The sequence below is a fragment of the Arsukibacterium perlucidum DSM 18276 genome (genome assembly GCF_000382165.1).
Lineage (GTDB): Bacteria > Pseudomonadota > Gammaproteobacteria > Enterobacterales > Alteromonadaceae > Alishewanella > Alishewanella perlucidum.
This window is the reverse complement of record NZ_KB907710.1, coordinates 1-115,343: the sequence shown is the minus strand read 5'-3', so window position 1 is coordinate 115,343 and position 115,343 is coordinate 1. Positions and strand designations below refer to the sequence as shown.

Sequence of the window (115,343 nt, the reverse complement as noted above, 5' to 3'; positions counted from 1 at the left end):
ACTGGTTTCGGCGGTCAACTGACTGCCCGCACTACTTTGTGCTAACACCAGCCGCTCACGGCGTTTAGGTGCCAGCAGCAACGCATCCAGCAGCCAAATTAAGCCACTAGCCAATGTCAGTAGTACTAAGAATATTGCAAAATAACCGGCCATGCGTTTCCCTTTAACTTGCTACGTTTTACTTGCCAACTTTCAGAATAGCCAGGAAGGCCTCTTGCGGCACTTCAACATTACCGACCTGTTTCATCCGCTTTTTACCGTCTTTTTGCTTTTGCAGCAGCTTCTTCTTACGGCTGATGTCGCCACCATAACATTTCGCCAACACGTTTTTGCGCATTTGCTTAATGGTTGTGCGGGCGATAACGTGGTTACCAATTGCCGCCTGAATGGCAATATCAAACATTTGCCGCGGGATCAGCTCTTTCAGTTTTTCCGCCAGCTGCCGGCCCCGGCTCTGGGCAAAATCGATATGACTGATAATTGCCAGCGCATCAACCCGCTCGCCGTTGATCAGGATATCGACCCGCTGCATATTCGAGGTTTGAAACCGTTTAAAAGAATAATCCAGCGAAGCATAGCCCCGGCTGGTCGACTTTAACCGGTCGAAAAAGTCCATCACCACTTCGGCCATGGGTAACTCGTAAGTTACGGCCACCTGTCGACCGTGGTACAGCATATTGGTTTGGGTTCCACGCTTTTCGATACACAGAGTAATAACGTTACCCAGATATTCCTGGGGGACCAGGATATGAGCTTCTACAATAGGCTCACGGATTTCGTCAATATCATTGACCGCCGGCAAATCGCTGGGGTTATCAACCAGCACTTTTTCGCCATCTTTCTTAATTACCTCGTACACAACAGTGGGTGCGGTGGTGATAAGGTCTAAATCGTACTCACGCTCCAGCCGCTCCTGGATGATTTCCATATGCAGCATACCGAGGAAACCAATCCGGAAACCAAAACCCAAAGCACCGGAGTTTTCCGGCTCATAAAACAAGGAAGAATCGTTCAGGCTGAGCTTAGCCAGCGCATCACGAAAATCTTCATAGTCATCTGAGGATACCGGGAATACCCCGGCATAAACCTGCGGTTTGATCCGTTTAAAGCCTGGCAACGGCTTCTCAGCGCTGTTTTTTGCCAGGGTCAGGGTATCGCCCACCGGCGCGCCCTTAATTTCCTTGATACCCGCAATAACAAAACCGACTTCACCGGTGTTCAGCTCGCCGGTATTAGTGGCTTTCGGGCTAAAAATTCCTACTTTATCAACTTCATAAACCTGACCGGTAGACATGACTTTTATCTTGTCTTTGGTTTTAATGGAACCATGCTTAACCCGCACCAGTGATACCACGCCCTGATAAGCATCAAACCAGGAATCAATAATTAACGCCTGCGTGGGTAAGTCTCGCTCACCCTCCGGCGGCGGGATTTTCTTTACTATGGTTTCCAGCACATCTTTAATGCCAAAACCGGTTTTAGCTGAACATTGCACCGCCCCAAGTGCTTCGATGCCAATAATGTCTTCTATTTCTTCGGCCACCCGCTCTGGCTCAGCCTGCGGCAAATCAATTTTATTAAGTACCGGGATCACTTCCAGGTTCATATCAAGCGCGGTATAACAATTAGCAACGGTTTGTGCCTCAACCCCCTGCCCCGCATCAACTACCAGTAAGGCGCCTTCACAGGCGGCCAGTGAACGGCTGACTTCATACGTGAAGTCGACGTGCCCCGGGGTATCGATAAAGTTCAGCTGATAGGTATTGCCATCATCAGCGATATAATTCAGGGTGACACTTTGCGCTTTGATTGTGATACCACGTTCGCGCTCCAGATCCATTGAATCCAGCACCTGCTGCTGCATTTCCCGATCAGCCAGACCACCACAATACTGAATAAGCCTGTCTGACAGGGTTGATTTACCATGGTCAATATGGGCGATGACGGAGAAATTTCTGATGTTATTAAGTTTTGCCATGTTATCCGCAAATGTCCGAAATATACTGGGGGTACTGACAATAAGCTCAGACGCACCGGTTAATGGTACGGCTATTGTGAGACCGATGCTGTAAAAAAATTAGCGGGAATTGTACTCTATCCGCAGGCAGCTTGCTATGTGTTCTTCGATGCTGGCTTAGCAGAGGTACTGAACTTTTGTTGCACCGAGATATCCGGTAGCACTGCCAGAATGCTAAGTTGCTGCTGTGCAGCGATTTTAACACCATAGTAGCGGGCAACCAGCAAACCACAGCCTGCACCAGCTGCAGCAGCCAGCATAACCCAGCCTTCAGCGGCCTGCCAGCCAAGATGCACCAGCAGCGCGGCCATTATCATTAATAGCAGTGGCAGCAAATAAACCAGCAGCGCAGCAGTTACCAGCTGTTGGCCGGCGGTAGCGACCCTTACCTGTTCGCCAGGTAACAGTGGCAACTCAGTATTAATAAAGAAACGGTTCTGACGGGGGGTCATGGTTTTCGCGACGATGCCGGTACCGCAGTCAGCACTGGCATGACAGGAATTACAGGTCGTAACCGGAGTAGTGCCCAGCCACACGCCATCAGGTTCAACAGCAAGTACCGTGGCTATTTGCTCAATCATTTGCCTGAGATCCGTTAGTAGTAGTCATTCACTGATAATCTTCTTTTGCTAGCGCACAGCTGCAGCAAGGCGCTCGGCCACATTAATACTGACCGGGCCAATCACTGTTATATCATGCTGCGGCGCACTTAACATATAGATGGTTGTCGCGCCATCCCGGTAAGCCTGGGTCGGCATGCGCTGGGTAGGCTGCACAAAAACTGAAACCTGATGCAGGCCATCTGTCAGCAACCAGTAGCCCAACAGGCTTTGCTGTAGCTGAGGCACGATGTGAGGGTCGCTGACTAACTGATATCCATCAGGCAGCCAGGTTAGCTCCAGTTGGTTTACCGGCAATACGGCACCTGTCTGGCGGCTGGCCGGCTCAGGTAATTCGCTATCCAGCAGGCGCTGCAGATTGTCAGGCAGCTCCGGACTAATTTGCATGTGGGTTACCAGCCAGCGCTCCAGCGGTGCCTGTTGTTCTGACATCACATCAATCCGCAGCGGAAAGCCTGATTCTGCTTCAACCCATAACCAATAGCTGTGCCGGCTGGTATCATTAGCACTGAGTCTCAGCAGCTGGGCGGTGTGGCCTGACATGACTGAACTACTGCCTAGAACCGCAGTGTAAAGTTGCTTAATCTGCTGACTGTCCTGAAAAAGAATGGCGGGTAACTCTTTGATACTGTCACTGATGGTAACCAGGGCCGGCCGATCCGTTAAGAAGTAATAGACCACACCATCCCGTCGTAAGATATCAACGCCCTCGGCGTCGAGAGGGACAAGGTGTTCAATTTCCTTATCACCTTTGCGGCCATGTTGCCAGCGAAAGGTCTCTACCTGTCCACCTTTAAATACTACAAAAGAGCTATCAAAATTGTACTTTTTTACGCTTGACTGCACCCTATCAAACAGGGCCCAGCCAGCATCATCAGCCTGCAGCAAGTTGCTGCACAAAAACAACAGGGTGCAACACAGACTTACTACTTTGCTCATATTACTGCTCGTTTTTTTGCTCAGTTTTTGCCTGTTCCTGCTCCATTAGCCGAACCTGCTGCCGATGGGCCTGTAGTAAAGCTTGCAGCCTGCGTTGCTGCTCTTGCATCGCTTGCTGTTCCTGCTCGGCAAAGCGGGTATCAGCGGTAGTGGAACTCAGACTGACCGGAGTGGCAAAGCCGCCTATCGGGTTAGTTTGCAATACCGGACTTGGCAACATTAGTTCCTGCCCCGTTGGCTGTTGATACTGCTGCACGCCTAGTACCGCAAAAAGCGCTACCCCTGCAGCTACAGCACCCTGCGCCGCTGGCTTGAGCCAACTGCCATTCGCAGCATATCTGATACCGGCCCCTACTTTGTGCAGCAGATTACGGCTTTGACTTAGTTGATATGTCGGCTCATCCTGCAATAACGCGGCAATATCGGCGCTGAAATCTTTAGGTAACGGAACTGATTTTTCCTGACGAAATACAGCCGCAGCTAGTTGATAGCGTTCCAGCTTTTGCTGTAACTCAGGCTGCTGCAACAACAGGTCCAGTTCAGTTTTACTGATTTGTCTGTTATCACTGGCGGCTGAGAGCCAATCCTGCTTTTCTGACGACATAATTTTTCCTGTCTGCTTGCTGTTCATTATCCGATTTAGCCTATCAATGGTTTAAGCTGAATGTCTATCGCTTCACGCGCCCGGAAAATCCTGCTGCGTACTGTGCCGATAGGACACGCCATTACTTCTGCTATTTCTTCGTAACTTAACCCTTCAAGCTCTCTGAGTGTTATTGCGGTCCGAAGTTCATCTGGTAACTTATCTATGGTATTAAATACCACCGCCCGAATTTCGTCCGACAGCAATAACCGCTCTGGCGAGTCCTGCTCTTTTAACGCATCGCTACCTTCAAAATATTCGGCGTCTTCAGCGTCTACATCGGTGGCCGGCGGCTTGCGGCCATTGGCTACCAGATAATTTTTAGCACTGTTAACCGCAATCCGGTAAAGCCAGGTGTAAAAAGCACTTTCCCCCCTGAACCCCGGCATAGCACGATACGCTTTAATAAAAGCTTCCTGAGCAACGTCTGCCACATCTCCGTGATTAGAGACATAACGGGAGATTAAGTTCGCGATTCTATGCTGATATTTTTTCACCAACAAATTAAAAGCGGCTTTATCGCCTTGCTGGACCCGCTGGACAATTTGCCAATCTAATTCTTGCTCGCTCATTCTGTGAGCCTGTCCCCTGTAATACTTATTAGGTAGTCGATTTTAAATGGCCCTTGTCTGGCGTCGAAGCTCAGACCACGGCCACAATAAATAGTTCTGTTTATTATGACAAAACCGCTACAATAAGCTGATCCAACAGTCCTGCTGTCGGGTAATTGCAGCGGTAACCTCGAGGTTACCCTAACATTAAGGCTTAACTGGGATAAGTGTATCGCATGACACTACAACATGAATATCATTGTGACGTTTTAATTATTGGCAGCGGCGCTGCCGGTTTAACTTTGGCGTTACAATTAGCAGATCATGCGCAAGTGTTAGTGTTAAGTAAAGGGCCGCTGCGCGAAGGTTCTACCCTCTATGCCCAGGGTGGCATAGCTGCGGTATTTGACGAAAATGATAGTATTGCCTCCCACGTTAGCGATACCTTAATTTCTGGTGCCGGTTTATGTGACGAGGCCGCGGTGCAATACACAGCCGAACATGCCAAAGAAGCGATGCAGTGGCTTATCAGGCAGGGCGTACCCTTTGATCAGTATCATGACAGCGATGGTAGTCTGAAGTACCACCTGACCCGGGAAGGCGGTCATAGCCATCGTCGTATTTTGCATGCTGCCGATGCCACCGGCCAGGCGGTGCAGATAACCCTGGTGGACCAGGTAAAACAGCACCCTAATATCCAGCTACTGGAAAACTATAACGCGATCGATTTAATCAACGGCAGCAAATTGGGCTTAGATGCCAGACGCTGCTATGGTGCTTATGTCTGGAACAAAACCCGCGCCAAAGTTGAAACGATTAAAGCGCATTTTGTCGCACTTGCTACCGGCGGCGCCAGTAAAGTCTATCTGTATACCAGTAACCCGGATGTTGCCAGTGGTGATGGCATTGCCATGGCCTGGCGTGCCGGTTGCCGGGTCGCCAATATGGAGTTTAATCAATTTCACCCAACCAGTTTGTATCACCCGGACGCGCCAAATTTTCTAATTTCAGAAGCAATGCGCGGTGAAGGTGCCTATTTGTGCCGGCCGGATGGCAGCCGCTTTATGCCTGAATTTGATGAACGCGCTGAATTGGCCCCCCGGGATATTGTGGCGCGGGCAATCGATTATGAAATGAAACGCCTTGGCGCCAATTGTCTGTACCTTGATATCAGCCATCAGCCGAAAGATTTTATTATTGAGCACTTTCCCACTATTTACGCCAAGTGTTTAAGTGTCGGTATTGATATCAGCCGCCAGCCTATCCCGGTGGTCCCGGCAGCACATTATACCTGTGGTGGGGTGCTGACTAACCTTAATGGCCAGACCGATTTGCATAATCTTTATGCCATTGGCGAGGTAGCCTACACTGGCTTGCACGGTGCCAACCGGATGGCCAGCAATTCTTTATTAGAATGTGTGGTGTTTGCTCAGGCCGCTGCCAAACATATAATAAGCCAGTTATCAGCCGACGCCAGCTATGCTGAGATAGCGCCATGGGATGAGAGCAGGGTTAGTGATTCCGATGAGGAAATTGTCATTACCCACAACTGGCATGAACTGCGGCTATTTATGTGGGACTATGTTGGGATTGTCCGCACTAACAAACGGCTGGAGCGTGCGCTGCATCGGGTAGAGCTGTTGCAATCAGAAATTCATGACTACTACAGCCATTTCCGGCTAAGCCACAATTTACTAGAGCTGCGCAATCTGGCACAGGTTGCTGAACTGATTATTCGTTGTGCTATGGCCAGAAAAGAAAGCCGTGGTTTACACTATAATCTCGACTACCCAGAGTTGCTAAGCAACAGTAAACCTACGGTGCTGGCACCAAAGCCTTAGCCCCTGCGCAGCGTTATTGCCCTAATTAGCCGGGTATTTACCGGCGCTGGCTTGCCAGTTCACCTGATTAAGCTGCCGGGCCAATGCCCGGTAGTGGGCGACCGACAGCTGGTCAGCAAGCAACCATTGTCCATACTGTTGGTTATTGTCATTTTGCCAGCGAACCAGCAGCCCGAACTCACTGACCAGACAACCCGCAACAAGTTGCCCGCCGGGTTGTTCACTTTGCAACCAGCGCAACTGGCCATTGGCCTGCACACTCAAACCTTTGGCTACTGCTTTTTGCTGATACAAAATTATTCCGTACCAATACAGTCCCCAAAGAAACGGGGCAATCAGCCAGAGGGTAAGCAGTGACAGAGGCTGGATAGCAAATATCAGAAAAACCACTATCGCCAGCACCAGCAGGCCGTATTGGCGCCAGCGCGAGCGGCAGATAGCAACATTACACCCGGACACGGTCAAGAATTAACTTAATCAGGGCCTGCAGCGCAGGATCGGTTGTTTTGGCGTGACCCATAAACCAGGCAAATAAATCCGGGTCGTCACATGCCAGCAATCGCTCAAAATCATGTTTTTGCTGCAGTGACAACGCGTCATAGCCTTCCTCAACAAAAGGCGCCAACAACACATCCAACTCTAGCATGCCACGGCGGCAAGCCCAGCGCAGACGGGGTTTAATCATTAACTCGGTCATTCAAATTCCTTTCTGGCAACTACACTATAAGGATAATGGCAATTCAACAAATCTGCCGCTATGGGGTTGAGCTTTTCACTGCAGCCCCAATGTTACAACTATCTTAGCTTTGGTGATACTTCTGGTGATATAAACAATGCATACATCCTGGTTAACTGCAAAGAGTTACGGCCAATTATCCAATCAGGTTCAGGGCGCTTTTATTGCCCCCCTGCCCGCGTTCGAGATTGTCAGTGTTAGCGGCGCTGATAACCGCAAGTATTTACAAAGCCAGACCACCTGTGACATCGACCAGCTTGGCGACGATACATTTTTACGGGGCGCCCACTGTGATGCCAAGGGTAAAACCTGGTCTGTGTTCCATTTACTGCAACACAACGATGAACTGCTGGTTGTCGCCTTTCGGGATGAACTAAGTGCTTCGGTTGCCCAGTGGCGCAAATTCGGTGTGTTCTCTAAAGTGAGCTTTGCCGCAGCGCAAGACAGTTTTGCGACACTCGGCATCGGCGGTGCAGGTGCTGAAAAGCTGATCGACCAACTTGGCTTTAAATTGCCAGACGGCAATGGTAGGCTAAGCCGCCACAACGGCGGAGTAGTATTACAGCTGGCTGCTGAGCATTTTATGCTGATTCTGCCCAAAGCTGATGCGATAGCCCTGCTGGATAGCGACTACCCGCTGGCTGCGCCTACCCTGTGGTTAAAGCAGCATATTCTGCACGGTCTGTGTTATCTGGAACAACCACTGATTGGCGAATTTGTGCCGCAAATGCTTAACTTACAGGCGGTGGATGCCATTAGCTTCACTAAGGGCTGTTATCTTGGCCAGGAAACAGTGGCGCGGATGAAATACCTGGGCCGCAATAAGCGCGCTGCCTGGATCCTGCAAGCAGAAACGGACGAAGCGCCAGCTGCAGGCTGTGATATCGAACAACAGTTTAACGACAACTGGCGCCGGGTCGGCCAGGTTATTAACGCAGTAAATATCAATAACCAGCTTTGGTTAATTGCGGTGCTGCCTAATGATATAACACCGGCAGACACGTTACGGTTAAAGTCAGACAGTGCACCGGCACTGCAGTTACTGCCGTTACCTTATCCTTTAAGTTAAAGAGGTTTTCATGACCATTTCACAAGACAAAGTCGTCGCCATGCACTATACAGTTACCGATCCGGCAGGTAATAAACTGGATTCATCTGTTGATGGCGAGCCTTTGGTATTTTTGTTTGGCCATGGCGCATTAATTCCCGGCCTGGAACAAGCGTTAGCCGGCAAAACGGTTGGTGACAGCTTTTCCACCACTATTGCGCCAGCAGATGCCTATGGCGAGCGCCATGATCAGCTGGTGCAATCCGTACCTAAAAACATGTTTGAGGGCATGGATGTGGCGCCAGGAATGCGTTTTCGGGCCGCAGGCCCGGATGGTCGTGAGCAGTCAGTTATTATTCTGGATGTTACAGAAGAAGAAGTAGTCGTGGATGGCAACCATCCGCTGTCAGGTATTGAACTTAGTTTCGAAGTGGAAGTACTGAAAGTACGTGATGCCACCGCAGAAGAATTAGCCCATGGCCACGTGCATGGCATTGAGGGTGACGAAAGCCATTAATGCATTGACATTAATGTAATTAGTGCCAGAACCGCGGCTATTTGCTGCGGTTTTGTCATTTAACAAAGCGACGAAAACCTTGACAGCAGCGACAAAGCGCCCTATTTTGACCTCTTGTCTTGTTTTTAACCATTGTAAAAGCTGTTATATCAGATGAAAGATAGAATTATTATCTCGGTATCGAGCATCAATGGTACCCGCCACTTTAGTGTCAGCAAACTGTTTAAACGCAATGCAGTAATTAGCTTATGGCTCATTCTGTTTACTGTTATTATTACCGCGGCTGTAATCGATTATTTGCTGAAAACAGTCGACCATACTAAAAATCAACAACAAGTACTGGCAGCACAAGCTAAACAACTCGCTACAGAAATCACTGAGCTTAGCCAGACCCGGGAGCAATTACAGCAGGAACTGGCGATTAAGCAGGATGAAATGCTGCAGGTCAGCAACCGGCTGGGCGAAATTGAATTAACGCTCGGCCTGGAACAACAATTCCCGCAGGATTTAGAAGCCAGGCTGGATACCGCGACGGTAAACTCCAGTGCTAAAATGGCAATGTTGCAGCTGGTTCCTAATGGCTCACCACTGGAGTTCCGCCGTCGCTCATCCCGTTTTGGTGTCCGCACTCATCCAATTATGGGCAAACAACAACATCATAACGGTATAGATTTATCTGCCAATCGCGGTACGCCAATTTACGCCCCGGCAGATGGCGTGGTTGAAGTAGTCCGCCCCAGCAAGAATGGCTATGGCAATTTGCTGAAAATTCGCCATGCTTTTGGTTTCTCGACGCTCTATGCCCATTTAGACGAGTTTAAAGTTGCCAATGGCCTGTTCGTCCACAAAGGTCAGTTAATCGCTACATCAGGCAATACCGGTAACTCAACGGCACCACATTTGCATTATGAAATACACTTTTTAGACCGGTCGCTCAATCCGCAAAACTTTATGGATTGGGATGCAAACAATTTTGACCTGGTTTTCGAAAAAGAACGGAGCATTAAATGGGATTCTTTAGTAACGATGCTGCAAACCAAAGCAAGCACACAACTACAACTGTCATCGCTGCGGGATGCTCAATTATCGGAAGCCTCCGACTAAGCTGCGATATGCAGGTAGATGGCTATGTCGAAGGGGTTATCACCAGTGAGAAAACGCTGATTATCAGCGCTGAAGGCCGGGTTAAAGCTCAGGTTACCGCAGATAAAGTTATTATTAACGGCCTGTTCGATGGCGAGCTGTTTGCTAACACCGTTGAAATATTACCTCAGGGTAAAGCACATGGCGTTATTCATACTGATGATTTATGTATTGAACGCGGCGGTAGCTTTATCGGCGAAACTCAGGCCACTGCTCAGGATCAGGTATTAAGTCTGGCTAAAAAAGAGCCGCAGAACGAAACAGCAGCTGATAACAGAATAGAAAGTAAAGCCTGACTGCAAAACGTCAACATGCCCCGCTAACATCTGCTATAATGCCGCCCCCTTGCAGGCGGCGTCCTGTTATTTATTGCAGGATATTTTCATGTCTGAACATTGTTTTAGCCAACTGGCACTGCCAGCGCCCTTGCTGGAATGCTTAACCAGCCTCGAATACCACCAGATGACACCGGTCCAGGCACAAAGCCTGCCCGCTATTTTAGACGGCAAGGATGTTATCGCGCAGGCTAAAACCGGTTCCGGAAAAACAGCAGCCTTCGCTTTGGGATTACTGGCAAAGCTGGATGTTAAGCGCTACCGGATCCAAAGTCTGGTACTGTGCCCTACCCGTGAGCTGGCAGAACAAGTGGCCGCTGAAATTCGTAAACTGGCCCGCAATATTCATAACATTAAAGTACTGACCCTGTGCGGCGGTGTGCCGACCCGTGGCCAGATTGTTTCGCTGGAACATGGGGCCCATATTATTGTTGGCACCCCTGGCAGGATCCTCGACCACTTGCAGCAGCAACGGCTGGATCTGACTAATTTAACCACCCTGGTATTGGATGAAGCAGACCGGATGCTGGAAATGGGCTTTGCTGATGCGCTGAATGCCATCCTGGCTGATGTACCAGCAGTACGGCAAACCCTGCTTTTCAGTGCCACTTTTGACAACGCTGTCCGCCAGATCGCCGACAGCATTATGCAGTCCCCTGTTACTGTAACAGTGGCAAGCCCTCATACCCAAAGCAGCATCGAGCAGCAATTCTATCAGCTGGATGGCGTAAAACGTGCCGACGCCGTTAAGTTGCTGTTACACCGGTTTCAACCAGCCAGCACCGTGGTATTTTGCAATACCAAACGGGAAACCCAGGAGCTGGCAGACACCTTACAGCAGGCCGGTGTCAGTGTTATCGCCCTGCATGGTGATTTAGAGCAGCGTGACCGTGAACATGCGTTACTTAAATTCAGTAACAACAGTGTGAGTGTATTGGTAGCAACCGACGTTGCGGCCAGGGGCCTTGATATCGACAAGCTGGATTTAGTTATTAACTATCAGCTGGCCCATGATGTGGCTACCCATACCCACCGGATTGGCCGCACGGGTCGCGCCGGTAACAGCGGGCTGGCCTGTTCCCTGCTAAGTCCGGATGATGGCCAGAAGCTGGCAGCACTGGCTGAACAACTAAGCCTTGAGATCACAGCCCGGTCACTACCTGATAATTCGGTGCTGCAACAACCTTTGCCTGAACCTGCGATGCAAACTCTGCAAATTGATGGCGGAAAAAAACATAAATTACGGCCGGGTGATATCGTTGGTGCCCTGACCAGCGCCGGCCAGATTGTGTTTGCCGATATCGGCAAAATTCAGTTACTGGATACGGTAGCTTTTGTTGCCGTTAACCGCAAAGTGGCAAAACAGGCGTTAGCACTTTTAAACGACGGCAAAATGAAGGGCAAGAAATACCGGGTCTGGCGACTGTAGCAGCAAACCCGGTTTGCTATGTACTTCGCCAGCGTTACTACGCTGGCGAAGTAACGCTGGCGACAAACCACGACATTACAGTGTTAAAGGTTCAGCTTGCAGTAGCGTATTGATCCAGCGCTGTTCAGTAATAAAATTCCAGTGCCAGTTTGCCCATTCTGCACCAAGGCCGGCTTCGACAATTTGCTCGTTAGTTAAGCCTTTGGCCTGCTGTTGTTCTACTATTGCCAGGGTTGTTACCATCATCTGATGAAAGCGTTGTAAGCCGGCTTTGTCGGTCAGCTGGCCATGGCCTGGCACGACTATTGTTTTATCATCTATCTGATCCAGCACATAAGCCACATTGGCAATATAGCCCCGCACCGAACCGCCGTTATTCAAATCAATAAACAGAAAACGTCCCTCAAACATCATATCGCCCATGTGCACGACATTTTTGCCTTCAAACCAGACAATAATATCGCCATCAGTGTGGCTGGGTGGCAGGTACTCCAGGCGGACTTTCTGACCATTGAAGTTCAGGCTTAATTGGGTTTCAAAAGTTTCGCCGGGCAAGCCGCTACGTGGAAAGGATTCATCTGCGCTCAGGCGTTTCAAAACGTTAACATGAGCAATAATCCGCTTTGGTTTTAACGCACTGTTGCCGTTTACATGGTCTGCATGTAAGTGGGTGTTAATCAGGGTGCCCAGTGCTTTACCAGCACTCAGTTCGACAAGTCTGGCATTAATTTTATCGGCCAGCTCAGCAAACTGGGCGTCAATTAATATCACTTCACTATCGGTTACCAGCGCCGCCATATTGCCGCCTGAACCCGTTAGCATATACAGATTATCGGCCAGCGGCGTAGCATTAATTTCAACGTTAGCAAAGCGATTTGCCAGCACAGGCAAACTTAATGTAAGTAACAGGATCAGGGTGTAAGGTAGAAACCTGGTCATCATTATTATCCTTAGTACAGGTTAGCGTTAAAAATTGCAGGCAAACCAGCGCCTGCACCAGTAAACAGCTTAACCTATACGCCCGGAATCACAATTCAGATGATTTTATTATCCTGCCAGAATTTTTCTTTTTCCAGCCGTTTCAGTCTTTTCTCGCAAGGTTTGTCGCAATCACATGCTTTAGCTATGTTTAACTCACCAAGGCCACCACAACTACCGGCCAGGGTTTTGCGTTGGACAATAAAGCCTACTGCCATGGCCAACACCACCACCAGGAATAAACCAAAGGTAAATAGAAAAACGCCCATCGCTTACCTCACTTCGTCAGCTAAAAAGGGTTTAAATGCATCGCTTACTAACTCGATAAAGCCATCATCGGTTTTGACAATCAGCAGCAGTGCCAGCTGATGCTGGTTAGCAAACTGCAGTGCTTCTTCTGCATTCATAATGTGTAACGCTGTGGCATAACCGTCTGCTGTCATACTACTGCGATGAATGACGGTACTGGATACCGTTCGATGTTGCACCGGCTCTGCCGTTCGTGGATCAATCAGGTGCGAATAGCGGATACCATCCTGTTCAAAATAATTTCGGTAATCACCCGAGGTAGCAACCGCCATATCGCCCGGAGTAATAATCTGCTGCACCGCACGATTTCCAGCTACGGGCTTTTCAATTGCCACCCGCCAGGCGCGATCAGGTTTAGTACCTCCGACCCGCATTTCACCACCAATGTCCACCAGATAATCTGTTATGCCAGCCGCTTCCAGAATATCGGCTAAACGATCTACTCCATACCCTTTGGCAATGGTCGATAAATCGATCGCGATTCTCGGGTCAAGCTTGGATAGCTGATTATTGCTCAGGATTATCTTATCGAGGCCAACATAATCAATGATCATAGCCAGTTGTTCCGGCAGAGGACGCTCAGTAATCCGGCCACGGGCGCCAAAGCCCCATAACTCTACCAGCGGACCTACAGTGATATCTAACACTCCGCCGGTTTGCTGACCAATTCTGATCGCTTCGGCAACAACTTTCGCTGTTGGTTCACTTAGGGTAAAAGGTTCAGTGCTTTGTAACTGATTAAATTGCATTAATTCAGATGCCGGCCGGTAGGTCGACATAAGATCATTAATCAGCTCAAGTTCCTGCTCCATTTCTTGTTGCAGTAAATCGCTATCAACCGCTTGCAGACTGAAAAACGTCACACTATAAGTTGTCCCCATAGTGTTGCCGTGCAATGTCTGCTCTTGGGGTAGTTTTGCCGCAGGTGAGCAACCGCTTAGCCATAAGCATATAACAACTAACCAGATAAACGAAAAAGGGTAACAACGTTTCATCATATGTCCTGCTAACATTCCTGATTATATTGCTTACAATATTGCTAATAAGATAAAGGGGCAACGCATAACGTTACCCCTTTAGACTTCACTACCATAAAGTGGAATTAACCGCCAAAATCATCCAACAGTATGTTGTCGTCTTCCACACCTAAATCTTTCAGCATGTTGATAACCGCTTTGTTCATCATTGGCGGTCCGCACATGTAGTACTCGCAGTCTTCCGGTGCTTTGTGGTTTTTCAGGTAGTTTTCATAAATTACGTTATGAATAAACCCGGTATAACCATCCCAGTTATCTTCCGGCTGCGGATCTGACAGCGCTACATGCCATTCAAAGTTGTCGTTCTCAGCTGCAAGCATATCGAAATCTTCCACATAGAACATTTCGCGCTTCGAACGGGCGCCATACCAGAAAGTGATTTTGCGCTTAGATTTTAAGCGGCGCAGCTGATCAAAGATGTGCGAACGCATTGGCGCCATGCCGGCACCACCACCGATAAACACCATCTCTGCTTCAGTTTCTTTGGCAAAGAACTCACCAAATGGCCCTGAAATCGTTACCGAATCACCTTCTTTCAAACCCCAGATAAATGATGACATCTTGCCGCAAGGCAGGCTCAGGTTATTAGGTGGCGGCGTAGCAATCCGCACGTTCAGCAAAATAATGCCTTCTTCGTCCGGATAGTTTGCCATTGAGTAAGCGCGAATAGTCTCTTCATCAACCTTTGATTCCAGGCTGAAAAAATTAAACCGTTCCCAATCACCACGGAACTGCTGCGGGATATCGAAATCTTTGTATTTAACATGATGTGGCGGCGCTTCAATCTGGATATAACCACCAGCGCGGAATGGTACTGACTCGCCATCCGGAATCGCCATTTTCAGCTCTTTAATAAAGGTTGCTTTGTTATCATTAGAGATAACTTTACAGTCCCATTTCTTGATGCCGAATATCTCTTCTTCAACTTCGATTTCCATATCAGATTTAACCGCCACCTGACATGATAAACGGCAACCTTCCCGCGCTTCACCTTTGCTGATATGACCCATTTCAGTTGGCAGAATTTCGCCACCACCTGATTTGATGTGCACCCGGCACTGACCACAAGTACCACCGCCGCCACAGGCTGACGACAGGAAAATGCCGTTATCAGCCAATGCGCCCAACAATTTGCCGCCAGCTTTGGTTTTAATGGCTTTATCAGGGTCATGGTTAATACTAATTGTAATGTCGCCGCTGGCTACCAGTTTTGATTTTGCTGCCAGAATAATAAATACCAGCATCACTACCACTACTGTGAACATGCCAACGCCAAGATATATCTCTTGCATTGTATTTTCCTTCTACTGCTTTACAGTGAAACGCCAGAGAAAGACATAAAGCCTAATCCCATTAAACCCACTACCAAAAAGGTAGACCCTAAGCCGCGTAAACCAGCGGGTATGTCAGCGTACTTCAGCTTCTCGCGAATACCAGCCAGTAAAGTAATCGCCAGCGCCCAACCTACACCACTGCCGATACCAAACACTACGCTTTCGCCAAAGTTATAATCACGCTCTACCATAAAGGCTACCGCACCAAAAATGGCGCAGTTAACGGTAATCAGTGGCAGGAAAATGCCCAGAGCGTTATACAGGGCCGGGAAAAACTTATCCAAAGTCATTTCCAGAATTTGTACTAACGCAGCAATTACCCCGATATAAGTTAAAAAGCCCAGGAAGCTTAAGTCTGCCTCAGGAAAACCAGCCCATGACAAAGCGCCTGGTGCCAGCAACAGGTGAAACACCAGATTATTGACCGGCACTGAAATACCCAAAACCACAATAACCGCAACACCTAAACCAAAAGCTGTTTTGATCTTTTGTGATACTGCCAGGAACGTACACATGCCCAGAAAAAAGGCTAATGCCAGGTTTTCAATAAAGACGGCACGTACAAATAAGCTTAAATAATGTTCCATTTGCTACTCCTTATGCCTTCTCTACCTGTTCCGGGCGATATGCGCGCAGTACCCAGATAAATAAACCAATAATTATAAAGGCACTAGGTGCTATCAGCAGGAAGCCCATAGGCTGGTACCAACCACCCTCGCTAAGTAACGGCATAATTTGTACGCCAAACAGTGAACCAGAGCCGCCTAATTCGCGAATAAAAGCCACCACCAGCAATACCACGCTATAGCCCAGGCCATTACCAATACCATCCAAAAAGCTCATACCAGGTGAGTTTTTCATAGCATAGGCTTCTGCCCGGCCCATTACGATACAGTTGGTAATAATTAAGCCAACAAACACCGATAATTGCTTAGACAAGTCAAAAGCGAAGGCTTTCAGGAACTGATCAACTACGATTACCAGCGAGGCAATAATGGTCATTTGCACGATAATCCGCACACTAGAAGGAATGTGATTGCGGATCATCGAGATAAACAGGTTTGAAAATGCCACCACGAAAGTAAGTGCAAAACACATTACCAACGCAGTATCCATCTTGGTTGTCACTGCCAGCGCTGAACAGATACCCAGTACCTGCAAGGCAATAGGGTTATTGGCAAAGACTGGTCCAAACAGAACCGTTTTAATTTCTTTTGCATTAGCCATTAGTTAAGGCTCCTTGACGCACTTTCTGCAAGAACGGACCAAAACCATTCTCACCAATCCAGAAGGTAAAGGTATTTTGCACCCCATTGGCGGTTAAGGTTGCACCTGATAAACCATCAACCTCATAGGCTGAATCAGGGTTTGCATTGCCTGGTTTCTTAACTTCCAGTGCAATTTCACCCGCTTCGTTTACCAGTTTTTTCCCTTCAAACTGAGCCTTCCAGCGCGGGTTTTCAATCTCTGCACCTAAGCCCGGGGTCTCACCCTGCTCATAGTAGTTTAAACCGATAACGGTATTACCATCGGTTTCTAATGCCAGAAAAGCATGCATGGTCGACCACAAGCCATAACCATGCACCGGCAGTACCACTGCTTTCAGGTTACGATCTGCGTCATAGGTAAGATATACCGGCGCCCTGGCAGCAACCCGGCGAATCGATGCCACATCGGCAGCACCATCCAGTGCAGCGCTTAACTCAGGATCTTTCATCGCCCGACGATAATCATAACTTTCAGCACAACTCGTATCACAATCGGCAACAATCTCCCCGGTCTCCAGGTTAACCAATCGTGATTCAACATGCTTGCTAAAGGTATCTGCGATTACCTGTGGTGATGCTTTGCCTTCAATCAAACCAACGCTGCGCAGAATATTCACCTGAGAATCCAGCAATTTATTCTGAGTCTGCTTTGGACGCAGTTGCACAGCTGCAGTAGAAACCACAACCGCACACACTAAACATAAGGAAACTACTACAATCAGCGTTTTGCTGATGCTGTCATTATTACTAGACATTGCGTGCCAGCCTCCGCTTAATATTGGCTTGTGCCACAAAGAAATCGAACAGTGGTGCAAACAGGTTAGCGAATAAAATCGCCAGCATCATGCCTTCCGGATATGCCGGGTTTGCCACACGAATCATGATCACCATAAAGCCGATCAGTATACCGTATGCCCACTTGCCCTGATTGGTAAAGGATGCGGATACCGGGTCTGTCGCCATAAAGAACATACCGATGGCAAAACCACCCAATACCAGATGCCAATGCCACGGCATGGCAAATAACGGGTTAGTATTAGAGCCAATGGCATTAAACAGGTAGCTGGTTAAAATCATCCCGATCATCACACCCAGCACGATACGCCAGGAGGCAATCCGGAAGTAAATCAGCGCTAAGCCACCTACCAGCAACGCCAGTACAGAGGTTTCGCCTACTGAACCAGGAATAAACCCTAAGAAAGCATCCCACCATAACTGGGTGTTGGCGGCATAATCTAACTCGCCCATTTGTGCTTTACTTAACCAGGTTGCACCTGAATAACCGTCAGCAACAGTCCATACTGCGTCACCGGAGATTTGCGCCGGGTAAGCAAAAAATAAGAATGCACGACCAGCCAGCGCCGGGTTTAAGAAGTTACGGCCAGTACCACCGAACACTTCTTTCGCCACCACGACACCGAAAGTAATACCTAAGGCAACCTGCCACAGTGGAATAGTCGCTGGCAGAATTAATGCAAACAGGATAGAACTGACAAAGAAGCCTTCATTCACTTCATGCTTACGCACTGATGCAAACAACACTTCCCAGAAACCGCCCACTACGAAAGTTACCGCGTAAATAGGCAGAAACCAGACAGCGCCATAAAACATCTTACCGGCCCAGCCTGAAGCTTCAGTCAGATTACCGCCCAGCATCTGGAAAATAGCCACCTGCCAGGTGTCGGGCGTGCCATAACCAGCAACCAGTGCTTCTACCGCCTGATGACCGATATTGTACATACCGAAGAACAATGCCGGAAACAGAGCCAGCCAAACAAAAATCATGATCCGCTTTAAGTCGATACTATCACGAACATGAGTACCATTTTTGGTAACTAAGCCGGGGGTATATAAAACGGTGGCAACGGCTTCATACAGTGCGTACCACTTTTCATATTTTCCGCCTTTCTCAAACTGCGGTTCAATGCGCTCTAAAAAATGCTTTAAACTCATGATTAGCCTTCCTTCTGGATGGTCGTCAAGCAGTTGCGCAGAATAGTGCCGTAGTCGTACTTGCCAGGGCATACGAAAGTACACAATGACAAATCTTCTTCGTCTAACTCCAGGCAACCCAGGGTTTGGGCGCTGTCAGTATCACCGGACACCAGGTCCCGCAACAACAACGTTGGTAATACATCCAGCGGCATTACCCGCTCATAATTACCAATTGGCACCATAGCCCGGGATGAGCCATTAGTGGTAGTTGTCATATTGAACAGGCGTTTAGGGCTCAGATGCGACAGATAAGCACGTGTTACCGAGAATTTAGTGGCGCCGGGGGCAATCCAACCTAAGAACTCTTTGTCATAGCCTTCAGCCAGCACTGAAACCTGATTGTGATAACGGCCTAAATAGCCATGCACACCATGAGCACTGTTACCAGCCAACACTGAGCCTGAAATAATACGGTTTTTACCGTCATTAAGTTCATTATTGGTCAGCTCTGCTAATGAAGTACCCAGCACCGTTTTAATCAGTCGTGGTGATTTCACTACAGGACCGCACAAAGCGACTACCCGGTTGGCATCCAGCTCGCCGCTTAAAAACAGCTTAGCCATGGCAATAACGTCTTGATAGCCGATATGCCATACCACTTTTTTCATGCTTACCGGCTCTAAGAAGTGAATATGAGTACCCACTAAGCCTGCCGGGTGTGGACCATCAAACTCGGCCACTTCCACCGCTGAACTGGCCGGCAGCTGAGCACCTGCCTTCTTGGTCAGGAATACTTTGCCATCGGTCAGCTTAGTTAACAGGGTCAGGCCCTGGTTAAAGGCTTCAGCTTCAGCATTAATGATTACTGCCGGGTCAGCCGCTAACGGGTTGGTGTCCATGGCGTTGACGAAAATGGCACGTGGGCTGCTGTCAATTGCCGGTATCTGGCTGAATGGCCGGGTGCGCAAGGCAGTCCATAAACCTGAATCTACCAGATTCTGAGTGACTTGCTCGCGGCTTAAACCGGCCAGCTGATCACTGCTATAGCTGTTAAACTGCTCAGCGTCATTACCACTAACGGCAATAACCACCGATTGCAACACCCGCTTAGCACCACGGTTAATTTCTTTGACAGTGCCTGCAAGTGGCGCGGTAAACTTAACGCCAGGGTTTTTCTTGTCTTCGAAAAGCACCTGACCTTTTTTAACCGTATCACCTACTTCGACTGCCATCGTCGGACGCATGCCCACATACTCTTCGCCCAAAACGGCGACGGTAGTAATGGCGTTACCCGTACTTATCTCTTGTTTAGGACTGCCTGCGAGGGGAATGTCCAAGCCTTTTTTGAGTTTTATCATACGTACTTGCACTACTATTTTGGGAAGAAACCGGGTCCAGTTTTTCAGCTGCAGCAAGCGCAGCGCACCTGATTATACTAATCAAGCCGCGAAGGCGATTAATTTTTAACCAGATACACGTATTAAAGTCGCGAATTCTAACATTAAAGCCAGCGGCTATCCATGGTACAGCGTAAAATTATCAGCAAAATCATTGTGGCCTGCCCCTGACAAATTGCTGTCAGCAACCAGCTAATCATCGCTCTGCCCCCGCTTAATTAGCAGGCTTGCTGCACCAATGGACCTGCCCGGCTTAAAAAAAGCCGCTCACAGGCGGCTTGTCAATAATACTAATTAGCCAGATTGGCCAACGGCACTGCCGGTGTGACATCGGCGTCGTAATCGACACCAGCAAAACCAAAACCAAATAAGTGTAAAAATTCAGTATGATAGCCGTGATAATCAGTCAGGCTGTCAATGGTATCAGTGGTAACCTGATCCCATAGCGACGCAACTTTGTCCTGCACCTCATCCGCCAACTCCTTACCATCCATCCGCAAACGCCCTGCGTCATCAAGTAGTGGTGTGTTGCTGTACAGGCCCTGGCGGAACAAACCGTTAATTTGTTCAATACAGCCTTCATGGCTGCCCTGCTCTTTCATTACCCGATAAAGCAGGGATATATATAATGGCATAATCGGAATAGCTGAGCTGGCCTGGGTAACCAGCGCTTTCAAAGAGGCGACATAAGCTTTTGCTTTAACATCATTCAGCTTACTGCGAATAGCGCCCGCCGCCCGGTCTAAATCTTCTTTAGCCCGGCCGATAGTTGCTTTACCATAAATAGGCCAGGTAAGTTTCTTACCAATATAAGTGTAGGCGACGGTCTGACAATTTTCTGCCAGTACGCCGGCAGCATGCAACTGATCTAACCAACGCTCCCAGTCTTCACCGCCCATCACTTTGACGGTATTGAAGATCTCATCATCATTAGCCGGCTCTACCGACACTTCTTCGATTTCACGTTTGGTGGTATTCAGATTTTTCGCAGTGTATGCCTGACCAATCGGCTTTAGCACCGAACTGTATACTTCACCCGTTACCGGATCTTTGCGACGTGGTGCAGCAAGGCTGTATACCACTAAATCAATTTTGCCCATTTCACTGCGGATCAGATTAATCGCTTCGGCTTTTAATTCGTCAGTAAAGGCATCACCATTAAGGTGTTTGTTCCACAAGCCCTCTGCCCCGGCTGCTTGTTCAAAGGCTGCAGTGTTATACCAGCCGGCAGAGCCGGTTTTGCTTTCGGTTGGCGCTTTTTCAAAAAATATACCCAGAGTGCTGGCACCTGAGCCAAAAGCTGCTGTAATCCTTGATGCCAGACCATAGCCGGTAGATGCACCTATAACCAGTACATTTTTCGGGCCATTCGCTACGGGCCCCTGCTGTTTTACATAGTTAATTTGCTGTCTTACGTTCTCAGCACAGCCTACCGGATGGGCGTTAGTACAAATAAAACCACGAATTTTCGGTTGAATAACCATAAGAAGTCCTGCTGTTAGCTCGCTAAAAAATTACGCTAGTGTAAAACTTTAACGCAGAAAACAGGTCTGATCAGCCTGTTTATTTCGTTTTAGGCAAAATTCAGCTGATAAACCAGCTGCTTTGGCTGGTGCCGGGCTTATAAAGTTGCCTTATCGGCTTTGCTGCCACCAAAGCATTTGGGCGATGCAGGCGGTTTCTCGGCATAATATTCATACCATTCCGACGGAGTATAGGTGTGCAGCGCCAGGGCGTGAATCTTTTCTGCAAGCTCTTCTGCCAGCACCGCATTAACTGCCCTGTGCCGCGGCAGTAAACGCATACCATCGAACGCCGGTGTTACAATGACAACCTTAAAATGTGACTCGGCACCGGCCGGAACATTATGGTTACTGCTTTCATTAATAACTTCCAGAAAAACCGGATCAAAAGCACTCAGTAATTTTTGTTCTATCGCTGTCTGGATCAACATATTTCTTATTCCCTGAACAGGTATTTAACCTGGATCTTAGTTAAGCAGGCTGACGTTGTCGCCTGCTATTTTTGTTTTTAACAGCTATAGCAAGCTAACGAACTGGCTGCCCTACTAAAAATAATTTTATCTAAGGCGGCGGCATTATATATCGAAAAGTAAGGTTTAAACGGGCCGCTGCTACCCGGCTTTGTTTTGGCAACCGGTGTTGCCAGTGCTGCTGACAGGCTCCGGCCATCAGCAGCAAACTGCCATTTTCCAGTTGTAATTGCAGCTGATGGCCCAGAGTCCGGTGTTGCAAATCAAAACGACGGGTTGCCCCCAGACTCAGAGAAGCAATTACCGGAGCAGCACCAAGTTCAGGCTCATTATCGGCATGCCAACCCATATGGTCCTGGCCATTGGCATATAAATTCAGCAGCACGCAATTAAGCGGCCGGCCAATAGTATTGCTTAGCTGACGGCATAATTGTTCGATGGCAGGATGCCATGGCGAAGGAGCAAAACGCACGCCCGAGTATTGATAACTGCAGTGTGGCTCGCCCATCCATACTTGCTGACGCGGTATTTTAACCGATTTACCATAGATCCGGATTTGCTCCTGGCGCCAGCCTAGATCTGTTGTCAGGCTTGCTTGCAGTTCCGACGCAGTGCCGGCTGGCAACCAGGCCGGCCACAGACTAATGTCGGCATCAGGTAGTAAAAAGTGTTGCGCTTCCGCTTTGTGGTTGTCGCTCTGCGCCTGGCGTGTCAAAATGCTGCTCTCTCTGCTAAGACGTTATCGTTATGAATACCCAATTTCAGTTTGGTCAGATCAACCTTACCCTCCAGCGCTGGCCGCTAAATCAGCCTAATCACAGCTTGCAAGCGTGGGACGCGGCTGATGAGCTGCTGATAGACGCGGCAAACACTGCTATTGCCGACTTTACTGCAGCTAACTGCGCCGCCCCCCAATTGTTGCTAATCAACGACAGTTTTGGTGCGCTGTCCTGTGCACTTGCCCACTGCCGGCAAACCAGCAGCAGCGACTCTTTTCTGGCACAGCAGGCCGTTGCTTACAACCGGGCAGCAAATGGCATCGATAACCAGCAATTTAGCAGCATCAACAGTCTGGCGCCGCTACCAGACAACGCCGACATTGTGTTATTGAAGCTGCCCAATAACCACAGTTATCTGCGTTTTATTTTAAGTCAGCTGGCGGCCGTTGTCCGCCCCGGGACCATTATTCTGGCGGCGGCTAAAGCCAAAGAGATTAACCGTAACGTGCTGGACATGTTTGCAAAGCAGCTTGGCCCGGCCCAGGCATCTCTGACTGTAAAAAAATGCCGGCTAATTCACTGTCAACCTGAGCCCGGCAAAACCCAACCGCATTTTCCTTTGCAATGGCCACTGGAAGATACTGATTTTACTTTAATAAACCATGCCAACGTGTTCGCCCGGGAAAAACTGGATTTAGGCGCACGGTTTTTATTACAGCATCTGCCGCCTGACACCGCCGGCCAACGGATTATCGATTTAGGCTGTGGTAATGGTGTGCTTGGTCTCATGTTATTAGCTAAACAACCGCTAAGCCAGCTGGTATTTACCGATGAATCCTATATGGCGGTCGCCTCAGCCAGGGCCAATATCGAACTGAATCTGCCGCAATGTCTGAACAATACCGAATATGTCGTTGATGATTGCCTGGCCAGCCAGCAAGAGCAAAGTGCTGATCAGATTATTTGTAATCCGCCGTTTCACCAGCAGCATACGGTTACCACCCACATTGCCACCCAAATGTTTGCTGAAGCCAAGCGGGTGTTGAAACAGGGAGGCCGCTTGCGTATTGTGGCTAACCGTCATCTTAATTATCAGCAGCAATTACAGCGACTATTCGGCCACTGTCAGCAGTTAGCTGCTAATCCAAAATTTGTGATACTCGAAGCGATAAAAAGGAGCTAACCAGATGCGTATCCTGTTGCTGTGTTTATTTTTGCTCGCCGGCTGTGCCAGCAAACCACCGCAGTTAATTGTCAGCCCGCAGGTGTTCTGGCCGCAGGCGCCGTCACTGACCCAGAGTTCCTTTAGTTTTTACTTGCTGGATCAGCGATCCAGCCTGAACACCCTGGTTATTCAGCGCGGTGATTCCAGTCATGGCTATGCCACAGCCAATGATCTCAGAGCAGAGCTGGAACAAACTGTCGCCGATGCCCTGAAAGCACGTGGTGCCAGCATAACTAACCAAAGTGAACGCGCACTAACCATTCAGATTAACCAGTTGCAAGCCAGAGTAAATCAGCGACCACTCGATCATGAGGTAGTAAACCGGGTGACGATGACAGTGTTAGTGCAACATAATGGCAATAGCTTTTCCAAAGCCTACAGTGGTGACAGCCGGCAGATAGCGCCGTTTCAGGCTGATATTGCGGTAATTGAACGCGAACTGCGGGTTCTGACTGAACAAGTACTTACCGATTTACTGCGCGATGAAAGCTGGCAAACCCAAATCAGAGGATAAAATAATGCGAGTTTGGTTAGTATTAATAACATTACTTTGTGCCCTGCCCTTACAGGCCGGTAAATTTATGCAGCCCGACAACCTGTATCCCCGGGTGCAGCTTGAGACTTCAGAAGGCAACATCATACTTGAGCTGGATCGCAGTCGCGCGCCCATTACCGTCAATAACTTTTTAAGTTATGTAAAAGCTAATGCCTATAACAACACGGTTTTTCACCGGCTTATAGCTGATTTTGTGGTGCAGGGCGGTGGTTATAATATGCAGTTTAAGGAAATTGAGCAGGGCAAAACCATCTTTAATGAGGCAGGAAATGGCTTAAAAAATCAATATGGCAGCATTGCCATGGCCCGATTAGCTGAGCCGCATAGTGCCAGCAGTCAGTTCTATATTAATCTGGCCGACAATGACAGCCTCGATCCCGGTTCACGCTGGGGTTACGCGGTATTTGGGCGGGTGATCAGCGGATTCGAAGTGCTGGATAAAATCAATGCCCTGGAAACCGAAACCAGCGAAAAGCTGGGTTGGCCTGATGTGCCCCGCCAGCCCCTGCTATTAAAAACAGTACGCTTACTGCCAACCGAATAAAACCGGCTATACTTGTCTTAATTGTTGGCCTGTTGCCACAATTAAGGCGGGCTATGTTAGAGCAATTTATCGAGCTTAAATCTCAGCAACTGGTGTACTACGTATCCCGGTTTTTGCGCGGACGGCTCGCCCATAGTGAATTGCACTTATTTGTCTGGGATACTCTGGAAGAATGGTCACAGCTTCGGTTATCTGCCGGTGCCCCTGGTAGCTTAAGGGAGCGGGTGTTCTGGCACCTGTTGCATGAACTGGAATTCTGGTCTGCCTATAGTCTGCGGCATAATCGACAACTGCGCAGAAATATTCAGGACTGCCTGTGCTTTTTGCGCGGCAAGGGTCACTGCCCGCTGGACTGTATTGGCGTCAGACCTTAATCACTTGACCAGAATTATCAGCAAGGTAAGCTGGAACACTGCTTTTTTAACGGATGTATTCTTTGACCTCTTATTTTTCCTGGCTATCTGGCCTGCGTATTTACTTGCAACGCCGGGTTCTGAGTATCTTCGTTTTAGGTTTCTCAAGTGGCTTGCCTCTTATGCTGGTTTTCGGTGTGTTATCTTTCTGGCTGCGTGAAGCAGACGTATCGCGCGCTGACATCGGTTACTTCAGTTGGGTGGCGCTGGCATATGCTGTGAAATGGCTATGGTCCCCGCTAGCTGATCACCTGAAAATCCCGCTGTTACATAGTCGCCTGGGCAGAAGACGCAGCTGGCTGCTTACCTCACAGATTTTGGTTACGATAGCCATCTGCAGTATTGCTTTGACAGATCCTCAACAAAATTTAGCTCTGATGGCTGCGCTGGCGGTCTTACTGGCATTTGCCTCTGCAACTCAGGATATCAACGTAGATGCCTTTCGGATTGAAAGTGCTGAGGTTGAACTGCAGGCCGCGCTTGCTGCTGCATATCTTTCCGGTTACCGGTTGGCGATGATCCTGGCATCAGCTGGTACCCTATGGTTAGCCGCAATATTTTCTGATGGCCCGGCTTATGATTTAGCTGGCTGGCAGCAGGCCTATCTGGTAATGGGGATTTGCATGCTGCCTGGCATCCTGACGACGTTACTGAGTAAAGAACCGGTAAGTGGCTTGCAGCAACAGCAATATACTGAGGGTACGGCAATTCAGCGTTTTGCTGCCTGGCTCAAGCAGGCGGTGGTAGCCCCTTTTACTGATTTTTTCGAACGCTACAAGTGGCATGCTCTTCTTATTTTGGCGCTGATTGCCTGTTACCGGATTTCAGATGTGGTAATGGGAGTAATGGCCAATGCTTTTTATGTTGATATGGGCTATAGCAAAGAGGAAGTTGCCAGCGTCTCCAAAATATTTGGGGTAATCATGACCTTGGTAGGCGCAGCACTTGGCGGCGTGTTGATTAATCAGTTCGGAATAATTAAGGTCTTATTTGTCGGGGCCCTGTTAAGCGCTGTAACCAATATATTATTTTCTGCGTTAAGTCATATTGGCTACGATTTAATGTGGCTGACACTGGTTATCTCTGCAGATAACCTAAGTGCAGGCATTGCCACCAGCGCCTTTATTGCCTATTTATCCTCTTTAGTTAATTTGGCCTTCACCGCAACCCAATATGCCATGTTTAGTTCTCTTATGTTGCTGTTACCAAAGTTTACCGGCGGGTTCTCCGGGCAGTGGGTTGATCAGTTAGGTTACAGTAATTTCTTTATAATGACCGCAGCCATGGGTATTCCGGCCCTTATTTTAATCGTTGTACTTGCGAGCGTTAAAGAACTATCAGCCAATAAAAAAGCCGCTAATTAGCGGCTTTTTCTGAGGTTTAAAAAGTTAAGCGCTAAGCACTTGCTTTAATCCTTCAGTCGGATCAACTTCTAACGCCTGACAATAGCGGACATACTCAATAACGTCCAACCGGCGCTCCTGATTTTCAACTTTACCAATAAATGAATGTGGCGTTCCCAATATTTCGGACAAACTGCGCATGGTGTGGCCTTTGTCCTGACGTTGGCGTTTCAGCCAGACACAAAGTCGCTTATTTTCGTCTGAAATTACACTTTTAGTACCTTTCATTTTTTTTCTTCTCCCAGCGTGTTACGCTTTTATTATGATCAACCAGCCTTCCTGCGAAATAAAATCCAAACCTTATTGCCAGTGCAATAAGCAATTTAAAGCAATTAATTAAACCATAGGATGCGACGAGCGTATAGCTACATGCGTTAAAAAATGTACAACAACTTTACAATGGCAGAAATGAGTGGCGAAGATAAACACTTAAGCTGTTTGAAATTAATGATAGTTACGGGGATTCTGAGGTAAAAAAATGGTTAAACTATTGTTTCTAATACCGTTATTAATGTGTGTAATTTGGTACCTGTACCTCAGGCAAAATAATTGGACGCTGGCGCAGGGTAAAAAAGGATTTACCTATATTATCAGCTTCAACCTCGTGATAGCGCTGGTTCTGACTATATTAGTGTTTGCTACAGATAAATAGACTAAAACTGTGATTTTAAAGCGACTTTGCTGGATATACTGGCAAAATCGTCTTTAAAAATTTACAAAGTGTCTACTTTTGCTAAACAGAAAATGATGAGCCACAACCACAGGTTGTTGTTGCATTGGGGTTTTGCACGATAAAGCGGCTACCCTGTAAGCCTTCAGTATAATCAACTACGCCGCCCATCAGATACTGCAGACTCATCGGGTCGACCACCATAGACACACCCTGCTTTTCTACGGTTAAATCACCATCGTTCACTTTTTCATCAAAGGTAAACCCGTATTGAAAACCAGAACAGCCACCACCGGTAATATATACCCGCAGTTTCAGGTTCGGATTGTCTTCTTCACTTACCAGCATAGCGACCTTGCGTGCCGCGGCATCAGTAAATTCTAAGGGTATTTGCATATCAGACATGGGTGCTCCAACAGGGGTTACAACGGCGGGGATTATCTAATACCTGAGTAATTTATTCAAGTATTAACCGGATCAACAACAAACTTAAGTTCAGTTTTGTCTGATTTCAGCAATTAATATCTGCGTTCTCATATGCTTATGTTAGACTTAACACATCGTTTAATTCATCCCTCTTACTATGCGACGATGGCGAGACTGGCTGCCCGGGTTGCAGCGCCGATTAGCGTTACCACAAACATCTATCCAGTTATGTTTGCTGGGTATGCTTGGCGGTTTAATAGCTGCAGTGCTTATTATTATCTTCCGCCTGGCAATTATTGCTATCCAGCAGCTTTTCTTAACTGAAACTGATGACTTTTCCAGCGCTGATCCGGAAATTGTCTGGTTGCTGCCAATTGGCGGCGCCCTGATGATTGGGTTGATCGCGATGATCACCGGTTATCGGCACTACCGGATGGGTATCCCTTTTGTTATTCACCGGATAAAAACCCGCTACGGTATTATGCCGTTCCGTAACACCCTCAATCAGTTTTTTGGTGGTATTGTTGCCCTGGCAAGCGGCTTTTCAGTCGGCCGGGAAGGACCATCCGTCCACCTGGGTGCTTATGGGGCCAGTACTGTTGGTCGCTACTTACAGTTGCCTTATAACAGCATCCGCATTCTGGCCGGTTGTGGCATAGCCGCTGGCATTTCCGCTTCGTTCAATACTCCTTTGGCTGCCGTTATTTTTGTAATGGAGGTAGTACTACGCGAGTACCGGATTCATGTTTTTATTCCGATTATGCTGGCGTCGGTGGTTGGTGCACTGGCAACTCAGCTGGTGTTTGGGCATGATCGGGAGCTGGCATCGCTTAACATAGTTGCAATTAGTATCTGGCACTTTCCCTATCTTATTGTCTGCGGCATTGTGTTTGGCGCAGTAGCCTTTTTATTTAACCAGAACCTGATGCGGCTGATCCGGCTGGTTAAAAACTGGCCTCTGTTAATTCGTCTGGCGCTGGCTGGTACGGTAACCGCAGCCGTTGGATATCTGATACCGCATGCGATGGGAGCCGAAACCGGCGCAATCTTTAATGCGGTGAACAATCCGACAGATGTTCAGCTGCTACTGGTGATATTCATTGGCAAAATGATACTGACAATTTTTGCCCTGGGGCTGGGCGTACCAGGTGGGGTTATAGGTCCGGTATTTGGTATCGGTATTGTTTTGGGAACGCTGCTGGCTATAGTGCCAGCCATCTTTATCGGTGACAGCAGCACGGCTGGTACTTATGCGGTACTTGGTATGGCTGGTTTTATGGCCGCTACGTTGCACGCGCCGTTAGCGGCATTGTTGGCAGTAATAGAGCTAGCGTCAAATCAGCAAATTATCTTGCCCGCTATGGTTGTTATTGTTACCGCCTATGTCACGACGGTGCAATTTTTTAATAATAAATCTATTTTTATGATGCAACTCGATTTTATGCAAATGCCTTACAAACTTGCCCCCGCCGATGATATCCTGCAAAAAGTGGGGGTACTGGCGTTGCTCAGTAAAGAATATGTATTACTGCACAACCCGGATGACAATGCAGTGCGCCAGCAGCTGGCTCAGTTGCAGCCACCGGTGCAATTATTGTTAAAACGCAGCGACGGCGATAAAACTGAGTTCGTAGCGGCCAGTTATGATGTCAGTTTATCGTTAAGTGGCGACAGCGCCATCCGCTATCAGGACGTTACCGGGTTATCCCATCAGGCTACCATGGCTGAAGTGTTCGCCCTGCTGGATGATGAGCGTGACGGTCTGGTTTTCGTTTATCAGGACACCCCAACAGAACCAATTGGTATTATCCGCTGGGACCAGGTTCGCAGCTTACTTGTTAAACAGAATAATTTACTATGACACTGATTTTGCTATATAAAGCACTTCACCTTTTTTTTATGGTTGCCTGGTTTGCCGGTATTTTTTATTTACCAAGGCTGTTCGTCTATCATGCCGAAACCCGCAGTCCCGACTGCAATGAAACCTTTAAAGTGATGGAGCGGCGCCTGCTGTTTTTTGTCACCCCCTTTGCCATACTGACTCTGGTCTTCGGCGTACTACTTATTGCTGCCTATGGCAAAGCCTGGTTTATCGCCAGTGGCTGGTTACATATTAAATTACTGCTGGTGATATTGCTTTACGCTTACCATGGCTGGTGCTTTAAATTATTAGCCGATTTCAAACACAACCGTAACCGGCACAGCCCACGCTTTTACCGGATATTTAACGAACTACCGGTACTGTTGTTGCTGGCAATTATTTTACTGGCCACCCTGAAACCACTTCTGCGCTAAACTCGCTTTTAGTCACTGGTTTTGCGTATAATACCGCCCACTCTGCGCCTGCAGTGGCGCCTAATGGCAAAGTTTAGTGAGTACTGACTATGAGCTTTAAAGGCCAGCATATCCTCTCTGTAAAGCAATTTGACCGCGACAGCATTACCCGGATTTTTGATATTGCCCGGCAGATGGCACCTTATGCCAGCCGCAAAAAACGCACCCGGGTACTTGATGGGGCGATATTAGGCAACCTGTTTTTTGAGCCCAGCACCCGCACCCGGGTTAGCTTTGGTTGTGCTTTTAACCTGCTGGGAGGCGAAGTACGCGAAACCACAGGGATGGAGTCTTCAGCGCTATCTAAAGGCGAATCTTTATTCGATACCGCCCGGGTGATCAGCAGTTACAGTGATGTCATTGCTATGCGTCATCCACAGGCAGGCTCAGTCGCTGAATTTGCTGAGGGCAGCCGGGTACCGGTACTTAACGGCGGTGATGGTGCCAATGAACACCCTACTCAGGCGTTACTTGACCTGTTTACCATAGAACGCGAGCTTGCTGCCTCAGGTTTGCAGATTGATGGTATGCACATTGCTATGGTGGGCGATCTGAAATTTGGCCGTACCGTTCACTCACTATCAAAACTACTGTGTTTATATCGCAATATTAAGCTTACTCTGGTGTCACCGGCTGAACTGGCGATGCCTGATGATATTATCAGCAGCCTGACCAATGCCGGCCATCAGTTGGTGATCAGTGACAAACTGGAAGGTCATTTAAATGCCGATATTGTCTATCAGACCCGGATCCAGGAAGAGCGTTTCCCTTCGAAAGCCGATGCCGATCAGTATCGCGGTAAGTTTCGGTTAAATCAGGAAATTTACACCCGGTACTGTAAATCGAACACTGTTATTATGCATCCGCTGCCACGCGATTCGCGTATTGAAGCCAATGAATTAGACAATGATTTAAACCTTAACCCTAACCTTGCTATTTTTCGCCAGGCTGATAACGGCGTACTGGTGCGAATGGCACTGTTTGCCCTGACTCTTGGCGTGGAAAACATCGTCAAAGATTACGAATGTGCGGTGCCCTGGTATAGCAACAAATAGTACTGCTATCAACAGGCTCTGACCCAATAACTGCGAACGGAATTTAATATGTCTTTATCTGAAACCCTGTTTCAACGTGCCCAGCTCACTATCCCCGGTGGGGTTAACTCGCCGGTACGTGCCTTTAAAAGTGTTGGCGGTACCCCGGTATTTATTGAACGTGCTGACGGCGCCTACTTATTTGATGTTGATGGCAAACGTTACATTGACTATATCGGCTCATGGGGCCCGATGCTGCTTGGCCACAACCACCCGGCTATTCGCGATGCGGTAATTCAGGCTGCGGCAAATGGTCTGAGTTTCGGCGCGCCCTGCCCGGCAGAAATTGATATGGCAGAAACCATTGCCCGCCTGGTACCGTCAATGGAGATGGTGCGGATGGTCAGCTCAGGTACCGAAGCGACTATGAGTGCCATTCGTCTGGCCCGTGGTTACACCGGCCGGGATACCATTTTAAAATTCGAAGGTTGTTATCATGGCCATGCTGATTCCTTGCTGGTCAAAGCGGGCTCGGGCGCCCTGACGCTTGGTGTACCAAACTCCCCCGGTGTACCGGCAGACTTTGCTAAATACACCCTGACCTGTGAATTTAATAACCTGGAGCAGGTGGAACAAATTTTTGCGGAAAAAGGCGCTGATATCGCGTGTATCATCGTCGAACCGGTCGCTGGCAATATGAACTGTATCCCGCCAGAACCGGGCTTTTTGCAAGGGCTGCGCCGGATTTGCGACCAATACCAGAGTGTACTGATTTTTGATGAAGTGATGACAGGCTTTCGGGTAGCACTGGGCGGCGCACAAGCTGTCTATCAGGTAACCCCCGATCTGACCACCCTTGGCAAAATTATCGGTGGCGGCATGCCGGTCGGTGCATTCGGAGGTAAGCGGGCTATTATGGAGCACATTGCACCATTAGGGCCGGTGTACCAGGCAGGTACCCTGTCGGGAAATCCTATTGCTATGGCTGCAGGCCTGGCTGCACTTAACGAGATCAGTAAGCCAGATGTCTTTGCAAAGCTAACCGCGAAAACCAGTCTGCTGATTACCGGCATCAGTTCGGCTGCGCAGCAGCATGGTGTGCCAATGGCCTTTAACCAGGTGGGTGGTATGTTTGGTTTTTTCTTTAGTAACGAAGCCAGAGTCAGTAACTATCAACAGGCAACCCAATGTGATGCTGACGCGTTTAAACGCTTTTTCCACCTGATGTTACAGCAGGGAATTTATCTGGCGCCCTCTGCTTTTGAAGCGGGCTTCTTATCACTGGCTCACAGTGACGACGACCTTGCAGCCACAGTAGACGCTGCCGCTAAAAGTTTTGCTGCGCTGTAACCTCTGTTTCGCCGGGCTCTAGCCTCTGTTTTGCAGCCAGACGATATCAGTATCGTAATGCCGCGGCTGGACACTGAATAAGCCACCGCTATTGTCGCTATGAATTTCCAGCGGCAATGCTGTGGCAGGCCAGGGGTAACTGTGGGTTTCACCACTGTGCCAGTCATATACCTTAAGTTGCCACTGTTGCCGATCGAGCCATAACAGTTGCTGGTTATTACTGGTCCACTGCTCTGGCAGAATATGATGCCAGTTCAGACTAACCGGCAACGGCATTAACTGTTGCGGCTGACTGGCTGACCATAGCGCCAGATTATCGTCGTTATAAAACTGCACCACCAGCCCCTCTGGTGCACATTTCAGATTCACCACCCCCGACAACAATACTTCGGGTTGCTGCTGACCATGCATTAAGCGCCAGCCGTCACTGTCTTGCTCTGTCCAGTACAGGGTATCATTGCAGCTTTGGTATCGGCCTGAAACCGGCCGGCTACTCATTAACGTCAGGCTGCCATCATCCAGCGCAATCTGGTAAAGCTGGTTATCTATAACTGATAGCAGGGCATCACGGTGCCAGAATAACTGCTGAATATACTGGCCAGCGGCTAAACGCGACAATTGGCGACTCTCGCCAGAAAGCGACAGCCAAACCTGATTATCGCCAACCCGCTCCGAGACAAAAGCAAGCTGCTCACCATTAGCAGCAAACAACCGCTCATTCCGATTACTGGTTTGCCAGCTTTGCTTGCTTAGCAACTGTTCGTCAGCAAGAGATACCCGCACAATATCTGTCGTGTAATCAAGGTACTGTGTCGAGATAATTCGCTCCTGATAGCGCTGAGGCTGGGTCAGTTCCCAGGTCATCGGCCCCAGGCTTAGCTGCTTTTTGTTCTTTAAATTATATAGCTGCAGCTCACTGTTTTTCAGAGTTAACAGCGCATGTTGCTGATCCCAGCCGCTGCTGGTAACAATTTGATTGTCAAAGCTACCGATAGCTTCCAGCTGTTTTTGCTCCAGATTTACCCGATACAACCGGCTGCGATAGAAATCCTGCTGCGCAATCAGATATAAAGACGAGCCTACCACCAGCAACTGGTCAACTTTCTGCCATTTCTCAGGAAACGCCATCAGCCGCATAGTGCTGCCATCTTCAGCGCGCCGCCATAATTCGTAGCGTCGCGAATCAGCAGCATAATCCAGCCAGTACCATTGTTGCTCTTTCAGCGCTAATCCCTGCAGCAGAACCCGCTGACAAGGCATTATTCTGCGCGCTGGCATAAAATCAGGCATTACCTGCTGCTGATAAAAATAGCATTGTTGGGCACTGTCCCGGGCCCGGAACAGCAATTTGTTGTCATCGACCCACAATAGCTGGCTGGCCGCGCTATACAATTCTTCGTGGTAACTGACTTTTAAACTGGTTAAATCCTGGCGGGCCAGTTGTTGTGGAGCCGCTTCAGATTTGCGGTGCCAATAAAATGCATATTGCTGGCCGGGCTCCAGAGTGGCCCAAAACTCCTGTCCTGTTAATGCACTTAGCGGTTTCACCGTATCAGGTAATTGGGTTAGCGGGGCTACGGTCACGCTGGCCAGCATATATGCCAAGGTGGCACCACCCAGTACCAATACCGTGCAAACTGCGCTGATAAACCGCCAGGGTAAGCCTTTGTCAGAGACAGAGTCAGCCAGGGTAAGGTCTGCTGCAGAGATGGTGTTTACCCGTGCTAATGGCTTGCGCTGGCTACTGGTCAGCGGTTCAATATGACATAACCACTGGTAACCTTTCTTAGCTATGGTGGCAATATACTGTGGTGACTTAACATTATCACCGAGCACTTTGCGCAGCGCACCAACCGCCCGCATAACGGCGGCATCGGTGCCTTCAACAGGAGGCCAGACATCATTAATTAAGGTGTCTTTATGTAGAACCTGGTTCGGATGCAGCAAAAAATAATTCAGCAGACTATGCAGTCGTGGTTCTAATACTACCGGCACAGCATTACTGGTTTCAGGTTCTGCCGGCAATAATTGTCCATACGCAGCCTGATAATACCAGTCGCCAATTTTTACCAGTGGTTCTAAATTTGACATTAAGGTCCGCCTGACTAAAGTGTCAGGCGGATTATACCTTAATTAACTGAAAAGTAGAGTGTATCTGCTTTTGAAACAGTATTAATTTGTCTCAGGCCAGCTGAGTCTGATCTTTTTTATCTTTAGTAGTGTCTTTATCACCGCTTGGCTTAGGTACAGAGCTATCTGTTGGTCCGGGCTTAGGCGCTTGCTCTTCAGGGTCTTTACAAGCAGGCCACCATGGACAAGCATATAGATCATTGAGCAACAGTTGCTCTTGGCTAATATCATTGTAATTAGTATTGCTGGCATTTAAGGCTAAAGTGATGCTGGCGGTGACGACTAATATTTTGAATGCTTTAATCATGATCCAATCTCCGAGTATATTTTCAGCTGTTGGGGCCACGAAATGTGCTCAACATTCGTGACCCTACACCTGAACTAGCTGTTAAACTCGATGATTTTTCAACAAAAGCCTTATAAAACGTCGATCTAATAACTTATTTCAGCAATATCGAAATCTGCCCTGGCTGCTTCCAAAATGTAAACTTCTGTCTCATCAGCGGAAATGCTATAACGGTTATGGTACAGATAATCTTTAATAACATGCTCGTTCACTTTATCAGAGGCTAAATCGTAGTATCGCAACTGATACTGGGTATCTACCATTAGAAACGTGAAGTAAAAGCCATGCTGGCGCAAATCAAATTTGAATAGCATTTGATCTGCTGTAGTTCCTAAATTCAGCTCTTTTGTATCACCATTACTGTATTCAATGACAAAGTTCTTCGAATTAGCATCGCGCCAGATATTATAATCTGCGGCATAACTTTGCATATATAACTCGCGATCTGTCGCCACAAGCCGCGTCTCAATTTCCATATCGATAGCTGCGGCCATAATATCCCAGCGCCCCCTGCGCGACTGAGCATAGAATATCTCTGTACCATCCCGGCTCCAGGCTGGATTAGCCACAATCTCGCCGTTCTGGCCAACTATCTGCCTAAGTTCGCCATTCAGATTTAATTGCCAGACACCACTATTTAAGTGTAATAATAATTGGCTGCCATCTGGCGAGAAAACCAGACTACGGATCCGTTCATTTGAACTAAAATCTGTCAGTTGTTGCTGGCGGCCATCCGGATAAAACAACCAGACCTGTGATAGTCCTGAACGGCGCGATACCACAGCAGTAGGTCCCTCCGGCTGCGGATTAATTTCTACATATATCTCATTGCGATTTGAACTGAACATTAAACTCTCGATTGGCGCAGTCGTAAGTAGTTTATTGTTTACTTTTTTAATATTAGTGTGTGAGAAAAAGCCCACCGAAGCATAAATTTTACCGCTGACAGCTCCCAGCTGAATTTCACTGGCATGGTTGTCGGTATAAGCCAGCTCGCGGCTCTCCCCGGTAGCCACATTAACAATACCGAGCGACGTCGGCCCCGAGGGGAAAATAATACTGCCATCGTCCAGGGTCCAGTCGATATTACCCGGATAGGCGTTATCAATCTGTACCAATAACCGGGTTGCCCGGTTGGTTAAATCCAGCACCCAGATTTGCGCAGTTCCTGCCGCATCCCGGATAAAGGCAATTTTATCGCCGGCTCGCGAATAACGCCCGGCATAATCCCCAAAACTACTGGCTGGCGGCACGGTTAATTGCTCGGCAATGCCACCGGCGACGGGGTACATCATCATCACCATTTGCCGTTGTTCAGGGTCAAGACTTGGATAAACAATATAACGACCATCCGGCGACCAGCTAATTCGTGCTGATACCGACTCAGGGGTACAGGTGGTTAACAGTTGGTCAGTCTTTACCTCCATTTTGCTTTGTTCCAGTTCAATCAGCCGGATTTCGCAGCTTCGATCTGGTAGCATTCGATGATATGCAATCTGCCGGCCATCCGGACTAAATGCAGCTCCCAGACTGCTACCACTATCAGCTGTTATCTGGATCCTTTTGTGACTTTCTAAATGCTGCAAATTAAGAACTGCTATAAGTTCCGTTCCTACCTCGGCATAACTAAATACCAGATAACGCTCATCGGGTGAAACGTTATGGTAGAACTCGAGGCCATCCAGCGAGGTAATAGGTTTATAGCGCCACAGTGGGATAGTATTTACTTCTGCGGTCTGGTTTTCAGCCGCGGGTGGGAACCAAAGCAACCAGGACAACAGCACCAGCAGTACAACAAAGCCCCCTCCGCCCCAGAGCATAGTCTGCTGGCGTGCACGATTGGCAGCGTTGGCTGACAGCGCGGAATCAGTACTACCTTGATCAGCCAGGGAGGTGGCCGGGATCTCGGCAATATCGGCAATAAACCGGTAACCCCGCTTTGGTATCGTTTCAATGTAGCTAGGCTGGCGGGTATCGTCACCCAGCGCAACCCTGATCGCCCGGATCACCCGCATTACCCGGCCGTCTGAGACATCCCTGATCCCCCAGACATCAGCCAGCAGCTGATCTTTAGTCACCAGATCACCAGCATGAACGATAAAGTAGTTAACGACTTTCTGGCCCAGGTTATCTAAGTCAGCCTTAGCAACAATCTGGCCGTGCTGATCAAGCTTGACCAGTTTGTCTTCTTTTGCCAGATAGTGCCATTCACCAACCAATAGCGAGCGTTCGGGTTTAATTTCCATAATTGTCAGTATGCTGCACCCTATTTACTATAAGCGTTAAATTTAATCATCACAGCTTAATTGCTGCTGTATTTCAGCTGATATCGCTGGTAATAACAATATGTTAGCGCAAGTTTCTGCAACCGGTGCACCGCTGTCCGCTGAGAATGCCTGGATTCGAACCTGATCAGGCAGATAACGAATTATCGATTGCGCTCCAGAGCCTTTAAAGTAATCGATAAACAATGGCAGAGCACCGCTACTACCGGTCAGACCTATCGGCTTATTGTCATCACGCCCCAGCCAGATCGTAATCAGGGTTTGCTGGTCAAAGCCACTGAACCAGCTATCGCGGTAATCACTTGAGGTTCCTGTTTTACCGGCAAACACTGTGGTTGGCAAGGCATGCTGCAACGCTTTTGCCGTGCCAGTCTGGGTTGCAGCTATTAACGCGTGGTGCAGCAAATAAATACTTTGCGATGGATAGCGACTGAAACGTTGGCCAGGCCGGTGATAAAGGCGGTGGCCGTCCTGATCGGTGACCGCCTGCACGGTGGCGAGCGTCTGGTAAACGCCGTCGTTTGCCATCGTCTGATAAAGCTGACTCACTTCCAGCGGGCTTAATTCAATTGCTCCCAGCAACGCTGCTGGATGCAAATTTACCCGGCGACTGAGCCCAAGTTTGCGCAGGCCGTCACTTACCGCCGGCATTCCCAGTTGCAAACCTAAGCGTACCGTCGGCACATTCAGCGAGTCGGTTAATGCGGTTAACAAATTAACCCGGCCGCGAAAGGTTTTATCAAAATTCTGCGGCTGCCAGTCCTGATTGTTAGAACGTAAACTTAACGGTTGATCTTCCAATATCGAAGCCAGCGAAAATCTACCGGGCTGGTTCAGTGCTTCCAGATAAATAACCGGTTTTATAATGCTGCCAATTTGTCGCCTGGCATCTAATGCCCGGTTAAAACCCGCAAAACCACTTTCTCTGCCGCCCACCAGCGCCTGGATCTCTGCCTGCTGATAATTGACCACCAGCATCGCCGCCTGCAATTGTTCATCCTGATTTTGCATTTGCTGGCGCACAGTAAGCTCTGCTTGCTGTTGCGCTTTAGGATCTAAAAAAGTAAAAACCTTGATACCGCTGCTTAATAACTTCTGGTCGAAATTTATCTGCCGCAATTCTTTTTTTACTGCATCCATATAGGCAGGGAAACGCGCATTCAGATACTGGCCGCGCGGTACCAGCTGCAATGGCTTAGCAAGTGCCTGCTGATACTGTTCACCATCCAGCAAATGATGTTCAAACATCAGTCTTAACACCAAATCCCGGCGGGTTAAAGCCCGCTCAGGGTAACGCCTGGGATCATAATAAGATGGCCCTTTGAGCAGGCCAATCAATAGCGCAACTTCATCGGGCCGCAACTCTGTTATTGGCTTAGCAAAATAGAAGCGACTGCCTAAGCCAAAACCGTGCACGGCTGTGGCATGATTCTGACCGAGGAAAATCTCGTTCAGGTAAGCTTCCAGCAAATGATCCTTGCTAAAGCGGTAATCGAGGATTAACGCTATCATGGCTTCGTTAATTTTACGCAGCAAAGTCTGATCACTGGTTAAATACATATTTTTCGCCAGCTGCTGGGTTAAAGTAGAGCCGCCCTGCACTGTCCTCCCGGCGCTGATGTTGGCCCATAGCGCACGTAACACCGATAGCGGGGAGACCCCGCGGTGGTGATAAAAATCCCGATCTTCTACCAGTAACAGACTTTCCTTCAGCAGCATGGGGACCTGTTCTAACCGAACCAGCTCCCGGTCTTCCTGATGCGGTGACAACATATGCTCAATTAACTGCGGTTCCAGCCGGGCAAAGTTTACTTCCTGCTGCTGCCGGTAACGAATGCGGTTAACACCACTGCTATTAAACTCCACGCTGAATAGCGCTTCAGGTTCAACACCGTCAATATAGGTAAAAGCACGGCGATAAATAGTAATGTGGTTGCGCGACACACTGTATTGGCCGGCGGCAGTCATTGCCGGGTTGCGATGATATTGCAACTGCTCTAATTCAGCTTGCAACTGAACCGAGGTTAACGCCTTACCAGGGTAAAGCTCGAGGCTGCGGGCGTAAATTTGGGCAGGCACCTGCCATTTCTGTCCGGCAAAAGCCCGGGTAACTTTACTATCCAGATAAATCAGGTAAGTGGCCAGCAAAAAAAACATCACCAGCGCCAGCTTACCCATCGTAAACAGTACCTTATGCCACCATGGTCTTACTTTCACTTTTGGCGCCCTGGCGCCTTTACTTCGGGTTGACATCGCGTAACATCGCCTTTTTGGTTTTTGTTGTTGGCTGCGCATCGGCCGGGTTATCAGGCCAGTAATGTTTGGGGTAACGCCCTTTCATCTCTTTTTTAACATCCTGCCAGCTATTTTGCCAGAAACTGGCTAAGTCGCGGGTGACCTGCAGCGGCTGTCGCCCCGGCGCCAGCAAGGCGATAGTAAGGGCGATAGCACCATTTAACACCACGGGCGTGGTGAGTTGACCATACATTTCCTGAACTCTGACTGAAAGCTGCGGCCCGCCCGGATGCAGATAATCAATTTTCAGCCGGCTGCCGGTAGGTGTTTGCCAGTAGCCCGGCAGCAGCTGCTGCAACAGCTGCTGTTGCTGATAACTTAATCTGGCCAGCAATACCGGTTCCAGCTCCAATTGGGTTAACTGCACTTTTTTGCTGATATTGCCAAGATATGGCCCGAGCCAGCTGGCCAGATCTGCCAGTAAACCGGCCTGACTGAAATCCGGCAGCATGTCAGCGCCAAGATGCTGTCGTATCAGCTGCACCCGGGCACATAAGCTTTGAGCCGCATCTGACCAGGTTAATTCTGCCAGACCACGCCGGCCCAGGTAATCAAGCCAGGCCTGCAGGCGTTCTGCAGCTGTTATGCTATTTTGCACCGGCTGCCGTTGCAATACCAGCTGGCCAAAACAACGCTGGCGCTCGCTACTGAAACTGGCCGTTTTATCGTTCCAGCCCGTTTTCAGCTGCCACTCCAGCTGTTGCTGCCAGTCAGCCAGGATCTGCTCCAACGTAATCGCTACCGCATGGCGAATGCGGTTTTGTTGCTGCCAATGTTGAAGGTCCAGCACCACCAGCAACTCTGTATCTTGCAACGGATGGTCCGGCGCCAGGCTGGCGCCGACACCATTAGCCAGTAAATAGCCCTGACCACGACGCTGCGCCAGTTGATCCGGAAAGGCCCTGAGCAACAATAGCGGCAGCCATTGCAAAGGTAAGCGGGTAGCGCTGTGACTACCCAACCGACGGAAAAATTGCCGGGCCTGCTGATATTGCGGCAGGTGTTTGCTATGGGCCAGCATTTGCACCTGTTGCTCCAGGTTTGGCTGCAAATTGCGGCTATCTTCCAACAATGCTGCCAGCAACGCTGCCAGCCAGGTCAGGCCGGGGGCCTGCGATTCATGTTCAGTGGCATACAGCATCATACTGGCCAGCCGCACTGAGCTGCCGGTTTGGTACAAACGCCGGCCGTAGGGCGTGATTACCCCGGCATCGTCCAACGCCGCAAACTGTTGCAGCAACCGGCTGGCAACAGCCAGATGGGCTGGCGGCGGAGGCGTTAACCATTGGATATCAGCTGGCTGACAGCCCCATGCCGCGATTTCCAGCCTTAACTGAGTTAATTCCGCCAGTTCAATTTCAGCCGGTTCAAACGCGGCCCGCCTTTGCCATAGCTCCTGAGTATCTAACCGGTAACAGCGGCCCGGTGCCTGTCGTCCCGCCCGGCCAGCACGCTGCACTGCTGCCGCCTGGCTAATTGCCACCGTTTCCAGCTTACTGATACCGTGGCGCGGGTTAAAACTGGCGCGCCGGCACAAGCCGGTATCCACCACCTGATTAACCCCATCAATGGTTAAACTGGTTTCAGCCAGATTGGTTGCCAGCACAATTTTGTACTGGCCTGCTGGTGGCGCCGCAATGGCGGCCTGTTGCTCGGCCAGCGTCATGGCGCCCAACAGCGAATAAACATGCAGGTCAGCAGGTAACGTCTGACTGGTCAGATATTCCCGGGCTTTATTAATTTCTGCCTGGCCAGGCAGAAACACCAGAATATTCCCAGGCTCGTGGTGAAATGCTGCCAGCGCCTGCCTTGCTCCTTGCAATGCAAGGGGCTCTGAACCCGGTTTTATATACTGAATATCGACCGGATAACTGCGCCCACTGCTACTGACTACCGGCGCTTGCAGGTAGCTCTGTAGCGCAGCCACATCCAGGGTGGCAGACATCACCAGAATTTTCAGATCGTCCCGTAATTGCTGTACTTCCAGGCTCAGCGCCAACGCTAAGTCAGCATGTAAAGAACGTTCATGAAATTCATCGAAAATCAGCAGGCCAACCCCGCCAAGTTCAGGGTCCTGCTGCAGTTTGCGGGTAAGAATACCTTCAGTAACAATTAACAGCCGGGTGGCTGCTGACTGGCAACTATCATGGCGGATTTGATAACCGACGGTCTGGCCCACCGGCTCATGCAGTTGCTGCGCCAGATAACCGGCAATGCTTTTGGCCGCCAAACGGCGCGGTTCCAGCATAATGATCTGGCCGTTGGCCAAGGCCTGCTGCTGTAGCAATTGCAACGGCAGCCAGGTCGATTTACCGGCACCTGGTGGCGCCGATAAAATAACCCGGTTCTGCGCTGCCAGTAACTGCACCAGCTGCGACAACACTTCGGCTACCGGCAGCACATTTGCTGCGGCTAAGCCGGGATCGGCATTATTACTGACCACCGAAGTGTTACTTGCCAGCAGTTTCGGTTAGTAAGGTAGCGGCGATACTACGAATACCATGGCCGGTAGCGCCGGCGGCCCAATAACTGTTAGCAGAGTTATTGAACGCGGCAGCTAAATCAAAGTGCAGCCAGCCCTTGCCATCATCTGCGACAAACCGGCTTAAAAAGCCGGCAGCATTACTGGCACCACCGGCACCACCACCTTTTACCGGACGACTGTTAGCAGTATCGGCATAAGGTGACGGACACTGTTGCTGATGCCATTTCTCCAGTGGTAACTGCCAGGTGGCTTCCTGCTCATTGGCGGCATACTGCAATGCCCTGGCAGCCAGCTGTTTGTCCAGTGCAAACAGGGCATTGTATTCACCGCCCACTGCTACCATGGCCGCGCCCGTCAGGGTAGCGGCATCAATAATTAATGGCGCTTTGCTCTCGGCGGCGCACATCAGGCCGTCAGCCAGTACTAAACGACCCTCTGCATCGGTATTAACAATTTCAACGGTTGTGCCGTTTTTGTAGGTAATGATATCGCCCAGCTTATAAGCGTGGCCGCTAATCAGGTTTTCAGCACAGCATAAAATCAGTTTCACCCGCTGGCTCAGGCCCTGCATTATCGCCAGCGCCAGCGCCGCCGTTACCGTGGCGGCCCCGCCCATATCGCATTTCATCGCTGCCATGCCTTCAGTAGGCTTGATAGAGTAACCGCCGCTATCAAAGGTAATACCTTTACCCACCAGTGCGGCGGCAACAGCTGTATCGTCTGCTTTAGCGGGGTTAAAATCCAGTACCAGTAACGCTGGCGGCCTGGTGCTGCCGCGCCCTACCTGATAAATACCATGCCAGCCGGCTTCGGCCAGATCTGCGCCGGTAATCAGGGTGCTGCTTACGCTACCTTCCCGGGCGATACTGCGGATAAAAGCTTCAGCCTGTTCTGCTAACGCTACTGGCGATAACATTTCAGGAGTATCGTTAATCATTTTCTTGGCAAAACTAAAACATTGCGCTAACTGTGCCAGCTGTTCAGCTTCGCCCTGCTCGTTATTAAAGCTCACGCCATCGTGTTTTCTGGCGTTACAAAAGCCCTGATAAAACGCCCATTGCAAGTCTTTGCTCCAACCAGCGCCGCTTAGTTGCAGTTGGGTAATACCAAGATTATCCAGGCTGCGACCGGCTTTTTGCATACCACGCAGCATGTCATTGGCTGGTAGATGAATCTGATACCCCTGTGCAGTAGGGCTTAGCAACGCATTATTACCCCATTTTTGGGCGGCTTTAGCTGTAGCAATACTAATTTGTAATAGTTCTGGTGTTGAATCAGAGCTTGAATCAGACTTTAAATCAGACATAGTAATCCCCATTTTATCGAGCTTAGCAGCAGTGATGGCTAACTTTTGTGGGGCAAAGTGTAACATAGCGCAACAGCTGGCAACGAGCACAAAGCGCTAAAATGGCGTTACACTGCACTATTAACGCGGTTATTAGCGCGGTTGTCAGTAACCAAGCCATGCCACTTTGCAGCCATTACAACTGCCGGGGTTAAAACAGGTGACGGCTATAGTCACAATCTGTATACTTCGCCGGCTTTTTATTAGTGATTGCGGTAGTGGCAATATTCTGCTATCTATAGCCGCCACTTTTTTTTGCTTGGCAGTATTGTACAGGAGATGAGCATGCCAGAAGGCAAGAATGTTAAGACATTAGGGTTACTGGCGCTGGCCGGTGTGACACCTTATCAGGAGGCGGTCGGGGAAGAGTATATGAACCCGAAGCAGCTCGAGCATTTTCGCAAAATTCTTGACGCCTGGCGCCAACAACTGCGCGAAGAAGTTGACCGCACTAAAACCCATATGGCCGATGAAGCAGCCAATTTCCCTGATCCGGTAGACCGTGCCGCCCAGGAAGAAGAGTTCAGCCTGGAATTGCGCGCCCGTGATCGTGAGCGTAAGCTTCTGAAAAAAATTGAAAAAACGTTACAGAAAATCGAAAACGATGATTTCGGTTTTTGTGATACCTGCGGTATTGAAATTGGTATCAAACGTCTGGAAGCAAGGCCCACAGCTGATCAGTGTATTGACTGTAAAACCCTGGCTGAGATAAAAGAAAAACAGTTAGGCGGCTAATTGCAGCTACTGTAGCTATGTTGAGTAACAAACGTAAGCCAACAGCAAACACTGTTGGCAGGTTTGCGCCCTCGCCCTCCGGACCTCTGCATTTTGGCTCACTGCTGGCGGCTGTGGGCAGTTATCTGTTCAGCAAACAGCAAAGTGGTAAATGGCTGCTACGCATAGAAGATATTGATACCCCCAGAGTTTGCCCGGGTGCAGACAGCAGCATTATGCACACCCTGGAGCAGCACGGCCTGCTGTGGGATGGCCCGGTTATTTATCAAAGCCAACGCACTGAGCGCTACCACGAAATTTTCAACCAGCTCCAGCAACAAGGCCTGGTATATGGCTGTCAGTGCAGCCGTAAGCAAATTAATGCCGGCGGCGGGCTATATCAGGGTACCTGTGCGCCGCTTCATCTGAATAATACCAACAGTGATGTTAAAAAATTAAGCTGGCGGCTGCACAGTGCAGGCGTAACCAACCAGTTTATCGATAGCCTGCTTGGCCCACAGCAGATTGAGCAGACGCTGGCAGAGGAAGATTACATTCTGCTGCGCCGGGATGGCTTATTCTCGTATCAGTTAGCGGTAGTGGTGGACGATTGGGACCAGGCTGTTACCGAAGTGATCCGTGGTGCCGACTTACTCAGTATGACACCACGGCAGCAACATTTATTTCAGTTGCTTGGGGCTAAAGCACCGCTGTATGGCCATTTGCCATTAGCAGTTACCGCGCCGGGCCATAAACTAAGTAAACAAAACCATGCCACAGCTTTGGATAACTGGCCTGCCAGCTATACCATGGCGAGGGCGCTGGCAATATTGGGGCTGGTGTTACCTGCTGAGTTACAGCAAGCAGCGGCACCAGAGCAATTAAGCTATGCGCTTGCCAACTGGCGGCCTGCTGCTATTCCGGCTGAACGGGAAATAATAACCAGCGATTTTGGCTGATTTTAGCCAGATTAATTCTTTTTTGTTCTGTGCTGCGGTATTATTAGCCGTTTTTTTTAGTCAGATGCCAATGCCACCAGCCAGACTGGTAGGGCTTAGGAGAGATATCATAATTTCGCGTGTGTTAGATTTTTGCCGCAGAACCTTAAGTGGCAAGCCTCAGGGCGACAACCAACAACAGCCTGTTGCTGCTAAATCAGCCGCTGCAGCTGCCCCTATTGCCCAGGCATCGGCGAGCTCAATATTACCACCGATGCAGGTTATTACCCGCGGTGAGCACAGTGTCTCCCGGCGCGACATCAGCCCCAGCGCCTTAAAAGTACTGTATCGCTTGAACGATGCCGGCTTTGAAGCCTATTTAGTTGGCGGCTGTATACGCGACTTATTGCTGGGCTTAAAACCAAAAGATTTTGATGTGGTAACCAATGCCCACCCTGATCAGGTTAAACAGGTATTTCGTAACTGCCGCTTAATTGGCCGCCGTTTCCGGCTGGCCCATGTGGTATTTGGCCGGGAAATTATTGAAGTAGCCACTTTTCGTGGTCACCACAGTGGCGCTGATGATCAGGAAGATACCGCCCCCAAGCTAAAGACCGCCAGTTTAAGCGACCATGGCCAGATTTTACGTGACAACGTCTATGGCACTATCGAGGAAGACGCTGAGCGGCGCGATTTTACTATTAATGCGTTGTACTACTCGGTAAAAGATTTTGCCATTTATGATTTTGCCAACGGTATGCGTGATATTGCCGCGCGGCGGATCGAACTGATTGGCGACGCGGATGTTCGCTACCGGGAAGATCCGGTACGGATGCTCAGAGCTATTCGCTTTGCTACTAAGCTCAATATGGAGATTGCCCCAGACGCCTTAACGCCTATCAGTCAGTTAGCTGTGCTGTTAAAAAACATCCCGGCCCCGCGCTTGTTTGATGAGCTGGTAAAAATGCTGCTGGCCGGTAAGGCATTCGACAACTTTATGTTGCTGCGCGATACCAGAATATTAAAACAGTTAATGCCACAGCTGGACAAAATAATAAAGCAGGAGCCAGAAGGTAAAGCCTTTAGCCTGGTAACCCGCGCCCTGCAGGATACCGATCAGCGGGTTGCTGTTGATAAACCGGTTACTCCGGCCTTTATTTTTGCCGCCATGCTGTGGTACCCGGTAGAGCTGCGCAGCCAGACCCTGCTGATTGAAAGCGGCTTAAATGAAATTGACGCGCTGAACATTGCCATGACCGAAGTGCTGGATGATATTCAGCGCACTATCGCTATTCCAAAACGCTTTAGTTTAACCATGCGCGATATCTGGGCGCTGCAATACCGGCTGACCAAACGCGGTGGCCGTCGGGCTTTCAAAATGCTTGAGCAAACAAAATTCCGCGGCGCTTTTGATTTTCTGCAACTGCGCGCCGAAGCCGAGGGTGGCAGCCTGACTGAACTGGCCAGCTGGTGGCAGCAATTTCAGTTTGCAGATGATGCTGAAAAACTGGAACTGATAAACAGCCTGGGCCGGGAAGCGCATGACCGACCGAAGCGGCGGCGTAACAACTATAAACGTAAGCGCAGCAGTACACCCGATGCCTGAGCAGCAACTCGAACGGCCTGCTGAGCATGAGGTATATCTGGGTTTAGGTGCAAACTTAGCCAACCCGGCAGCGCAACTGCAAAACGCCGTAGCGGCGCTAAACCAGCTACCGCAAAGCAGCTTGCTGGCGGTATCCAGCTTATACTGTTCCAGGCCAATGGGCCCGCAAGACCAGCCTGACTACGTTAATGCTGTCGCAAAAATAAGCACTACCCTGCCGCCACTGGCATTACTGGATGCCCTGCAGCAAATAGAGCAGCTTCAAGGCCGGCAGCGAAAAGCCGAGCGCTGGGGCCCTCGCTCGCTGGATCTGGATATTTTGCTATATGCCAACCAAACTATAACTAGTGAACGCTTAACGGTGCCACATTACGGTTTGGCTCAGCGTGAGTTTGTGTTGTATCCGCTGGCCGAAATTGCGCCACAGTTGACCTTGCCTTGTGGTACACCACTAAAGGCATTGCTAAGCAAAGTGCCTGTAAATGGCCTGCAGAAACTTAGCGAATCTTGCCGCTGGTAACTTGCAGCTGGCGGAACTTTGTGCGATCTTGCGCACCCGGAATTAATGGTCGGATGAGAACCTATGGCTAAAATCACCACAGCGGTACTGCAAAAAATGAAGCAGCAGGGCGATAAAATCAGCATGCTGACGGCGTATGACGCCAGCTTCGCCAAATTGTTTGCCGGGCAAGGCGTCGATGTGTTGTTAATTGGCGACTCGCTGGGCATGGTGCTGCAGGGCCACAGCGATACTTTGCCGGTTACCATAGCCGATATTGCTTACCACACTAAGAGCGTACGGGCCGGTGCACCGGACGCTTTTGTCATTGCCGATTTACCCTTTATGAGTTACGCCACACCAGAGCAGGCAATGCAAAGCGTCACCCCACTAATGCAAGCCGGTGCTAATATGGTGAAACTGGAAGGTGGTGATTTTTTACTGCCTACTATTAAAGCATTAACCGAGCGCGGGGTACCGGTATGTGGCCATCTTGGGCTTACGCCGCAGTCGGTGCACATTTTTGGTGGCTACAAAGTGCAGGGTAAAACCGATGCGGCCGCCAATGCTATGGTTGCGCAAGCCAAAGCGCTGCAGGATGCCGGTGCCCAACTGCTGGTGCTGGAATGTATTCCAACGCCGCTGGCCAAGCGGATTACTGAAGCCCTTAGCATTCCGGTTATCGGGATTGGTGCCGGCAACGTCACTGACGGTCAGGTTCTGGTAATGCACGATTTACTGGGCATCAGCAGCGGTTATATCCCGAAATTCTCGAAAAACTATCTGGCACAAACCGGCGAGATCAGAAGCGCCATTGCCGCCTATGTCAGTGAAGTAAAAAGCCAGGTATTTCCCGGCGCAGAACATAGTTTTAACTAAATGAATATTGTTGCCACTATTGATGAACTTCGGTCGCAAATAGCCAGCTGGCGCCGCGCCGGTGACAAAATCGCCTTTGTGCCTACCATGGGTAACCTCCACCAGGGCCATTTGCAGCTGGTTGATGTGGCGAAAAGCCGTGCTGATAAAGTGATTGTCAGTATTTTCGTTAACCCAATGCAATTTGGGCAGAACGAAGATTTAGCTAATTACCCACGCACCCTGGATGATGATGTTGCCGGCTTAACCCAACACGCTGCTGATGCTGTTTTTACCCCTACCCCACAACTTATGTACCCGCGCGGGCTGCAGGCTCAAACCTTTGTTGAAGTGCCGCAACTGGGTGACTTGCACTGCGGTGCCAACCGGCCCGGCCATTTTCGCGGCGTGTCGACCATCGTTTGTAAGTTGTTTAATCTGGTGCAGCCCGATATCGCCTGCTTCGGTAAAAAAGACTTTCAGCAGCTGGCGATTATCCGCCAGATGGTTATCGACTTATCCTTGCCAATTGAAATTATCGGCGTCGCCACTGAGCGTGCAAGCGATGGCCTGGCGCTGAGCTCCCGCAACGGCTATTTAACGCCGGCAGAGCGGGCCAAAGCCCCGGCGCTGTATCAGATATTGCAGCAGGTTAAAACGGCTGTAGCCGCAGGCAATAGCGATTACCGCGCACTGGAGCTGCAAGCTAAAACAGCACTTACAGCAGCGGGTTTTGTGCCGGATTATGTCAACATCAGCAACCAGCACACGCTGGCATTAGCTGTTGATGCCACCGAGCCAAAAGTCATTCTGGCCGCAGCAAGACTGGGCACCACCCGGCTGATTGATAATCTGGAGCTGTAACCTTGATCTATAACCAATGGATTTCGAAATGCGCGTAGGCGGCAAGACCGTGAACTGGAGCGCCAGTGCGACCCATGAACTTAGCTGTACTAAGTGATTGGGGTTCACGAGCCGCAGCCAACACCCGTGCAGTTTGAAAGACAACGGTTATATATTGGCTGTCCGATGTGGGCTAACAGCCGCTGGAAAGGCAGCTTATTTGCCGACGATCTCAGCAACAACGAATTTTTAGCCGGTTACAGCCAGTACTTTAACAGCGTGGAAGGCAATACCAGCTTTTATGCTGACCCGTCCGAAAGCCAGCTCGCCCGCTGGGCCACTCAGTTGCCAGAGCATTTCAGGTTTGTATTTAAAGTACCCCGCCGTTTTAGCCATCAATTGGCAGAGCTTGATCACAACGCCCTGTTAGCATGGTGGCAGCATTTTACCCCGGTCCACCCTTACATCGGTTTAGTTCACTTACAACTACCGGCAACTGCCGGCCCGGCGCTGCTGGGGCAATTTGCCACTGTGCTTGAGCTATTAAGCAGTAAAATACCAGTGGCGGTAGAGGTAAGACATCCGGCGTTTTTTGATAAGGCAGAGCATGAGCTGACCTTAAACCGCCTGTTGCAGCGCTATAATGCTGAGCGGGTGGTACTGGACAGCAGAGCGCTGTTTTCAGTGGCGGCAAATAGCCCGGCCCTGCTGGACGCCCAGGCGAAGAAGCCACGCTTACCGGTGCATGCTATTTGTCTGAGTGACCGGCCGATGCTGCGCTTTATCGGCACCGATGATCTGGAGCTTAACCGCCAATTCTATACACCCTGGCTGGCAAAAATTAACGGCTGGCTGCGTGAGGGCAAAAGCCCTTATTGTTTCTTCCACACCCCGGACAATACCCTGGCACCCCAGCTGTGCCGTCAGTTTGTCAAAGACCTGCAACAACCCCACTCCGTGCTGGCACCCTGGTCAGGCGAGCAGCAGGCACAGCTGGGGTTATGGTAAGGTTACAGCAAACTGCTCAGCAATAGGCTAATTACCGCGACTTCTCCTGCTTTTAAGCAGCAATTTCTTATATAGCAAAACTGCAACTGTTACCACTTAACTACCCTTAAATAATATAAAGCTCTGATTCAGATATTTTTGATACGCCCTAGCACGAATTTCATTATGCCGCCAAATGCCAGGCCGGCTACCAGCCAAATCGCTACTTGAGTTAAAATCATCTTAACAGAGGTGTTCTGACTGATTATTTGCGGCAAAGACATAACGCAAAACATTAGCGCACCAAAAGTCAGCCCCATTTTTATGCCGGAAATATCTTTTGCTTTAACCAGCTCAGTGTCTTTATTGGCAAGCTGTTCGTTCTTTTTATAGCTTTTCCACTTTGCTTTAAGGGGCTTTCGAAACCATCCCCAGATAGGAAACGTTAGCGCTAACAACAGCAAGCTGGTTAAATTCCAGAGACAAGGGATCACTTCGTCACACTGTGGGCATAAATAGCCGAACCAGTTTTTAAAAGCCCCCTGCTTACCCCAAAGCCTGGCATCATGAATAGTATGGCAATGTGGGCAGGGTACGTACTGCTTTTCAATCAATGGCGCATCACTGGTTTTATCTATCAGGGTGATTTTTGGTATCCGTTGCCCTAAAACCAGTTCATTAAATGCTAAGCCGGGATTAATGACCCAGTGCAATAACAAAGGGTTAGGTAGCTTCCATACTTTATATTTGTTCTGATCAAAATCCATATTTTACTAACACTCCAGACATAAGCGATATATTCTTCAGCACCAATCCTGCCAATAATATCATTGTTGCGCAATTGTTTTGATAACAGCTTCGCAACTGCACAGTTTTAATTTGCATACTTTTCCAAGGATTAATGTCACACCTTACCGGGCATCGGGTGACGTTAGCGCTGAAAGATATTAGGCAATGCCCCGGTCTTTGAACCGTATGCAGCTAAAGCGCATATAACTTCAGTTAAGGATAAATAAGCAATGAGTATTTTAAAATGAAAGCATTATATCTGACGCTATTACTGGCCCCGGCATTTAGTTTCAGCGCCGAGGGCCCGCCCAGGGTCTCAGCGCAGCAGTTTGTCGACCTGCAACAAGGTAACACTGATTTTCCGGGGTTTCGTCGCGCCCATGCCAAAGGCATTTGTGTCAGTGGTGAGTTCCGGGCCAACGGCCAGTTGGCCGATTACTCAAAGGCCAGCCTTTTTAAGACAGGCGCTACCCCCTTTACTGGCCGCTTGTCGATTGCGGGCAATAACCCTACTGCTCCGGATTTAAAAGCGCCGGTTCGTAGCATGGCGTTAAGTTTTGCCAGCAGTCGCACCGAGCAATGGCGCCTGGCGATGAATACGCCGCCGGTAATGGCAGTGGCCGATCCGCACACCTTTTACCAGCAAATACAAGCCATTCAGGCTGGCCCGGCAGCAGTAAAACAATTTTTTGCTGCACACCCTGAGAGTAGCGAGTTTTTAACCTGGGCCGGGCAATACCAGGCAACGGGCAGCTTTGCGGCTGAAACCTATTACAGCATTAATGCGTTTTATTTAGTCAACGCTGACGGCAAGCAGCAAGCGGTGCGCTGGGCGATGCAACCCACAGTTTCGGTCGCTGCCACTGATTTAACCGCCCCTGATGCGCTGCAACAGGAAATTGCGGCCAGAATAGCCGCTGATCAGGTGGTGTTCGATTGGGTATTCACTCTGGCAGATGCCACCGATGATGAAAATAATCCAACCAAAGCATGGCCTGACAGCCGCCAGCAGATTATTGCCGGCCAGCTGGTACTTACCGGCACAACACCGCAACTTGAGGGCGATTGTCATGCCATTAATTTTGACCCCCTGGTGTTACCTGACGGCATTAAAGCAACAGCCGACCCCATTCTGCGCGCGCGCTCCGCAGCCTATGCAGAGTCATACCGGCGCCGGGCAAAAGAACAATTACAAGGTGCATTAGAGGGCAGCAATAATGAGTAACACAGATCGTTTTTCACTGTCTATGCGTTTATTTCACTGGGGGATGGCGGCATTAGTATTATCCATGGTGGCCGCAGGCCTACTGATGGTAACTTCACTGCAAACCTGGCAGTTAACTCTGTTAAACATCCATAAAGCATTTGGGGTTGTGGCTATTTTACTGGTAACGGCAAGGCTGATAAACCGCCTGCAGCATAAGCTGCCCGCGTTACCAGATGAATTGGCTGACTGGCAAAAAACTGTGGCTAAAGCATCGCATTGGTTACTATATATCTTATTGTTTGCCATGCCTGTGTCCGGTTATCTGATGCAGTATTTTGCCGGCAGGCCAGTCGACGTGTTTGGCTGGTTCAGGCTGCCGGCCGCGTTACAAGTTGATATTTATAACTATGCGCTGTTCCGGGAACTGCACGGCTGGCTGGCACTGGCCCTTATCGGCATGATAGCGCTGCATATTGGCGCAGCCCTGCACCATCATTTTATCCGTAAAGATAATGTACTAAAAAGTATGTTGTAAGGCACTGACCCTAGCCACCACTTAACGGCCAGAATACGGGCAGTAAAGCCATAGTGATAACAAATAACAGCAGGCTTAACGGCCCGCCTACTTTTAAGTAGTCAATGAAGCGATAGCCGCCGGGGCCCATTACCAGGGTGTTGGCGGCGTGGGATACCGGGCTGGCCAGGCTGGTGGCCGCTACAGCCACTACCATCATCGCGCTTTGGCCATTCACTCCCAATGCGCTACTCAGCATTAAGCCAATGGGCGCCATTATCAGCACCAGCGCCACTGTGGGAATAACTAAGGTACCAAGCGCAGTAACCAGATATAAACCTGCCATCACGGCCAGGGGGCCATACTGACCTAAACCGGATTGCACACCACCGGCCAGCCAGGCGGCAGCACCGGAATGCTGCATTGCCAGACCAAGCGGCAGCATGCCCGCAATCAGAAAGATCGAGCGCCAATCGATAGCGGCATAGGCCTGCTCCATGCTCAGGCAACGGCTGGCGACCATTAAGGTAGCAGCCAGGATTGCAGCAAGATAAATCGGCAGCACGCCAGTTACCGTCAGCAGCACCATCAGGCCCATTAAACCGGCAGCCAGCGGTGCCTTACTGGCATTAATAGGTTTTACCTGCACCGGGTTCATAACGATTAAATGCTCACTGTCAGTCAGCTGGGCCAGACGGGAACGCGGACCAACAATCAGCAAGGCATCACCCGGTTGCAGCAACATGCTACCAAGTGCCGTGCGGTAGGAGCGGCCCTCGCGCCAGATGGCAGCCACCTCAACCTTGTAGCGTTTATCCAGTTGCAGCGCGTTGACGCTCTGGCCGATGTATTTACTACGGGGGTGCAAGGTGGCTTCTACCAGCTCCAGCTTGCCTTTAGCCAGCAAGTCGAGGTAAGGCGACATATCGTCCAGCCGCTCCAGCTCTTTAAAGCCACGCAGAATATCCAGATCTTCTTCCCGGCCCTGGATCAGGAGTAAGTCGCCGGCTTCCAGTTTGTCGTCAGAATGAAACTGCTGAATAATTTCACCATTACGAAACAGGCCCAGTAACCGGAAATCAAAAGCATCACCAAGCCGGTTATCGGCGAAGGTACTGTCTACCAGCGGGCTGTCTGCCGGCAAACCCAATACAAACAGCCGCTCTTCCAGCTTATACTGGCGTTTTACATCGTCGGCGCTTAACGGGTTTACCGCACTGAACGCTTCCTGTTTTTGCATCGCCTCCAGCGCAGTGCGGCTGCCCTGCACCAGAATTTTATCACCGCCCGCCAGCGACAAATCAGCCAGCCGGGTGCGCAAAGTCTGGCCCGGCCGTTTAACGGCCAGTACATTTAACTGATAGTTTTCCCGGAAGCGGTGATGCTCTAATATTTCGTCAGCCAGCGGACCATCGGCAGCAACTTCCAGCTCAGCCAGACCGCTGGCCGCCAACAGTTTTTCGTGCAACATTGGCGCTTCGCGCTCAATAGTAAGTGAGTTCCAGCTACGCAGCCGTTCAAAACGGTTAAATTTGCCCTGGGCCAACACGATATCGCCCGCTTTGAGCACTGTCTGGCGTGATGGCAGGGTAAAGGTTTCCTTGCCGCGGGTCAGTGCTATTACCACCAGGCCGACGGTATTTATCAACCCTGACTCTTCCAGCGTACGACCGGCCAGTAGCGATGGCTTAGGTAAGCGCAGGGCAAAAATCCGCTCCTGCAAACCATATTGATCGCTCAGATTCCGGCTGCCAGCCAGCCCGGCCCGGCCCGGATCAGTGGCCGGCAGTAAATGACGGCCAATAAAGGCCACAAACAAGGTACCTGCCAGCAGTACCGGTAAGCCTATCAATGCAAAGTCGAATAAATTAAAACCCGGCTGATTATTGTTTTCCAGCGCAATACTCACCAGTAAATTTGGCGGGGTACCAATTAAAGTAAGCAGGCCACCTAGCATGGCACCAAACGCCATCGGCATCAGCACCTTGGCTGGCGGAATGCCACAGCGGCGGGCCGCCTCTACCGTAACAGGCAGCAATAACGCCACTACCCCGATATTACTCATAAAAGCCGATAACAAACCGGCAACCAGCATAATCACGATGATCATCTGGGTTTCGCTGTTGCCTGATAAACGAATAACCCGCCGGCCGATGCTGTCGGCGATGCCGGCCCGGGTTAAGCCCTCACTCATAATAAACATGGCCCAAACAGTAATGACGGCCGGGTTGCTGAAGCCACTTACCGCTTCTGCCGGAGAAACCAGCCCCAGCAGGGCCAGTGCGCACAATACCAGTAAGGCGACTACGTCCATCCGCAGCCACTCAGTAATAAACAGCATCAGTGCAGCCATTAGCAGGAGTAAGACCAGGGCGATTTCCAGCGTCATAGTGGCCAGAACACCGTAAGCAGTGGCAAGGCGACCAGCACCACCAGAATTTCCAGGGGTAAGCCAAGGCGCCAGTAATCACTGAATTTAAAGCCACCGGGCCCCAGAATGAGGGTATTGTTCTGGTGACCTATTGGCGTTAAAAACGCACAGGATGCACCAATTGCAACTGCCATTAAGAATGAATCTGCATTGACCCCCAGCGTCATAGCTGCACCAATAGCAATAGGACACATTACTGCTGCCGTTGCCGCGTTATTCATCAGATCAGATAAAAACATGGTAATCACCAAAACCATCCCCAGAGCGACTATCGCATTACCCTGCGCAACATACTCCATTAGTAAACTGGCTATCAGGGCAGCCGTACCTGTTGCCTCCATAGCTCCTGCTACCGGGATAAGTGCTGCCAGTAAAACGATTACCGGCCAGTCAATAGTATTGTATACAGAACGGGGCGGCACGGTTTTAAAGACCATCGATGCCAGCACACCCAGTGCGAAAGATATAGCTGCAGGTAACAAACCAAAAGCCGCACCGGCAACAGCGAAAAACATGATTATTCCCGCAAGGGCAGCTTGTTTCTTATCCGGAATTTTCAGTTCTCTTTTTGCCAGTGGCACACAACCATAATCACTGGCGAACTCCAACACACTCTCACTGGTACCTTGCAACAATAATAAATCACCTGCCTGCATTCTGAAATTTCGCAGACGGGATTTAGAACGGTTACCATCACGTGACACAGCCAGTAAATTCAAACTGTAGCGGGAACGCAGCATTATGTTGGTAGCTGAACGACCTTGTAAATTTGACTCTGGCCGCACCACCAGTTCCATTAACACGATATCCTCAGAATTTTGCGGCTTACTGTCCTGCAGCTTGCTGTCCTGCGTTTTGTTTTCCGGTGGCTTACTGCCGGGGGCATGTGGCTCTGAAGGCCCCTTATCGTTGTTGTTCTCTTGCTCAGGTTTTGTCTGATCGCTGTCGGCTAATTCAGATTTAGCGGATTTTTCAACTGTTTTTGATTCTTCCAGTTCCAGACCCAGAGTAGACAACACTGCACCTAGCGAATCGACCTCTGCTTCCAACACCAAAATGTCACCAACCCGGATAACCCTGCCTCCGCTGGGCGCGTTGATTTTAACGTTATTTCGGATAAGCCCGACAATCTGCGCACCGCTGTCATCAAACTCTTTTTCAATGTCATACAAACGCATATCAACAATTTTGCTTTTTTCAGTTACCCGAGCCTCAGTAAGATAAGCTCCGGTTTCAAAACCTTCAGTGCCGGCTTGTTTCCGTGCAGGCACCAGGCGCCAGGCCAGCACCACAAATATGCAACCTGTCAGCGCCACAGCGAACCCTACTGGTGTAAAATCAAACATGGCAAAACCAGTAGTGCCCTGTTGTGCCCGAAAGCCCGACACAATTAAATTAGGCGGCGTACCAATTAGTGTCGTCATTCCTCCAAGAATAGTACCAAACGCCAATGGCATCAGCACCTGGCCCGGCGGCACCTCTAACCGGTTAGCTACCTGCAGGGCAACCGGCATTAGTAAAGCCAATGCCCCCACGTTATTCATAAAACCCGACAACAAAGCGCCGATACCAACCAGCGCCGCCATACTGACCATCAGGCCGGCATTTTTCGGCATAGCATGGCGAGCCAAGACATCGACCGCCCCCGAACGCTGCAAACCAGCACTTAATACCAGCACACAGGCAACAGTAATAACTGCCGGGTGACCAAAGCCATTGAAAGCGACAGCAGGGTCGATTACCCCGGTAACGACACAAGCCAGCAAAGCAGCCAGCGCTATCATGTCATGGCGCCAGCGGCCCCACAGAAACATGCCGATAGTAACCAGCAAGATCAGGATAATAATCGTTTGCGGCGTGGTCATAGTGGCTCTTTTATTAAATTAAAATTTACTTAGTTAGCAGCGACTCACTTACGCTAACAGTGGCTTTGTCAGCATGCTGACCGCTAAAAACGGGCCCTGAACTTAGCCGCATCAATAATCGCCCATAAATGGGCAATAGCCGCAATAATGGCGGGGATAATCAGCCACCATAGCGCATAGCCTACCGCACAAATAACAAAAAACAGTAGTGCCGCTAATATCCGCCCCTGGACTAGTTGCCCCAGGCCCGGTATAAAAATATTGCAAAGTGCAGCGATAACATTGCCACCAGATCCCTGACCTGACATAGAACTCTCCTGTTTAGATTAAATTTAAATGAACAAATCGCGCCAGTGCGTCCGCAGACTCTATTGTTTAAGGGTAGCAATAAACTGCTGTGATTCACTTATAGCTTTATTCATGTTGCTGATCAGCAGGGTAATGTCCCGTTCGACAGTAGCGAACTCACTACGCAAGGCACCTATCGCCTGCGCGTTCAGATTATGCTTCAAATACAAACTATTATCCCGCAGGCTATCCAACACCGGCGCCATAGAACTTTCTGCCTGGCGCATGGTACTGAGTAGTTGCTTGTACTGGCGCTGGGTCGAGTTCAGCTTCGCTTTGCTGTCCTGTTTCAGCTTCGGATTGGTATACATATCCAGTTCATCCTGCCATTCATCAAACAAGGCTTCTGCCACATCCTCAATGCTGTTGATCCGCTCTGAAACATTGGCGGCAGCTTCGTTACAGGCCTGATACTGCTCATCTGTCTGCTCATACTGTTTTTGCAAACTACCACCATCAAACTTAATCAGGCTACTGAATTGCTCTAAGGCAGATTTAAACTGTTGCTGGGCATCTTGTTGCGCGTTCTGGGCCTTATCTACCCGGTCGGCCAGAATATCGCGTTTATGCACGCCTACTTTTTCCATAGTGGAGTAGTAGGCACTCTGGCAACCTGCCAGCAAAAGCAATGACATAACCAGTAATAGTGTACGCATAAGGGTTCCTTAATTTGGTATGGGCCAGACGGTCCAGCACTGCCCCGACAATAGCAATTCATCATTAGTTTACAACATAAATGCGAAAAAAATGTCGCAGATCAAGCTGCAAGCTGCCAGCCGGCTATACTCTGTAGCAAATATGTTTTACAGGAGTGTTGTTTGCTTAAACAGCTTTGCGGCGTAGCACGTGTCAACTTCTTAAGCCTGACGCTGGTGTGTATAGCCCTTGCAGCAGGGGCCAGCTGGCATGCCGGCCATCTGTTATCGCCTGGCTTGTTGACACTGGTTACTGCCATGGGATTATGCGCCCATATAAGTGTCAATGCGCTGAATGAATACCTTGATTTTAAATCGGGCCTTGATTTTTTAACCAACCGCACGCCATTCAGCGGTGGCAGTGGCACCCTGATCCAGCATCCGGCTGCGGCAAATCTGGCGTTGACGCTGGCCATAGTCAGCATGTTGCTGTTAATTGCTGGCGGTTTATATCTGAGTTATCAGCTTAACTGGCAACCGCTACTTATTGGCATACCCGGAGTGGCGCTTATTTACGGCTACACCCGGCACATTAACCGCTGGCCATTGCTCTGTTTACTGGCGCCGGGCATTGGTTTTGGAATTTTTATGACTCTGGGTAGCTACTGGGTGCTCGCTGGCAGTGTTAGCGCCACAGCCTGGCTGCTGGCCTTTATTATGACTTTGCTGATCAGTAATTTACTGCTTTTAAACCAGTTTCCCGACGTCGAGGCAGACCGCCAGGTTGGCCGGCGCCATTTACCTATTGTTATTGGCCGGCGCCACAGTGCCAGTGTTTATACCTTACTGTTATTACTAAGTTATCTGCTGCTGCTTGCCGGTGTAATCAGCAACATTCTGCCCTGGCAGTGTTTACTGGCGCTACTTACCCTTGGGCTGGTAGCCAAGTTGCTGCCAGGGCTATTTCGCTTTGCTGATAAGCCGCAGCAACTGCAGCCTTATCTGGGCTTAAATGTACTGCTATGTCATCTTTACCCACTATTATTACTGGCCGGGCTACTGTGGGCCGGCCCAACCTGACGTTAAGGACAACCAATGCAACAATTACAGCAGGACATTATTGTAGTGGGTGGCGGTGGCGCCGGCTTACGGGCAGCTATCGCTGCCGCTGAAGCCAGTCCGGGCTTGCAGGTGGCATTGCTTTCCAAAGTTTACCCGATGCGCTCACATACCGTTGCTGCCGAAGGTGGTGCGGCAGCAGTAACCCTGGATGAAGACAGCCTGGCAGCTCATTTTCAGGACACGGTAAGCGGCAGCGACTGGCTGGCCGAGCAGGATGTGGTGGAGTATTTTGTTGCTCACGCTTATCAGGAGCTGGTGCAATTAGAACGCTGGGGCTGCCCCTGGAGTCGTAAAACCGATGGTAAGGTGCAAGTTCGCCGTTTTGGTGGCATGAAAACTGAGCGCACCTGGTTTGCTGCCGATAAAACCGGCTTTCATATTTTGCATACCTTGTTTCAAACCTCGCTGCGTTACCCTGCCATCAAGCGCTTTGACGAATACTTTGTGGTTGACCTGTTAGTGGTTGAACAGCAAATTGCCGGCGTGCTGGCCATTGATTTCAGCAGCGGCAAGCTGGTACAGATAATGGCTAAAGCCGTTATTCTCGCTACCGGCGGGGCCGGCCGGGTGTTTCATTACAATACCAACGGTGGCATTGTTACCGGTGACGGTATGGCGCTGGCTTATCGCCATGGTGTGGCACTGCGCGACATGGAGTTTGTGCAATATCACCCCACCGGCTTGCCGGGCAGTGGCATTTTAATTACCGAAGCCTGTCGTGGTGAAGGCGGGATTTTACTGAATAAAGACGGCTACCGGTACTTACAGGATTATGGCCTGGGCCCGGTAACCCCGGCCGGCCAGCCACAGAATAAATATATGGAGCTGGGGCCACGCGATAAACTCTCCCAGGCTTTCTGGCAGCAACAGCAACTTGGCTTAACCGCCGATTATCAGGGTCATGCCGTGGTGTACCTGGATTTACGCCATCTTGGTAAAGCCCATTTAGCCAGCCGGCTGCCCTTTATCTGCGAACTGGCCAAGGCCTATGTCAATATTGACCCTGCCACCGCCCCTATTCCAATTCGCCCGGCCGTACATTACACCATGGGTGGCATTTTAACCGACATTAACTGCCAGACCAGCATTGCTGGTTTGTTTGCGGTGGGTGAATGTGCCTCGGTGGGCTTACATGGCGCCAACCGGTTGGGGTCTAATTCATTATCTGAGCTGCTGGTATTTGGCAAAGTGGCCGGTGAACAAGCCGCAGCGCTGGCACTGCAGGCGAACCTGCCACCGTTGAGCGCAGTCGCGGTGCAAAGTGAGCAGCAGCAAAACTATATCGGCAATTTATTTGCTGACAGTTGTGATGACACTGTCCATGCCATTCGCACAGAGCTCACTCTGGCCATGGAGCAAGGCTGCGGCATTTATCGTGACAACGCCGGTATGCAATCGTGTCTCGACACCCTGCAGGCGCTAAAAACCCGCTATCAGCAGCTAAAAGTAACTGATAACAGTAAAGTTTATAACAGTACCTTGTTGCAACATCTGGAGCTGGGGTTTGGCCTCGATGTGGCAGAAACTATTTGCCGCAGCGCGCTGGCCCGCACCGAGTCGCGCGGCGCCCATCAGCGGCTGGATGAGGGTATGACAAAACGCAATGACAACGACTTCTTAACGCACAGCCTGGCAATCCGCCAGCCCGATGGCAATACGATGATTAGCTGGCAACCAGTAAAAATAACCAGCTTGCCGCCGGCTGAGCGCCACTATGGCGCTAAAGGGAGTGGTCTTGCAGGGAGTGGTTCAGCAGGGAGCAACGTATGAGCAAAACCATCAACATCGCCCGTTATAACCCCGAACAAGACAGCCAGCCGCAATTACAGGCATTTCAGGTAGACAGCGATCACAGCACCTCAGTGCTCGATGCGCTGCTCCAGGTGCAGCAGCAGGACCCAAGCCTGGGCTTTCGCTGGTCGTGCCGGATGGCGATATGCGGCTCTTGCGGCGTAATGGTGAACGGCATACCCAAACTGGGCTGCAAAACATTTTTGCGGGATTATCCTGATGAAGTGACCGTCAGCGCGCTGGCGCATTTTGTGGTAGAGAAAGATTTAATCGTCGATATGCAGCCGTTCTTAGCCCACTTAAGCGCAGTAAAGCCCTATTTAATTAACGATCAGCAAAATGCTGAGCCTCACCGGCAAACGCCGGCGCAACTGGCCAAATACCAGCAGTTTGCCAACTGCATTAACTGCGGTTTATGTTACTCGGCCTGTCCGCAGTTTGGCTTAAACCCCGAGTTTCTGGGGCCGGCGGCCATCACCCTGGCCCAGCGCTATAACCTGGACAGCCGCGATCAGGGCAAAGCCGCCCGGATGCCTGAACTCAATAGCAAAAACGGGGTATGGGGTTGCACCTTTGTCGGTTTTTGCTCTGAAGTCTGCCCGAAAAAAGTCGACCCGGCAGCGGCCATTAATCAGGGCAAAGTGGCCTCGGCCGGCGATTTTATTATCAGCATGTTTAAACCTTAAGGATGGCAGCCATGGTAGTTAAGAAAAAATCAGCGCCCGGCCCCTATCAGCCAGTAATGGCACGCACCTGGTGGCTGCAGCACCGTTATTTCCAAATGTATATGCTGCGCGAAGCGACCGTACTGCCGTTACTGTTCTTTATTGGCTGTCTGCTATATGGCTTGTATTGCCTTAACCTGGGTGAAGTGCAGTGGCAACACTGGCTGGCGTTTATGGCCCAGCCCTGGGTGGTGCTGCTTAACCTGCTGGCGTTTATTGCCAGCTTATTTCACGCTAAAACCTTTTTTGAGTTATTTCCAAGAGTGATGCCGCTGGCGCGGCCCGGTTTAATGATCGCCGGCCAGTGGCTGGCCACCTTGCTGGTGGCAACCGGCTTGGTTTTACTGTTGGGAGGATGGCTATGATACAAAAAAATGCGCCACCAAAACGTTCCGACGAGCCGGTATGGTGGGCCTTATTCAGCGCTGGTGGCGTCTGTTTTGCGGTGGTAGTACCCGGAGCCATTCTGGCATTGGCTTTGTTACCGGCACTGGGCGTAATTACAGCCGATAGCCTGAGCTATCCACGCATATCAGAATTACTCTACCAATCGCTGTGGGGTCTGGCCGGGTTAGCTTTTGTCGGTAGCGTAATTTGCTTACCGCTGTTTCACGCGGCGCATCGGATCCATCATGGCTTACACGATCTTCAGCTGGGCGGCGGTTTGCTCAGCAAAGTGCTGTGTTATGGCAGTGCGGCTGTAATCAGCTTATTGGCACTATACTTAATCAGCTAACTGGCTATTGCATTTGTGTAGCTCGTTTTCCAGCTGGATATACGACTCAACCTCAGCTGGCATAAAAAACTCCAGCTCTGGAGCCAACCCCAGCAGGGCACGTTTATATTGCCACTCCTGGAATAAGTTCTGAAAAATGTCATCGAACAGAGCGCGGTCCTCAGCAGGCAACGGTGATTGCTGCAAATGGTGGCGTACAGGGTATAGTAAGTCATGTAACTGCGGCATTACCTCAATAGACAACGATAAATAAGCCCTTATCATCAGTTCAGTATCGTTAATTTGTTCTGCCAGAGCCTGTTGTTGCTGTGCTGATATTAACCGCCGATTGAAGTCTTCCAATTCTACAAAATACATTCCGGCTAACAGCATAAATGCTCCGCCGTATCCATGAAGTGCTGTTTGTTCAGCCCAGTAGCGTGCTTGAGCCAGCGCTGAACGATCCAGAACCGCTTGTTGTTGCTGTTCAACTGGCTGGTCGTAGCGCTGAAACCGGGCGTAACGGAAATATTTCTCAGCCAGCATGCGCATAGCATGAATATCAGCTGCTTGTGCTTGTTGCAGCAACTCCTCCATACTAAGCCGCTGGTAGTAGCTGTCATGCAAATCGGCAGACAGTTCTTGTTGATACCAGTCCTGAAACTGATCTCTGGCCGGATGGCTTTGCAATGCTTGCAGTAGTGTCTGGCAGTTTTGATTTGCTATTGGCTGTTCCGGTTTAGCCGAGATATCAGCACGCAAAACTGCCATATTCTCTTGCTCAGGCGGATTTGCTGCTAACGGTTTGCCGGTGTCACCAGTATCAGGGGGCACAACATCTGGCGCTGTTACTCTCTTTTCTGTTGATACCCGCAACGATTCAGTAGCGGTTGCTGCTTTATCACCTGGATAAACCATCCTCAACACAACAATTACAACAAAAATTGCGACAAAAACCAACGTCGTAATAATTAGTGCCATAACAATGTTACGTCGGGATTTCGCACCCATAACTATCAGCCTGTCAGCGTTTTAGCCAGCTGCAATAACTTAGGATAAAACTCTTTATTTTGCTGGGCTATCTGATCCTGCTCCACCAAAACGTCATGCAGAATTTGCTCGGTGGTCAGCGGGTTCGCCAGTACCACCCGGAACACGATGGTTTCCTGCCGATCGTAAGCTGCCGGGGTTAAGCGGGTCCGCGAGACAAACGACTTACCCTCTTCCCGCTGCCGTTTCTGAATAAATTTAGTCAGGCCATTTAGCAGCTCATTAAACTGCTGGCGCTGTTCACTACTGGCAAGAGCCATGGCTTTTTGCACCTGGGCCGGTACATAGCGATAGGTTAGCAGACAGAGCTCTGGCGCTGTAATCAGCTCAAAATCAATATTATGCTCAATTAAGGTGGCGAAGTAGCGGGCTTTTTCCAGCGAGCGGTTAATCAGAATTTCATAGCCATCGCGGCCAATCACCTGCAAACAGGCATGCACCAGCATCGCCATACCGGGGCGCGAGCCTTCGAGGGTCTGGCTGCCTAAATCTTTTGAGCCTTTGCGCAAAATGTATTCAGCATGATGTTCAATAGCATGGGCCGATGACGGATGCTTAAACACCACCATACCTGCGCCCATTGGCACGTACATTTGTTTATGGGCGTCAATTGTTACAGAGTCGGCCCGTTCAATACCGGCCATTAAATGGCGGTATTGATCTGATAACAAGGTCGCACCACCCCAGGCAGCATCCACGTGAAAATGACACTGAAATTGTTCGGCTAAATCAGCAAGCTGGGTTAAGGGGTCAATATTACCGGTTTCAGTGGTACCGGCCACGCCGACTATCGCCAGTACCTTGATATTTTTCGCATTTAGCTCAGTTAACACCTGCTGCATTTGCGCCACATCAACTTTGTTATCTGCGTCGGTTTTCACGCTGACCACATAATCGCGGCCAATACCCAGCACATCGGCGGCTTTACCCAGTGAATAGTGGCCCCGCTCTGATACGACAATAGCCAAACCATCGTAACCATAGTGCTTTAAGGCCCGGAATAAGCCCTCTCTGGCAATGCCTTTAAAGTCGCCATCAGCTTTAAGCAGACGGTTGCGGGCAATCCATAACGCTGTAATATTAGCGACGGTACCGCCGGAGCAAAAAGCACCTAACGAGTGATTGGCACTGTGCATCCACTTTTTATAAAAATTGTCTTTCTCGCCATAAACCAGATGATGCATCATCCCCAATACCTGACGCTCCAGCGGGGTGAAGGCTTTGGAGGTTTCAATTTTCACCAGGTTCTGGTTCAGCCCTACCATCATTTTCGACAACGGCAGCACAAAGTACGGTAAAGCTGAGGTCATATGACCAATAAAGCTGGGAGAGGCGGTATGCACTGAGTGCGCAACCAGTTTTTGCATTATGCTTTCGGCATAATCGGACACAAACTGCGGCGACAATGGAATTTGATGGGCCTGAAAATCCCGCTCGATTTGCCACAACGGTTTTTCCAGCGCGACAATACTTTCCCGCAGAAAGCCGGCCAGATTCTGTGACAGATTCTGTTCAATAATACTTAGGGTGGAATCCGGCGCCTCCGGTACCGTAAAGATACGCCAGAGTGCATCTTCAGAGGCGGCAGCCAGCCGTTTTGTCGGTTCTGTCATGCTTTATGCTACTCACTGAGCCGAAACAGGCCCCACTTTAGGTCTACAAGCTTAAGTATTACAGTAAAAGCCGGCAGATAGGTCCGCAGAAAGGGCCTAACTCTACTGCAACTGCCCGAAAATGTCTGTAAAAATTTCAATGGTTCCGCCAGGCTTAGCTGCGCAGGCCAATGCCACGATTAATTAAATACAGGGCAAAGCTGAACATGACCACGATAAAGCTAATCACCACGGTCAGTGCCAGGGTCAGGCTGACATCGCTGACCCCGAGAAAACCATAACGAAAGGCATTAACCATGTAAACAATAGGGTTCAGCGCTGCCACGTTCTGCCAGAAACCAGGCAGCATAGTTAACGAATAAAATACCCCGCCCAGATAGGTTAACGGCGTTAACACGAAAGTAGGAATAATACTGATATCGTCGAAGGTTTTGGCATAAATAGCGTTAATCAGGCCACCGAGCGCAAACAGCATCGATGTCAGGATCACCGTGACAATGATAATCGCCAGGTTATGGATCTGAATATCGACAAAAAACAGTGACAAGATAGTGACAATTAATCCTACCAACATACCACGGGCCATCCCGCCACCGACATATCCCAATATAATCAGGTAATTCGGTACCGGTGCCACCAGCAGCTCTTCCACATTACGCTGGAATTTGGCGCTGAAAAACGATGATGCCACATTGGCGTAAGAGTTGGTGATCACGGCCATCATAATCAGCCCCGGTACTATAAAGTCCATATAGCTGAAGCCACCCATATCGCCGATGCGCGAGCCGATTAAACTGCCGAAAATGACAAAATACAAACTCATGGTAATGGCGGGTGGCACCAGAGTTTGCACCCAAATCCGCATAAAACGGGTAATTTCTTTATTTAAAATGCTTTGCAGAGCAATCAGATAACTGGCACGCATTAGTTTGCCCCCCCGCGACCAGTTTCCACCAGCTTCACAAATAACTCCTCTAAACGATTTGCTTTGTTGCGCATCGATAACACATTCACCTGTTGCTTACTTAGCTGACTGAAAATAGGGTTTAAGCCCTGACTTTTTGGCACGTCAATTTCAATACTGTGCTCATCCAGCGCCCGCCAGATGACATCATCCAGGGTCACGCTGGCAGGGTTCTGATCTAAATCGAGAATAAAGGTTTCTACAGTCAGTTTATTCAATAACGCTTTCATGCTGGTGTTTTCAATAATCCGGCCTTTATCGATAATAGCGATATTACGGCAGAGCATTTCGGCTTCTTCCAGATAATGGGTAGTAAGAATAATAGTGACCCCGGCTTTATTTATGGTCCGCAGAAAATCCCACATTGAACGGCGTAGTTCGATATCTACCCCGGCGGTGGGCTCATCCAGGATCAGCAATTTGGGTTCATGCATCAGGGCGCGGGCAATCATCAGCCGCCGCTTCATGCCGCCCGATAATTCACGGGCACGGGCCTCACGTTTTTCCCACAGGCCAAGTTGTCCAAGATATTTTTCAGCGCGGGTTAACGCCAGTTTTTTCGGCACACCGTAGAAACCGGCCTGATTAACCACAATTTGCAGCACCGTTTCAAACTGATTAAAGTTAAACTCTTGCGGCACTAAGCCCAGCTGGCTTTTCGCTTGCTCCAGCTGGCTGTCGATATCAAAACCAAATACGCTGACCTTGCCACTGCTTTTATTAACCAGCGACGTTATTACCCCGATGGTAGTGCTTTTGCCTGCACCATTGGGGCCAAGTAAGGCAAAAAAGTCACCCTGCTTAACCTGCAAATCAATACCACTGAGGGCGACGGTACCGCTTTTATAAACCTTGTGTAACGCCGAAATATCTAACGCCAAACTCACTCGCGCTCTCCTGTATCTGTGTTATTGCCGGTGTTTTTAGCATCTCGTCCGCCGCCGTAGCCCCATCGCGCAGTAAGCTGCTGCTTTAGCCCCAGCTGGTCTAAAATACGTGCCACCATAAAGTCGACTAAATCGCTGATTTGCTGCGGCTGATGATAAAAACCGGGGGCCGCCGGCATAATGGTTACGCCCAGCCGGGCCAGCTTGAGCAGGTTTTCCAGATGAATAGCACTAAGCGGGCTTTCCCGTGGCACTAAAATCAGTTTACCGCCCTCTTTAATCACCACATCAGCAGCACGTTCTATCAGATTATCGCTGGCACCACAGGCAATCGCCGCCACAGTACCGGTAGAGCAGGGGCAAATCACCATATGTTTTGGCGCGGCAGAGCCCGACGCAACCGGCGAGAACCAGTCATCTTTGCCATAAACCGTCAGTTGTCCATTGCCACACTGAAAGTGGGCCTGCAGCTGCTCGGTACATTTGTCCGGTGCACCAGCCAATTTAATATCATGTTCGGTAGCAAACACCACCCGGGCCGCACTGGAAATAAGCAGATGAACCCTGATGCCCTGCTGCAACAACATTTCAAGCAAGCGCCAGCCGTAAGGGGCCCCTGAGGCACCGGTAAAGGCTAAGGTAATTTCCTGCATGCTTACTCCCATTTTTGCGCTAAGGCGCTTATCAGCTTATCGTGAATGCCGCCAAAGCCGCCGTTGCTCATAATCACTATGTTATCACCCTTTGCCGCTTGTTCGACCAGTAAACCGACCAGCGCCTCGATATCATGCGATAAATGGGCTTTCGGGCTTAAACTGCGGGTTAAGGCTTCCAGCGACCAGTTGGCATTGGCCGGTTCATACAAATACACTTTGTCGGCAATGGCTAACGCCACCGGCAAGGCCGCCTCGTGCACGCCCATTCGCATGGTATTTGAACGTGGCTCCAATACGGCTATTAAACGCCCCTGGCCCACTTTATTGCGCACGCCCTGTAAGGTAGTAGCAATGGCCGTTGGGTGGTGGGCAAAATCATCGTAAACCTTAATGCCAGCAATATCGGCCTTCAACTCCATCCGGCGCTTCGGCGCGATAAACTGGCTCATTGCTTCCAGGGCAACGTTTACCGGTACCCCGGCATGCCTGGCGGCCGCAATCGCCATTACCGCATTATCCACATTATGCTGGCCGCCTAATTGCCAGTGCAGCTCGCCTTGTAATTGCTGCCGGTAAAATAACCGGAAGGCACTGCCATCATTATTTATAAGCTCGGCCCGCCAGTCCTGGCCATAGCTCTGGCGTTCACTCCAGCAGCCCATAGCCAGGGTTTGACTGACAGCCTTGGTATCTTCCGGTGATAATACCAGGCCATTTGCCGGCACCATGCGAAGCAGGTGATGAAACTGGCGCTGAATAGCGGCTAAATCGGGGAAAATATCGGCATGGTCGAACTCCAGATTATTAATCACCAGAGTACGGGGCCGGTAATGGACAAACTTTGAACGCTTATCAAAAAAAGCGGTGTCATACTCATCAGCTTCAATCACAAAAAAAGGTGACTCGCCGAGCCGGGCTGACGTATCAAAATTTTGCGGAATACCGCCAATTAAAAACCCCGGCTTCAGGCCTGCGGCTTCTAAAATCCAGGCCAGCATACTGCTGGTAGTGGTTTTGCCATGAGTGCCAGCGACGGCCAATACCCAGCGGTCCTGTAACACTTGCTCTGCCAGCCACTGCGGACCTGAGGTATAGCGCAAACCGCGGCTTAACACATATTCCACCGCCTCGTTGCCGCGGGATAAAGCATTACCAATAATCACCAAATCAGGCTCAGGGCTAAACTGGCTGCTGTCATAACCCTGCACCAGGCCAATGCCCAGCTCTGCCAGCTGGTCGCTCATCGGCGGATAAACATTCTGGTCAGAACCGGTAACCTGATGGCCCAGTGCTTTGGCAATAGCGGCAATGCCGCCCATAAAGGTGCCGCAAATACCTAAAATATGAATATGCATCAGTTATTTCCTGCTATGCAGGCCCGTTGGTATCAGAAAAACAGATAAAACTACGATCAAAACTGCAATTTAACAATAAATTCTTTAAAATAGCGCTGCCCTACACTTTTACTACAGCAATAAAAGGAATAACAAAATGCGCCGTATTTCCCCGGTACTGCAGCAGGACGGAGTCGAACCTGAGTTAATCGCCCTGCTTAAAACCATCCTTGCCGCCTGTCGCGAAATCTCTTTTCGGGTCAGTCAGGGTGAACTCGCAGGTGTATTAGGTTCTACCCTTGGCGAAAATATTCAAGGGGAAACCCAAAAAAAACTTGATGTGATAGCCAACGAATTACTAAAAGAAGTGATCCTGGAAACAGGCGTAGTAAAGGCGATCAGTTCTGAAGAAGAAGATACCATCGTTGCTGGCAACCCGCAGGGTAAGTACCTGGTAACCTTCGACCCGCTGGATGGCTCTTCTAACACCGACATTAACAGCTTAATTGGTACCATTTTTTCAATCCTGCCAGCGGCGCCTGATAAAGCGCCGGACGACAGCAGCCTGTTTTTACAACCCGGCACCGCTCAGGTCGCTGCCGGCTATGTGTTGTATGGCCCCTCGACTATGCTGGCCCTGACAACCGGCCATGGTACCCGCTTATATACCCTGGATAATACCTATGGTGGTTTTTTGCTGACCGGAGATCAGGCCGCTATTCCAAAATATACTACTGAGTTTGCCATCAATATGTCTAATCAGCGCTTCTGGCAAGAGCCTATGCAGCGCTACGTGGCCGACTTACTGCTGGGCAAAGCCGGGCCTCGTGGCAAAAACTTTAATATGCGCTGGATAGCAGCCATGGTTGGTGATGTGCACCGGGTATTGTGTCGCGGCGGTATATTTGCCTACCCACGGGATAGTAAGGATCCCAGTAAACCTGACAAATTGCGACTAATGTATGAAGCCAATCCAATGAGCTTTCTGGTAGAACAGGCTGGTGGCATCAGTTCTACTGGCTATCAGCGGATTATGGACATTGTCCCGACTGATATTCACCAACGGGTAGCGGTTATTCTGGGCTCTAAACACGAAGTGGAAACCTGTATTGGCTATCACAAAGCGTAGCGATTTTTATTGCCGCCGCTATAATAGCCGGCATTGATTAAACATAAAGGAAGCAGCATGAGCTTAAGCGACGTAGCAGCAGGTAACAATCTGCCAGACGAAATTAACGTTATTATTGAAATCCCGGCCAACGCCGATCCGATTAAATATGAAGTGGATAAAGACACAGGTACTGTCTGGGTTGACCGTTTTATGTCAACGCCGATGTTTTACCCTTGTAACTATGGTTTCGTTAACCATACCTTATCGCTTGATGGTGATCCGGTAGACGTGTTAGTGCCAACTCCTTATCCGCTGGTGCCAGGTTCAGTCATCAAATGCCGGCCGGTTGGCGTACTGAATATGGCAGATGAGTCAGGCGAAGATGCTAAAGTTATCGCGGTACCGGTTAGTAAATTAACCAAGCTGTATGACCATATTCAGGATATCAACGATGTGCCTGAACTGTTAAAGCAGCAAATCCAACATTTCTTCGAGCGCTACAAAGAGCTGGAACCCGGTAAATGGGTTAAAGTGCAGGGTTGGGCTGATGCTGCCGCAGCCAAAGCAGAAATAATGACCTCGTTTGAACGGGCAAAAAAATAACGACGCTGCCATTATGGTTAGTTATTTAATAAAAATAAAGCCGCGTAATGCGGCTTTGTTTTCAGCTTTCTGCTGACTTGTTACTGGCCAGAAACTTCAATAACTCAGGTGTCGGCATTGGTTTGGCAAACAAAAAGCCCTGCACCTCATCACACCCCATGGCTGCAACTGCCTGCTGCTGTTCTAAGGTTTCGACGCCTTCTGCAATGGTAGAAAGTCCCAACCGTTTACCCAGGTTTATAATGGTCTGAGCAATCACTTCGCCGGCCGGCTCTGTCACTTCACGCACAAAAGCCCGGTCCACTTTAATCCGGTCAAGTGGTAGCTGCTGCAAATAACTCAGCGAAGAAAAACCAATCCCAAAGTCATCTATTGCGACTTTAATACCGGCATTTTTCAGTTTTTGCAGGGCATCAATGACAATTTTAGGTTCGTCCATCACCACTGATTCAGTGATCTCAAGTTCCAGCAACGCCGGATCGATATTGTAGCGGTTTACACAATCAATAACCGTCTGCACAAAATGATGGTTTCGGAATTGTGGCATCGACACATTAACGGCAATCCGCAAATTGCTATGTCCTTGTGTTGCCAGATGTTTTATTTGTTGGCATGCCTGCTCCAGAACCCAACTGCCAATTTCGACAATTAGGCCTGAATACTCAGCCAGCGGAATAAATACTGCTGGTGAGATATACTGGCCATCGGCAACCGGCCAGCGCAACAGCGCCTCCATCCCAACCACTTGTTTGCTGCTTAACGATACTTGCGGCTGATACCATAACTCGAGTTTATCGCGACTGAAATCACTACGTAGCTTGCGCAGCAACGATAACCGCTCTGCCATTTCATCTTCCATTTCCGGTTGATAAAACTGGTAATTCTGACTGATACTCTTTTTAGCTTTGTTCAGGGCAATATACACATGTTTTAAAATGGTCAGCCCCTGCTCTGCAGAATCAGTTAAGCGGCAAAGTCCAAAAGTGGCGTTCACCTGTAAAGCATGCTCTGAAGCCTGAAATGGCTCGTTAAATACTTCCTCCAAACGCTCTGGGGTTAGTTCATGCGAAGGCCCCACCAGGCCGAAAACATCTGCACCTATCCGGCCCAGCTGGCAGCTGGTACCAAAAAAGGCGATCAGACGTAACGTCAGGGCAATTAATAGCTCATTGCCTACATCCTGCCCCAGGCCGTCATTTACGTCAGAAAAATGATCAATATCTACCAGTACCGCAACCATACCCTCGGCGTCAAAGCGACGGGTATCCTGTAAAATCTGGATAAACTCGTTGCGGTTCGGAGTTTTTGTTAGCGGATCAATATAGGCAGCGTGTTTTAATTGCTGAAACAAAGTGACATTTTCATAGCCAATAGAAATATTGCTTAGAAAAACTTCAATAAGTTGCCGGTCAAACGCCTCTATCGGCCGGCTGGTTTCTATATAAACCGCAGCACAATGTCTTTCACTACCCAAATACAACACAGTATCCTGCTGACCGAAAATATTCTGTCGCTGGCTTAAACATAAGTTAATTTGCTGGACTATGCGTGGGTTATCTAACTTATCAAGCTGACATTTGATAAAGGGCGCATAATGACCTGCCGCACCCAGGACATAAATTTTGTCGCTGGTGCTACCATCATCTTCAATTTGTGCGCAAAGTACCCCCTCAGCATGCAGTCCAATTAGAGACGCAATCTGGGTAACAACCCCTTCTGAAAACTCATGCAGCGAATGTTGCTCAAGTAAGTTAGCACCGGCATTAATGATTTTTTGCAGGCCAATCCGATTTTGATTAATAGTGCGAATTTGCTGATATGAGCGGATAGAAGCAATTATAGCTGTGACTAACTTACTGCGGGTTAATTCTGTTTTGGTTTTGTAATCGTTAATATCGTATTCTTTGATCACGCTTTCTTCCGGCGCGTAACCGGGCTGGCCCGTTCTGAGAACTATCCGCAACTCTTCCAGATGCAGCTCATCACGGATCCGCTGCACTACTTTCAGGCCGGCATCATCCGACTCCATCACAACATCGAGCAACACCATGGCAATATTAAGATTGTTCTGCAAAAAGCGAATAGCCTCATCACCAGAGTAAGCATGATGAAATTGAAGCTTACGACCAAGGACAATTAAGTCATTCAGCGCCAGTTTGGTAACGGTATGAATTTCCTCGTCATCATCAACAATAAGAATATTCCAGACACCAACAGCCAATTCCGGTTCTGACGAACTTTGTTCGTCTTCTGCGAAAAACAGAAAATCTTCATCTGTTTCATTCGATTTCATGATTACGCCTTAAATTGTCTCTTGCCTTAAATATACATGCATACGTTAAAAAACAAAAAACGAATTGTCGTTTATTTTTATCTTATTTAATTTTGCAGCGGTAACAGGTAAATTGTTGGCGTTACTTGCTGCTACACCAGCTTAATGCCAAGATAACATTTCTTATTCGATCGAAACCGGATTTATTTTGAACAAAATAATCTCAGCCTCCGGTCAGCAGCGGCTGCTAAAGCTGGCACGTTATCACCTTGGCGCGCCCGTGGCGGGCAAAGCGGCTGAAACCAGCAATGAGGCCAATGCGGACATCTCAGACAATACCCCAGGCAATGCGAAACATCAGCAACTTGCTGCCCGCTCTGGCGCACCAGAACCGGCTGGAGAATTGACCCTGGCGCAACGGGTAAGCCGCCGCCTGCAAATGCAACGCGAGCGCCAGCAGCAAAACCTGGAAAAAACTATGGCCCTGGCTTTAGAATATTGCCCGGAGCGGGTATCCGCGCAGGAGGTAGACCCTGACTGGTTTGCGCAGTACTGTGAGTTAGTACTGGATATTTCTAACAGCAGTATGCAGCAACTGTGGGCAAAAATACTGGCCGGTGAAATTGCCACGCCAGGCCGTTTTTCGTTGAAAACCCTGCAAACCCTGAAACAAATGAGCCATAAGGAAGCGCAAAGCCTGCAGTTAGCTGCCAGTTTAAGCTGTCGGAGCAGGCAAGAGCAAAGTGGTCGTATTTACTTTGGTTACATCCGCAAGCCATCGCTTTGGCAACTGCTAACGGGCCGCAGCATGGCATTGCTTAATTTAAGCCAGTTCGGGTTATCTTACCCACAAATACTCAATCTGGTTGATATTGGCATTTTACATAACGTCGAAATCGAAAGTGGCGAGCTGCAACCCGGGCAACACTTCAGCTGGCAGTTTCAGAGCCAGACCCTGGAATGTACCGCTCTGCAACGTGGCGTAGTATTGCAGTACTATAAATACACTGCGGTCGGCACCGAATTATTACCGTTATTAAACAGCCCTACCCACAGCGGTTACTTAGCGGCGTTGCAACAACAGCTGGCAACGGTCTTGAATTTCAAATAATTCGATAGATTATCCGTAAATAAGTGACCTTTTGTTTCTGCTGTTTATCTGGGCGTTAATGAAAACTTGGCAAGCAAGCTGTCTAGCCGGGCCGGCTCCAGTGGTTTGAACACAATATCATCCATACCAGCATCACGATAGGTTTCTATTTCAGCAGGCATAGCGTGCGCCGTAAAAGCAACTATGGGTACCTGACGAAACTGTGGCATTTGACGCAGCTGTTTAGCGATATCTACCCCAGACATATCCGGCAGTTGAATATCCAGCAGAATCATATCAAACCGTTGTTGCTGACAAAGCGAGAAAACTTGCGCCGCTGAAGTAGCCGTATGCAAAACCAAAGGCTTATTTTTTAGCAGCACCTGCACAAACGCCAGGTTTGTTTCATTGTCATCAACCACCAGAATATGCCGCAAACTGGCAGGCTCAGATACCTTTTCAGCAGATGTTTGCACTGGTATTGTCAGCTGCAAAATACAACCCAGTCCATCCAGTGACTGAGCGCTAAATTCACCGCCCGTTATTTGTATTGCTTTGAGCAATGCAACATCGGCATCACTCCACTGTAAATCAAGCAGATCAGCTGCATGCAAAAGCTGACGGCAATGTCCGGGCAAGCCATTACCATTACAACTGGCGGTTAGCTTTAATGCGGACTGTTGCTCGCCAACCTGCAACTGCAGAGCAACACTAATTTTACTGACATCCTCGCTGCGCAGACAAAGCATGATGAGCGCCTGCAGCAGCGACTTTAATGTTTTGTCACAAATGTTTACTGAATATGCCAGGTTGTCCGGATGCTCCTGCCAGTCCAGCACAACCGAAGCAGCAGGCAATAATTCATTGAAGTCATCAAGATGCCGGCCCAACCAGCTACCGAGTTGAACTGGCGGCCCTTCTGGATCGGCAGCGCTGAATTGATAATGTCCTGCCAGCAAGTGCAATTGCAATAATCGTTGTAACTGCAATGGTTGCAGTTGATCTCTGCGTTGCCATAAAATCTGGCTTTGTTCGAACCAATGCCGGATTTGGCGTTGCTGCAACTGCTGCGCCGTCGTTAACTGCTGATGTTGCTGTTCAAGTTCAGCTAATTGAGCATTACACTGCTGCAGCTGCTGATTTAGTTGCTGCACCAGTTGCTCTGAGGCCAACTCATTCTGCTCAAGCGCGCCGGACAGCTCGTTGAACGCCTGCTGTGCCGGCTTTAATAGTGGGACAAGCGACTCACTTATCTGGCATTGTTGCGGAGAGTTTTGCAGCCGTTTTAAATGGTGAGCCAATAGCTCTGCATCAGTTGCAAGCTGCAACTGTCCACGCTTTATTGCGCCGACACTTAATAAAAGGCCAAATGCCATGGCAGCTGTCAGCAATGCCAGCAGAATTAACCTAACCAGCCACGGCTGCGCAGTACTGAACACTATTGCGACATAACCATTGTCTGACAACAGCAGTTGCTGATTGTGGAGCCATGTAATAACTAACAACCAGGCCAACAGCAGTGCAAGCAACCAGGGTACAATTAACTGTCTGAATATATTTGTCAAAATGATATTGCCGTCACTTCTAATAAAGTTACTATAAAGCGATTTGGCGACAGCAACAAGGGGTGTACCGCAGCACGCCAGACCAGCAGCACAACACTACCTGAGCCACCGGCTAGAAATGCAACTCAATACCGGCAAATACGCCTTTAAAATCAATGTTACTATATAAATTATCAAGGTCATCCAAACGCAAATTTATGGCCCGGTAACCCACTTTAAGTCTGACATCAACAGCCAGTGAATCGACAACTTCATAGCCAACGCCAGCCTGTACATCATACATCCGGCTATCACTCCATCCGATGTAGCTGCCCTGAGCAAATATATCTAAACCAGTCAGCGGTAAACCAATTTTACTACTGACATACACCAGTGGCAGCCACTGCGACACCGACTCCTCGCCCTGTAAGCCGTTCTGGGCCTGCTCCACCACTGAGGCCGAACCTTTGATATGCTTACCATTAACACCCAAATCGAGCGCGACTACACTGTTGTCGAGTATTTCATAGTACAACACAATATCGGTATTGCTCAGGTCTAGCCGATTGGCAACTGTAGTACTCACTGCAAAATCTTCACCGCCGAAACTAAACTGAGCATCGATTATCGACACACCTTGTGCTTCAAGTTGATTGTGTGCCAACCGGATATTCGGTAACAGCGGTATTGGATGTTCCAGCGCAAGAAAATAAGAACCCTGAGTTTTACTGTCAAAATTAAATACTGGTGCCGGCTCGCTGTTGCCAAAACTTCCGGTAACGTCGCTACGCCAGCCATCACCACCAACGTATATGCCAAACAAGGTGTCAGCAGAAGCCTGCCCCGTTACCATGACTAAACTCAGGGTCATTGATAACGCGGTTTTATTAATAAAGCTTTTTTTCATCCTGCTTATCCTTGAGTCAATAGTTCTGATAAATCAATCAGTGCCGCATTGGCGCGGGAAATGTAATTTGCCATTACCAGGCTGTGGTTGGCAAGCAAACCAAAGCCGCTGCCGTTTAATACCATTGGGCTCCAAATTGGCTGCTGGGTAGCCTCCAACTCACGGATGATCTGTTGCAAACTTACCATAGCATTGCGCCGGTGCAGCACTTCAGCAAAATCTACCTCTACTGCTTTCAGGTAATGCAATAAAGCCCAGGCTGCACCGCGTGCTTCATAAAATTCATCATCAATTTTCCACCAGCTGGTTTTAACAATCTGATGACCCGGTGCATTAGTCGACTGCCGGGCACCGACATCACCAGCAAGATCAGTATTCAGACGATCCTGGCCAACACTGGCACTTAACCGCTGGGAATAACTTCCCAATCTTTTTTCAACGTTTTTTAACCAGTCCCGCAGATTATCAGCTCTTGCATAAAACTGGCTGTCAGGCATTGAACTGTCGGACAAGGCATCACGGTAAAGATATAACTGGGCAATAGCCTTTCGATATTCAGATTCGGCGCTTGGGATAGCCCAGCTGCGATGATCAATATTAAATTGTGGCTGAGCTACTTTTAAAAATTCGTTTTCGGCAGATTGTGATTGGGAGCGGCTGAAGTCTTTACGAAACGCCAGTGCCAGATCGCGCGACATTTCCAGCACCCCAAACTCCCAGGCGGGCATATTGTCCAGTAAGCTGTAGGGCGGCAAAATATCATTAGCCAGATAACCACCTGGCTTATCAAGCAGGGTTTCGGTCACTTTTATCAATGCGGTGGTAGTAGTGTAACCCACTCTGGGCGTAACATTGTCGTTTTGCTGGGCATGCTGGATCTGCTCGGTCATTACTGCAGGCTCACGGCTTACCCACCAGCTAATCACCATAAAAATAACCAACACCAGGCCGACCACCAGGTAGCTCATATTACGCTTGTTCATTTAATATCCTTAGCGACGAGGCATTTCAGTTAATGGCATACTCAGTTCAAGCTGCTGGCCATTGCTAAAACTCAGAAGGACAGTAACACTCTCACCCGCCAGCAGTGGCTGCAGCGGATTAAACAGCATCAGGTGTAAGCCACCTGGCTGCAGACTAACGCTGGCATTTGCTGCAATCTCAATTTGCCCGACCTGTTCCATCCGCATTACACCATCCTGATGAGTATGCTGGTGCAACTCGGCGCGTTCAAATGCTGTGCTTCGGGCAGCAGTTAAGCTGACAGGGTCTGCTGTATTATTCTGGATAGTGAAATAACCTGCGGTCACGGTTCTGCCAGGCATAGGGACTCTGACCTGACCATCAGTTACGATTAGCTCTGCAGCATTAGCGGCAAAACTGATTACGGCAATTAGTATTAAGACAATAAATCGAACCATGTCATGCTCCCATAGCAAATTTAGTTTATCTTACACCAAATTCTGACAGCTGGCAGCGACCAGAGATAAAGTTATCACGCTTAACATGGCTTAGGCCCGGTACAGCTAACTCCGGGTTTTGTACCATAACAGTAAAACAGGCGTCAGAAAACTCCACAACATGAACGCCGAAAACATGGTGACAACGGGCAGTAAATACAGCAGCAATAAACTGCTTGCAGTCAACATTACTTACTCTGCCGCAGGTTTGGGATCTGCTTTGACATCCACTTCTTTATGTTGCGCGACCTGAGAATCAGTCTGCAATAATTGGCGAACTTCAGCCGCGGTTTTTTCGACCGCCTGCCGTGCCTGATCAGCAATAGTGACTTTAAGTTCCGCCAGTTGATTGGCTGCCAATTGCTGCAAAGCTTCAGTAGCAGGGTTAGCTTGTACTGGCGCAGCAGTAAACATTACAGCAGCAGTTAAGGTAAGAGCAGCTAAAGTTTTCATTTGATATTCCTTCATAATAGTTAAGTTAGTTGGTACTACAACTTACCTATTACAAAGCTTATGCCAACTTTATTATAAAAATAACTTATTGATATTTAACACTTTAATTAACACCCTGTTGTTGGCTGTTTTTTAGCCAATCCTGTAAAACTAAAAATTAGTTAAATTAACCACTGCGTTAGTCAAATTCTTCATGCTGGATTCATATTGCGATTTACACCAGTATTTATAATGCTACTTACTCAGGTACAGCGGCCAACGCCTGAACTAACACTTCCGGCCCAGCCCCGGCCAGATGGCCATTTTCGCTCAGATGACGTCGCCACAAACGGGCACCCGGCAGGCCCTGAAACAGTCCCAGCATATGGCGGGCAATGTGCCAAAAACGGGCCCCTTGCTGCATTTGCTGCTCAATATAAGGCAGCATTGCCCGCACTAATTCGTGCTGACTGAGCACCGGCTGCTCCTCACCATAAATAAAATGATCAACCTGACTGAGTAAGTACGGGTTGGTATAGGCCTCACGTCCTACCATCACGCCATCAACCAGCTGTAACTGATAACGCACATCATCCAGGGTTTTAATACCACCATTGATGCTGATATTAAGCTGAGGAAAATCCTGCTTAAGTTGATGCACCCTCGGGTAATCTAACTCTGGTATTTCCCGGTTTTCTTTTGGGCTTAAACCTTTTAACCAGGCTTTACGCGCGTGGACAATAAACTGCTGACAGCCTGCATCAGCTATGGTGCCAACAAAATCTGTTAAAAACTGGTAGCTGTCCAGCTCATCAATTCCTATCCGGCTCTTTACGGTAACTGGAATCGACACCGCGTCCAGCATGGCACTGACGCAACTGGCCACCAGTTCAGGCTTCGCCATCAGGCAGGCACCAAACATACCGTTTTGCACCCGATCTGACGGACAACCAACATTAATATTTACCGCATCGTAGCCGCGCTGTTCAGCCATTTTTGCGCATTGAGCCATTTCTGCCGGATTAGAACCGCCCAGCTGCAAAACCAACGGATGCTCCTGCTCGTTAAACGCCAGATAATCCCCTTTACCGTGGATAAGCGCGCCGGTAGTTACCATTTCGGTATAAAGCACGGCGTGTCTGGTCATCAGCCGGTGAAAGTAACGGCAATGTTTATCCGTCCAATCAAGCATCGGAGCAACTGAAAATTTGTGGTCTATAGGTTTAGAAGCCAAAAGTCACGTACCTGCAACGAGAGATGAATTATAAAGCCGCATAGTGTACAACAATTGGTAGCCAAATAGACCGCCTTCAGCCAATTATCAGCCGCCGCTATGCGTGGAACTTGAAGAGCAATATGCTACACTGCCAACGACTGCTGCCAGGAGATCAGATTAAGTATGTCAACAGAATCATTAGTCACCCGGGCTAAAGCAATTTGCGAGAAGAACGGCGCACGCTTTACCTCCATCCGGGAAAAAGTATTTCGGTTAATGGCACAAACCGACAGTGGTATGGGTGCTTACGACCTGCTGGAACAATTAAAGCAAACAGAACCGGCAGCCAAACCTGCTACTATCTACCGGGCGTTGGAGTTTTTAACCGAACAGGGCTTCATCCATAAAATTGAATCAAGTAACGCTTTTATGTTGTGCCATCACTTTGGCCATCATCATCCGGCGCAATTACTGATCTGTGACCGTTGCGGTAACGTAAGCGAGTTGCATTCTGCATTACTACAGCAAGAATTCGGTGCCCTTGCCAACGAACGGGGTTTTAAAATTAACCACCAGACCATAGAAGCACATGGTTTTTGTCAAAAGTGCCAGCAAGTTGCATAAATACTAATAAAACAATAAGCTGGCTTGTATGATCAGCGAAATACTCCTAGTCTTACAACGTCAGGCTGGTATATTCCAACGCAAAAAAAACAGGCGCGTTCCATGAATGTTGAGTATATAAATCCGTTTCTCTCTTCTCTGGTTAATGTTTTAGCAACTATGGCTAATACTACTATTGTGCCGGGCCAGCCACGGATAAAAAAGGACGAAGTAGCCCGTGGCGACGTGTCCGGTTTAATTGGCATGGTAGGCAGCGATATTAAAGGCTCGTTTTCTGTTAGTTTTGAAGAAAGCCTGGCGCTGGAAGTCATGTACCGGATGCTGGGTGAAAAGCCAAAAACTATTGATGCAGATGTTACTGATATGGTTGGCGAAATCACCAATATGGTTACCGGAGGCGCCAAACGCATTCTAGGCGATAAAGGCTATGAATTTTCGATGGCCACGCCAATAGTGGTGTCCGGTAAAGCCCATACCATCACTCACAAATGCGAAGGGCCAACCATTTTAATGCCGTTTGATTCAGAATTTGGCAAAGTACACATTGAAGTCAGCTTTGACAGGTAATTGTCCGGTTAGCGGTTATACAGGCAAATACTGATAATCAACTCTGGGAGTAATATTACATAGCAACTCATAGGGGATGGTATCCGCATATTGCGCTACCCGCTCAATGGCAAGCTCCGGGCCCCAGAGTACCGCTTCAGCGCCAATTGTCTCAGCAGGATTGGCACCCAGGTCAACGGTAATCATATCCATCGACACCCGGCCTACCAGTTGCACTTCCCGCCCGGCCAGCCATACCGGCGTGCCGTTAACGGCGTGGCGCGGATAACCATCGCCATAACCTATAGCGATAACTCCAACCCAGGTTGCTTTTTCGGCTTGCCAGTTGGCGCCATAACCTACGGTATCGCCGGGCTGCAACTGGCGCATAGCAATCAGCCTGCTACTTAACCGCATAACCGGCTGCAACTGATGTTGCTGCCCCTGCTGATCCGGTAACGGCGAAATACCATGCAGCATTAAGCCGGGGCGTACCCAGTCACCATGGCTTTGCGGCAGGCAAAGAATAGCGGCGCTGTTAGCCAGGCTTTGCTGCTCGGCTTTATCGATACAAAGCTGCTGAAACAGTGCCAGTTGTTGCTCTGTCTTGGCAGAGCCTGGTATATCTGCACAGCAGAAATGGCTCATTAAACGAATACCAGGCTGCACAGTCTGACACTGCCACAGCCGACGATAGAATTCATTAAATTGCTCGGGGGCAATGCCCAACCGGTGCATCCCGGTATCAATTTTTAACCAGACTTTTAGCTGCCCCTCTAACGCTGTTTGCTCCAGCGCTTGCAATTGCAGCTCATTATGCACCACCGTTTGCAGGTTGTTCGCCAGCAGTATCGGCAGTTCAGCGGCTTCGTAAAATCCTTCCAGCAGCACTATTGGTTTAACAATACCCGCTGTGCGCAGCGCCAGTGCTTCATCTATCCGCGCCACCGCAAAAGCATCCGCCGCTGTTAATGCCTGGGCCACTTGTACCAAACCATGACCATAAGCATTAGCTTTCAACACCGCCAGTACTTTACTGGCAGGCGCCAATTGCTGCACCCGCTGCAAATTATGGCCAAGGGCAGCCAGATTAATTTGGGCTACCGGCCGGCGTGACATTAATACTCGTCCTCAAAACGGGCGCTGCCGGCATAGTTGTCAAATCGGGAGAAATGACCGTGGAAGGTTAAGCGCACTTTGCCGATGGGGCCGTTTCGCTGCTTGCCAATGATAATTTCGGCCAGGCCTTTTTCAGCACTGTCCTCATGATAAACCTCGTCGCGGTAGATAAACATAATTAAGTCGGCGTCCTGCTCGATAGAACCCGACTCCCGCAAGTCAGAGTTAACAGGACGTTTATCAGCGCGCTGTTCCAGGCCCCGGTTTAGCTGCGACAGCGCTATCACCGGCACTTTCAGTTCTTTCGCTAAGGATTTTAATGAACGGGAAATTTCAGCAATTTCTAAGGTACGGTTTTCACTTAAACCCGGTACTGTCATCAGCTGCAAATAATCGACCATAATCATGCTCAGGCCGCCATGCTCCCGCGCCACCCGCCGGGCCCTCGAACGCACTTCAGTCGGCGTCAGGCCCGAGGCATCGTCGATATACATTTTACCTTTGCTGTTCAGAAGCTCAATAGCCGAGGACAACCGCGCCCAGTCTTCATCTTCCAGCTGGCCGGTCCGCACCTTGGTCTGGTTTATCCGGCCTAACGAGGCCAGCATCCGCATCATTATCTGGTCTGAGGGCATTTCCAGACTGAATATCAGTACCGGTTTGTCACTGGTAATGGCCGCATGCTCGCACAGGTTCATGGCAAAGGTGGTTTTACCCATCGACGGCCGGGCGGCGACGATGATTAAATCGGATGGCTGGAAGCCATTGGTCATTTTATCAAGATCCATATAACCCGAAGACAAACCGGTAATACCGGTTTGCGGCGAGCGGAACAGCGCATCAATTTTGTCGATGGTTTTGGCCAGAATATTATTAATTGGCTCCGGGCCTTCATTGGCATTAGCTCGCTGCTCAGCAATTTTAAATACCTTACTTTCAGCGAAATCTAAAAGTTCGGCACTGGTGCGGCCCTGAGTATCGTAGCCGGCATCGGCAATATCATGCGCTACCGCTATCATATCGCGCACCACAGCCCGCTCCCGCACGATGTCGGCGTAGGCCATAATGTTAGCAGCACTGGGAGTATTTTTGGCGATCTCACCCAGATAAGCAAAACCACCGATATCGTCCAGTTGCTGGTTGGCTTCTAATGCTTCGGATACGGTTATTAAATCGATGGGCTGATTTGCTTCGGCAATCCGCGCCATGGCGCTGAAGATAAAACGGTGCGAACGCAGGTAAAAATCCTGCTCAACCACCTTTTCCGACACCCGGTCCCAGGCCTGATTATCCAGCATTAAGCCACCCAGTACAGATTGCTCAGCTTCGATAGAGTGCGGTGGCATTTTCAGGCCGGCGACTTGCTTGTCTTTATTACTGCTCATAACACCTGACAAAATTGGGAATAACTGTGCAATGCTACCTTGCAAGCGGCAGAATAAAAAGCAACGTTGTGGTTTTTTTTAATTAAGGGGCGGTGCAGCTGAAAAGACGGGCGGTAAAGAAGGTTTAAACAAGATCAGGAGAGGAACAGAGTGGCGCACTGCATTGCAGTGCGCCAGTAGCCTTAGGCTTCTGCGATAATAACAACTTTAATGGTTGCTACTACTTCAGCGTGTAACTGCAGGTCGATTTCGTGCTCGCCAGTTTCACGTAAAGTACCGTTAGGTAATTTCACTTCAGCTTTAGTAACTTTTACGCCAGCTTCAGTAATGGCATCAGCGATATCGCGGGTGCCTACTGAACCGAACAGCTTGCCTTCGTCACCGGCTTTAGAAGCGATAGTCACTTCAGCCAGTTCTGCCAGCTTAGCGGCACGGTCGTTAGCGGCAGTTAAATCAGCAGCCAGTTTGGCTTCTAATTCAGCGCGACGCTGTTCGAACTTTTCAGTGTTAGCTTTGTTAGCCGGAACTGCTTTACCCTGTGGGAATAAGAAGTTACGAGCATAACCAGACTTAACAGAAACATTGTCACCTAAACCACCAAGGTTTGAGACTTTGTCTAACAGAATAACTTGCATACTTATACCCCTTCTGTATTAGCTGTGTGAGTCGCTGTACGGCAACAAGGCCAGGTAGCGAGCGCGCTTAATAGCACGAGCCAGCTGACGCTGATACTTAGCGCTGGTACCAGTAATACGGCTAGGTACGATCTTGCCGCTTTCTGTAACATAGTTTTTCAGAACAGCGGTATCTTTGTAATCAATCTCTACAGTGCCTTCTGCAGAAAAACGGCAGAATTTACGGCGACGGAAAAAACGTGACATTTGTCTGTCTCCTAACTTATTTGTTCAATCTGCTGGGCGTGCAGTACCAGTTTTGCCTGACCACTGCGGTTCTGGTGCCGGTTTAAAAACCCGCTAACCTTTACCATGCTACCCAACGTCAAAGTTTGAGCTTGCTGATGTAACACTGTGCCACTTAACACGGCCTGCATTCTGACATAAGCCTGACGGTTAAGGCCGGCTTCCTGCTGATTGCTGCGATGCTCAATTGTGATAACAGTGTGCGGGATACCCGCCGGACTCTCACTGCGTTCAGGGTGCCGGCATACGGCGCCACTAAGCACGATGATATTGTCCATCAAACTTACTCTTCGTTTTCAACCTGCTCTTCTGATTCACGAGGAGCACGGTCACGAGGACGCTCGTCACGTGAACGCTCATCACGTACCTTAGCCATTGGAGATGGCTCAACTACGGCACCGTTAGTGCGCATAATCAGGTTACGTAAAACTGCATCGTTGTAACGGAAGTTAGTTTCCAGCTCATCAATCACTGTTTGTGGTGCTTCCACGTTCAGCAACACATAGTGTGCTTTGTGCAGTTTTTGGATTGGGTAAGCCAGTTGACGACGGCCCCAGTCTTCTAAACGGTGGATAGTACCGCCCGCTTCTTTGATAGAGCCAGTGTAGCGCTCAATCATGCCAGGCACTTGTTCACTCTGATCAGGGTGAACCATAAAAACGATTTCGTAATGACGCATTGTAGCTCCTTACGGTTAGTAAGCCTCGGGTGAGCTCGGCCGGGCTCGCATAGAGGCAAGGAACGTTAGTGTATGGCCGAAGGTCGCGTATTTTACGGAGTTAGCGGGCAAATAACAAGCAGAATATACCAGGTCAGTTAACTTCTTTGGCGTACTGCTTCGAACAGGCAAATTCCCGCTGCAACTGACACATTCAGGCTGGACACAGTACCAAACATCGGTATCTTTACCAGGCTGTCACAGGTTTCACGGGTTAAGCGGCGCAGGCCCTCGCCCTCAGCGCCTAACACCAGCGCTAACGGTCCATTAAAGTCAGCCTGATAAATAGTGGTGTCGGTTTCTCCGGCCGTACCCACCACCCAAACGCCGGCTTCCTGTAACTCGCGCAGAGTGCGGGCTAAATTGGTCACGGTAATAAAGGGCACCGCTTCAGCGGCACCGCATGCCACCTTGCGCACCACTGCCGTCAGTTTAACGGAGCGGTCTTTCGGTGAAATTACCGCATGCACCCCAGCGGCATCAGCACTGCGTAAAATAGCACCCAGGTTATGCGGATCAGTTACGCCATCGAGCACCAGCAAAAATGGTTTATCTTTTTGCTCAAGTAAGGTGGCCAGGTCACTTTCATTGCCACTACTTGCTAAACGCGCCTTGGCGACAATGCCCTGGTGCTGGCCATTAACCATGTCATCCAGGGTTCTGCGGTTACAAAACTGGATAGAAATACCATTTTGGCGCGCTTGCTGAATAAGCGGTTGCATCCGCTTATCTTCGCGGTCTTTCATGATAAACAATTCTAAAATATCCTGCGGTGCCCGTTCTAACAGGGCATTTACCGCATGAATACCAAATACAAAATCTGCGCTCATAGTTAGCTTTTTCTCAAATTTTTTGCTTAGTCAGCCTGGCCAATTAAGATTTCTTCGCCCGGCGCCGCGGCTTTTTCGGGCCGCTTTTCGCCGTTTTAGGTTTGTCACCGGCTTTGGCCGCTGGTTTAGCAGCGGCTTTGCCACCACCTTTACCACTGCGCCGGCCGGCACCGCCAGTTTTCGACTCTTTTTCAGCAAAAGCCGCATTGCGGCTGGCTTTTACCGCCCGTCCCGACACATTATGTTTTGGCTCACCCACCACAGCTAAATCAATTTTGCGCGACTCTAAACTAACTGCCAGCACTTTTACTTTAACCTGATCGCCCATCCGGTAACTAACGCCGCTATGTTCGCCATTCAGCACCTGACGTTCAGCATCAAAGCGGTAGTAATCGTTTTGCAACGAGGTCACATGTACCAGGCCCTCAATATATAAATCACTTAAGCGGACAAATAAACCAAAGTTGGTTACAGTCGCTACCACACCGTCAAATTCGGCGCCTAAATGATCCTGCATATATTCGCACTTCAGCCAGTCAGACACTTCACGGGTGGCATCATCGGCCCGGCGTTCCGTCATTGAGCACTGCTCGCCAAAATGAGTAATCTCTTTTTCGCTGTATGCCCGCTCGCCATTTACTTTCTGGTTTTGCTTAACCAGAATCGCTTTAATCGCCCGGTGCAACACCAGATCCGGATAGCGGCGAATAGGTGAGGTAAAGTGGGCGTAAGCCTCCAGCGCCAAACCAAAGTGGCCCTGATTATCCCCCTGATACACCGCCTGCTTCATCGAGCGCAGCATGGTGGTTTCAATCAGTTCCCGATCTGGCCGGTCGGCCAGAGTGGCCAACACTTGCGTCAACTCCAGTGGGGTTGGTTCAGCGGAAATATTGGCTTCAATACCTAACTCGGCTAAAAAGCGCCGGAAATTAGCAAAACGATCGCCATCTGGCCGCTCATGCACCCGGAATAAGGCATGAGCCTCATGTTTTTCAACAAAACGAGCTGAAGCAACGTTGGCCATAATCATACATTCTTCGATGATTTTATGTGCTTCATTGCGATGTACCGGCACAATTTGTTCTATTTTGCGATGGCTGTTAAAGATAAAGCGGGTTTCCACCGTTTCAAACTCAATAGCGCCGCGCTGACCACGCACTTTGGCCAGCTTTTTATAAAGGCTGTACAGGGTTTCCAGATTGCTCAGGTTGGCCTGATATTGCTTACGCAGCTCAGGATCACCCTGTAAAATGGCATGCACTTTGTTGTAGGTAAAACGGGCGGCTGAGTGCATAACAGCTTCATAAAACTGGTAGCTTTCCAGCTTACCACTGGCACTAATATGCATTTCAGCAACAAAACATAAACGATCGGTGTGTGGATTCAGTGAGCAAAGGCCATTAGATAACGCCTCCGGCAGCATCGGCACCACATGGTCGGGGAAATACACCGAGTTACCCCGCTCCAGGGCACTGCGATCTAATGGCGTGTCAGGTTTAACATAAGCACTGACATCAGCAATGGCTACCCAAAGCTTCCAGCCCCCGTTTTCTTTGGCTTCGGCATAAACTGCATCGTCAAAATCACGGGCATCTTCACCATCAATTGTAACCAGTGGCAGTTTGGTCAGATCTACCCGGCCCAGTTTCGCTTCGTCTGGCACCTGCTCGCCGTATTTCGCAACTTGTTGTAATACAGCTTGCGGGAACTCGTGTGGGATCTGATGATTGCGGATAGCGACTTCAATTTCCATCCCGGGCGCCATATGCTCACCCAGTACTTCAATCACTTTACCGACAGCGCTGACCCGCTTTGACGGGCGCTGAGTTATCTCAACCAGCACTATCTGACCATGACGCGCTGCACCTTGTTCTCCTTCCGGCACCATAATATCCTGAGTGATCCGTGGGTCGTCCGGTACCACTACGCACACCGCAGTATCTTTATAATAACGGCCAACCACCGGCTCAGTGCGGGGTTCCAGCACCCGCACTACCCGGGCTTCCACCTTGTCTTTACTCTTCATCGCCGCTGCAGTGGCCAGTACTTTATCGCCTGGCAGCACCCGCTGCATTTCATGATAAGGCAGATACCAGTCCGGGCCGCCCTGCTCCAGCTTTAAGAAGCCAAAACCTTCCCGATGGCCAATTACAGTGCCCTTTACCAGGTCCATATGGTCCACCAGACCATAGCGCTTATTCTTAGTGAAGATAAGCTGGCCATCCCGCTCCATTGCCCGTAAACGCTTTTTAAGAGCGAAGATAGCATCGTCATCAGTCAGGGCGAGTTCGGTTACCAGTTCGTCAAAGTAGGCAGGTTGTTGCCGCTTTTCGATGTGTTCCAGGATAAATTCCCGGCTGGGGATAGGGTTGTCGTATTTTTCTTGCTCACGCGCAAGATGCGGATCATTTACCGTCATTAATTAAACTTTTATTTCCTGTTTTCATATATTGAGTGTAACAGCTAAGCAGAAACATTGGATGAATTTCATTTGACAGGTCGTCTGGCATTGGCCACTACCCGCTCTGGCATCTTCTTGGCAAGCTGTTGCAGCAGTTGCTGTATTCTAGCATGAGTGTTGGCATCTGCACTAATAGCATGATGCAGCCAACGGTAACTTTGTTCGTAATCTACCGGTGAACCGTAACCGTCTGCCAGTAGCTGGGCATAGCGCAGTTGCGCATTCAGGTTGCCCATTGCTGCCGCTTCATGCAGATAAACCAGCGCTTTGTCTATATCTACCTGCACGAAACGGCCTATGTGATAATAGCGGCCCACTTGCTCCAGTGCTTCGGGTAAGCCTTGTGCAGCTGCTTGCAACATTAAATCCCAGCCGCGTTCTACGTTGCGCGGCACACACACTGCATATGCCAGCATGTCACCGTATAAAAACTGATAGGCCGGAAGCTGCATAATATCGGCCCGGGCTTCAATATCCTGCACCAATTGACAATCATCGGCGCGAACTTTTCGTAAGTGACTGTTAGTTTTAATTAAATCTAACAACTCATCCTGAGTGTAAAGTTGTACCGCATCCACTTGCTGGGCAGTAATTGGCGGAGCAATTACTATCCCAAGCAGCAGCAGGACAGCAGGCAATAACATAACTGTTTTCATAGGGCGTCAAATAACCGTTAAATAATAACAACCAGTAATTTTTTCCTGCAAAAAACACGCCAGCAGAGGTTATTGCTCGTTATAGCGCAGCCATTGTGGCTGAACCTGCTGTTGTAACCGTCTTTGTTGCAAACTCTGAGTACTTACCGCTACCCCGCTGCAGCTACCACTATTAATATAAGCCAGCGCTTCAGCATATAGTGGATCATTATTTACTCCCCAGTCACCGGCCACCGCCGCAGTTACCGGGCAATTCGGGCTCAGCCCATCAAAGTAGTCACCAAAATCCAACGAATTAACTGTCTGAAAATTTATCGCAAATAAGCGGAAGTCGCCGACCCGATCAGGCACCTGACCTACCGGCTTGCCGCAAGTGGTTTCACCAATTTGTACCACATCAATAAAGGGGCTCAGGGCGTTAATTACCAGCTCACTGGATGAGCAGCTACCTGCCGTGGTTAATACAAACACCCGCGACAAGTTTAACTGAGTACGGCCGGCTCCCAGCGCAAAGCCAACAGTGCTGTTTTTCCGGGTATTTTTATCGTTGTAGCGATATTTAACAAAAATATTGCCCTGTAACTTTGCAAAAGCGATTTGCGAGCTAAGCTGGTTTGCAACCCGGATTAGGCCACCGCCGTTGTATCGGACGTCTAACACCAGCTCATCGATATTTTGCTGGGAAAAATAACTGAAAGCCTGTTCTAACTCTGTTTCAGACAATTCGATAAAGGTATTAAACACCAGATAACCGACTGTTTTATCACCTAGCTGCGCTACAGAGCGATGCATAACGGTATTAGTACTAACGGTGCCTTTTACGAAGTCAGCCTGCCGTTCAGTGTTATCAGGCTTACGCCAGACAAATTGCCGCACCACACCTTCTTCATTCGGGCCGTAGATATCGTCGTTGGTTGCGGTACCGGCGTCCAGCCTGGTTAACCACTCGGCAACGCTGATGCCATCAATCTCAATTATTTTATCGGCCCGGCGTAAACCACGCTGAGCAGCTGAACCTGCGTCATAGACATATAACACCTGCAGCGCGGTGTTATTGTCCGTTCGCTGAGTGGCAAAGCCATAGCCAAAAAATACCGCATTAATATAACGGTCCTGATATTGCTGTTCTGTCATTACAAAACTATAGCGATCCCGATCAGCAACCACCTGATTTAAATAAGCAGAGGGGGTGCTAAACGCCAGCGGGTCAACCCCCGTCTTTAATTCGTCATACCATAGATAGTCGGCAAATAACTTACAGTACAACTGACTGTTAATATCATTGCGGCTACACTCGGCGACGTTATTAGTGGCACTGTCATCAGCACTATCAGAACCGCCACACCCTGCTAACAGCACGCTTAGAAAAATCAGCAGAAGCTTATTCATCAGACACCTCCAACCTTTATGGCTACAGCGTATAAAAAAACGCCACCAAATGGCAGCGTTTTTTTATACGAGCGGGTTACGCAAACGGATGCGTCAACACTATCGTCTGCACCCGGTCTGGTCCGGTTGAGACGATATCAATCGGCACCCCGGTCAGTTGTTCCAGCCGGCTGATATAATCCCGCGCTGCCTGCGGTAACTTTTCCAGCTGCTGAATACCAAAAGTATTGTCAGACCAACCTGGCATAGTTTCATAAACAGGTGTTACCAGCTCATAGCCTTCAGCGGCCAGTGGCGGTGTATCCAACACCGTGCCGTCTGGCTGTTGGTAACCAACACAAATACTGATGCTCTCCAAACCATCCAGTACATCCAGCTTGGTCAAACAAAAACCAGAAATACTGTTTAGCTGCACAGCCCGGCGCACAGCAACGGCGTCAAACCAGCCGGTACGCCGCTTACGCCCGGTAGTTGCACCAAATTCATGGCCTTTCACACCAAGGTGTTCACCAACCGCACAATCGAGCTCGGTTGGAAAAGGGCCTGAACCTACCCGGGTAGTGTACGCTTTCACTATACCCAGAACATAGTCCAGGTAGCGCGGACCAAAGCCACAACCGGTAGCAACACCACCTGCTGTAGTATTCGATGACGTTACATAGGGATAAGTACCGTGGTCAATGTCCAGCAAGGTACCCTGAGCACCTTCAAACATGATCTTGTCACCGTTTTTGCGGGCTTTATCCAGCAAATCGGTTACATCAACCACCATAGACTTCAGCAAATCCGCCATCGCCAGGGCATTATCAAGAGTGGTTTGATAATCCACTGCGTCAACTTTGTAGTACTGGGTCAGCGTGAAGTTATGTAACTCCATTACCACCTTAAGTTTTTCAGCGAATAACTCAGGGTTAAATAAGTCGCCCACCCGTAAACCACGGCGCGCTACTTTGTCTTCGTAGGCAGGGCCTATACCACGGCCAGTCGTGCCAATCGCTTTGTCACCCCGGGCTTTTTCCCGCGCGACATCCAGTGCCACATGAAATGGCAGGATCAGCGGACAGGCTTCGCTTAGCAGCAGCCGCTCTTTTACCGGTACACCACGCTGTTCCAGCATGGTCATTTCCTTTAAAAAAGCTTCCGGAGAAAGCACTACACCGTTGCCAATCACACATTTTACATTGGCACGTAAAATACCCGATGGAATTAAGTGTAGTACGGTCTTTTCACCGTCGATAACCAGAGTATGACCAGCATTATGACCGCCTTGGTAGCGCACCACATAGCTGGCTTTATCAGTTAATAAGTCAACGATTTTACCTTTTCCTTCGTCACCCCATTGAGTGCCGAGCACAACGACGTTTTTGGCCATGGTTCCTACATCATGGAAAAAATTAGGCGAGGATTCTATCAAATCGCTGGCCAACTTACAGCTGTGTTGCCTAAAAAAAGCCGGTTTTTTCTCCGGCTTAAGCTAAATACCCGGATTTACTGACGCTGCAGACAAGATAAATCAAATGCCTGGCTGTTCTGATATAAACCAAAACCAAAGCGCAAGCGGTCGCCGCGATAGTCAGTGATAATGCCGTTATTCTTTAAAAAAGCTGACAATTCAGCTACTTCACTGGTACTAGCCAGTTTATAGGTAAAAAAGTGGCCGTGCTGATCCAGATTTTCCAGTAACAGCTTATCCTGGTTAAGCTGTGGGTGCTGCTGCCGGGCCAACTCAGCAATAAACGCTTGCTGCAGCTGTTTGACATACTGATGAATTCTGCCAACAGTGATGCCCTGCTGCTTAAATAACAGCAATACTGCATGTAAGCGGTACAGGGCGGTATAATCCATCGTAGCCCCGGCAAAGTGATTGCCGTCATTGCTGTATAATACTAACGCTGATTTTTCCGCCGCCAGAGTGCCAAACTCGGCAAACCAGCCGGTATACCATGGCCGCTGATTACTCCCTGGCGGCACAGCCATAAAACAGCAACCCTCGCCACCCTGGGCATACTTATAGCTACCCGCCAGATAAAATGCCCGGCCGGCTATCGTGGCCAAATCAGTTGGTACAGCCATAAAGCCATGATAACCATCTATCACCAGCATCGCATCAGTCACTTTTGCCAGGTCGCTGACAAAGCCGGCTAAATCGGCTACGGCATAACCAGAGTTAAAAAATACCTGACTGCAGAACACCATATCCGGCTGCTGCGCCTTCGCCTGTGCAATAAAACGTTCGGTAAAGCTGGCAAATGGTTCTGTGGCTACCGTAATAAGCTCTATGTTTTCAAACTCAGCCAGCCGCTTGGCCTGACGCTGAAAGCTGTAAAACTCACTGTCGGTGCTTAGCACTTTAAGTGGTTTTGCTAAGTCGAAACAACTAAACAAGCGCATTACCAGTTCATGGGTATTCCCAGCAAATACAATTTGGTCGGGTGCGGGCAAATTCAACACATCAGCAATAAGTTGTTGTGTTTGTGGGATCATCTCGCCAAAAATACGCTGCCACTTATCATCCACCAACCGGGCACTGTCATCCCAGTATGCTAAGGTCGCGTCCCGGGTAATATCAGGCCAGTAATGATGTGAATGGCTGGCAAAATGCTGCTTGCCCTGATTCGCCTGCAAGAATCGCTGATAAAATTGTTGATACATAGAGTCTCCGCTTCACTTGGCATAAGCAAAAATCGCTCTGACAAAAAAGGCCCTTTCGGGCCTTTTTTAATCTTCAGTTATAACTAGTTTTGTACTTTATCTGACTTCATATATTTAAAGAAGTCATTGTCAGGCTGAACCACCATAATATCATCTTTATCTTTAAAGCTGTTTTTATAGGCTTCCAGGCTACGCACAAAAGAGTAGAACTCAGCATTGCGGTTATACACATCGGCATAAATTTTTGCAGCCTGAGCATCGCCCTGACCACGCACCGTGCGCGAATTACGCTCTGCATCTGCCACCATAATGGTCACCCGGGCGTCAACATCTGCGCGGATAATATCTGACTCTTCCATACCACGAGAACGATGTTCCCGCGCTACTGCATCACGTTCTGCTCTCATTCTGGCGAAAATCGAAGTGCTGACTTCTGTTGGCAAGTTAATTTGCTTAACCCGAACATCAATAACCTCAATACCCAGCTCATTTGCAGCAACGCCGGCTTGCGCCAAAGCACTTTCCATTAACTGCGTCCGCTCGCCGGATACAATTTCCTGAATAGTTCTGGCACCAAACTCAGTACGCAGGCCGTTATTGATATACTGTTTTAACAGCACTTCAGCTTGTAAAGTAATACCACCGGTAGACAGAAAATAAGCACCAAAATCTTTGATCCGCCATTTCACATAGCTGTCGACCAATAAGTCTTTTTTCTCTGCAGTTACAAAGCGGTCAGGCTGATCATCCAGAGTTTGCACCCGTGAATCAAGTTTACGCACCACCTCAATCATTGGGATTTTAAGGTGCAAGCCAGGCTCATATACCACTACCTGACCGGCATCGTCCCGCTGGATCTTACCGAACTGAGTAACGATGGCACGCTGTCCTTCCGGTACTACAAATAATGCAGAGACCACGATAATAGCGACCACTACCACAATAGCGATAATAAAATTTTTCATAACTTAGCCCCTCCCGCTACGCGTGGTACTGCTGCGCAAAGTATCCTGCCGCGGCGACGTGTTGTCGGTACTGCGGGCTGGTAACGGCATTGGGTTTGCACTGCCACTACTGCTATTTCCACCAGATTGGTTCATTAACTTGTCTAATGGTAAATACATAATGTTATTGCCATTTTTAACATCAACAATTACTTTCGAGGTGTTACTGTATACCGCTTCCATCGTTTCCAGATATAAGCGATCACGGGTAACTTTTGGTGCAGCCAGATACTCAGGTAGCAATTGTTCAAAGCGGGCAACTTCACCCTGAGCTTTTAAGACAATTTGCTGTTTGTAAGCTTCCGCTTCCTGCATTACCCGGTTAACCTGACCACGGGCCCGAGGTTCAATTTCCCGTGCATAAGCCTGAGCTTCCTGCACAAAACGTTCCTGATCTTCCTGCGCCTTGATGGCATCATCGAAAGCATCACGCACTTCTTCCGGTGGCCGCGCATCACGGAAGTTAACATCAACCAGGTTTAAGCCCATTTTGTATGGCGCAATAATCGATTCCAGTTCCTGACGGGTATTCTGACGAACCACCTCACGACCACGGGTTAATACGTCATCCATAATTGAATGACCAATAACAAAACGCAGCGCGGCATCAGTAGCCTCACCCAGGCTACGGTCAGCATCCACTACGGAAAACAGATAATCACGTGCGTTGTAGATACGGTACTGTACTTCAAAAGTTACCCGCACCAGGTTTTGGTCCTGAGTCAACATAAAGCCATCTGAACGCAGTGATTTAACTTCCTGGACGTTTACCGGGGTAACCGAATCAATAAAAGTTGGTTTCCAGTGAATACCGGCACCCACTTCTGTGTGATATTGACCAAAACGCAGAATTACCCCGCGTTCAGCATCTTTAATGGTATAAAAGCCACTGATAGCCCAAACCACAGCAGCAATAACCAAGATCAGGATAAACGCTGCTGAAGCACCGTTGCCTGATGATTTATTACCACCGCCGAACATACCACCAAATTTCTTACCGAAATTGCGGAATACTTCATCTAAATCGGGTGGACCCTGGTCACGACCGCCCTGTTTCCAGGGGTCGTTGTTCTTACCATTGTTACCCGGCTCATTCCAAGCCATGTTTAACTCCATCTCAAGTTATAAATTAACGGTTAATGTATCAAATAACAGGCGCTATGACGATATAGTTTTCCAGCTCGCCATCGCTTTGCTTTAACATCCGGGCCCATTGCGCCAATGACAGCCGGATCTCCAACCAACAAACACCGGCATCATCAAAGTGTTCAGTACTAATAACCTGCAACTCATGAAATTTTGCCCGCCAGGATGCACAATTTGGCGGCAACGCCAACCTTAGCTGTAAATGCTCAGTTGATAACAAGCTGGCAATGGCTTGCTGCAGCAGCTGCATCCCCTCGCCGGTCAATGCTGACAAATACACCGCCCGCGGCAGACCATCATCACCATAGTCTATACGGGCAGACTGCCCCATCTGATCTACTTTATTAAATACCTGCAGTTGCAGAACCTCAGCAGCGTCAATATCTGTTAACACTTGTTGAACCGAAGCAATATTTTCTTCTTTTCGCGGATCGGCAGCATCAATAACATGCAGTTGTAAATCAGCGTCACGGGTTTCCTGCAAAGTCGATTTAAATGCCGCCACCAGATTGTGCGGCAAATGGCGGATAAAACCTACAGTGTCAGCCAGTACTATTGGCCCGAAATTATCAAGTTTAACCTGGCGTAAAGTGGGATCGAGCGTGGCAAAAAGTTGGTCTGCTGCGTAAACGCTGGCCGAGGTTAAACGGTTAAATAATGTTGACTTACCGGCATTGGTATAGCCGACAATAGACACAACAGGTGTAGCACTTCGTTGCCGTGATTTCCGCCCCTGCTCTCGTTGCAAGCCAATTTTATCCAGGCGCTGCAGTAAAGCTTTCACCCGCTCCCGTAACAAACGCCGGTCAGTTTCAAGCCTTGTTTCGCCCGGTCCCCGTAAGCCAATACCACCTTTCTGGCGCTCAGCATTGTCCCAGCCCCGCACCAGGCGTGACGCTAAATGTTGCAGCTGCGCCAACTCAACCTGCAACTTACCTTCATAAGTCCGGGCCCGCTGAGCAAAAATATCAAGGATAAGGGTGGTACGATCGATCACTCTGGCTTGCAATAAATGCTCCAGATTTCGAGTCTGGCTGGGGCTTAGAATGTGATTAAAAATAACTACCGAAGCCTCAAATTGCTCGACAGCATCTTTTATTTCCTGCGCTTTACCAGAACCGACAAATAGTCGGGTATCAGGCGCACGGCGATTAGCAGTAATAATTTGCATCGAAGTCACATTTGCAGAAGCTACCAACATGGTAAGCTCCTGCAAATCTTCGTTGCTATGCTCTTGCGGAAAGTTTACATGAACCAGAATGGCTTGTTCTGCAAGCTCGGCTAAATCAAACAAGCGCTATTGCTCCCGGCGTTATTCCACGTCCTCGCCTTCACTGTCGCTTTGACCAGCGCCATGGCTAACCATAGTATTGACAGCGCGGGATGGCACAACCGTAGAAATGGCATGTTTATAAACCATTTGGCTTACTGTATTTTTCAGCAAAATGACGAATTGGTCAAAAGACTCAATCTGCCCCTGAAGTTTAATTCCATTCACCAGATAAATAGAGACCGGAATGCGCTCTCGTCTTAAGGTGTTTAAAAATGGATCCTGTAAAGATTGGCCCTTTGCCATGTGCCGCTTTCCTTTTTTTATTAGTGAGCTGTATATTGGTATTATTTTTTTTATTTCAAGTTGTTAAAGCTAACTTTTTTTTCCATCTTACTTAGCTTAGCGAAGAAAGTACCGCTTGCAAGTTTTCTACCGGTTCTGCTTCACTTTTTAGCCAGGTAACCTCCGGCCATCCTCTTAACCAGGTCAACTGTCGTTTCGCCAGTTGCCGGGTGGCCGCAATCCCTTTTGCTTTCATCTCGTCGTAACCAAACTCGCCATCCAGATACTGCCAAACCTGACGATAGCCAACACAACGCATCGACGGCAAATCTGCATGTAATTGTGGCTGGCTTTTTAAAGCTGCCACTTCCTGTTCAAAACCGTTCGCCAGCATTTGCTGAAACCTGTCGGCAATACGCTGATGCAACATTGCGCGATCAGTTGGCGCAATGGCAAATTGGTGTACTTTAAATGGAAAAGGTTCCCCTTTTTGTACAGTTAATTCTGTCATGGTATTGCCGGTTAGCCGGTAAACCTCAAGCGCACGATTAATTCGCTGCGGATCGTTAGGATGAATTCGCGCCGCCGCAACAGGATCAATGTCCTGCAGCTGCTGGTGCATCGCCGGCCAGCCAAAGCTGGCGGCTTCGGCCTCCAATGCGGCTCTGACATTACTATCAGCTGCCGGTAACGGCGATATCCCCTCCAGCAAAGCTTTAAAATACAACATGGTGCCACCAACCAGTATTGGTATCTTGCCCCGCTGCTGAATGTCATTAATTAAACGCAGCGCGTCATCCCGAAAATCAGCTGCAGAATAACTTTGCACAGGGTCCAGAATATTCAGTAAATGATGCGGCGCCTGCAATAACTCTTCAGCTGTTGGTTTCGCAGTACCGATATCCATACCCCGGTATATCAGTGCACTATCGACACTGATAATTTCTGCAAAAAGCCGTTTAAACAACTCTATCGCCAACGCCGTTTTACCCGACGCGGTAGGGCCCATAATAAAAATAACGGGTAAGGCGCTAGTCATTGTTGCCCTTGCTGGCTTAACGCCATAATGCTGCTGCTGAGGTCTAACGGTACCGCCAGCCACTTACTGTCGTCTGTTAACATTCCGGCAAAATAGTTTATCAGTGCAGCGCTACTAAGCCAATTCGATGAAAGTAGCATAGACAATAAAGCCTGGCTGCTGACAACAGGTTTAGCAGCTTGCAGCAATGGCAAAGCATGCAGTAACCACTGACTGAGCGATGTCGAACGTAACCAGGGCGCAACTGCTCTGACAATAGCAGTGTTGTCTTTAAGTAGAATATCAAAACCCAGTTGTTGCAGCAGGCTTGCTGCTGCTATTAGCTGCTGCTTTTCAGAATCAGTCAGCTGTAAGCGCAGCGGCAGCAACAACGGTGCTTTATTGTTATCGGCCAGCCAGAGTGGTGCTACACTTGCAGCCAAATCTAACAGTACCAGACCATCAGGGCCCCGGGTCACGGCGAAGCCTTGCCCCGCAGGTAATATTAACAATGCAGGCTCAGCAGTAGGCGCACCCCCATTACTGGCTGCCGCATACTGGCCCTGTAAATAATGTATTTGCTGATGAGCCTGCAGTAGACCAGGGTTTTCAGCTGCACCAGATTCCCGACTCCCCGACGAACGACTGCCTGCTGACCAGCTACCAGGCTTCACCCCGGATTGCCTGGGGCCGGCCACCCCGCCAACTGCGGTTACCTGATAAGCGGCCGCAGTGTCAGCCACCTGAGGCTGCGGCATAGTCTGCTCATCTGCCAATTGTGCTAATGCATCTGTCAGGGCGCTGACCACAAAATCATGCACCAGCCGCGCCTGATGAAAGCGCACTTCATGCTTCGCCGGATGCACATTGACATCGACCTCTGCTGGCGCAATTTCCAGATACAAGACAAATCCGGGCTGCTGCTCTGCTGTCAGCAGCTCACCATATGCCTGACGAATAGCATGATTCAGCAATTTATCGCGCATCATCCGGCCATTAACGTAACTATACTGGCAAACAGGCTGACTCTGACAAGCCTGCGGCGCTAAAAGCCAGCCGCTAAGCTTAATGGTGCCACAACTGTTTTCAATATAGGCTGCCTGCTCAGCAAACGCTCTGCCACAAAGCATAGCCACTCTTTTTCGCCGGGCGTTATCTGAGGTTGCCTGCGGCAGACGGCGCACACTCTGACCGTTGTGGTTTAACTGCCAGCTAACATCGAACCGGCTAAGAGCCAACCGCTTTATCAGTTCATCAATATGACTGAATTCTGTTTTATCAGTGCGCAGAAACTTGCGCCGGGCCGGCGTGTTAAAAAATAAGTCAACCACCTCTATGCTGGTGCCGTCCGGGTGGGCCGCCGGTTTAACTGTTACCGCCATATCCCGGCCTTCGGCCTGCGCTTGCCAGGCAGCTAACTGGCCCGCGGGTTTTGAAGTCAGGGTTAAACGTGATACCGAGCTGATGCTGGCCAGGGCCTCACCCCGAAAACCGAGGCTGGTTATCTGAGCCAGGTCATCCAGCTCAGTTATTTTGCTGGTAGCGTGCCTGCTCAGTGCTAATACCAGCTCCTGCTCGGCAATGCCGGAGCCATTGTCTCGAATGCGGATAAGTTTGCTGCCGCCTTTTTCAATATCGATATCAATCTGGCTGGCGCCGGCATCCAGGCTATTCTCTACCAACTCTTTAACCACCGAGGCAGGTCTTTCTACCACTTCACCGGCGGCAATCTGGTTTGCCAGTTGTGGCGGCAGGATTTTAATAGTCATGTTCAGGGGATCCGTAATACCTGACCAATCCGGATGCTGTCATTTGCCAATTTATTGTGGTTGCGCAGCGCGTCAACCGACACATCATATCGCTGAGCTAACAAAGACAGTGATTCGCCGGCCTGCACTTTATGCTCGCGGGCCCGGCGCTGGGCAAACATTGAATCAGCGGGCGGCGCCAGCTCAAAGTGCCGCTTTAGCGCCCGGTGCAACGATTGAGCTAAACGGGCCTGATGACTGGCCGACTTTAACTGTTTCTCATCGTTTGGATTGGAAATAAAACCCACTTCCACCAGAATGGACGGAATATCAGGTGATTTCAGTACCCCAAAACTGGCAGCTTGCGGTTTAGCCTGATGCAGTGAGGTTATCTTCCCTAATTCAGTCAGTACCTGATTAGCGGCCTGATAAGCAGTTACCATCGAGTGATTCATCGATAAATCCAGCACGGTCTGTGCCAGATAACGTTCATTTGCAGAATCCCGGATAACTTCTGCCACGCCACCCAGCAGCTCAGAATGACGTTCCGTTTGTTCCAGCATCCTACCTACTTCTGTGGTTGCCCTGCGCAAAGATAACACCCATACCGAGGCACCTTTCGGCTGCGGCGAGGTGAAGGCATCCGCATGGATTGAAACCAGTAAATCTGCTTGCTGGCCACGGGCAACTTCTGTCCGGCGGTTAACGTGGATGAAGTAATCGCCGGTACGCACCATCACTGCCCGCATACCCGGTTCTTTGTTAATCAGTTCAGCCAGCCGGTTGGCGATTGGTAAGGTCAGGTTTTTCTCAAAAATACCACTGGGTCCAATAGAGCCCGGGTCTTCACCACCATGGCCGGCATCAATGGCGATAACAATGTCACGCGCAGCCCGGATACTTGGCGGCGGTCGGCTCTCGGTGCGTTGCTGATCCGGTAAATCTATTACCAGCCGATGGCCATAGGGCGCGGTGGGAGTTAACGAAAAAACTGTCGGTTTCACCTTATTGGTTAAATCCAATACGATACGCATACTGTTGCTGTCACCGCTACTGCGAATAGCTTTAATCAGCTTTGAATCACCATCAATTTTAGGTAATGAGCCACTTCCTTCAATATTACTGAGGTCTATTACCAGGCGGTCGGGATTATCCAGACTAAAGCTTTTATATTGCGGCGCTGCGGCCAAATCGAGCACCACCCGGGTGTTATCAGGCGATGGCCAGATCCGGATACTTTGTACCTGATTACTTGCATAACTAAACGCTGAAAAAAACCATATAATGGTTAAGCCGGCGCAGCTAAGAAATTTATTATTATTTTTCATCATCTCTTATCGCATCTATTACGGCGCGGCCAGCGGCAGTGCCAGCACTTATCACTATCTGCCTTTGCGCGCCAAGATAGCTTAAGTGTATGTCGAGATCGGGTTCAGGTAAATATCCCTGGCCCTGCTCAGGCCATTCCAGCAAACACAAGCTCTGGCCATTGAAATAATCCCGGATCCCCATAAACTCCAGCTCTTCAGGATCAGCCAGCCGGTATAGATCAAAATGGTATACGGTTAACGCCGGCAACTGATAGGGCTCAACCAGGGTATAAGTCGGGCTTTTGACATTACCCTGATGCCCCAGGGTCTGCAAAATGCCACGGCTGAAAGTGGTTTTGCCCGCCCCCAGGCTACCATGTAAAAACAACACCAGCCCTCCATGCAGCTGTGTCGCCAGCCTGGCCGCCAATTGTAAGGTGGCAGCTTCATCTGCCAATACTTTTTTCAACCCAGGCGTCTGCTCAGATGGGCGCGCCGTCATATGTTCAGTTACCACGTTGCCTCAATTCAAATGTTGTTTTGGCCAATTTCGGCACTTCTGGCGCCATGTTAACAAACTATGGCAAAGTCCGGCCAGCAAAACCGCTAGCTGGCAGCCCGTATTACCTGAAACCTTATTAACTGAACCCTTATTGCCTGAAACAGTATTACCTGAAAACTCTGACCAGAAAATGAATAACCGGTTCCCGTCAGTTAAAACGCTATGTTAAAGTAATGCTCATTTCAAAAAAAGCGCCAGGGGATTGACCGCTATGGCTACCGATTACCAGCAGCTTGCCCTGCAAATTAAGCAATGGGCTCGCGAGCTGGGGTTTCAGCATCTGGGTATAACTGCCACCGATTTAACCACTGAAGAACCCAGGTTGCAGGCCTGGCTGGAGCAAGGTTATCACGGTGATATGCATTATATGGCCGAGCATGGCCTGTTACGGGCCCGCCCTGCTGAACTACTGCCTGGTACCTTACGGGTGTTAAGTGTCCGGATGGACTATCTGCCTGGCCAGGCTGGGTTTGCCACTAATCTTGCTGACCCGGCCAAAGCCTATATCAGCCGTTATGCGCTGGGCCGTGACTATCACAAATTAGTACGCAACCGTCTGAAACAACTGGCGTTAAAAATCAGCAGCGAGCTACCCGAGCTCAGTTTCCGGCCTTTTGTAGACTCAGCACCAGTGCTGGAGCGGCCACTGGCCCAGCGCGCAGGTTTAGGTTGGGTGGGAAAACACAGCTTACTGCTGGAACAGGGCGTTGGCTCCTGGTTTTTTCTGGGTGAACTACTGATTGATATTCCGCTACCGGTCGATGAGCCGCATCAGGGTGATTGCGGCAGTTGTGTGGCCTGCATTACCAGTTGCCCCACCGGGGCCATAGTTGCGCCCTATGTTGTTGACGGCCGCCGTTGCATATCTTATTTAACTATTGAGCTGAAAACAGCTATTCCGGAAGAACTACGCCCGTTAATTGGCAACAGGATTTATGGCTGTGATGATTGCCAGCTGGTTTGCCCGGAAAACCGTGATGCACCGCTGAGTATCGAGAGTGATTTTCAGCGCCGGCCACAGTGGCAGCACCAGGATTTACTGCAGTTATTCGGCTGGGATGAGCCAACCTTTTTAAGGCTGACCGAAGGCAGCGCTATCCGGCGGATTGGCTTTGAGCGCTGGCAGCGTAATATCGCGGTGGCGCTTGGCAATGCACCGTATCAGAGTGAAATTACTGACGCTTTGCAACAAGCAAGAACAGATAGTTCGGCGCTGGTGCTGGAACATATTGACTGGGCGCTGGCGCAACAAAAACGTAAAAGCTGGCAGGCAGAGAATTTACTACCGCGTACAACCGAAAGGCTGGTCAGGATTATTCAGAAGGGGTTGCCACGGGATGCATAAGGCCAGGTTGGCTGGCAGCCAGCCGCGCTTGCGCCTGCTGCACAATTTGCAGCTGCCGCTGCCCGGACGCCTGATGCCACTCCAGTATTTCAGCCAACAGCCGGCCACAGCCTAAACAGCAGTCTTGTTGATCCAGGCAACAATTTCGGACACAAGGCGATTCAACCATATTTGCTCGCACAATTTCTTTGGTTTGAGTGTAGCAAAACTGAAAAACAAAAAGCCGCTTAAAAGCGGCTTTTTGTTCGAATTTGGAGCGAGTAACGAGGTTCGAACTCGTGACCTCGACCTTGGCAAGGTCGCGCTCTACCAGCTGAGCTATACTCGCATCGGTCAACGCTGTTGCGTTGTGATGGCGCGCATTTTACAAAATCAGCAGGCTTATGCAAGCACTTTATGCCGGTAATTTGAAAAAATATTGGCGATAGGTTACTAATTCAGCAATCGACTCACGAATATCGTCCAGCGCCAGATGAGCACCGGTTTTCTGTACCTTGTTAAGTACTTCCGGATGCCAACGTCGGGCCAGTTCTTTTACGGTACTAACATCCAGATTCCGATAATGAAAATAGCTTTCCAGGGTCGGCGCATATTCAGCTAAAAACCGCCGGTCCTGGCCAATGCTGTTGCCACACATTGGCGATTTACCCTTTGCCACATATTGGCTTAAAAACGCAACAGTTTGCTTTTCCGCTTCTGCCAGGCTGACGTTACTGGCCAGACAACGGGCAGTTAAGCCACTCTTGCCGTGCTGCTCAACACACCATGGGTCCATATTATCCAGGATCCGGGCCGAAGTACTGATAGCAAATACCGGCCCTTCGGCCAGAATATTAAGCTGGCTGTCGGTGACAATGGTCGCCATCTCTAAAATAACATCAGTTTTTGGTTCCAGCCCGGTCATTTCTAAATCAAGCCAGACTAAGTTGCTGTCATTTGTTGCCATATCCATTCCTCAAGTGCGCGCTGCTTTGTTCAAATTCAGATTGCAGGTATGATACACGCCTTAAGCTTAACACTGATAGCGCCTTGTTGCGCACAACGGTAAAACCAGCACGTGACCAAAAAAAAACACCTGACCAAACGCCAGACTGACCGGATTGCCCAGAATGAGCAAAAACGGCTGCGGGGCAATAAAAAAGTTAAAGCCGTTCAATGGGATGACGATGTTCTACTGGCTGCAGAACCCGGCCTGGTTATCAGCCGCTTTGGCCAACATGCCGACATTGAAGACAGCCATGGTTTAATCGTGCGCTGCAGCATGCGCCGTACCATCAGCTCAGTAGTGACTGGTGACAAAGTGGTCTGGCGCCGCGCCCGGCAAAGCACCGGCAGTATCGATGGGGTAATAGACGCAGTGGAAGATCGTAGTTCAGTACTACTGCGCCCCGACTTCTACGATGGGTTAAAGCCGGTAGCAGCCAATATTGATTTAATGATTATTGTCTCGGCCATTTTACCGGCACTGTCGCTGAACATCATTGACCGCTATTTAGTCGCCGCCGAAATGACCCACATTAAACCACTGCTGGTGATCAATAAAGTAGATTTGCTGACTGCCGAGCAGCACCTGCAACTAAATGAGCAACTTAGCCTGTACCAGAAAATTGGCTATGATTATCTGCTGGTAAGCGCCAAAACCGGCCAGGGCATGCCAGAACTGCTGCAGCAAATTCACAGCGGTACCAGTATTTTTGTTGGCCAATCCGGCGTAGGTAAATCATCGCTGATGAATAACCTGATGCCAGGCCTGACCGCAGCTACCCGCGAAGTATCGGAAAACTCTGGTTTGGGCCAGCACACCACTACCGTATCAAGGCTTTATCATCTGCCAGAGGGCGGCGATTTAATAGACTCACCCGGCATTCGCGAATTCGCCTTGTGGCACTTAAGCGAGCAAGAAGTTACTGAAGGTTTTATCGAGTTTCAGCCCTGGCTTGGTCGCTGTAAATTCCGCGATTGTAAGCACGTTAATGACCCGGGCTGTGCTATCCAGCATGCAGTGCAGCAAGGTGAAATCAGCAGCGAACGCTACGACAGTTATTTAAAAATCCTCGCCAGTATGGCGCAGGACAAACCGAATTATTTTTAAGTTAAAGGTTAAAAACCCTATGGATAAATTAAAAATCACCCTGCAATACCTGATGCCTAAGCATCTGATATCGCGTCTGGCCGGCAAAGTGGCGGCTGCTGAACTTGGCTGGTTCAGCCATTTTCTGATCAAGCGGTTTATTAGCGCCTATAAGATTGATATGAGTGAAGCTCAGTTCGAGCGGGCAGAGGATTACGCCAGCTTTAACGAGTTTTTTACCCGGCCGTTAAAAGACGGTATCCGGCCACTGGCCAGCGATCCGGATATTGTCGCCCACCCGGTCGATGGTGCTATCAGTCAGTTAGGCCCTATTGTTGATGGCAAACTGGTACAGGCAAAAAATCACACCTATTCATTGCAAAGCCTGCTTGGCGGCCTGGAGCAAACCTCAGCGCCCTTTGCCGGTGGGTCTTTTGCCACTATTTATCTGGCGCCAAAAGATTACCACCGTATTCATATGCCGGTAAGTGGCACCCTGCGCGAGATGATCTATATCCCGGGCGAGCTGTTTTCGGTAAATCCATTAACAGCTGAAAATGTACCAGATTTATTTGCCCGCAATGAACGGGTAGTTACCATTTTTGATACTGATTTCGGCCCGATGGCGCTGGTATTAGTGGGTGCCACTATCGTCGCCAGCATTGAAACAGTCTGGGCCGGCACTATCACCCCACCAACCGGCAAAACCATTTTCCGCTGGAGCTACCCGGCAACCGGTAATACTGCCGTTAAACTGGAAAAAGGGGCTGAAATGGGCCGCTTCAAACTAGGTTCTACCGTGGTACTGGCCTTCCCGGCTGGCAAAGTAGATTTTCTGGCTGACCAACAGCCCGGCACCGTCACCCGGATGGGCGCGCCTTTTGCCGATATTAACTGATATAACAACTGTACTGGCTGACGCGTATGTACTTTCTGCTGTGACCGTTGAAGCCCCGGATGGGCGGATAAATGCGTAAGGAACGCATTTAAACAGCTTCGCTGGCCCATAGGGTAAACTTCATGGATGAAGTTTATAAACGAGCCCCCAGGGATGGGTTCACGGCGTGTCACAGTAGAAATGTACGGAGTGGCAGCCAGCGTTCGGAGAAATGGAGATCACACAATGCAAATCATTGCCCATCGCGGCGCCAGTGGCGATTACCCGGAAAACACCCTGCTGGCTATTGAGCAAGCCATAGCTCAGGGCGCAGATGCGATTGAGATAGATGTATTTGCTGTGCAAGGCGAGCTTATTGTTATTCATGATCACCATCTAGAGCGGACCACCAATGGTACAGGCAGTATTTATCAATATAGTTTAGCCGGGCTAATGAAACTCGATGCCGGTCAGGGCCAGCGTATTCCAACCCTGTGGCAGGTACTTGAGCTTACCCATGGCAAATGCTGGCTGAATATTGAATTAAAAGGCGAGGACACGGTAGCGCCGCTACTAGCCCTGCTGGATAAAGCCGAACAGCAACTGGGGTTTGATCCGCTAAGCCTGGTTATTTCGTCATTTAACCATCACCTGCTGGCCGCTCTTAAACAAGCACGGCCACAGCTAAAGCTGGGCGCGCTAACCGCCTCATTACCGTTAGACTACGCCGCCTTTGCCAGCGAGCTGCAAGCCTATAGCGTGCATTGTGATGTCAGTTTTATTGACCAGGCTTTTGTTACCGACGCTAAAGCCCGCGGTTTAAAAGTATTTGTCTACACCGTAGATCAACCCGATGATATCCAGCGCTTAACAGCATATGGCGTCGATGGTATTTTCAGTAATTACCCGGCAAGAAGCCGGAAGCTGGCAAACAAAAAACCCGCTGTTTAAGCGGGTTCGTCGGCGTGGTGTTCGGTGTCGCAGCTCCCGCACTGGTTGCAGAGCCGCATATTCATTATATGCGCCAGCACCACCAGCGAGGCGCCGACAATTAGCACGGCATGTTCGTATTCATGGCCCCATACATCGCGCTGCCAGTAGATAAAACCACCTAAAAACAATGAATAGAAAGGATAGAGCTTACGGTGATAACGGTGAAAACCGATAAACAGCGCGACAAAACCGAGTGCCATAGTGATCAGCAACATCACGCGTTCAAACGCATGGTTGTGGCTAACAGTTAAGCCAAGCAGTGGTAATACCGGCAATAATACCGGCAGCATAATACAATGAATCGCGCACAGCGACGTCACGGTAATGCCCACTTTATCAAATAACACTCTGGCTCTGGCTAACACGATATAAACCTGCTGGGTTGAAACCGGTAAAACGATATAATATAACAAATCAAAACACAAATAAACGGCTGGGCCATAATTAGTTTGGATGGTCGGTGCAAACAGCTACTTGCCGAAGCTGATCGGCTTTGCCGCTTGTGGCATAATGGCGCCACTTTAATTTAATCAGGCCTGTTATGGACTCCTTATTATCTCAACTTGATGAAAACCTGAAAGAGCTGTACCGCAAAGCGTTAGATGCCGATGCTGTATTAGAGCAGTTACAACAGCAAGGCCGGGCGAAACACCAGAGTATTTTTCCTGCCAGCAGCGACTTCATAGTGAACAGTAATCGTTTTATGCCTTATCTCAGCGAAGCGGCTGAGCAGGTTGCCGCAATCCGGCAAAGCCAGCAATTTAATACCGCTACCCTGGCCAGGGTGGTAAAACAGCTTCAACTACTGCATAAAACACTGGCTGAGTTTCGCATGGTTGTTAATAAGTAGCCATTAGTCAGTCACGATATAAGTCATGCCTGGCAAGCGGCCGCAAACAAGAGTTTGTTTACAGGGGCTACTGGAAAAATCAGCAAAGGTTACTATGCTTAATATTGGCAAGTAACGCCAGGCAGGGTAGTGAGCAGGTTATGGTAGTTAACACAGTTACTATTAACAGTTTAAGCGTTTCTGGCACTCGGAGTTTGAACACCAGCCGCGCAGAGACCGCAGCGCCATTGCTGGCAGATGCAGCTTCTCGCCAGACCAGTATTGCCGCCGCTGCAGCTAATGCGGTGGCTGAGAGTCCGGCAGCGCAGCCACAACAACCAACAGAACGTAGCTCAGAAAGTGTCCGGGTAAGTAGTACTATTGGCCGGGCAGCTTCTGCCGGCCAACTTACCAGAGAGCAGGCACTGGAAATTTACCGCAATATTGCCCGCTTTCTTTAGTTAAAAACTTAACGCTCTGGATTACTCACCTTGGCAGGTAACGCGGCGTGTTCAGTTATTTTCGGCTGTAGTTCTTTTTTAAACCAGTCTTGCAGCATCACCCGTTCAAATTCAAACTCAGGTGTATTGCCGCGTGGTGACATTCTGCTCATAAAGCCCATATCGCGGAAGCGTTCTTCACCGCCGGTCACTTCTTCACCATACTGATCACGCAGCAAGTGATTAAAGCGAATCGCTGGTGAATTAATTTCTTTAATTACCCGGATAGCCTGGCCGGTATTGGTAACGAAATAGTCAACTTCACCCGCCAGATCAATATCGGTAATCGTTACCTGCCAGCTGTAACCTTCAGGTAATTCATTGGCCATTTCCTGAAAAAACTTTTCAAAATTGCGCTGCACCCGCTCCTGAAAACGGCTACGGGAGTCATTGGCAGCGCGGATATCAGTGAATTTTTCCGGCTCTTGCCAGTTCAGTTCCAGCTCGGCCCCTGCTTCGGCGTTACTGAATGCAGGCGTTGATAATGCCAGGGCCAATGTTGCTATCAAAAATGTTTTCATCACTACCTCCCACTTGTCAGCCCGATCTGATACCAGTGTTTATATCACTTTCGAACGACGCTGTGCCTATAGACCACGATCACGATGTTAAGTTTAGCTTGCTGTCATACTATAGAGCATAACCAGCTGTTCCTGCTGTGCGAATTTGTATTAAAAGTAGGGGGATTGTGTATAAAATTGTACTAAAAAAAAGCTCCCGGGATTAGCGGGAGCTTCTATAAAAGCGGGGCAGGATTACATCATGCCGCCCATGCCACCCATGCCGCCCATATCAGGCATAGCAGGAGCATCGTCTTTAGGCAGTTCAGTAATCATCGCTTCAGTGGTGATCATCAGTGAACCAACAGACGCAGCAAACTGCAGTGCTGAACGGGTTACTTTGGTTGGGTCCAGAATACCCATTTCCAGCATATCGCCGTACACGTCGGTAGCGGCGTTGTAACCGTAGTTACCTGAGCCTTCTTTTACCTTATTTACTACCACTGACGGCTCTTCACCGGCGTTGGCCACGATTTGACGCAGTGGTGCTTCCATCGCACGCAGCGCAATTTTAATACCGTGAGTCTGGTCTTCGTTGGCACCGGTTAAGCTGGTCAGCTTGGCCGCGACGCGTACCAAGGCGACACCGCCTCCAGGTACCACACCTTCTTCCACTGCAGCGCGGGTTGCATGCAGCGCATCTTCAACCCGGGCTTTTTTCTCTTTCATTTCCATCTCAGTGGTCGCGCCCACTTTGATAACCGCGACACCGCCAGCCAGTTTGGCCAGACGCTCTTGCAGCTTTTCTTTATCGTAGTCAGAGGTGGCTTCTTCAATTTGCTGGCGAATTTGCTTCACCCGGCCGTCAATAGCGCCTTGCTCACCTGCTCCATCAATGATAGTGGTGTTGTCTTTGGTGATCACAACCCGCTTCGCCGTACCTAAATCTTCCAGGGTGGCCTTTTCCAGTTCCATACCAATTTCTTCAGAAATAACGGTACCACCGGTTAAGGTTGCGATATCCTGCAGCATTGCTTTACGACGGTCGCCAAAACCAGGCGCCTTAACTGCAGACACTTTGACGATGCCGCGCATGTTGTTAACAACCAGTGTCGCTAAGGCTTCGCCTTCTAAATCTTCAGCAATAATTAACAATGGCTTGCCTGATTTCGCCACGCCTTCTAATACCGGTAATAACTCACGGATATTAGAGATTTTCTTATCAATTGTCAGAATAAACGGGCTGTCCAGTTCTACCTGGCCGGCTTCCTGATTATTGATGAAGTATGGAGACAGGTAACCACGGTCAAACTGCATACCCTCAACCACGTCCAGCTCGTTGGCTAAACCCTGGCCTTCTTCAACGGTGATCACGCCTTCTTTGCCCACTTTATCCATGGCATCAGCGATGATCTTACCGATTTCTTCGTCAGAGTTAGCTGAAATGGTACCAACCTGGGCAATAGCTTTGGTATCAGCGCAAGGTTGTGACAACTCTTTCAGCTCTGCTACTGCAGCGATCACAGCTTTATCAATACCACGCTTTAAATCCATTGGATTCATGCCGGCAGCAACGGCTTTGACGCCTTCATTAATAATGTTCTGGGCTAATACTGTAGCGGTAGTGGTACCGTCGCCGGCTTCGTCATTGGCTTTAGAAGCAACTTCTTTCACCATTTGCGCGCCCATGTTTTCGAACTTGTCTTCCAGTTCAATTTCCTTGGCTACCGAAACACCATCTTTAGTGATCATTGGTGAGCCAAAAGATTTATCCAGAATCACATTACGGCCTTTCGGACCCAGGGTTACCCGAACCGCGTTTGCCAGAATGTTCACGCCCTTAAGCATTTTATTGCGAGCTTCGTCGCCAAAACGTACGTCTTTTGCAGCCATTTTTAAAATTCCTTAATTCAGTTTCAAGTTAAACGATGAGTTAATGTGCAGCTTAAACAGCGCAACTTAATCGAGGATCACACCTAAAATATTATCTTCTTTGGTGATCACAAACTCTTGTCCGTCTACTTTTTCAGTGCGCTCTACATAGGCACCAAACAATACTTTGTCGCCAACTTTTACATCTAATGGCTTCACGTCACCGTTATCCAGAATGCGACCATTGCCAACCGCAATGACTTCGCCACGGCTAGATTTCTCGGCAGAAGCACCAGTTAAGACGATGCCACCCGCTGACTTGCTTTCTGCTTCTAAGCGTTTGATGATGACACGATCATGTAATGGACGAATATTCATGCTCTAATCTCCTAAAGCGTTTTTTGAGTTTTAACATGGGTGTTAAAATGTGTGTTCGGTATATGGGGCGGCAGCGAAAAAAATCCAAGGGGCAAACTAAAAAATTCTTGCTCCCCGGAACAAACCCAAAAAGCCCGAAGGGTATTCTTCAGGTTTAATTAAGTAATCATTGAAATAATAGCCTGATGCAGCAGGTCTATAACCTGCAGAGGTTGGTCGCATTTAACAAGACCAATAAGCCGTTATTTACGTACACTCGCATTAACGTATAGTAGCGCTTAATTATGCTAGAGATCCCGCTATCAACAGGAAGGTTTAATTGATGTATAAAGTTTTTTTGCTGCCATTTCTATTGTGGTTTTCTCTGCTTGGCCTGTCGCTGACTTCTGCTCCCAGCCAGGCGCAGCAGCGCTCAGTACTTGACAGCCTGCTACAAGCAGATGACAGTTTTCTGCCAGTAGATCAAGCCTTTGTGATGGATTTCCGCCAGCAGGATGACGTGCTTGTCGTTAACTGGACCATCGCTGATGGCTACTATATGTACCGCGATAAGTTTAAATATGGCGGCGTGGCTGTCAGCTTTTCTCACCCCACTTACCCGGCCAGCATCCAAATTGAAGATGAGTTTTTCGGGGTAACAGAGGTGTACTACCACCAGCTGACCTTGCGCATTCCCTTGTCTGATATCAGCGACGACGCTTTTTTACGGATCCAATACATGGGCTGTGCTGAAGCAGGTTTATGCTACCCGCCGGTTAATAAAGAAATTCCGTTATCTGTTGTTAGCAATGCTGCAGAATCTGCACCAACTGCGGCGGCAGACACGCTGATATCCAGTCAGTTTAGCCTGGCAGACCGGCTTAGCAGTGGCTCAATCTGGCTGAATATGGGGGTATTTTTTCTGTTAGGCCTTGGCCTGGCATTTACCCCTTGTGTGTTCCCGATGTACCCTATTTTAAGCAGTATTATTGTTGGTCAGGGTAAACAACTCAGTACCCGCCGCGCCTTTAGCTTATCGTTCAGTTATGTGCAGGGTATGGCTATTATGTACTCGGCCCTGGGGCTGGTGGTTGCCAGTTTAGGGGTGAAGTTCCAGGCCTGGATGCAGCACCCTGCCGTGCTAATTAGCGCGGCTGTTATTTTTGTTTTACTGGCACTGGCTATGTTTGGCGGCTTTAATTTTCAGTTGCCGTCAAGCTGGCAGGCGAAAGTCCGGGCGGCAAGTAATAAGCAGCAGGGTGGCAGTTTAAAAGGTGCTTTTGTAATGGGCGCATTATCTGGCCTCATTGCCTCGCCATGTACCACAGCCCCCTTATCGGCAGCATTATTGTATGTGGCGCAAAGTGGCGACTTAATGCTGGGAGCACTGACCTTATATGTTCTCAGCCTGGGCATGGGTATACCGTTAATTCTACTTGGCACTTCTGGTGGCAAGTTACTACCCAAAGCCGGTGCCTGGATGAATATTGTTAAAACCGCTTTTGGTTTTGTGCTGTTGCTGGTACCGATCATCCTGTTAGAGCGGATTTTGCCGTTCTGGCAGGTGGTAATACTGGCATCTTTACTCAGCCTGTTAATTTGTGGTTATTTATTTAAGCTGCTATTTGAACTGCAGAGCAGTACCGCCAAAGCCGGCATGATGCTATTTGGCCTGCTTCTGCTGCTGGTTACCGTATTGTTCAACTGGCAGTACTTTGGCCCGGGCCAACCGGTTACTGGCGCTGCCAGCAGCGAAAATAGCAAGGGCCAGTTTATTGAGGTTGCCGATTTAGCCGGCCTGGAACAACAACTGGCAGCAGCAAAAGCCGCCAATGAATATACTCTGGTCGATCTCTATGCTGAATGGTGTATTGCCTGCAAGGAATTTGAGCAATTTACCTTTCCGGCAGAACAAGTACAGGCTCATACCAGCAAAATGCGCCTGATTAAAATAGATGTTACTAAGATGACCCGCTCTGATGAAAAGCTGCTGAATCATTATCAGGTGCTGGGGTTACCCACCTTATTATTTTTCAGCCCGGATGGTGAAGAGTTAACCAATGCCCGGGTAACCGGCTTTATGGCAGCAACCCCATTCGCCGAGCACTTAGCGGCATTAACCACTCCCTGATATCGGGCGGGCGCTGGCCTGTTACCTGCATTTTAGCAAGGTGCAGGCCAGCGCTACTTGTTTAATCCACACCTTCGATACTGCTTGTTATTTAACCACTCTGGCTGATAAGACCAGTATTTTGCTGCCATTTGTCACGATTTCACTATAATAAGGCGCTTATCTGGTGATAAAGGGCCGCTTTAATGTTGCGAACTAAGCAAACAGATGCTTTTTGACGCTGGCTCTCGTAAGATAAAGCTTATTCATTACATTTAGCGGAAATACAGCACAAATGGCGGCAAATTACCGAGTTTTATTGTTAAATGGCCCAAACCTGAACATGCTAGGCGTGCGCGAGCCCGGCGTGTATGGGGCTGCCAGTCTGGCTGATATTGTCAGTGCGCTGGAAAGCGAGGCCAGTTCAATGAACGTTAGCCTTAGCCACTTTCAATCGAATGCTGAACACGAACTCATTGCGGCAATTCAGCAAAGCCTGGGTAAGCAGGATTTTATTTTAATTAATCCGGGTGCCTACACTCATACCAGCGTGGCAATTCGTGATGCCCTGTTGGCAGTAGCAATACCTTTTATCGAAATTCACTTGTCCAACGTGCATGCCCGGGAAGCGTTCCGGCGACACTCTTATTTAGCTGATATTGCCCGTGGGGTGATCTGCGGCCTCGGTGCCAAAGGTTATCACTATGCACTCGACGCAGCGGTAACAGCATTACAAACAACCAAAAAAATTAACTAACATCAGGCGACAGACATGGATATTAGAAAAATTAAAAAATTGATCGAACTGCTCGAAGAATCAGGCATTTCTGAGCTGGAAATTACTGAAGGCGAAGAGTCAGTGCGGATCAGCCGTAACAGCCCGGTCCAACATTATGCACCTATGCAACCAATCCAATACGCCCAGCCACAAATGCAAGCAGCTGCTCCGGCTGCAGCACCTGCAGCAGTAACCGCAGAGCCAGCAAAGCCGGTAGCCAGTGGTCAGGTTGTTAAATCTCCGATGGTCGGCTCGTTCTACCGGGCAGCCTCACCTACCTCTAAAGCCTTCGTTGAAGTAGGCCAGAGCGTTAAAGTAGGTGATACTTTATGTATCGTTGAAGCGATGAAAATGATGAACCAAATCCAGTCTGATAAAGCAGGCGTGGTAAAAGAAATTCTGGTTGAAAACGGCGACCCGGTCGAATTTGATCAGCCGTTATTTATTCTCGAATAACCAAAAAGGCTGACCGATGCTAGAAAAAGTCCTAATTGCCAACCGGGGAGAAATTGCACTACGTATTTTACGCGCCTGCAAAGAACTCGGTATCAAAACGGTAGCGGTGCACTCCACTGTTGACCGTAACTTAAAGCATGTGCTGCTGGCCGACGAGACCATTTGTATTGGCCCGGCCCCGTCACCACAAAGTTATTTAAATATTCCGGCCTTAATTGCCGCGGCAGAAGTAACTAACGCTCAGGCCATTCACCCGGGCTATGGTTTCTTAGCTGAGCGCGCCGACTTTGCCCAGCAGGTAGAAGAAAGTGGCCTGGTGTTTATCGGCCCGCACCCGGAGTCTATCCGCCTGATGGGCGATAAAGTTTGCGCGATTGAAGCAATGAAAAAAGCCGGCGTACCCTGTGTCCCGGGTTCAGACGGCGCAGTAGGCGACGACCCTGCTACCAACAAAACCATTGCTAAGCGAATTGGCTATCCGATTATTGTCAAAGCGTCTGGCGGTGGTGGTGGTCGCGGTATGCGGGTGGTTCGCAGCGAAGAAGAGCTGGTCAGTTCTATCGAGATGACCAAAGCCGAAGCCAAAGCGGCTTTTGGCAACGATATGGTGTACATGGAGAAATTCCTGGAAAACCCACGCCATATCGAAATTCAGGTATTGGCCGATGGCCAGGGTAACGCCATTCACTTAGGTGAGCGTGATTGTTCGATGCAGCGCCGCCACCAGAAAGTGGTAGAAGAAGCACCTGCGCCAGGCATTACGCCTGAACTGCGGGCTTTTATCGGTGGCCGCTGTGTAGACGCCTGTAAAGTAATGAATTATCGCGGCGCCGGCACCTTCGAGTTTCTGTTTGAAAATGGCGAGTTTTTCTTTATCGAGATGAACACCCGGATTCAGGTAGAGCACCCGGTTACCGAGATGATCACTGGCGTTGACCTGATTAAAGAACAGTTACGGGTTGCCTCTGGCATGCCATTAACCCTGAAGCAGGAAGACATTGTGATCCGCGGCCATGCCGTAGAGTGCCGGATCAACGCTGAAGATCCGGTAACCTTTATGCCCTCGCCGGGCAAAATTACCCGTTTCCACCCGGCCGGTGGCAATGGCGTGCGCTGGGATTCGCATATCTATGCTGATTACACCGTACCACCAAACTATGATTCAATGGTCGGCAAGCTGATTACCTACGGTGAGAGCCGTGATATTGCTATCGCCCGGATGCGTAACGCTCTGGACGAACTGCTGGTGGAAGGTATTAAAACCAATATTGCGCTGCACAAAGATATTATGCGCGATACTGAGTTTTGCAAAGGCGGCACTAATATTCATTACCTTGAGAAAAAACTGGGAATGAAGTAAAGACGACTGATTGCTCCACCAGCAGCATTTAGCTGAGAATAAAGGCCGCAATTGCGTAATGCCGGTCAGTTAAGCTGACCGGCATTTTTCTTTCTGACAGGATACTTCAATTTGCTTGATTTTACGCAGCGGGGATAACATCGCTCTCGTCTTCCGGGCAGCAGGAAGTATGAAGCCATTGCCGTAATATCCATTACCACTCGTGGAATACGGCCCGGTGACACATAAGGTAATGTGGCGAGCTGGAACACGATGTGACTGGCAGCCTCCTTGAAGCTTAGCTGGCTTGGCGAGAT

The 115,343-nt window shown here is 49.3% G+C and carries 116 protein-coding genes, 1 tRNA gene and 1 pseudogene (1 of these 118 running past the window's edge); 44 read left to right on the top strand and 74 right to left on the bottom strand.

From position 1 onward, the window contains the following. The 6 genes from lepB to rpoE form a co-directional block, all read right to left on the bottom strand. A protein-coding gene (gene lepB / locus H141_RS0109480; RefSeq protein WP_019676024.1) for a signal peptidase I crosses the window boundary here: on the bottom strand, window positions 1-153 show its start. 771 nt of this gene lie to the left of the window's left edge; the window shows 153 of its 924 coding nt (coding positions 1-153); the start codon lies at window positions 151-153; its stop codon lies beyond the left edge, outside the window. Window positions 154-178: 25 nt separating this feature from the next. Beyond that, window positions 179-1,978, bottom strand: coding sequence for a translation elongation factor 4 (gene lepA / locus H141_RS0109475; protein WP_019676023.1), 1,800 nt, complete (start codon window positions 1,976-1,978; stop codon window positions 179-181). Between the two features lie 134 nt (window positions 1,979-2,112). After that, entirely contained in the window at window positions 2,113-2,598 is a 486-nt protein-coding gene (locus H141_RS0109470) for a SoxR reducing system RseC family protein (RefSeq protein WP_019676022.1), read from the bottom strand. 48 nt (window positions 2,599-2,646) lie between these two features. Continuing rightward, entirely contained in the window at window positions 2,647-3,576 is a 930-nt protein-coding gene (locus H141_RS0109465; RefSeq protein ID WP_019676021.1) for a MucB/RseB C-terminal domain-containing protein, read from the bottom strand. A gap of 1 nt (window position 3,577) precedes the next feature. Beyond that, entirely contained in the window at window positions 3,578-4,180 is a 603-nt protein-coding gene (locus tag H141_RS0109460; RefSeq protein WP_019676020.1) for a sigma-E factor negative regulatory protein, read from the bottom strand. 35 nt (window positions 4,181-4,215) lie between these two features. Continuing rightward, the gene (gene rpoE / locus H141_RS0109455; RefSeq protein ID WP_019676019.1) at window positions 4,216-4,791 is read right to left on the bottom strand and encodes an RNA polymerase sigma factor RpoE; all 576 of its coding nucleotides are present in this window, start codon (window positions 4,789-4,791) and stop codon (window positions 4,216-4,218) included. A gap of 215 nt (window positions 4,792-5,006) precedes the next feature. On the opposite strand from rpoE, the gene nadB reads away from it, so the two are divergent. Continuing rightward, complete coding sequence (nadB, locus tag H141_RS0109450) at window positions 5,007-6,611, top strand: L-aspartate oxidase (protein WP_019676018.1); 1,605 nt, start codon at window positions 5,007-5,009, stop codon at window positions 6,609-6,611. Between the two features lie 21 nt (window positions 6,612-6,632). On the opposite strand, the gene H141_RS0109445 is transcribed toward nadB, so the two are convergent. Continuing rightward, window positions 6,633-7,070 (bottom strand): protein YgfX, encoded by a 438-nt coding sequence (locus H141_RS0109445; RefSeq protein WP_019676017.1) that lies wholly within the window; start codon window positions 7,068-7,070, stop codon window positions 6,633-6,635. Further along, window positions 7,057-7,308, bottom strand: a complete 252-nt coding sequence (locus tag H141_RS0109440) for an FAD assembly factor SdhE (protein ID WP_019676016.1) — start codon at window positions 7,306-7,308, stop codon at window positions 7,057-7,059. The genes H141_RS0109445 and H141_RS0109440 overlap by 14 nt, the downstream gene beginning before the upstream one ends. Before the next feature lie 136 nt (window positions 7,309-7,444). On the opposite strand from H141_RS0109440, the gene ygfZ reads away from it, so the two are divergent. The 5 genes from ygfZ (at window position 7,445) to dbpA (ending at window position 11,819) form a co-directional block, all read left to right on the top strand. Next, a complete protein-coding gene (ygfZ, locus tag H141_RS0109435) occupies window positions 7,445-8,416 on the top strand; it encodes a tRNA-modifying protein YgfZ (protein ID WP_019676015.1) in 972 nt (323 codons plus the stop codon). Window positions 8,417-8,426: 10 nt separating this feature from the next. Beyond that, complete coding sequence (locus H141_RS0109430; protein ID WP_019676014.1) at window positions 8,427-8,912, top strand: FKBP-type peptidyl-prolyl cis-trans isomerase; 486 nt, start codon at window positions 8,427-8,429, stop codon at window positions 8,910-8,912. Between the two features lie 153 nt (window positions 8,913-9,065). Next, window positions 9,066-10,016 (top strand): M23 family metallopeptidase, encoded by a 951-nt coding sequence (locus H141_RS0109425; protein ID WP_019676013.1) that lies wholly within the window; start codon window positions 9,066-9,068, stop codon window positions 10,014-10,016. 8 nt (window positions 10,017-10,024) lie between these two features. Beyond that, a complete protein-coding gene (locus tag H141_RS0109420; RefSeq protein WP_019676012.1) occupies window positions 10,025-10,351 on the top strand; it encodes a bactofilin family protein in 327 nt (108 codons plus the stop codon). A gap of 88 nt (window positions 10,352-10,439) precedes the next feature. Continuing rightward, window positions 10,440-11,819 (top strand): ATP-dependent RNA helicase DbpA, encoded by a 1,380-nt coding sequence (gene dbpA, locus H141_RS0109415; protein ID WP_019676011.1) that lies wholly within the window; start codon window positions 10,440-10,442, stop codon window positions 11,817-11,819. 75 nt (window positions 11,820-11,894) lie between these two features. On the opposite strand, the gene H141_RS0109410 is transcribed toward dbpA, so the two are convergent. The 12 genes from H141_RS0109410 to H141_RS0109350 all read right to left on the bottom strand — a co-directional run bounded on the left by H141_RS0109410 (window position 11,895) and on the right by H141_RS0109350 (window position 22,785). Next, window positions 11,895-12,761 (bottom strand): MBL fold metallo-hydrolase, encoded by an 867-nt coding sequence (locus tag H141_RS0109410; RefSeq protein WP_240473114.1) that lies wholly within the window; start codon window positions 12,759-12,761, stop codon window positions 11,895-11,897. A 92-nt stretch (window positions 12,762-12,853) separates the two neighbouring features. Continuing rightward, complete coding sequence (gene nqrM / locus H141_RS0109405) at window positions 12,854-13,066, bottom strand: (Na+)-NQR maturation NqrM (RefSeq protein WP_019676009.1); 213 nt, start codon at window positions 13,064-13,066, stop codon at window positions 12,854-12,856. A gap of 3 nt (window positions 13,067-13,069) precedes the next feature. Next, entirely contained in the window at window positions 13,070-13,987 is a 918-nt protein-coding gene (locus H141_RS0109400) for an FAD:protein FMN transferase (RefSeq protein ID WP_019676008.1), read from the bottom strand. 221 nt (window positions 13,988-14,208) lie between these two features. Continuing rightward, window positions 14,209-15,435 (bottom strand): NADH:ubiquinone reductase (Na(+)-transporting) subunit F, encoded by a 1,227-nt coding sequence (gene nqrF, locus H141_RS0109395; RefSeq protein WP_019676007.1) that lies wholly within the window; start codon window positions 15,433-15,435, stop codon window positions 14,209-14,211. Window positions 15,436-15,455: 20 nt separating this feature from the next. Continuing rightward, a complete protein-coding gene (gene nqrE / locus H141_RS0109390; protein WP_019676006.1) occupies window positions 15,456-16,064 on the bottom strand; it encodes an NADH:ubiquinone reductase (Na(+)-transporting) subunit E in 609 nt (202 codons plus the stop codon). A 10-nt stretch (window positions 16,065-16,074) separates the two neighbouring features. Next, window positions 16,075-16,704: an NADH:ubiquinone reductase (Na(+)-transporting) subunit D gene (locus tag H141_RS0109385; protein ID WP_019676005.1), complete on the bottom strand. Its 630-nt coding sequence runs from the start codon at window positions 16,702-16,704 to the stop codon at window positions 16,075-16,077. Further along, window positions 16,697-17,500, bottom strand: coding sequence for a Na(+)-translocating NADH-quinone reductase subunit C (locus H141_RS0109380; protein WP_019676004.1), 804 nt, complete (start codon window positions 17,498-17,500; stop codon window positions 16,697-16,699). Before H141_RS0109380 ends, H141_RS0109385 begins: the two co-directional genes overlap by 8 nt. Next, on the bottom strand, window positions 17,493-18,698 hold the full coding sequence (locus H141_RS0109375; RefSeq protein ID WP_019676003.1) for an NADH:ubiquinone reductase (Na(+)-transporting) subunit B: 1,206 nt from the start codon (window positions 18,696-18,698) through the stop codon (window positions 17,493-17,495). The genes H141_RS0109380 and H141_RS0109375 overlap by 8 nt, the downstream gene beginning before the upstream one ends. A gap of 2 nt (window positions 18,699-18,700) precedes the next feature. Next, entirely contained in the window at window positions 18,701-20,038 is a 1,338-nt protein-coding gene (locus H141_RS0109370; protein WP_026349355.1) for a Na(+)-translocating NADH-quinone reductase subunit A, read from the bottom strand. Window positions 20,039-20,367: 329 nt separating this feature from the next. Continuing rightward, window positions 20,368-21,561: an enoyl-ACP reductase FabV gene (gene fabV, locus H141_RS0109360; RefSeq protein ID WP_019676000.1), complete on the bottom strand. Its 1,194-nt coding sequence runs from the start codon at window positions 21,559-21,561 to the stop codon at window positions 20,368-20,370. Window positions 21,562-21,698: 137 nt separating this feature from the next. After that, window positions 21,699-22,031 carry a BolA family protein gene (locus H141_RS0109355; protein ID WP_019675999.1) on the bottom strand — a complete coding sequence of 111 codons (333 nt, stop codon included), beginning with the start codon at window positions 22,029-22,031 and terminating at the stop codon, window positions 21,699-21,701. Between the two features lie 130 nt (window positions 22,032-22,161). Continuing rightward, window positions 22,162-22,785 (bottom strand): alpha-ketoglutarate-dependent dioxygenase AlkB family protein, encoded by a 624-nt coding sequence (locus H141_RS0109350; protein ID WP_019675998.1) that lies wholly within the window; start codon window positions 22,783-22,785, stop codon window positions 22,162-22,164. A gap of 32 nt (window positions 22,786-22,817) precedes the next feature. Between H141_RS0109350 and H141_RS0109345 the strand changes: the two genes are divergently transcribed. From H141_RS0109345 to H141_RS0109325, 5 genes are read left to right on the top strand one after another with little or no spacing between them, the layout of a single operon-like run. Beyond that, window positions 22,818-23,972, top strand: coding sequence for a methyltransferase (locus tag H141_RS0109345; RefSeq protein ID WP_019675997.1), 1,155 nt, complete (start codon window positions 22,818-22,820; stop codon window positions 23,970-23,972). A gap of 4 nt (window positions 23,973-23,976) precedes the next feature. Then, entirely contained in the window at window positions 23,977-24,528 is a 552-nt protein-coding gene (locus H141_RS0109340) for a YajG family lipoprotein (RefSeq protein WP_019675996.1), read from the top strand. Window positions 24,529-24,532: 4 nt separating this feature from the next. Next, on the top strand, window positions 24,533-25,114 hold the full coding sequence (locus H141_RS0109335) for a peptidylprolyl isomerase (RefSeq protein WP_019675995.1): 582 nt from the start codon (window positions 24,533-24,535) through the stop codon (window positions 25,112-25,114). A gap of 53 nt (window positions 25,115-25,167) precedes the next feature. Further along, on the top strand, window positions 25,168-25,488 hold the full coding sequence (locus H141_RS0109330) for a hypothetical protein (protein ID WP_019675994.1): 321 nt from the start codon (window positions 25,168-25,170) through the stop codon (window positions 25,486-25,488). Window positions 25,489-25,541: 53 nt separating this feature from the next. Next, window positions 25,542-26,891: an AmpG family muropeptide MFS transporter gene (locus tag H141_RS0109325; RefSeq protein WP_019675993.1), complete on the top strand. Its 1,350-nt coding sequence runs from the start codon at window positions 25,542-25,544 to the stop codon at window positions 26,889-26,891. A 24-nt stretch (window positions 26,892-26,915) separates the two neighbouring features. On the opposite strand, the gene H141_RS0109320 is transcribed toward H141_RS0109325, so the two are convergent. Both H141_RS0109320 and erpA read right to left on the bottom strand, forming a co-directional pair. Further along, window positions 26,916-27,158 (bottom strand): helix-turn-helix domain-containing protein, encoded by a 243-nt coding sequence (locus tag H141_RS0109320; protein WP_019675992.1) that lies wholly within the window; start codon window positions 27,156-27,158, stop codon window positions 26,916-26,918. Between the two features lie 505 nt (window positions 27,159-27,663). Then, the gene (gene erpA, locus H141_RS0109310; RefSeq protein ID WP_019675990.1) at window positions 27,664-28,005 is read right to left on the bottom strand and encodes an iron-sulfur cluster insertion protein ErpA; all 342 of its coding nucleotides are present in this window, start codon (window positions 28,003-28,005) and stop codon (window positions 27,664-27,666) included. A 178-nt stretch (window positions 28,006-28,183) separates the two neighbouring features. Between erpA and H141_RS0109305 the strand changes: the two genes are divergently transcribed. From H141_RS0109305 to hemL, 4 genes are all read left to right on the top strand, one after another. Continuing rightward, entirely contained in the window at window positions 28,184-29,887 is a 1,704-nt protein-coding gene (locus tag H141_RS0109305; RefSeq protein ID WP_026349354.1) for a chloride channel protein, read from the top strand. After that, entirely contained in the window at window positions 29,884-30,321 is a 438-nt protein-coding gene (locus H141_RS0109300) for a CopD family protein (RefSeq protein WP_019675988.1), read from the top strand. The genes H141_RS0109305 and H141_RS0109300 overlap by 4 nt, the downstream gene beginning before the upstream one ends. 89 nt (window positions 30,322-30,410) lie before the next feature. Next, window positions 30,411-31,415 carry an aspartate carbamoyltransferase gene (locus H141_RS0109295; protein WP_019675987.1) on the top strand — a complete coding sequence of 335 codons (1,005 nt, stop codon included), beginning with the start codon at window positions 30,411-30,413 and terminating at the stop codon, window positions 31,413-31,415. Between the two features lie 48 nt (window positions 31,416-31,463). Beyond that, entirely contained in the window at window positions 31,464-32,744 is a 1,281-nt protein-coding gene (gene hemL, locus H141_RS0109290; RefSeq protein WP_019675986.1) for a glutamate-1-semialdehyde 2,1-aminomutase, read from the top strand. Window positions 32,745-32,762: 18 nt separating this feature from the next. Here hemL and H141_RS0109285 read toward each other — a convergent pair whose 3' ends face one another. From H141_RS0109285 to pepB, 6 genes are all read right to left on the bottom strand, one after another. Continuing rightward, window positions 32,763-34,835, bottom strand: a complete 2,073-nt coding sequence (locus tag H141_RS0109285; protein WP_019675985.1) for a winged helix-turn-helix domain-containing protein — start codon at window positions 34,833-34,835, stop codon at window positions 32,763-32,765. 91 nt (window positions 34,836-34,926) lie between these two features. Further along, a complete protein-coding gene (locus tag H141_RS0109280) occupies window positions 34,927-35,181 on the bottom strand; it encodes a hypothetical protein (RefSeq protein ID WP_019675984.1) in 255 nt (84 codons plus the stop codon). A 125-nt stretch (window positions 35,182-35,306) separates the two neighbouring features. Continuing rightward, window positions 35,307-37,466, bottom strand: a complete 2,160-nt coding sequence (locus H141_RS0109275) for a winged helix-turn-helix domain-containing protein (protein WP_019675983.1) — start codon at window positions 37,464-37,466, stop codon at window positions 35,307-35,309. 42 nt (window positions 37,467-37,508) lie between these two features. Beyond that, on the bottom strand, window positions 37,509-39,758 hold the full coding sequence (mrcB, locus tag H141_RS20045) for a penicillin-binding protein 1B (RefSeq protein WP_051090396.1): 2,250 nt from the start codon (window positions 39,756-39,758) through the stop codon (window positions 37,509-37,511). Further along, the gene (gene hrpB / locus H141_RS0109265) at window positions 39,742-42,243 is read right to left on the bottom strand and encodes an ATP-dependent helicase HrpB (protein ID WP_019675981.1); all 2,502 of its coding nucleotides are present in this window, start codon (window positions 42,241-42,243) and stop codon (window positions 39,742-39,744) included. Before hrpB ends, mrcB begins: the two co-directional genes overlap by 17 nt. 7 nt (window positions 42,244-42,250) lie before the next feature. Beyond that, window positions 42,251-43,657 (bottom strand): aminopeptidase PepB, encoded by a 1,407-nt coding sequence (gene pepB, locus H141_RS0109260; RefSeq protein ID WP_019675980.1) that lies wholly within the window; start codon window positions 43,655-43,657, stop codon window positions 42,251-42,253. Between the two features lie 258 nt (window positions 43,658-43,915). Between pepB and dksA the strand changes: the two genes are divergently transcribed. From dksA to H141_RS0109225, 7 genes are all read left to right on the top strand, one after another. Further along, the gene (dksA, locus tag H141_RS0109255; protein WP_019675979.1) at window positions 43,916-44,365 is read left to right on the top strand and encodes an RNA polymerase-binding protein DksA; all 450 of its coding nucleotides are present in this window, start codon (window positions 43,916-43,918) and stop codon (window positions 44,363-44,365) included. Window positions 44,366-44,382: 17 nt separating this feature from the next. Beyond that, entirely contained in the window at window positions 44,383-45,303 is a 921-nt protein-coding gene (gluQRS, locus tag H141_RS0109250; protein ID WP_019675978.1) for a tRNA glutamyl-Q(34) synthetase GluQRS, read from the top strand. Window positions 45,304-45,424: 121 nt separating this feature from the next. Further along, window positions 45,425-46,888 (top strand): polynucleotide adenylyltransferase PcnB, encoded by a 1,464-nt coding sequence (pcnB, locus tag H141_RS0109245; RefSeq protein ID WP_026349350.1) that lies wholly within the window; start codon window positions 45,425-45,427, stop codon window positions 46,886-46,888. Next, a complete protein-coding gene (folK, locus tag H141_RS0109240; protein WP_019675976.1) occupies window positions 46,881-47,408 on the top strand; it encodes a 2-amino-4-hydroxy-6-hydroxymethyldihydropteridine diphosphokinase in 528 nt (175 codons plus the stop codon). Before pcnB ends, folK begins: the two co-directional genes overlap by 8 nt. A gap of 63 nt (window positions 47,409-47,471) precedes the next feature. Beyond that, on the top strand, window positions 47,472-48,266 hold the full coding sequence (gene panB / locus H141_RS0109235) for a 3-methyl-2-oxobutanoate hydroxymethyltransferase (protein ID WP_019675975.1): 795 nt from the start codon (window positions 47,472-47,474) through the stop codon (window positions 48,264-48,266). Then, window positions 48,267-49,109, top strand: a complete 843-nt coding sequence (gene panC / locus H141_RS0109230) for a pantoate--beta-alanine ligase (protein WP_019675974.1) — start codon at window positions 48,267-48,269, stop codon at window positions 49,107-49,109. Between the two features lie 165 nt (window positions 49,110-49,274). After that, window positions 49,275-50,096, top strand: coding sequence for a DUF72 domain-containing protein (locus H141_RS0109225; protein WP_033425456.1), 822 nt, complete (start codon window positions 49,275-49,277; stop codon window positions 50,094-50,096). A 128-nt stretch (window positions 50,097-50,224) separates the two neighbouring features. Here H141_RS0109225 and H141_RS0109220 read toward each other — a convergent pair whose 3' ends face one another. Next, window positions 50,225-50,842, bottom strand: coding sequence for a hypothetical protein (locus H141_RS0109220; protein ID WP_019675972.1), 618 nt, complete (start codon window positions 50,840-50,842; stop codon window positions 50,225-50,227). A gap of 266 nt (window positions 50,843-51,108) precedes the next feature. Here H141_RS0109220 and H141_RS0109215 point away from each other — a divergent pair, with 266 nt between their 5' ends. Together H141_RS0109215 and H141_RS0109210 are read left to right on the top strand one after the other, a co-directional pair. Then, a complete protein-coding gene (locus tag H141_RS0109215; RefSeq protein ID WP_019675971.1) occupies window positions 51,109-52,089 on the top strand; it encodes a catalase family peroxidase in 981 nt (326 codons plus the stop codon). Then, window positions 52,082-52,606 carry a cytochrome b gene (locus tag H141_RS0109210; RefSeq protein WP_019675970.1) on the top strand — a complete coding sequence of 175 codons (525 nt, stop codon included), beginning with the start codon at window positions 52,082-52,084 and terminating at the stop codon, window positions 52,604-52,606. Before H141_RS0109215 ends, H141_RS0109210 begins: the two co-directional genes overlap by 8 nt. A gap of 10 nt (window positions 52,607-52,616) precedes the next feature. Here H141_RS0109210 and H141_RS0109205 read toward each other — a convergent pair whose 3' ends face one another. The 4 genes from H141_RS0109205 to H141_RS0109190 all read right to left on the bottom strand — a co-directional run bounded on the left by H141_RS0109205 (window position 52,617) and on the right by H141_RS0109190 (window position 57,885). Continuing rightward, on the bottom strand, window positions 52,617-54,974 hold the full coding sequence (locus H141_RS0109205; protein WP_019675969.1) for an SLC13 family permease: 2,358 nt from the start codon (window positions 54,972-54,974) through the stop codon (window positions 52,617-52,619). Beyond that, a complete protein-coding gene (locus tag H141_RS0109200; protein ID WP_026349348.1) occupies window positions 54,971-56,881 on the bottom strand; it encodes an SLC13 family permease in 1,911 nt (636 codons plus the stop codon). Before H141_RS0109200 ends, H141_RS0109205 begins: the two co-directional genes overlap by 4 nt. An 83-nt stretch (window positions 56,882-56,964) precedes the next feature. Next, on the bottom strand, window positions 56,965-57,189 hold the full coding sequence (locus H141_RS0109195) for a hypothetical protein (protein ID WP_019675966.1): 225 nt from the start codon (window positions 57,187-57,189) through the stop codon (window positions 56,965-56,967). Window positions 57,190-57,249: 60 nt separating this feature from the next. Beyond that, window positions 57,250-57,885 carry a DUF2959 domain-containing protein gene (locus H141_RS0109190; protein WP_019675965.1) on the bottom strand — a complete coding sequence of 212 codons (636 nt, stop codon included), beginning with the start codon at window positions 57,883-57,885 and terminating at the stop codon, window positions 57,250-57,252. A 162-nt stretch (window positions 57,886-58,047) separates the two neighbouring features. Between H141_RS0109190 and H141_RS0109185 the strand changes: the two genes are divergently transcribed. Genes H141_RS0109185 through frdD form a run of 5 tightly spaced genes read left to right on the top strand, consistent with a single transcriptional unit; the run spans window position 58,048 to window position 62,238 of the window. Continuing rightward, on the top strand, window positions 58,048-58,944 hold the full coding sequence (locus H141_RS0109185; protein ID WP_019675964.1) for a prenyltransferase: 897 nt from the start codon (window positions 58,048-58,050) through the stop codon (window positions 58,942-58,944). 15 nt (window positions 58,945-58,959) lie between these two features. Beyond that, window positions 58,960-60,756 carry a fumarate reductase (quinol) flavoprotein subunit gene (gene frdA, locus H141_RS0109180; protein WP_019675963.1) on the top strand — a complete coding sequence of 599 codons (1,797 nt, stop codon included), beginning with the start codon at window positions 58,960-58,962 and terminating at the stop codon, window positions 60,754-60,756. Continuing rightward, on the top strand, window positions 60,753-61,463 hold the full coding sequence (locus tag H141_RS0109175; protein WP_019675962.1) for a succinate dehydrogenase/fumarate reductase iron-sulfur subunit: 711 nt from the start codon (window positions 60,753-60,755) through the stop codon (window positions 61,461-61,463). Before frdA ends, H141_RS0109175 begins: the two co-directional genes overlap by 4 nt. 11 nt (window positions 61,464-61,474) lie before the next feature. Then, window positions 61,475-61,867: a fumarate reductase subunit C gene (locus tag H141_RS0109170; protein ID WP_026349347.1), complete on the top strand. Its 393-nt coding sequence runs from the start codon at window positions 61,475-61,477 to the stop codon at window positions 61,865-61,867. Further along, window positions 61,864-62,238 (top strand): fumarate reductase subunit FrdD, encoded by a 375-nt coding sequence (gene frdD, locus H141_RS0109165; protein ID WP_019675960.1) that lies wholly within the window; start codon window positions 61,864-61,866, stop codon window positions 62,236-62,238. Before H141_RS0109170 ends, frdD begins: the two co-directional genes overlap by 4 nt. Here the strand turns inward: frdD and H141_RS0109160 are convergent. The 6 genes from H141_RS0109160 to mpl form a co-directional block, all read right to left on the bottom strand. Beyond that, a complete protein-coding gene (locus H141_RS0109160; protein WP_169337170.1) occupies window positions 62,227-63,198 on the bottom strand; it encodes a hypothetical protein in 972 nt (323 codons plus the stop codon). The two genes, frdD and H141_RS0109160, sit on opposite strands and share 12 nt — an antisense overlap. Window positions 63,199-63,233: 35 nt before the next feature. Next, complete coding sequence (gene panP, locus H141_RS0109155) at window positions 63,234-64,880, bottom strand: pyridoxal-dependent aspartate 1-decarboxylase PanP (RefSeq protein WP_019675958.1); 1,647 nt, start codon at window positions 64,878-64,880, stop codon at window positions 63,234-63,236. Window positions 64,881-65,034: 154 nt separating this feature from the next. Beyond that, on the bottom strand, window positions 65,035-65,805 hold the full coding sequence (locus tag H141_RS0109150; RefSeq protein ID WP_019675957.1) for an ABC transporter permease: 771 nt from the start codon (window positions 65,803-65,805) through the stop codon (window positions 65,035-65,037). After that, on the bottom strand, window positions 65,805-66,731 hold the full coding sequence (locus H141_RS0109145; RefSeq protein ID WP_019675956.1) for an ABC transporter ATP-binding protein: 927 nt from the start codon (window positions 66,729-66,731) through the stop codon (window positions 65,805-65,807). Before H141_RS0109145 ends, H141_RS0109150 begins: the two co-directional genes overlap by 1 nt. Then, window positions 66,728-67,396, bottom strand: a complete 669-nt coding sequence (locus H141_RS20040; protein WP_420834575.1) for a flavin prenyltransferase UbiX — start codon at window positions 67,394-67,396, stop codon at window positions 66,728-66,730. Before H141_RS20040 ends, H141_RS0109145 begins: the two co-directional genes overlap by 4 nt. Further along, window positions 67,387-68,742, bottom strand: a complete 1,356-nt coding sequence (gene mpl / locus H141_RS0109135) for a UDP-N-acetylmuramate:L-alanyl-gamma-D-glutamyl-meso-diaminopimelate ligase (protein ID WP_019675954.1) — start codon at window positions 68,740-68,742, stop codon at window positions 67,387-67,389. The genes H141_RS20040 and mpl overlap by 10 nt, the downstream gene beginning before the upstream one ends. Before the next feature lie 136 nt (window positions 68,743-68,878). Between mpl and H141_RS0109130 the strand changes: the two genes are divergently transcribed. Next, window positions 68,879-69,850 (top strand): class 1 fructose-bisphosphatase, encoded by a 972-nt coding sequence (locus tag H141_RS0109130; protein ID WP_019675953.1) that lies wholly within the window; start codon window positions 68,879-68,881, stop codon window positions 69,848-69,850. Between the two features lie 57 nt (window positions 69,851-69,907). Next, on the top strand, window positions 69,908-70,435 hold the full coding sequence (gene ppa / locus H141_RS0109125; RefSeq protein WP_019675952.1) for an inorganic diphosphatase: 528 nt from the start codon (window positions 69,908-69,910) through the stop codon (window positions 70,433-70,435). 61 nt (window positions 70,436-70,496) lie between these two features. On the opposite strand, the gene H141_RS0109120 is transcribed toward ppa, so the two are convergent. Next, window positions 70,497-72,728: an EAL domain-containing protein gene (locus H141_RS0109120; RefSeq protein ID WP_019675951.1), complete on the bottom strand. Its 2,232-nt coding sequence runs from the start codon at window positions 72,726-72,728 to the stop codon at window positions 70,497-70,499. Window positions 72,729-72,915: 187 nt separating this feature from the next. On the opposite strand from H141_RS0109120, the gene H141_RS0109115 reads away from it, so the two are divergent. Then, window positions 72,916-73,818 (top strand): TIGR03899 family protein, encoded by a 903-nt coding sequence (locus H141_RS0109115; RefSeq protein ID WP_019675950.1) that lies wholly within the window; start codon window positions 72,916-72,918, stop codon window positions 73,816-73,818. Window positions 73,819-73,862: 44 nt separating this feature from the next. On the opposite strand, the gene H141_RS0109110 is transcribed toward H141_RS0109115, so the two are convergent. The 6 genes from H141_RS0109110 to dusA all read right to left on the bottom strand — a co-directional run bounded on the left by H141_RS0109110 (window position 73,863) and on the right by dusA (window position 79,374). After that, window positions 73,863-75,362 carry a response regulator gene (locus tag H141_RS0109110; protein WP_019675949.1) on the bottom strand — a complete coding sequence of 500 codons (1,500 nt, stop codon included), beginning with the start codon at window positions 75,360-75,362 and terminating at the stop codon, window positions 73,863-73,865. 112 nt (window positions 75,363-75,474) lie between these two features. Beyond that, the gene (locus H141_RS0109105; protein WP_019675948.1) at window positions 75,475-76,248 is read right to left on the bottom strand and encodes a TIGR04219 family outer membrane beta-barrel protein; all 774 of its coding nucleotides are present in this window, start codon (window positions 76,246-76,248) and stop codon (window positions 75,475-75,477) included. Between the two features lie 5 nt (window positions 76,249-76,253). Further along, complete coding sequence (locus tag H141_RS0109100; RefSeq protein ID WP_019675947.1) at window positions 76,254-77,231, bottom strand: DUF2333 family protein; 978 nt, start codon at window positions 77,229-77,231, stop codon at window positions 76,254-76,256. Window positions 77,232-77,240: 9 nt separating this feature from the next. Next, window positions 77,241-77,669, bottom strand: coding sequence for a copper chaperone PCu(A)C (locus H141_RS0109095; RefSeq protein ID WP_019675946.1), 429 nt, complete (start codon window positions 77,667-77,669; stop codon window positions 77,241-77,243). A 231-nt stretch (window positions 77,670-77,900) separates the two neighbouring features. Further along, window positions 77,901-78,161, bottom strand: a complete 261-nt coding sequence (locus H141_RS0109085; RefSeq protein ID WP_019675944.1) for a hypothetical protein — start codon at window positions 78,159-78,161, stop codon at window positions 77,901-77,903. Between the two features lie 238 nt (window positions 78,162-78,399). Beyond that, window positions 78,400-79,374 (bottom strand): tRNA dihydrouridine(20/20a) synthase DusA, encoded by a 975-nt coding sequence (gene dusA, locus H141_RS0109080; RefSeq protein ID WP_205620366.1) that lies wholly within the window; start codon window positions 79,372-79,374, stop codon window positions 78,400-78,402. Window positions 79,375-79,539: 165 nt separating this feature from the next. Here dusA and zur point away from each other — a divergent pair, with 165 nt between their 5' ends. Next, a complete protein-coding gene (gene zur / locus H141_RS0109075; RefSeq protein WP_019675942.1) occupies window positions 79,540-79,980 on the top strand; it encodes a zinc uptake transcriptional repressor Zur in 441 nt (146 codons plus the stop codon). Window positions 79,981-80,082: 102 nt separating this feature from the next. After that, on the top strand, window positions 80,083-80,547 hold the full coding sequence (locus tag H141_RS0109070) for a chemotaxis protein CheX (RefSeq protein WP_019675941.1): 465 nt from the start codon (window positions 80,083-80,085) through the stop codon (window positions 80,545-80,547). 15 nt (window positions 80,548-80,562) lie between these two features. Here H141_RS0109070 and alr read toward each other — a convergent pair whose 3' ends face one another. From alr to tsaE, 20 genes are all read right to left on the bottom strand, one after another. Then, window positions 80,563-81,645: an alanine racemase gene (gene alr, locus H141_RS0109065; RefSeq protein WP_019675940.1), complete on the bottom strand. Its 1,083-nt coding sequence runs from the start codon at window positions 81,643-81,645 to the stop codon at window positions 80,563-80,565. Continuing rightward, window positions 81,645-83,030: a replicative DNA helicase gene (gene dnaB, locus H141_RS0109060; protein ID WP_019675939.1), complete on the bottom strand. Its 1,386-nt coding sequence runs from the start codon at window positions 83,028-83,030 to the stop codon at window positions 81,645-81,647. Before dnaB ends, alr begins: the two co-directional genes overlap by 1 nt. A 182-nt stretch (window positions 83,031-83,212) precedes the next feature. Further along, window positions 83,213-83,665, bottom strand: a complete 453-nt coding sequence (gene rplI, locus H141_RS0109055) for a 50S ribosomal protein L9 (protein WP_019675938.1) — start codon at window positions 83,663-83,665, stop codon at window positions 83,213-83,215. A gap of 18 nt (window positions 83,666-83,683) precedes the next feature. Next, the gene (gene rpsR / locus H141_RS0109050; RefSeq protein ID WP_008218940.1) at window positions 83,684-83,911 is read right to left on the bottom strand and encodes a 30S ribosomal protein S18; all 228 of its coding nucleotides are present in this window, start codon (window positions 83,909-83,911) and stop codon (window positions 83,684-83,686) included. A gap of 11 nt (window positions 83,912-83,922) precedes the next feature. After that, on the bottom strand, window positions 83,923-84,228 hold the full coding sequence (gene priB / locus H141_RS0109045; protein ID WP_019675937.1) for a primosomal replication protein N: 306 nt from the start codon (window positions 84,226-84,228) through the stop codon (window positions 83,923-83,925). Window positions 84,229-84,233: 5 nt separating this feature from the next. Continuing rightward, window positions 84,234-84,629 carry a 30S ribosomal protein S6 gene (rpsF, locus tag H141_RS0109040; protein WP_019675936.1) on the bottom strand — a complete coding sequence of 132 codons (396 nt, stop codon included), beginning with the start codon at window positions 84,627-84,629 and terminating at the stop codon, window positions 84,234-84,236. Between the two features lie 137 nt (window positions 84,630-84,766). Continuing rightward, window positions 84,767-85,498 (bottom strand): 23S rRNA (guanosine(2251)-2'-O)-methyltransferase RlmB, encoded by a 732-nt coding sequence (rlmB, locus tag H141_RS0109035; RefSeq protein WP_019675935.1) that lies wholly within the window; start codon window positions 85,496-85,498, stop codon window positions 84,767-84,769. Window positions 85,499-85,541: 43 nt separating this feature from the next. Next, a complete protein-coding gene (gene rnr / locus H141_RS0109030) occupies window positions 85,542-87,917 on the bottom strand; it encodes a ribonuclease R (protein WP_019675934.1) in 2,376 nt (791 codons plus the stop codon). A gap of 68 nt (window positions 87,918-87,985) precedes the next feature. Continuing rightward, the gene (locus H141_RS0109025; protein ID WP_019675933.1) at window positions 87,986-88,615 is read right to left on the bottom strand and encodes a tetratricopeptide repeat protein; all 630 of its coding nucleotides are present in this window, start codon (window positions 88,613-88,615) and stop codon (window positions 87,986-87,988) included. A 69-nt stretch (window positions 88,616-88,684) separates the two neighbouring features. Then, on the bottom strand, window positions 88,685-90,004 hold the full coding sequence (locus tag H141_RS0109020; protein WP_019675932.1) for a S41 family peptidase: 1,320 nt from the start codon (window positions 90,002-90,004) through the stop codon (window positions 88,685-88,687). Between the two features lie 76 nt (window positions 90,005-90,080). Beyond that, entirely contained in the window at window positions 90,081-91,376 is a 1,296-nt protein-coding gene (locus H141_RS0109015) for an adenylosuccinate synthase (protein WP_019675931.1), read from the bottom strand. A gap of 116 nt (window positions 91,377-91,492) precedes the next feature. Continuing rightward, window positions 91,493-92,656 carry an aminotransferase class V-fold PLP-dependent enzyme gene (locus H141_RS0109010; RefSeq protein WP_019675930.1) on the bottom strand — a complete coding sequence of 388 codons (1,164 nt, stop codon included), beginning with the start codon at window positions 92,654-92,656 and terminating at the stop codon, window positions 91,493-91,495. 83 nt (window positions 92,657-92,739) lie between these two features. Next, window positions 92,740-93,621, bottom strand: coding sequence for a protease modulator HflC (gene hflC, locus H141_RS0109005; protein WP_019675929.1), 882 nt, complete (start codon window positions 93,619-93,621; stop codon window positions 92,740-92,742). A gap of 3 nt (window positions 93,622-93,624) precedes the next feature. Beyond that, a complete protein-coding gene (gene hflK / locus H141_RS0109000; protein WP_019675928.1) occupies window positions 93,625-94,764 on the bottom strand; it encodes an FtsH protease activity modulator HflK in 1,140 nt (379 codons plus the stop codon). Window positions 94,765-94,804: 40 nt separating this feature from the next. Further along, a complete protein-coding gene (gene hflX / locus H141_RS0108995; protein ID WP_019675927.1) occupies window positions 94,805-96,100 on the bottom strand; it encodes a ribosome rescue GTPase HflX in 1,296 nt (431 codons plus the stop codon). Window positions 96,101-96,118: 18 nt separating this feature from the next. After that, window positions 96,119-96,382, bottom strand: coding sequence for an RNA chaperone Hfq (hfq, locus tag H141_RS0108990; RefSeq protein WP_019675926.1), 264 nt, complete (start codon window positions 96,380-96,382; stop codon window positions 96,119-96,121). A 91-nt stretch (window positions 96,383-96,473) separates the two neighbouring features. Beyond that, window positions 96,474-97,400 carry a tRNA (adenosine(37)-N6)-dimethylallyltransferase MiaA gene (miaA, locus tag H141_RS0108985; RefSeq protein ID WP_019675925.1) on the bottom strand — a complete coding sequence of 309 codons (927 nt, stop codon included), beginning with the start codon at window positions 97,398-97,400 and terminating at the stop codon, window positions 96,474-96,476. After that, the gene (gene mutL / locus H141_RS0108980) at window positions 97,397-99,148 is read right to left on the bottom strand and encodes a DNA mismatch repair endonuclease MutL (protein WP_019675924.1); all 1,752 of its coding nucleotides are present in this window, start codon (window positions 99,146-99,148) and stop codon (window positions 97,397-97,399) included. The genes miaA and mutL overlap by 4 nt, the downstream gene beginning before the upstream one ends. A gap of 2 nt (window positions 99,149-99,150) precedes the next feature. Further along, window positions 99,151-100,458 carry an N-acetylmuramoyl-L-alanine amidase gene (locus H141_RS0108975; RefSeq protein WP_026349344.1) on the bottom strand — a complete coding sequence of 436 codons (1,308 nt, stop codon included), beginning with the start codon at window positions 100,456-100,458 and terminating at the stop codon, window positions 99,151-99,153. Continuing rightward, window positions 100,445-100,906 carry a tRNA (adenosine(37)-N6)-threonylcarbamoyltransferase complex ATPase subunit type 1 TsaE gene (gene tsaE, locus H141_RS0108970; protein ID WP_019675922.1) on the bottom strand — a complete coding sequence of 154 codons (462 nt, stop codon included), beginning with the start codon at window positions 100,904-100,906 and terminating at the stop codon, window positions 100,445-100,447. Before tsaE ends, H141_RS0108975 begins: the two co-directional genes overlap by 14 nt. A 304-nt stretch (window positions 100,907-101,210) precedes the next feature. Between tsaE and queG the strand changes: the two genes are divergently transcribed. After that, window positions 101,211-102,344 (top strand): tRNA epoxyqueuosine(34) reductase QueG, encoded by a 1,134-nt coding sequence (gene queG / locus H141_RS0108960; protein WP_019675920.1) that lies wholly within the window; start codon window positions 101,211-101,213, stop codon window positions 102,342-102,344. On the opposite strand, the gene H141_RS22085 is transcribed toward queG, so the two are convergent. From H141_RS22085 to orn, 3 genes are all read right to left on the bottom strand, one after another. Then, the gene (locus H141_RS22085) at window positions 102,313-102,513 is read right to left on the bottom strand and encodes a DUF1289 domain-containing protein (protein ID WP_083923047.1); all 201 of its coding nucleotides are present in this window, start codon (window positions 102,511-102,513) and stop codon (window positions 102,313-102,315) included. The two genes, queG and H141_RS22085, sit on opposite strands and share 32 nt — an antisense overlap. Window positions 102,514-102,596: 83 nt before the next feature. Further along, window positions 102,597-102,672: transfer RNA gene (locus H141_RS0108950), tRNA-Gly, on the bottom strand. Window positions 102,673-102,738: 66 nt separating this feature from the next. Continuing rightward, window positions 102,739-103,290 (bottom strand): oligoribonuclease, encoded by a 552-nt coding sequence (gene orn / locus H141_RS0108945; protein ID WP_026349342.1) that lies wholly within the window; start codon window positions 103,288-103,290, stop codon window positions 102,739-102,741. A gap of 111 nt (window positions 103,291-103,401) precedes the next feature. On the opposite strand from orn, the gene rsgA reads away from it, so the two are divergent. From rsgA to H141_RS0108930, 3 genes are all read left to right on the top strand, one after another. Then, the gene (gene rsgA / locus H141_RS0108940; RefSeq protein ID WP_019675917.1) at window positions 103,402-104,436 is read left to right on the top strand and encodes a small ribosomal subunit biogenesis GTPase RsgA; all 1,035 of its coding nucleotides are present in this window, start codon (window positions 103,402-103,404) and stop codon (window positions 104,434-104,436) included. A 19-nt stretch (window positions 104,437-104,455) separates the two neighbouring features. Continuing rightward, a complete protein-coding gene (asd, locus tag H141_RS0108935; protein WP_019675916.1) occupies window positions 104,456-105,313 on the top strand; it encodes an archaetidylserine decarboxylase in 858 nt (285 codons plus the stop codon). A gap of 225 nt (window positions 105,314-105,538) precedes the next feature. After that, entirely contained in the window at window positions 105,539-106,243 is a 705-nt protein-coding gene (locus H141_RS0108930) for a glycerophosphodiester phosphodiesterase (RefSeq protein ID WP_019675915.1), read from the top strand. Here the strand turns inward: H141_RS0108930 and H141_RS0108925 are convergent. Continuing rightward, the gene (locus H141_RS0108925) at window positions 106,240-106,650 is read right to left on the bottom strand and encodes a MerC domain-containing protein (RefSeq protein ID WP_026349341.1); all 411 of its coding nucleotides are present in this window, start codon (window positions 106,648-106,650) and stop codon (window positions 106,240-106,242) included. The two genes, H141_RS0108930 and H141_RS0108925, sit on opposite strands and share 4 nt — an antisense overlap. Before the next feature lie 176 nt (window positions 106,651-106,826). Between H141_RS0108925 and H141_RS0108920 the strand changes: the two genes are divergently transcribed. Both H141_RS0108920 and H141_RS0108915 read left to right on the top strand, forming a co-directional pair. Beyond that, the gene (locus tag H141_RS0108920) at window positions 106,827-107,135 is read left to right on the top strand and encodes a hypothetical protein (protein WP_019675913.1); all 309 of its coding nucleotides are present in this window, start codon (window positions 106,827-106,829) and stop codon (window positions 107,133-107,135) included. A gap of 140 nt (window positions 107,136-107,275) precedes the next feature. Then, window positions 107,276-107,575 (top strand): hypothetical protein, encoded by a 300-nt coding sequence (locus H141_RS0108915; protein ID WP_205620365.1) that lies wholly within the window; start codon window positions 107,276-107,278, stop codon window positions 107,573-107,575. 8 nt (window positions 107,576-107,583) lie between these two features. Here H141_RS0108915 and H141_RS0108910 read toward each other — a convergent pair whose 3' ends face one another. The 3 genes from H141_RS0108910 to H141_RS0108900 all read right to left on the bottom strand — a co-directional run bounded on the left by H141_RS0108910 (window position 107,584) and on the right by H141_RS0108900 (window position 110,364). Next, entirely contained in the window at window positions 107,584-108,135 is a 552-nt protein-coding gene (locus H141_RS0108910; protein ID WP_019675911.1) for a DUF3016 domain-containing protein, read from the bottom strand. A 234-nt stretch (window positions 108,136-108,369) separates the two neighbouring features. Beyond that, window positions 108,370-110,007 carry a chaperonin GroEL gene (groL, locus tag H141_RS0108905; RefSeq protein ID WP_019675910.1) on the bottom strand — a complete coding sequence of 546 codons (1,638 nt, stop codon included), beginning with the start codon at window positions 110,005-110,007 and terminating at the stop codon, window positions 108,370-108,372. Between the two features lie 66 nt (window positions 110,008-110,073). Next, window positions 110,074-110,364: a co-chaperone GroES gene (locus H141_RS0108900; RefSeq protein ID WP_019675909.1), complete on the bottom strand. Its 291-nt coding sequence runs from the start codon at window positions 110,362-110,364 to the stop codon at window positions 110,074-110,076. Between the two features lie 322 nt (window positions 110,365-110,686). On the opposite strand from H141_RS0108900, the gene H141_RS0108895 reads away from it, so the two are divergent. The 4 genes from H141_RS0108895 to accC all read left to right on the top strand — a co-directional run bounded on the left by H141_RS0108895 (window position 110,687) and on the right by accC (window position 115,047). Then, window positions 110,687-112,474 (top strand): protein-disulfide reductase DsbD, encoded by a 1,788-nt coding sequence (locus H141_RS0108895; protein ID WP_019675908.1) that lies wholly within the window; start codon window positions 110,687-110,689, stop codon window positions 112,472-112,474. Window positions 112,475-112,748: 274 nt separating this feature from the next. Then, a complete protein-coding gene (gene aroQ / locus H141_RS0108890) occupies window positions 112,749-113,210 on the top strand; it encodes a type II 3-dehydroquinate dehydratase (protein ID WP_019675907.1) in 462 nt (153 codons plus the stop codon). A 15-nt stretch (window positions 113,211-113,225) separates the two neighbouring features. Beyond that, entirely contained in the window at window positions 113,226-113,687 is a 462-nt protein-coding gene (gene accB / locus H141_RS0108885) for an acetyl-CoA carboxylase biotin carboxyl carrier protein (RefSeq protein WP_019675906.1), read from the top strand. A gap of 16 nt (window positions 113,688-113,703) precedes the next feature. Next, window positions 113,704-115,047, top strand: a complete 1,344-nt coding sequence (gene accC, locus H141_RS0108880; protein WP_019675905.1) for an acetyl-CoA carboxylase biotin carboxylase subunit — start codon at window positions 113,704-113,706, stop codon at window positions 115,045-115,047. 65 nt (window positions 115,048-115,112) lie between these two features. On the opposite strand, the pseudogene H141_RS21130 reads toward accC, so the two are convergent. Then, window positions 115,113-115,343, bottom strand: a pseudogene (locus H141_RS21130) (IS4 family transposase); the annotation flags it as partial.

Bases quoted from the DNA above. Each gene is read 5' to 3' on its own strand.
- orn (WP_026349342.1), bottom strand. From the start codon at position 103,290: ATGGCAACAAATGACAGCAACTTAGTCTGGCTTGATTTAGAAATGACC.
- H141_RS0109425 (WP_019676013.1), top strand. From the start codon at position 9,066: ATGAAAGATAGAATTATTATCTCGGTATCGAGCATCAATGGTACCCGC.
- H141_RS0109465 (WP_019676021.1), bottom strand. From the start codon at position 3,576: ATGAGCAAAGTAGTAAGTCTGTGTTGCACCCTGTTGTTTTTGTGCAGC.
- rpoE (WP_019676019.1), bottom strand. From the start codon at position 4,791: ATGAGCGAGCAAGAATTAGATTGGCAAATTGTCCAGCGGGTCCAGCAA.
- ygfZ (WP_019676015.1), top strand. From the start codon at position 7,445: ATGCATACATCCTGGTTAACTGCAAAGAGTTACGGCCAATTATCCAAT.
- H141_RS0109320 (WP_019675992.1), bottom strand. From the start codon at position 27,158: ATGAAAGGTACTAAAAGTGTAATTTCAGACGAAAATAAGCGACTTTGT.
- H141_RS0108920 (WP_019675913.1), top strand. From the start codon at position 106,827: ATGGACTCCTTATTATCTCAACTTGATGAAAACCTGAAAGAGCTGTAC.
- H141_RS0109100 (WP_019675947.1), bottom strand. From the start codon at position 77,231: ATGAACAAGCGTAATATGAGCTACCTGGTGGTCGGCCTGGTGTTGGTT.
- H141_RS0109420 (WP_019676012.1), top strand. From the start codon at position 10,025: ATGCAGGTAGATGGCTATGTCGAAGGGGTTATCACCAGTGAGAAAACG.
- rpsR (WP_008218940.1), bottom strand. From the start codon at position 83,911: ATGTCACGTTTTTTCCGTCGCCGTAAATTCTGCCGTTTTTCTGCAGAA.
- H141_RS0109325 (WP_019675993.1), top strand. From the start codon at position 25,542: ATGTATTCTTTGACCTCTTATTTTTCCTGGCTATCTGGCCTGCGTATT.
- miaA (WP_019675925.1), bottom strand. From the start codon at position 97,400: ATGACTAGCGCCTTACCCGTTATTTTTATTATGGGCCCTACCGCGTCG.
- H141_RS0109410 (WP_240473114.1), bottom strand. From the start codon at position 12,761: ATGATGACCAGGTTTCTACCTTACACCCTGATCCTGTTACTTACATTA.
- H141_RS0109430 (WP_019676014.1), top strand. From the start codon at position 8,427: ATGACCATTTCACAAGACAAAGTCGTCGCCATGCACTATACAGTTACC.
- rlmB (WP_019675935.1), bottom strand. From the start codon at position 85,498: ATGAGCGCAGATTTTGTATTTGGTATTCATGCGGTAAATGCCCTGTTA.
- H141_RS22085 (WP_083923047.1), bottom strand. From the start codon at position 102,513: ATGGTTGAATCGCCTTGTGTCCGAAATTGTTGCCTGGATCAACAAGAC.
- nqrF (WP_019676007.1), bottom strand. From the start codon at position 15,435: ATGCAAGAGATATATCTTGGCGTTGGCATGTTCACAGTAGTGGTAGTG.
- H141_RS0109095 (WP_019675946.1), bottom strand. From the start codon at position 77,669: ATGGTTCGATTTATTGTCTTAATACTAATTGCCGTAATCAGTTTTGCC.
- H141_RS0108900 (WP_019675909.1), bottom strand. From the start codon at position 110,364: ATGAATATTCGTCCATTACATGATCGTGTCATCATCAAACGCTTAGAA.
- queG (WP_019675920.1), top strand. From the start codon at position 101,211: ATGGCTACCGATTACCAGCAGCTTGCCCTGCAAATTAAGCAATGGGCT.
- priB (WP_019675937.1), bottom strand. From the start codon at position 84,228: ATGGACAATATCATCGTGCTTAGTGGCGCCGTATGCCGGCACCCTGAA.
- H141_RS0109400 (WP_019676008.1), bottom strand. From the start codon at position 13,987: ATGGGGACAACTTATAGTGTGACGTTTTTCAGTCTGCAAGCGGTTGAT.
- H141_RS0109210 (WP_019675970.1), top strand. From the start codon at position 52,082: ATGAGTAACACAGATCGTTTTTCACTGTCTATGCGTTTATTTCACTGG.
- hemL (WP_019675986.1), top strand. From the start codon at position 31,464: ATGTCTTTATCTGAAACCCTGTTTCAACGTGCCCAGCTCACTATCCCC.
- H141_RS0109215 (WP_019675971.1), top strand. From the start codon at position 51,109: ATGAAAGCATTATATCTGACGCTATTACTGGCCCCGGCATTTAGTTTC.
- dbpA (WP_019676011.1), top strand. From the start codon at position 10,440: ATGTCTGAACATTGTTTTAGCCAACTGGCACTGCCAGCGCCCTTGCTG.
- dnaB (WP_019675939.1), bottom strand. From the start codon at position 83,030: ATGAGCAGTAATAAAGACAAGCAAGTCGCCGGCCTGAAAATGCCACCG.
- H141_RS0109340 (WP_019675996.1), top strand. From the start codon at position 23,977: ATGCGTATCCTGTTGCTGTGTTTATTTTTGCTCGCCGGCTGTGCCAGC.
- H141_RS0109130 (WP_019675953.1), top strand. From the start codon at position 68,879: ATGCGCCGTATTTCCCCGGTACTGCAGCAGGACGGAGTCGAACCTGAG.
- H141_RS0109375 (WP_019676003.1), bottom strand. From the start codon at position 18,698: ATGAGTTTAAAGCATTTTTTAGAGCGCATTGAACCGCAGTTTGAGAAA.
- H141_RS0108930 (WP_019675915.1), top strand. From the start codon at position 105,539: ATGCAAATCATTGCCCATCGCGGCGCCAGTGGCGATTACCCGGAAAAC.
- fabV (WP_019676000.1), bottom strand. From the start codon at position 21,561: ATGGTTATTCAACCGAAAATTCGTGGTTTTATTTGTACTAACGCCCAT.
- H141_RS0109335 (WP_019675995.1), top strand. From the start codon at position 24,533: ATGCGAGTTTGGTTAGTATTAATAACATTACTTTGTGCCCTGCCCTTA.
- hflK (WP_019675928.1), bottom strand. From the start codon at position 94,764: ATGGCTTGGAATGAGCCGGGTAACAATGGTAAGAACAACGACCCCTGG.
- H141_RS0109380 (WP_019676004.1), bottom strand. From the start codon at position 17,500: ATGTCTAGTAATAATGACAGCATCAGCAAAACGCTGATTGTAGTAGTT.
- H141_RS0109220 (WP_019675972.1), bottom strand. From the start codon at position 50,842: ATGGATTTTGATCAGAACAAATATAAAGTATGGAAGCTACCTAACCCT.
- pepB (WP_019675980.1), bottom strand. From the start codon at position 43,657: ATGTTACACTTTGCCCCACAAAAGTTAGCCATCACTGCTGCTAAGCTC.
- H141_RS0109330 (WP_019675994.1), top strand. From the start codon at position 25,168: ATGTTAGAGCAATTTATCGAGCTTAAATCTCAGCAACTGGTGTACTAC.
- nadB (WP_019676018.1), top strand. From the start codon at position 5,007: ATGACACTACAACATGAATATCATTGTGACGTTTTAATTATTGGCAGC.
- aroQ (WP_019675907.1), top strand. From the start codon at position 112,749: ATGGCGGCAAATTACCGAGTTTTATTGTTAAATGGCCCAAACCTGAAC.
- H141_RS0109010 (WP_019675930.1), bottom strand. From the start codon at position 92,656: ATGTATCAACAATTTTATCAGCGATTCTTGCAGGCGAATCAGGGCAAG.
- panC (WP_019675974.1), top strand. From the start codon at position 48,267: ATGAATATTGTTGCCACTATTGATGAACTTCGGTCGCAAATAGCCAGC.
- H141_RS0109305 (WP_026349354.1), top strand. From the start codon at position 28,184: ATGCGACGATGGCGAGACTGGCTGCCCGGGTTGCAGCGCCGATTAGCG.
- hfq (WP_019675926.1), bottom strand. From the start codon at position 96,382: ATGGCAAAGGGCCAATCTTTACAGGATCCATTTTTAAACACCTTAAGA.
- H141_RS0109025 (WP_019675933.1), bottom strand. From the start codon at position 88,615: ATGAAAACAGTTATGTTATTGCCTGCTGTCCTGCTGCTGCTTGGGATA.
- gluQRS (WP_019675978.1), top strand. From the start codon at position 44,383: ATGTTGAGTAACAAACGTAAGCCAACAGCAAACACTGTTGGCAGGTTT.
- panB (WP_019675975.1), top strand. From the start codon at position 47,472: ATGGCTAAAATCACCACAGCGGTACTGCAAAAAATGAAGCAGCAGGGC.
- rplI (WP_019675938.1), bottom strand. From the start codon at position 83,665: ATGCAAGTTATTCTGTTAGACAAAGTCTCAAACCTTGGTGGTTTAGGT.
- frdD (WP_019675960.1), top strand. From the start codon at position 61,864: ATGATACAAAAAAATGCGCCACCAAAACGTTCCGACGAGCCGGTATGG.
- H141_RS0109385 (WP_019676005.1), bottom strand. From the start codon at position 16,704: ATGGCTAATGCAAAAGAAATTAAAACGGTTCTGTTTGGACCAGTCTTT.
- H141_RS0109460 (WP_019676020.1), bottom strand. From the start codon at position 4,180: ATGTCGTCAGAAAAGCAGGATTGGCTCTCAGCCGCCAGTGATAACAGA.
- H141_RS0109355 (WP_019675999.1), bottom strand. From the start codon at position 22,031: ATGTTGATCCAGACAGCGATAGAACAAAAATTACTGAGTGCTTTTGAT.
- H141_RS0109085 (WP_019675944.1), bottom strand. From the start codon at position 78,161: ATGAAAACTTTAGCTGCTCTTACCTTAACTGCTGCTGTAATGTTTACT.
- H141_RS0109285 (WP_019675985.1), bottom strand. From the start codon at position 34,835: ATGTCAAATTTAGAACCACTGGTAAAAATTGGCGACTGGTATTATCAG.
- dksA (WP_019675979.1), top strand. From the start codon at position 43,916: ATGCCAGAAGGCAAGAATGTTAAGACATTAGGGTTACTGGCGCTGGCC.
- lepA (WP_019676023.1), bottom strand. From the start codon at position 1,978: ATGGCAAAACTTAATAACATCAGAAATTTCTCCGTCATCGCCCATATT.
- rpsF (WP_019675936.1), bottom strand. From the start codon at position 84,629: ATGCGTCATTACGAAATCGTTTTTATGGTTCACCCTGATCAGAGTGAA.
- H141_RS0109120 (WP_019675951.1), bottom strand. From the start codon at position 72,728: ATGAAATCGAATGAAACAGATGAAGATTTTCTGTTTTTCGCAGAAGAC.
- H141_RS0108975 (WP_026349344.1), bottom strand. From the start codon at position 100,458: ATGATGAAAAATAATAATAAATTTCTTAGCTGCGCCGGCTTAACCATT.
- H141_RS0109105 (WP_019675948.1), bottom strand. From the start codon at position 76,248: ATGAAAAAAAGCTTTATTAATAAAACCGCGTTATCAATGACCCTGAGT.
- H141_RS0109020 (WP_019675932.1), bottom strand. From the start codon at position 90,004: ATGAATAAGCTTCTGCTGATTTTTCTAAGCGTGCTGTTAGCAGGGTGT.
- accB (WP_019675906.1), top strand. From the start codon at position 113,226: ATGGATATTAGAAAAATTAAAAAATTGATCGAACTGCTCGAAGAATCA.
- H141_RS0109440 (WP_019676016.1), bottom strand. From the start codon at position 7,308: ATGACCGAGTTAATGATTAAACCCCGTCTGCGCTGGGCTTGCCGCCGT.
- H141_RS0108915 (WP_205620365.1), top strand. From the start codon at position 107,276: ATGGTAGTTAACACAGTTACTATTAACAGTTTAAGCGTTTCTGGCACT.
- H141_RS0109195 (WP_019675966.1), bottom strand. From the start codon at position 57,189: ATGTCAGGTCAGGGATCTGGTGGCAATGTTATCGCTGCACTTTGCAAT.
- H141_RS0109345 (WP_019675997.1), top strand. From the start codon at position 22,818: ATGAATACCCAATTTCAGTTTGGTCAGATCAACCTTACCCTCCAGCGC.
- H141_RS0109175 (WP_019675962.1), top strand. From the start codon at position 60,753: ATGAGCAAAACCATCAACATCGCCCGTTATAACCCCGAACAAGACAGC.
- H141_RS0109295 (WP_019675987.1), top strand. From the start codon at position 30,411: ATGAGCTTTAAAGGCCAGCATATCCTCTCTGTAAAGCAATTTGACCGC.
- H141_RS0109200 (WP_026349348.1), bottom strand. From the start codon at position 56,881: ATGACCACGCCGCAAACGATTATTATCCTGATCTTGCTGGTTACTATC.
- nqrE (WP_019676006.1), bottom strand. From the start codon at position 16,064: ATGGAACATTATTTAAGCTTATTTGTACGTGCCGTCTTTATTGAAAAC.
- H141_RS0109300 (WP_019675988.1), top strand. From the start codon at position 29,884: ATGACACTGATTTTGCTATATAAAGCACTTCACCTTTTTTTTATGGTT.
- ppa (WP_019675952.1), top strand. From the start codon at position 69,908: ATGAGCTTAAGCGACGTAGCAGCAGGTAACAATCTGCCAGACGAAATT.
- H141_RS0109275 (WP_019675983.1), bottom strand. From the start codon at position 37,466: ATGGAAATTAAACCCGAACGCTCGCTATTGGTTGGTGAATGGCACTAT.
- folK (WP_019675976.1), top strand. From the start codon at position 46,881: ATGCCTGAGCAGCAACTCGAACGGCCTGCTGAGCATGAGGTATATCTG.
- mpl (WP_019675954.1), bottom strand. From the start codon at position 68,742: ATGCATATTCATATTTTAGGTATTTGCGGCACCTTTATGGGCGGCATT.
- H141_RS0109225 (WP_033425456.1), top strand. From the start codon at position 49,275: ATGTGGGCTAACAGCCGCTGGAAAGGCAGCTTATTTGCCGACGATCTC.
- H141_RS0109070 (WP_019675941.1), top strand. From the start codon at position 80,083: ATGAATGTTGAGTATATAAATCCGTTTCTCTCTTCTCTGGTTAATGTT.
- rnr (WP_019675934.1), bottom strand. From the start codon at position 87,917: ATGACGGTAAATGATCCGCATCTTGCGCGTGAGCAAGAAAAATACGAC.
- H141_RS0109190 (WP_019675965.1), bottom strand. From the start codon at position 57,885: ATGCGTACACTATTACTGGTTATGTCATTGCTTTTGCTGGCAGGTTGC.
- H141_RS0109280 (WP_019675984.1), bottom strand. From the start codon at position 35,181: ATGATTAAAGCATTCAAAATATTAGTCGTCACCGCCAGCATCACTTTA.
- H141_RS0109150 (WP_019675957.1), bottom strand. From the start codon at position 65,805: ATGCGTGCCAGTTATCTGATTGCTCTGCAAAGCATTTTAAATAAAGAA.
- H141_RS20040 (WP_420834575.1), bottom strand. From the start codon at position 67,396: ATGGGAGTAAGCATGCAGGAAATTACCTTAGCCTTTACCGGTGCCTCA.
- erpA (WP_019675990.1), bottom strand. From the start codon at position 28,005: ATGTCTGATATGCAAATACCCTTAGAATTTACTGATGCCGCGGCACGC.
- asd (WP_019675916.1), top strand. From the start codon at position 104,456: ATGGATAAATTAAAAATCACCCTGCAATACCTGATGCCTAAGCATCTG.
- H141_RS0108910 (WP_019675911.1), bottom strand. From the start codon at position 108,135: ATGAAAACATTTTTGATAGCAACATTGGCCCTGGCATTATCAACGCCT.
- panP (WP_019675958.1), bottom strand. From the start codon at position 64,880: ATGACAGAACCGACAAAACGGCTGGCTGCCGCCTCTGAAGATGCACTC.
- zur (WP_019675942.1), top strand. From the start codon at position 79,540: ATGTCAACAGAATCATTAGTCACCCGGGCTAAAGCAATTTGCGAGAAG.
- alr (WP_019675940.1), bottom strand. From the start codon at position 81,645: ATGTCACGCCGGCCGGTAGCCCAAATTAATCTGGCTGCCCTTGGCCAT.
- H141_RS0108895 (WP_019675908.1), top strand. From the start codon at position 110,687: ATGTATAAAGTTTTTTTGCTGCCATTTCTATTGTGGTTTTCTCTGCTT.
- H141_RS0109015 (WP_019675931.1), bottom strand. From the start codon at position 91,376: ATGGCCAAAAACGTCGTTGTGCTCGGCACTCAATGGGGTGACGAAGGA.
- H141_RS0109370 (WP_026349355.1), bottom strand. From the start codon at position 20,038: ATGATAAAACTCAAAAAAGGCTTGGACATTCCCCTCGCAGGCAGTCCT.
- H141_RS0109170 (WP_026349347.1), top strand. From the start codon at position 61,475: ATGGTAGTTAAGAAAAAATCAGCGCCCGGCCCCTATCAGCCAGTAATG.
- H141_RS0109160 (WP_169337170.1), bottom strand. From the start codon at position 63,198: ATGGCACTAATTATTACGACGTTGGTTTTTGTCGCAATTTTTGTTGTA.
- mutL (WP_019675924.1), bottom strand. From the start codon at position 99,148: ATGACTATTAAAATCCTGCCGCCACAACTGGCAAACCAGATTGCCGCC.
- H141_RS0109205 (WP_019675969.1), bottom strand. From the start codon at position 54,974: ATGACGCTGGAAATCGCCCTGGTCTTACTCCTGCTAATGGCTGCACTG.
- groL (WP_019675910.1), bottom strand. From the start codon at position 110,007: ATGGCTGCAAAAGACGTACGTTTTGGCGACGAAGCTCGCAATAAAATG.
- H141_RS0109470 (WP_019676022.1), bottom strand. From the start codon at position 2,598: ATGATTGAGCAAATAGCCACGGTACTTGCTGTTGAACCTGATGGCGTG.
- accC (WP_019675905.1), top strand. From the start codon at position 113,704: ATGCTAGAAAAAGTCCTAATTGCCAACCGGGGAGAAATTGCACTACGT.
- hflC (WP_019675929.1), bottom strand. From the start codon at position 93,621: ATGAAAAATTTTATTATCGCTATTGTGGTAGTGGTCGCTATTATCGTG.
- frdA (WP_019675963.1), top strand. From the start codon at position 58,960: ATGCAACAATTACAGCAGGACATTATTGTAGTGGGTGGCGGTGGCGCC.
- nqrM (WP_019676009.1), bottom strand. From the start codon at position 13,066: ATGGGCGTTTTTCTATTTACCTTTGGTTTATTCCTGGTGGTGGTGTTG.
- mrcB (WP_051090396.1), bottom strand. From the start codon at position 39,758: ATGTCAACCCGAAGTAAAGGCGCCAGGGCGCCAAAAGTGAAAGTAAGA.